General features: G+C 41.2%; 99 protein-coding genes, 1 tRNA gene and 1 pseudogene (1 of these 101 only partly in view). 14 read left to right on the top strand and 87 right to left on the bottom strand.

Features of this window, described 5'->3' with window-relative positions:
• Positions 1–105 precede the first annotated feature (105 nt).
• The 39 genes from J5M87_RS03460 to J5M87_RS03270 form a co-directional block, all read right to left on the bottom strand.
• The gene (locus J5M87_RS03460; RefSeq protein ID WP_154608759.1) at positions 106–1,854 is read right to left on the bottom strand and encodes a rhamnan synthesis F family protein; all 1,749 of its coding nucleotides are present in this window, start codon (positions 1,852–1,854) and stop codon (positions 106–108) included.
• Positions 1,854–3,152: a glycosyltransferase family 2 protein gene (locus J5M87_RS03455; RefSeq protein WP_154608758.1), complete on the bottom strand. Its 1,299-nt coding sequence runs from the start codon at positions 3,150–3,152 to the stop codon at positions 1,854–1,856. Before J5M87_RS03455 ends, J5M87_RS03460 begins: the two co-directional genes overlap by 1 nt.
• The gene (locus J5M87_RS03450) at positions 3,149–4,366 is read right to left on the bottom strand and encodes an ABC transporter ATP-binding protein (RefSeq protein ID WP_154608757.1); all 1,218 of its coding nucleotides are present in this window, start codon (positions 4,364–4,366) and stop codon (positions 3,149–3,151) included. Before J5M87_RS03450 ends, J5M87_RS03455 begins: the two co-directional genes overlap by 4 nt.
• A complete protein-coding gene (locus J5M87_RS03445; protein ID WP_154608756.1) occupies positions 4,366–5,169 on the bottom strand; it encodes an ABC transporter permease in 804 nt (267 codons plus the stop codon). The genes J5M87_RS03450 and J5M87_RS03445 overlap by 1 nt, the downstream gene beginning before the upstream one ends.
• A gap of 2 nt (positions 5,170–5,171) precedes the next feature.
• Positions 5,172–6,107, bottom strand: coding sequence for a glycosyltransferase family 2 protein (locus J5M87_RS03440; RefSeq protein WP_154608755.1), 936 nt, complete (start codon positions 6,105–6,107; stop codon positions 5,172–5,174).
• The gene (gene cps2T / locus J5M87_RS03435) at positions 6,104–7,252 is read right to left on the bottom strand and encodes a beta 1-4 rhamnosyltransferase Cps2T (RefSeq protein WP_154608754.1); all 1,149 of its coding nucleotides are present in this window, start codon (positions 7,250–7,252) and stop codon (positions 6,104–6,106) included. The genes J5M87_RS03440 and cps2T overlap by 4 nt, the downstream gene beginning before the upstream one ends.
• A 153-nt stretch (positions 7,253–7,405) precedes the next feature.
• Positions 7,406–8,257 carry a dTDP-4-dehydrorhamnose reductase gene (gene rfbD, locus J5M87_RS03430; RefSeq protein ID WP_154608753.1) on the bottom strand — a complete coding sequence of 284 codons (852 nt, stop codon included), beginning with the start codon at positions 8,255–8,257 and terminating at the stop codon, positions 7,406–7,408.
• A gap of 155 nt (positions 8,258–8,412) precedes the next feature.
• Positions 8,413–9,630 (bottom strand): ABC transporter permease, encoded by a 1,218-nt coding sequence (locus J5M87_RS03425; protein WP_154608752.1) that lies wholly within the window; start codon positions 9,628–9,630, stop codon positions 8,413–8,415.
• A complete protein-coding gene (locus J5M87_RS03420; protein WP_154608751.1) occupies positions 9,627–10,520 on the bottom strand; it encodes an ABC transporter ATP-binding protein in 894 nt (297 codons plus the stop codon). The genes J5M87_RS03425 and J5M87_RS03420 overlap by 4 nt, the downstream gene beginning before the upstream one ends.
• 485 nt (positions 10,521–11,005) lie before the next feature.
• Positions 11,006–11,473, bottom strand: coding sequence for a deoxycytidylate deaminase (locus tag J5M87_RS03415; protein ID WP_154608750.1), 468 nt, complete (start codon positions 11,471–11,473; stop codon positions 11,006–11,008).
• Positions 11,474–12,056: 583 nt separating this feature from the next.
• Positions 12,057–14,696, bottom strand: coding sequence for a DNA polymerase I (polA, locus tag J5M87_RS03410; RefSeq protein WP_154608749.1), 2,640 nt, complete (start codon positions 14,694–14,696; stop codon positions 12,057–12,059).
• Positions 14,697–15,333: 637 nt separating this feature from the next.
• Positions 15,334–18,696 (bottom strand): FtsX-like permease family protein, encoded by a 3,363-nt coding sequence (locus tag J5M87_RS03405; protein WP_154608748.1) that lies wholly within the window; start codon positions 18,694–18,696, stop codon positions 15,334–15,336.
• 18 nt (positions 18,697–18,714) lie between these two features.
• On the bottom strand, positions 18,715–19,416 hold the full coding sequence (locus J5M87_RS03400) for an ABC transporter ATP-binding protein (RefSeq protein WP_154608747.1): 702 nt from the start codon (positions 19,414–19,416) through the stop codon (positions 18,715–18,717).
• A 159-nt stretch (positions 19,417–19,575) separates the two neighbouring features.
• Complete coding sequence (gene tpx / locus J5M87_RS03395) at positions 19,576–20,067, bottom strand: thiol peroxidase (RefSeq protein ID WP_154608746.1); 492 nt, start codon at positions 20,065–20,067, stop codon at positions 19,576–19,578.
• Positions 20,068–20,178: 111 nt separating this feature from the next.
• Positions 20,179–22,629 (bottom strand): heavy metal translocating P-type ATPase, encoded by a 2,451-nt coding sequence (locus J5M87_RS03390; RefSeq protein WP_154608745.1) that lies wholly within the window; start codon positions 22,627–22,629, stop codon positions 20,179–20,181.
• Between the two features lie 152 nt (positions 22,630–22,781).
• Positions 22,782–23,642 (bottom strand): SAM-dependent methyltransferase TehB, encoded by an 861-nt coding sequence (gene tehB, locus J5M87_RS03385; protein ID WP_154608744.1) that lies wholly within the window; start codon positions 23,640–23,642, stop codon positions 22,782–22,784.
• Between the two features lie 45 nt (positions 23,643–23,687).
• A complete protein-coding gene (gene smpB / locus J5M87_RS03380; protein ID WP_154608743.1) occupies positions 23,688–24,155 on the bottom strand; it encodes an SsrA-binding protein SmpB in 468 nt (155 codons plus the stop codon).
• Between the two features lie 2 nt (positions 24,156–24,157).
• Positions 24,158–26,491 (bottom strand): ribonuclease R, encoded by a 2,334-nt coding sequence (rnr, locus tag J5M87_RS03375; protein WP_154608742.1) that lies wholly within the window; start codon positions 26,489–26,491, stop codon positions 24,158–24,160.
• Positions 26,492–26,698: 207 nt separating this feature from the next.
• On the bottom strand, positions 26,699–26,932 hold the full coding sequence (gene secG / locus J5M87_RS03370; RefSeq protein ID WP_067088520.1) for a preprotein translocase subunit SecG: 234 nt from the start codon (positions 26,930–26,932) through the stop codon (positions 26,699–26,701).
• 45 nt (positions 26,933–26,977) lie between these two features.
• On the bottom strand, positions 26,978–27,127 hold the full coding sequence (gene rpmG, locus J5M87_RS03365) for a 50S ribosomal protein L33 (RefSeq protein WP_082815604.1): 150 nt from the start codon (positions 27,125–27,127) through the stop codon (positions 26,978–26,980).
• Entirely contained in the window at positions 27,127–28,329 is a 1,203-nt protein-coding gene (locus tag J5M87_RS03360; protein ID WP_257721995.1) for a multidrug efflux MFS transporter, read from the bottom strand. Before J5M87_RS03360 ends, rpmG begins: the two co-directional genes overlap by 1 nt.
• Positions 28,330–28,333: 4 nt before the next feature.
• Positions 28,334–28,930 (bottom strand): dephospho-CoA kinase, encoded by a 597-nt coding sequence (gene coaE / locus J5M87_RS03355; protein ID WP_154608740.1) that lies wholly within the window; start codon positions 28,928–28,930, stop codon positions 28,334–28,336.
• The gene (gene mutM / locus J5M87_RS03350; RefSeq protein WP_154608773.1) at positions 28,927–29,751 is read right to left on the bottom strand and encodes a DNA-formamidopyrimidine glycosylase; all 825 of its coding nucleotides are present in this window, start codon (positions 29,749–29,751) and stop codon (positions 28,927–28,929) included. The genes coaE and mutM overlap by 4 nt, the downstream gene beginning before the upstream one ends.
• Positions 29,752–29,952: 201 nt before the next feature.
• Positions 29,953–30,387 (bottom strand): GNAT family N-acetyltransferase, encoded by a 435-nt coding sequence (locus J5M87_RS03345; RefSeq protein WP_154608739.1) that lies wholly within the window; start codon positions 30,385–30,387, stop codon positions 29,953–29,955.
• Positions 30,388–30,482: 95 nt separating this feature from the next.
• Positions 30,483–31,382 carry a GTPase Era gene (gene era / locus J5M87_RS03340; RefSeq protein WP_154608738.1) on the bottom strand — a complete coding sequence of 300 codons (900 nt, stop codon included), beginning with the start codon at positions 31,380–31,382 and terminating at the stop codon, positions 30,483–30,485.
• A 9-nt stretch (positions 31,383–31,391) separates the two neighbouring features.
• Positions 31,392–31,793: a diacylglycerol kinase family protein gene (locus J5M87_RS03335; protein ID WP_154608737.1), complete on the bottom strand. Its 402-nt coding sequence runs from the start codon at positions 31,791–31,793 to the stop codon at positions 31,392–31,394.
• Positions 31,774–32,271 carry an rRNA maturation RNase YbeY gene (gene ybeY, locus J5M87_RS03330; RefSeq protein WP_154608736.1) on the bottom strand — a complete coding sequence of 166 codons (498 nt, stop codon included), beginning with the start codon at positions 32,269–32,271 and terminating at the stop codon, positions 31,774–31,776. The genes J5M87_RS03335 and ybeY overlap by 20 nt, the downstream gene beginning before the upstream one ends.
• A gap of 60 nt (positions 32,272–32,331) precedes the next feature.
• Positions 32,332–32,916, bottom strand: a complete 585-nt coding sequence (locus tag J5M87_RS03325; RefSeq protein WP_154608735.1) for a VanZ family protein — start codon at positions 32,914–32,916, stop codon at positions 32,332–32,334.
• Positions 32,909–33,658, bottom strand: a complete 750-nt coding sequence (locus J5M87_RS03320; RefSeq protein WP_154608734.1) for an HAD family hydrolase — start codon at positions 33,656–33,658, stop codon at positions 32,909–32,911. Before J5M87_RS03320 ends, J5M87_RS03325 begins: the two co-directional genes overlap by 8 nt.
• 686 nt (positions 33,659–34,344) lie before the next feature.
• Positions 34,345–35,691, bottom strand: a complete 1,347-nt coding sequence (locus J5M87_RS03315) for a PTS sugar transporter subunit IIC (protein ID WP_230082376.1) — start codon at positions 35,689–35,691, stop codon at positions 34,345–34,347.
• Entirely contained in the window at positions 35,692–36,132 is a 441-nt protein-coding gene (locus J5M87_RS03310; protein ID WP_067088503.1) for a DUF3284 domain-containing protein, read from the bottom strand.
• Between the two features lie 3 nt (positions 36,133–36,135).
• On the bottom strand, positions 36,136–36,462 hold the full coding sequence (locus J5M87_RS03305; RefSeq protein ID WP_067088501.1) for a PTS lactose/cellobiose transporter subunit IIA: 327 nt from the start codon (positions 36,460–36,462) through the stop codon (positions 36,136–36,138).
• Positions 36,463–36,464: 2 nt separating this feature from the next.
• On the bottom strand, positions 36,465–36,776 hold the full coding sequence (locus J5M87_RS03300) for a PTS sugar transporter subunit IIB (protein ID WP_154608733.1): 312 nt from the start codon (positions 36,774–36,776) through the stop codon (positions 36,465–36,467).
• Positions 36,777–36,792: 16 nt separating this feature from the next.
• Positions 36,793–38,787 (bottom strand): BglG family transcription antiterminator, encoded by a 1,995-nt coding sequence (locus J5M87_RS03295; protein WP_154608732.1) that lies wholly within the window; start codon positions 38,785–38,787, stop codon positions 36,793–36,795.
• 156 nt (positions 38,788–38,943) lie between these two features.
• Positions 38,944–40,044: a DUF871 domain-containing protein gene (locus tag J5M87_RS03290; protein WP_154608731.1), complete on the bottom strand. Its 1,101-nt coding sequence runs from the start codon at positions 40,042–40,044 to the stop codon at positions 38,944–38,946.
• Between the two features lie 8 nt (positions 40,045–40,052).
• A complete protein-coding gene (locus tag J5M87_RS03285; protein ID WP_154608730.1) occupies positions 40,053–41,450 on the bottom strand; it encodes a glycoside hydrolase family 1 protein in 1,398 nt (465 codons plus the stop codon).
• A 954-nt stretch (positions 41,451–42,404) separates the two neighbouring features.
• Positions 42,405–44,156 (bottom strand): ABC transporter ATP-binding protein, encoded by a 1,752-nt coding sequence (locus J5M87_RS03280; protein ID WP_154608729.1) that lies wholly within the window; start codon positions 44,154–44,156, stop codon positions 42,405–42,407.
• Complete coding sequence (locus J5M87_RS03275; RefSeq protein ID WP_154608728.1) at positions 44,153–45,883, bottom strand: ABC transporter ATP-binding protein; 1,731 nt, start codon at positions 45,881–45,883, stop codon at positions 44,153–44,155. The genes J5M87_RS03280 and J5M87_RS03275 overlap by 4 nt, the downstream gene beginning before the upstream one ends.
• A 550-nt stretch (positions 45,884–46,433) precedes the next feature.
• Positions 46,434–46,506 (bottom strand) — tRNA-Thr (locus J5M87_RS03270).
• Between the two features lie 282 nt (positions 46,507–46,788).
• On the opposite strand from J5M87_RS03270, the pseudogene ald reads away from it, so the two are divergent.
• Positions 46,789–47,885: pseudogene (gene ald, locus J5M87_RS03265) on the top strand (alanine dehydrogenase).
• A gap of 574 nt (positions 47,886–48,459) precedes the next feature.
• On the opposite strand, the gene J5M87_RS03260 reads toward ald, so the two are convergent.
• From J5M87_RS03260 to yghU, 10 genes are all read right to left on the bottom strand, one after another.
• The gene (locus tag J5M87_RS03260) at positions 48,460–49,422 is read right to left on the bottom strand and encodes a PhoH family protein (protein WP_154608727.1); all 963 of its coding nucleotides are present in this window, start codon (positions 49,420–49,422) and stop codon (positions 48,460–48,462) included.
• 142 nt (positions 49,423–49,564) lie between these two features.
• Positions 49,565–49,780: a YozE family protein gene (locus J5M87_RS03255; RefSeq protein ID WP_154608726.1), complete on the bottom strand. Its 216-nt coding sequence runs from the start codon at positions 49,778–49,780 to the stop codon at positions 49,565–49,567.
• Between the two features lie 14 nt (positions 49,781–49,794).
• A complete protein-coding gene (locus tag J5M87_RS03250) occupies positions 49,795–51,171 on the bottom strand; it encodes a D-alanyl-D-alanine carboxypeptidase family protein (protein ID WP_160463276.1) in 1,377 nt (458 codons plus the stop codon).
• A 66-nt stretch (positions 51,172–51,237) separates the two neighbouring features.
• Entirely contained in the window at positions 51,238–52,092 is an 855-nt protein-coding gene (gene cvfB, locus J5M87_RS03245; protein WP_154608725.1) for an RNA-binding virulence regulatory protein CvfB, read from the bottom strand.
• Positions 52,093–52,218: 126 nt separating this feature from the next.
• On the bottom strand, positions 52,219–52,776 hold the full coding sequence (gene frr / locus J5M87_RS03240) for a ribosome recycling factor (protein ID WP_154608724.1): 558 nt from the start codon (positions 52,774–52,776) through the stop codon (positions 52,219–52,221).
• Positions 52,777–52,786: 10 nt separating this feature from the next.
• Entirely contained in the window at positions 52,787–53,518 is a 732-nt protein-coding gene (pyrH, locus tag J5M87_RS03235; RefSeq protein ID WP_154608770.1) for a UMP kinase, read from the bottom strand.
• A 103-nt stretch (positions 53,519–53,621) separates the two neighbouring features.
• Positions 53,622–55,262 (bottom strand): putative polysaccharide biosynthesis protein, encoded by a 1,641-nt coding sequence (locus J5M87_RS03230; protein ID WP_154608723.1) that lies wholly within the window; start codon positions 55,260–55,262, stop codon positions 53,622–53,624.
• 254 nt (positions 55,263–55,516) lie between these two features.
• Positions 55,517–57,784, bottom strand: a complete 2,268-nt coding sequence (locus tag J5M87_RS03225) for a GBS Bsp-like repeat-containing protein (RefSeq protein WP_154608722.1) — start codon at positions 57,782–57,784, stop codon at positions 55,517–55,519.
• 197 nt (positions 57,785–57,981) lie between these two features.
• Positions 57,982–59,598 carry a GBS Bsp-like repeat-containing protein gene (locus tag J5M87_RS03220; protein WP_154608721.1) on the bottom strand — a complete coding sequence of 539 codons (1,617 nt, stop codon included), beginning with the start codon at positions 59,596–59,598 and terminating at the stop codon, positions 57,982–57,984.
• A gap of 205 nt (positions 59,599–59,803) precedes the next feature.
• The gene (yghU, locus tag J5M87_RS03215; RefSeq protein ID WP_154608720.1) at positions 59,804–60,595 is read right to left on the bottom strand and encodes a glutathione-dependent disulfide-bond oxidoreductase; all 792 of its coding nucleotides are present in this window, start codon (positions 60,593–60,595) and stop codon (positions 59,804–59,806) included.
• A 165-nt stretch (positions 60,596–60,760) separates the two neighbouring features.
• On the opposite strand from yghU, the gene J5M87_RS03210 reads away from it, so the two are divergent.
• A complete protein-coding gene (locus J5M87_RS03210; RefSeq protein WP_154608719.1) occupies positions 60,761–61,867 on the top strand; it encodes a hypothetical protein in 1,107 nt (368 codons plus the stop codon).
• A gap of 48 nt (positions 61,868–61,915) precedes the next feature.
• Here J5M87_RS03210 and rplA read toward each other — a convergent pair whose 3' ends face one another.
• Positions 61,916–62,605, bottom strand: coding sequence for a 50S ribosomal protein L1 (gene rplA, locus J5M87_RS03205; protein WP_154608718.1), 690 nt, complete (start codon positions 62,603–62,605; stop codon positions 61,916–61,918).
• 94 nt (positions 62,606–62,699) lie between these two features.
• Positions 62,700–63,125, bottom strand: coding sequence for a 50S ribosomal protein L11 (rplK, locus tag J5M87_RS03200; RefSeq protein WP_075103919.1), 426 nt, complete (start codon positions 63,123–63,125; stop codon positions 62,700–62,702).
• 152 nt (positions 63,126–63,277) lie between these two features.
• Between rplK and J5M87_RS03195 the strand changes: the two genes are divergently transcribed.
• Positions 63,278–63,634 (top strand): DUF3397 domain-containing protein, encoded by a 357-nt coding sequence (locus J5M87_RS03195; RefSeq protein WP_154608717.1) that lies wholly within the window; start codon positions 63,278–63,280, stop codon positions 63,632–63,634.
• A 137-nt stretch (positions 63,635–63,771) separates the two neighbouring features.
• Here the strand turns inward: J5M87_RS03195 and gloA2 are convergent, their stop codons facing one another.
• From gloA2 to J5M87_RS03165, 6 genes are all read right to left on the bottom strand, one after another.
• A complete protein-coding gene (gene gloA2 / locus J5M87_RS03190) occupies positions 63,772–64,158 on the bottom strand; it encodes an SMU1112c/YaeR family gloxylase I-like metalloprotein (protein ID WP_154608769.1) in 387 nt (128 codons plus the stop codon).
• The gene (locus tag J5M87_RS03185; protein ID WP_154608716.1) at positions 64,158–66,488 is read right to left on the bottom strand and encodes a DNA translocase FtsK; all 2,331 of its coding nucleotides are present in this window, start codon (positions 66,486–66,488) and stop codon (positions 64,158–64,160) included. The genes gloA2 and J5M87_RS03185 overlap by 1 nt, the downstream gene beginning before the upstream one ends.
• A gap of 102 nt (positions 66,489–66,590) precedes the next feature.
• Positions 66,591–67,655 carry a LysM peptidoglycan-binding domain-containing protein gene (locus J5M87_RS03180; protein WP_154608715.1) on the bottom strand — a complete coding sequence of 355 codons (1,065 nt, stop codon included), beginning with the start codon at positions 67,653–67,655 and terminating at the stop codon, positions 66,591–66,593.
• 177 nt (positions 67,656–67,832) lie between these two features.
• Positions 67,833–68,048: a PspC domain-containing protein gene (locus tag J5M87_RS03175; RefSeq protein WP_154608714.1), complete on the bottom strand. Its 216-nt coding sequence runs from the start codon at positions 68,046–68,048 to the stop codon at positions 67,833–67,835.
• Between the two features lie 62 nt (positions 68,049–68,110).
• A complete protein-coding gene (locus J5M87_RS03170) occupies positions 68,111–68,650 on the bottom strand; it encodes a hypothetical protein (RefSeq protein WP_154608713.1) in 540 nt (179 codons plus the stop codon).
• A 42-nt stretch (positions 68,651–68,692) separates the two neighbouring features.
• Positions 68,693–69,028: a DUF2500 domain-containing protein gene (locus J5M87_RS03165; RefSeq protein ID WP_154608712.1), complete on the bottom strand. Its 336-nt coding sequence runs from the start codon at positions 69,026–69,028 to the stop codon at positions 68,693–68,695.
• Positions 69,029–69,163: 135 nt separating this feature from the next.
• Between J5M87_RS03165 and J5M87_RS03160 the strand changes: the two genes are divergently transcribed.
• A complete protein-coding gene (locus J5M87_RS03160; protein WP_154608711.1) occupies positions 69,164–69,961 on the top strand; it encodes a peptidylprolyl isomerase in 798 nt (265 codons plus the stop codon).
• Positions 69,962–70,117: 156 nt separating this feature from the next.
• Here the strand turns inward: J5M87_RS03160 and gtfB are convergent, their stop codons facing one another.
• From gtfB to J5M87_RS03055, 21 genes are all read right to left on the bottom strand, one after another.
• Positions 70,118–71,431, bottom strand: coding sequence for an accessory Sec system glycosylation chaperone GtfB (gene gtfB / locus J5M87_RS03155; protein WP_154608710.1), 1,314 nt, complete (start codon positions 71,429–71,431; stop codon positions 70,118–70,120).
• A complete protein-coding gene (gene gtfA / locus J5M87_RS03150) occupies positions 71,424–72,929 on the bottom strand; it encodes an accessory Sec system glycosyltransferase GtfA (protein ID WP_154608709.1) in 1,506 nt (501 codons plus the stop codon). Before gtfA ends, gtfB begins: the two co-directional genes overlap by 8 nt.
• A gap of 13 nt (positions 72,930–72,942) precedes the next feature.
• Positions 72,943–75,333 carry an accessory Sec system translocase SecA2 gene (gene secA2, locus J5M87_RS03145; protein ID WP_154608708.1) on the bottom strand — a complete coding sequence of 797 codons (2,391 nt, stop codon included), beginning with the start codon at positions 75,331–75,333 and terminating at the stop codon, positions 72,943–72,945.
• 24 nt (positions 75,334–75,357) lie between these two features.
• On the bottom strand, positions 75,358–76,269 hold the full coding sequence (gene asp3, locus J5M87_RS03140) for an accessory Sec system protein Asp3 (protein ID WP_154608707.1): 912 nt from the start codon (positions 76,267–76,269) through the stop codon (positions 75,358–75,360).
• On the bottom strand, positions 76,269–77,867 hold the full coding sequence (gene asp2 / locus J5M87_RS03135; RefSeq protein ID WP_154608706.1) for an accessory Sec system protein Asp2: 1,599 nt from the start codon (positions 77,865–77,867) through the stop codon (positions 76,269–76,271). Before asp2 ends, asp3 begins: the two co-directional genes overlap by 1 nt.
• Positions 77,860–79,416 carry an accessory Sec system protein Asp1 gene (gene asp1, locus J5M87_RS03130; protein ID WP_154608705.1) on the bottom strand — a complete coding sequence of 519 codons (1,557 nt, stop codon included), beginning with the start codon at positions 79,414–79,416 and terminating at the stop codon, positions 77,860–77,862. The genes asp2 and asp1 overlap by 8 nt, the downstream gene beginning before the upstream one ends.
• 18 nt (positions 79,417–79,434) lie before the next feature.
• On the bottom strand, positions 79,435–80,646 hold the full coding sequence (secY2, locus tag J5M87_RS03125; protein ID WP_154608704.1) for an accessory Sec system protein translocase subunit SecY2: 1,212 nt from the start codon (positions 80,644–80,646) through the stop codon (positions 79,435–79,437).
• Complete coding sequence (locus J5M87_RS03120; protein ID WP_230082375.1) at positions 80,643–81,668, bottom strand: sugar transferase; 1,026 nt, start codon at positions 81,666–81,668, stop codon at positions 80,643–80,645. The genes secY2 and J5M87_RS03120 overlap by 4 nt, the downstream gene beginning before the upstream one ends.
• A gap of 287 nt (positions 81,669–81,955) precedes the next feature.
• The gene (locus J5M87_RS03115; protein ID WP_154608703.1) at positions 81,956–82,135 is read right to left on the bottom strand and encodes a hypothetical protein; all 180 of its coding nucleotides are present in this window, start codon (positions 82,133–82,135) and stop codon (positions 81,956–81,958) included.
• A gap of 153 nt (positions 82,136–82,288) precedes the next feature.
• Positions 82,289–83,485 (bottom strand): glycosyltransferase family 8 protein, encoded by a 1,197-nt coding sequence (locus J5M87_RS03110; RefSeq protein WP_154608702.1) that lies wholly within the window; start codon positions 83,483–83,485, stop codon positions 82,289–82,291.
• Positions 83,486–83,507: 22 nt separating this feature from the next.
• Positions 83,508–84,197 (bottom strand): 5'-methylthioadenosine/adenosylhomocysteine nucleosidase, encoded by a 690-nt coding sequence (locus J5M87_RS03105; protein ID WP_154608701.1) that lies wholly within the window; start codon positions 84,195–84,197, stop codon positions 83,508–83,510.
• A gap of 9 nt (positions 84,198–84,206) precedes the next feature.
• Positions 84,207–84,518 (bottom strand): cell wall synthase accessory phosphoprotein MacP, encoded by a 312-nt coding sequence (gene macP / locus J5M87_RS03100; protein ID WP_154608700.1) that lies wholly within the window; start codon positions 84,516–84,518, stop codon positions 84,207–84,209.
• 9 nt (positions 84,519–84,527) lie between these two features.
• Positions 84,528–85,070 (bottom strand): NUDIX hydrolase, encoded by a 543-nt coding sequence (locus J5M87_RS03095; RefSeq protein ID WP_154608767.1) that lies wholly within the window; start codon positions 85,068–85,070, stop codon positions 84,528–84,530.
• Between the two features lie 2 nt (positions 85,071–85,072).
• A complete protein-coding gene (glmU, locus tag J5M87_RS03090; RefSeq protein WP_154608699.1) occupies positions 85,073–86,458 on the bottom strand; it encodes a bifunctional UDP-N-acetylglucosamine diphosphorylase/glucosamine-1-phosphate N-acetyltransferase GlmU in 1,386 nt (461 codons plus the stop codon).
• A 132-nt stretch (positions 86,459–86,590) separates the two neighbouring features.
• Entirely contained in the window at positions 86,591–87,034 is a 444-nt protein-coding gene (locus J5M87_RS03085; RefSeq protein WP_154608698.1) for an ASCH domain-containing protein, read from the bottom strand.
• Positions 87,035–87,054: 20 nt separating this feature from the next.
• Positions 87,055–87,753, bottom strand: a complete 699-nt coding sequence (locus tag J5M87_RS03080) for a 3-oxoacyl-ACP reductase (RefSeq protein ID WP_154608697.1) — start codon at positions 87,751–87,753, stop codon at positions 87,055–87,057.
• The gene (locus J5M87_RS03075) at positions 87,746–87,982 is read right to left on the bottom strand and encodes a DUF2829 domain-containing protein (RefSeq protein ID WP_067088403.1); all 237 of its coding nucleotides are present in this window, start codon (positions 87,980–87,982) and stop codon (positions 87,746–87,748) included. Before J5M87_RS03075 ends, J5M87_RS03080 begins: the two co-directional genes overlap by 8 nt.
• Before the next feature lie 185 nt (positions 87,983–88,167).
• Positions 88,168–90,180, bottom strand: coding sequence for an ABC transporter permease (locus tag J5M87_RS03070; RefSeq protein ID WP_154608696.1), 2,013 nt, complete (start codon positions 90,178–90,180; stop codon positions 88,168–88,170).
• Between the two features lies 1 nt (position 90,181).
• Positions 90,182–90,940, bottom strand: coding sequence for an ABC transporter ATP-binding protein (locus tag J5M87_RS03065; RefSeq protein ID WP_154608695.1), 759 nt, complete (start codon positions 90,938–90,940; stop codon positions 90,182–90,184).
• Between the two features lie 681 nt (positions 90,941–91,621).
• On the bottom strand, positions 91,622–92,602 hold the full coding sequence (locus tag J5M87_RS03060; protein ID WP_154608694.1) for a sensor histidine kinase: 981 nt from the start codon (positions 92,600–92,602) through the stop codon (positions 91,622–91,624).
• Positions 92,595–93,281, bottom strand: coding sequence for a response regulator transcription factor (locus tag J5M87_RS03055; RefSeq protein WP_154608693.1), 687 nt, complete (start codon positions 93,279–93,281; stop codon positions 92,595–92,597). Before J5M87_RS03055 ends, J5M87_RS03060 begins: the two co-directional genes overlap by 8 nt.
• A gap of 634 nt (positions 93,282–93,915) precedes the next feature.
• Here J5M87_RS03055 and J5M87_RS03050 point away from each other — a divergent pair.
• The gene (locus tag J5M87_RS03050; RefSeq protein ID WP_154608692.1) at positions 93,916–95,082 is read left to right on the top strand and encodes a DUF2974 domain-containing protein; all 1,167 of its coding nucleotides are present in this window, start codon (positions 93,916–93,918) and stop codon (positions 95,080–95,082) included.
• Positions 95,083–95,291: 209 nt separating this feature from the next.
• Here the strand turns inward: J5M87_RS03050 and J5M87_RS03045 are convergent, their stop codons facing one another.
• Together J5M87_RS03045 and J5M87_RS03040 are read right to left on the bottom strand one after the other, a co-directional pair.
• A complete protein-coding gene (locus J5M87_RS03045; RefSeq protein ID WP_154608766.1) occupies positions 95,292–95,981 on the bottom strand; it encodes a DUF1803 domain-containing protein in 690 nt (229 codons plus the stop codon).
• Between the two features lie 65 nt (positions 95,982–96,046).
• A complete protein-coding gene (locus J5M87_RS03040) occupies positions 96,047–96,982 on the bottom strand; it encodes a manganese-dependent inorganic pyrophosphatase (RefSeq protein WP_154608691.1) in 936 nt (311 codons plus the stop codon).
• A 138-nt stretch (positions 96,983–97,120) separates the two neighbouring features.
• Here J5M87_RS03040 and J5M87_RS03035 point away from each other — a divergent pair, with 138 nt between their 5' ends.
• Both J5M87_RS03035 and J5M87_RS03030 read left to right on the top strand, forming a co-directional pair.
• The gene (locus J5M87_RS03035; protein WP_154608690.1) at positions 97,121–98,818 is read left to right on the top strand and encodes a M3 family oligoendopeptidase; all 1,698 of its coding nucleotides are present in this window, start codon (positions 97,121–97,123) and stop codon (positions 98,816–98,818) included.
• 8 nt (positions 98,819–98,826) lie between these two features.
• Positions 98,827–99,474 (top strand): hypothetical protein, encoded by a 648-nt coding sequence (locus tag J5M87_RS03030; protein ID WP_154608689.1) that lies wholly within the window; start codon positions 98,827–98,829, stop codon positions 99,472–99,474.
• Positions 99,475–99,855: 381 nt separating this feature from the next.
• Here the strand turns inward: J5M87_RS03030 and pflA are convergent, their stop codons facing one another.
• Both pflA and J5M87_RS03020 read right to left on the bottom strand, forming a co-directional pair.
• Positions 99,856–100,647, bottom strand: a complete 792-nt coding sequence (gene pflA, locus J5M87_RS03025) for a pyruvate formate-lyase-activating protein (protein ID WP_154608688.1) — start codon at positions 100,645–100,647, stop codon at positions 99,856–99,858.
• Positions 100,648–100,833: 186 nt separating this feature from the next.
• Positions 100,834–102,192: a hemolysin family protein gene (locus J5M87_RS03020; RefSeq protein ID WP_154608687.1), complete on the bottom strand. Its 1,359-nt coding sequence runs from the start codon at positions 102,190–102,192 to the stop codon at positions 100,834–100,836.
• Positions 102,193–102,452: 260 nt separating this feature from the next.
• Between J5M87_RS03020 and J5M87_RS03015 the strand changes: the two genes are divergently transcribed.
• Entirely contained in the window at positions 102,453–103,214 is a 762-nt protein-coding gene (locus tag J5M87_RS03015; protein ID WP_154608686.1) for a S1 family peptidase, read from the top strand.
• 73 nt (positions 103,215–103,287) lie between these two features.
• Positions 103,288–104,067: an ABC transporter ATP-binding protein gene (locus J5M87_RS03010; protein ID WP_154608685.1), complete on the top strand. Its 780-nt coding sequence runs from the start codon at positions 103,288–103,290 to the stop codon at positions 104,065–104,067.
• A gap of 1,472 nt (positions 104,068–105,539) precedes the next feature.
• Here J5M87_RS03010 and J5M87_RS03005 read toward each other — a convergent pair.
• The 4 genes from J5M87_RS03005 to J5M87_RS02990 are packed head-to-tail and all read right to left on the bottom strand — an operon-like array spanning position 105,540 to position 109,340.
• Complete coding sequence (locus tag J5M87_RS03005) at positions 105,540–107,594, bottom strand: cation:proton antiporter (protein WP_154608684.1); 2,055 nt, start codon at positions 107,592–107,594, stop codon at positions 105,540–105,542.
• 12 nt (positions 107,595–107,606) lie between these two features.
• Complete coding sequence (locus J5M87_RS03000) at positions 107,607–107,861, bottom strand: hypothetical protein (protein WP_154608683.1); 255 nt, start codon at positions 107,859–107,861, stop codon at positions 107,607–107,609.
• Complete coding sequence (locus J5M87_RS02995; RefSeq protein ID WP_154608682.1) at positions 107,854–108,411, bottom strand: class I SAM-dependent methyltransferase; 558 nt, start codon at positions 108,409–108,411, stop codon at positions 107,854–107,856. The genes J5M87_RS03000 and J5M87_RS02995 overlap by 8 nt, the downstream gene beginning before the upstream one ends.
• On the bottom strand, positions 108,405–109,340 hold the full coding sequence (locus tag J5M87_RS02990; RefSeq protein ID WP_154608681.1) for a TIGR01212 family radical SAM protein: 936 nt from the start codon (positions 109,338–109,340) through the stop codon (positions 108,405–108,407). Before J5M87_RS02990 ends, J5M87_RS02995 begins: the two co-directional genes overlap by 7 nt.
• A 96-nt stretch (positions 109,341–109,436) precedes the next feature.
• On the opposite strand from J5M87_RS02990, the gene J5M87_RS02985 reads away from it, so the two are divergent.
• The 3 genes from J5M87_RS02985 to nadE all read left to right on the top strand — a co-directional run bounded on the left by J5M87_RS02985 (position 109,437) and on the right by nadE (position 113,288).
• Positions 109,437–110,078: a prepilin peptidase gene (locus tag J5M87_RS02985; protein WP_154608680.1), complete on the top strand. Its 642-nt coding sequence runs from the start codon at positions 109,437–109,439 to the stop codon at positions 110,076–110,078.
• Between the two features lie 904 nt (positions 110,079–110,982).
• The gene (locus tag J5M87_RS02980) at positions 110,983–112,431 is read left to right on the top strand and encodes a nicotinate phosphoribosyltransferase (protein ID WP_160463279.1); all 1,449 of its coding nucleotides are present in this window, start codon (positions 110,983–110,985) and stop codon (positions 112,429–112,431) included.
• Between the two features lie 11 nt (positions 112,432–112,442).
• A complete protein-coding gene (nadE, locus tag J5M87_RS02975; RefSeq protein ID WP_154608678.1) occupies positions 112,443–113,288 on the top strand; it encodes an ammonia-dependent NAD(+) synthetase in 846 nt (281 codons plus the stop codon).
• Positions 113,289–113,637: 349 nt separating this feature from the next.
• Here the strand turns inward: nadE and J5M87_RS02970 are convergent, their stop codons facing one another.
• A complete protein-coding gene (locus J5M87_RS02970) occupies positions 113,638–114,342 on the bottom strand; it encodes a glucosamine-6-phosphate deaminase (protein WP_154608677.1) in 705 nt (234 codons plus the stop codon).
• 137 nt (positions 114,343–114,479) lie between these two features.
• On the opposite strand from J5M87_RS02970, the gene J5M87_RS02965 reads away from it, so the two are divergent.
• Together J5M87_RS02965 and queA are read left to right on the top strand one after the other, a co-directional pair.
• Positions 114,480–114,653 (top strand): hypothetical protein, encoded by a 174-nt coding sequence (locus J5M87_RS02965; protein WP_154632451.1) that lies wholly within the window; start codon positions 114,480–114,482, stop codon positions 114,651–114,653.
• An 8-nt stretch (positions 114,654–114,661) separates the two neighbouring features.
• Positions 114,662–115,343, top strand: partial view of a tRNA preQ1(34) S-adenosylmethionine ribosyltransferase-isomerase QueA gene (gene queA, locus J5M87_RS02960; protein ID WP_154608676.1) — the 5' portion only. Its footprint extends 347 nt past the window's final position; the window shows 682 of its 1,029 coding nt (coding positions 1–682); the start codon lies at positions 114,662–114,664; its stop codon lies beyond the right edge, outside the window.

Raw genomic sequence — 115,343 nt, 5'->3', positions numbered from 1 at the left:
ATATTATTCCACATTTTATTGAATACAGCAAAATCTAAAAGTCTTATCCATTCCGTACAAGACCAATCATAGACTTACATGCTTTTCAAAATAAGAGTGCATCTCTTACTTTCCTACTATCCGTTTGAAAAGATACTTCAATGTATTCGTCCACGATTTTCTTAAATATTTCAGTGCGCCTTTTATGCCACCAAAATAAGTGAAATCAATGTAGGCATAGGGGCTAAATTGCTCTAATTGTCTTCTATTCAAAATGCGGTTGTCTATAAATGGAGGAATAGGATTTGGATTTTGTCTGATTCTAAAATCGTATCCCTGTGCCCATGCAATATAGACTAATAAGCGCTCAATGGCGTGAAGAATAGTATTTTGTGGCAATGGTTCTTTCGGAACATCTGCTTCTGTTAATCCAATCTCAAATAAGGGTTTCAAGGCGTCGTATTTAAACCAAATATAGGTTCCATAACTCATGACAAAAACATCTGCTTCATAAAAATCCATTTGTTTCGGCAAGGCCATTTTTTCCCATAGTTCTTCCATAAACGGAATCATTCCGAGTTCTGCCCAAGGATCCAGACGAACATAACGGAAATAGCTAGGAATATCTGCAATCATCATTCCCAATTCTTCTGTTTCTATCATACTGGAGAGAATTTCGTTTGAAGGTTTAACCAGCATATCAATCAATTCTGTTCGCCATGATTGTCCTGCCCAATAGTCTGCCTCTTTTGATTTTTTGGTATGGAAATGTCCAACATACTCATATTGTGCCAATTCCTCTTTTAATTGCAACATCGGCAAGACATCACGTCCAATATTTCCAGTTAATCGAATAGTTGCGGATACATTCCGTCTATCCAAGATTTCCTGAATTTCCTTGATTTTTTCCTCAGTATTGGTCGTCAAATATAAATCATAGGTAAAAACAAATCCTTCAAATGCATCTAAAAACTCTTCTAACAAGTCAACATAGAAGGTATGCAAGTGAATCGCTACTTTCGCATCCTTTAAGCGATTGCTAATAGCCGTATCTCTATGGTATTTCTTCCCTAATAGATAGTCACGAGTAGGACTAAATACTTTTGACATGTGGTAAATAATCAGATCAACAGGATAATCCGATGTTCTTCCAATCTCTTCCAAAATAAAGGGTGCAATAATTTGGTTGCCTTCAAATGCCTTTACTTTAATAAATGGAACCTTATGGCTTAAAATACTGGTCGGATTGTAATAAGAGAAGTCAGGATGTCTCATCCCTGTGGTGTCAGCATCAATCGTATTAAAAACGGTTTGATAACGAAAACCTGCTTGAACAAGAGAAGTCGTCACTTGCGTTTCATAGTGATCAATCACTTCTTGTACATCTGTAAAATCTTGGACAGTAGACCAAAAGTCTTGGAAGGCTGGAGAGCAAATCACCTCATGTTTAAATGAAACAAAGTAACTTTGGATATGTTCTTTAACTCCCTTTGTTTCACGATGATTGGTCATTCCCCAAAAATCAACTGCCTCATCACTTTCAAAACGATGATAGACCTCTCCCATATCCCACAAAGGACCAAAGCAAGTATCATTCATCAAGGTAACCGAATCATATTCTTCTAAATGAGAAAAACCAACCTGATTCATTCCGTCCCGCCAAGCTGCAAAATCGAAGCCACTATTTTCACGTTGGATAAAAGCATCAATCAAGCTGGCATCTTGTAAATGTTCCACTGCTTCTGGGGAAAGAATACTGTTTGAGATAAAGACAACTTTTGAAAAAAGTGGTCGCATGTGCATTAGCTGGTACTCAACATGTGAGCTGATGATATTATATTTATTAAAATGCACATATAGTAATAGGCGTTTCATTATTTTCTCCTAAAGAAATTTAATATTTTAGTCGGAATTGTCCAACGACGAGAAGTAATAACCCGATTGTATTGATCCGTTACTTTTTCTAGCTGTTGTTGTTTTTGGTCAAATCCTAACTTATATTGTTCCAATTCTTTCACTTTTACTGTCATATCAAGTAAGTTTTGAGCAAGAATTTTTACAACGTAATCATCTGAGTGAAGATTATCCATTTCATATGACTGGTACGATAAGGTATAGGTCCGGTTTGCTGTAGCAGGAATTTCATAAATCATCTGTGGATCAGGATTTGGAAATAGGTAGGATTTCTCCAATATAATCGCATTTGTAAAACCTGGTAAAAGTTCCTCTCCCGTTTCCTGCGATGTCAAGCTAACTCGCTCATAAAAACTAGGTATCTCCGATAAATCAACTCGGATATGCTGACAAGTCTCAGGAAGGTCAAAGGTAATAGCCGCTGCGTTGGCAATAGGGAATTGAAGCTTGTTTTCTTCTGAAAATAGCCCTTCTGCATCTGCCATATAAACTGTAACTTTTTGATTTGCTACAGCTAACTGTCTATTATGATTAAAATGAATATCAATTGCATATTCTACTTCTTTTGGAGCAAGCTTTTGATACTTTGCAAGAATGTAGATATAGGCTATATAATGCTTTAAAAGGTTGTTCCTAGCTGACATTGAGTTCGCAAGTACTCTGTAGTTTAAGAAAGTTGTATGATTTGGGACAGGTTTTGCTCCCTTTTCTAAGATTAAATGTAGATAGAAATCATAATCTTCCAACTTTTTATAATTTAAATATTCATCATAGCGACTATCCCCAATCGTTTCCTTACGGATTAAAGACGTGGCTGAAATGTAATTCCCCAAAAATAGGGACCCCAGATTGTATTCTTGTGTATCAATCACGATTGTGTTATCTGCTGGATTTTTTAGCTTAGCATACACAATATCAGCGTCTTCTTGAAGAGCCGTTTGAACAAGTTCCTCGATAAAATTCGTAGGTAAAAAATCATCACTATCGACAAATAATACAAAATCTCCACCTACTTGTTCGAGCGCCTTATTTCGGGTCTTGACCAAGCCACAATTCTCATGGTACTTATAGCTAGTGCTTTCAAATGGGGAGTCTTTCAAAACATTTAGAATGACCTCCTCTGAATAATCCGTAGAGCCGTCATTATAGACATATAAGTCAATCATAGGATATGTCTGAGAAAATATACTTCTGAGACACTCCTCGATGAACTGTTCATGATTATAGCAAGTTACAACTACCGAAATTACAGGTTTCATTTTTCAAATCTCCACGTTCCATTTCTCTGGATTAAACCAGTTGCAGAGTCCTGAGCAGATTTATCATCAAAGGCGATATCTGTTCGTTGTACCATAATAATAGGCGTTTGAGTGGCGTCCGAATAAGCTAACATTTCACCAGCTGCATTTCGAACGGTCACTTCCAATTTTAATTTTAAGTTGTTGACATTTGGGAGTGAGCATTGGTAATGAATTGTTTTATGCCCTTTCCCAGTCATCAGCTGATCGAGTGAATTATCATTATAAATCCAAATATTGCGATCAATATCCGTCAATGACAAGGCAATATAGGTCTCAATATCTTCTATGACATCAAAATCAATTTCAAAGTGAACAAGATCTCCCGGAGCAATCTGTTGTTTCGATAATAATTGTAAGCGGAAATTTTCAACTTGGACTTGTTCTTCCTGTCCTTCAGCCTCTCCTTCATTCGAATCCTGATGAATCGGAATAGTATTGTCAAAGCTGTATTGATTGGCTACATTTTCTGGATTCCCAATCGCTTTGACCAATCCATTTTCAATCAAAACGGCTTTGTTGCAGTATTTTTTGACTGCACCCATGTCATGAGTGACCAGAATGGTCGTCTTGCCGCTTTTTTTGCGTTCTTGGAAATAATCGTTACATTTCCGCTGAAAGGCTTCGTCTCCAACCGCTAATACTTCATCTAAAATCAGGACATCACCTTGCGCTTTAATGGCAACCGAAAAGGCAAGACGAACCTGCATACCGCTCGAATAATTCTTCAATTTTTGGTTCATAAACTCTTGAAGTTCCGCAAATTCCACGATGTCATCATACATGGCATCAATTTCTTCGCGCGAAAACCCAAGCAGGGCACCATTTAAATAGACATTTTCTCGACCAGTCAATTCCGGATTAAAGCCGACACCAAGCTCAATAAAAGATACCAACTTACCATTGACGGTCACAGAGCCTTTTTCTGGCACATAAATTTGTGAAATAATCTTGAGTAAGGTTGATTTTCCAGAACCATTACGTCCAAGAATACCAAAGAAATCTCCCTTTTCTACTTCAAAGGAAATATCTTTTAACACATGCTGCTCTTTGTAACCTTTAATACCTTTAAAACGATTGACCATGGTTGTTCGCAGACTTTGGCTCGCTTCAGTCGGTAATTTGAAAAACTTGCTGACATGGTCTACTTTTACTGCAATCTGTTTGTCTGTCATTAGAGAATCTCCGCAAATTTCTTAGAATATTTCTTAAATACTGTTGTCCCAATCACAAATACCAAGATAGGAATGAGATACGGAATCAAGACAATCACCTTATTTTGAATGATTTGCCATACAGGGATATTGGCCCGATCAATGACAAAATACCGCATATCTTGGATAATTTGAGCTAGCGGATTGAGCATAATAATCTTCGCTGCTAGCACGCTTTTGTTCATTACAAAAGAAAGGGAATAAATAATCGGCGTTGCATACATTCCAGCCTGCATAAAGACTTCCCAAATCTGTGCTAAATCACGGAAACGAACAAAGAGAGTAGAAAGAATAAAGGCCACCCCAGTTGCCAATAAAAACAACTCTAAAAACAATGGAAGGGCAAAGATAACTGTCCAAGTAAACTCAACCCCATTAAAAATAGAAAAGATCAAGACAACAATTAGATTGATTGAAAAGTTAATCGCTGCTCCAAAGACAGATGATAAGACGATAATTTCTTTTGAAAAATTGAGTTTTCTCAATAAATCACCACGAGTGACAATCGAAACCATTCCCATATTGGTTGCTTCTGCAAAGAAGGACCAGATGACATTCCCTAACAAGAGGGCAACTGGAAAGTGTGGAACATCTCCTCCTAAGCGTAGGAAATGAATGAAGACAACATACATAATTGCAAAGAGCATCAAAGGCTTCAAGATAGACCATAAATAGCCAATCACGCTTCCTTGATAACGCAATTTAAAATCCGTTTTGATTAATTCTTTTAGTAAAATTCGATTTTTTTGGGAAAAAATATCCATGTTTACTCCTTATAGGCAAATTTTGTGAGGATAAGACTGGTAAAAACAAGGGTGTGAAAGGCCTTGTTTTTCCGATAACCATACACTCGTATACGGTTGAGTCGTTCCATAAAGGGAACATCCATAATCGTTATAAAATTCTCGACTAGTTCTCTATCCTTGGTTGACAAGGGCAAATCCAAGAGATTTCTAGCCTGTCTTTGACTGTCCTGAATCAGTTTCCAGTATTTTGCAAATAACACATGGGGGCGAATCCAATTGTGCATTCGTTTTTTAAGGGTTCTAGCTCCCAGTACATTCGCTTCATGCTGGCGGTAGAGTTCGGTTGGTTGATCAATATAGACAAGATTTCCTAGAGCTGCCGCGACAAGTGCTAAATACCAATCGTGCATCAATAAGGCATACGCTTCTTGTCCTGTCCAAAGCTCCGCTAAGGTATGATTGACCATGGCTACACCACCTGTGACAGTATTTTCTGTTAATTCCTGAACAAGACGAGTATTGGCATGGTCCGACTGCGTTTTTATCATACTTTCATGCATGACCGTCAAATCCTGTCCAACAACGGTTAAATCGGTGTAAACTAGCAAGGGCTTGTCTGCTGGGTAAGCCTGAGCCTCTTCTAATTGCCATTCTAATTTATGCTCCAACCACACATCATCCTGATCACTAAAGAAATAGTAATCCGCTACTTTATATTGCAAAAGGGTATGAAAACTGTTTATTACACCAAGATTTGTCGTATCATCTGGATTGATGAAGCAAATTCGCTCATCTTTTTGGCAATATTCCTTGATAATGTCCCTTGTGCCATCGCTTGATCCATCATCTCGAATCAACAAGGTCCAATCAGAAACCGTTTGCCTGCGAATGCTATCAATCTGTTCTCTTAAAAATCGTTCACCATTATAGGTGGATAATAAAATATGTACTCTCATGATAAAAATAAGTCCTCATACTGGCCAACTATTTTTGCCCAAGTGTAGTGAGAAGCCATTCGTTCTTTTGCTGCCTGTCCCAATTCTTGATTTTCCTCTTGTCTATCTATCTGATGGAGTAAATCAGCCAAATTCCCCTCTTTTTTTGTCCAATAATGGGCAGTTTCAAGCGCTACTTTTTGGTTGAAATCAACTCCCAAAATCAGATTCTCATTGGTTTGGGCAAGTGCTTCTAGTAAGCCTGGATTGGTTCCACCAACCTCATGACCATGCAGATAGGCACGCGCTTCTTGGCGGATATATTTCAACAACTCCTGCTGGTAGACTGTTCCGACAAATAGGATGCGTTCATCGGTATCAAATCGCGTTTCTGCTTTCAACTTCTCAAAGTAAGACGACCCTTCATGATTACAGATAATGACTAATTTTCTAGCAGTCTGTGTCGCCATAAATTCTCGAATAATCGTCGCATAATTATTTTCGGGTACAAAGCGCCCTACAACCAGATAATAACCTTTTTCTACTAATTGAAAGCGATCAAAAAATGCTCGTACTTCTGAACTTTCGTTTGTCAGAGTGGTAGGAGTTAGGTCTGTTCCATAAGCAACGCAGGTCGTCTTTGCCCATGGATAGGTTGCTTGAATATAGTCCTCAATCCCTTCATTATCTGAAACAATCCTATCTGCATGCCGTGTCATCAGCTTTTCTGAATACTTGAGATAGTGCTGCACAGGACGTGGCCATTTGCTACGTTTCCATTCCAATCCATCTGGGTTCACCAACAGCGTCCCTCCAACAGCATGAATCTGATGGGCAAATGGAGCAATGAAAGCACCAATTGTATTTCCTAAAATATAGAAAACTGGCCGCTCTATTCTCTCCTTTTTAACGAGAGATAGCGCATAGCGAATCGCCAACATATCATAGGCAATGACGCGCGCTGGTCCTAGTTTGGGTGGATTGATGGTAAAACAATCCGCTCCCTTATAAAGGGTATGAACATGGTGTGTTTCATCTGACAAACAAGCAACATGATATTGAATCTTCCTATTTTCTTGGTGGGTAACCAGTTGTTCGACAAAGGTCTCGAAACCACCGTATTTAGCTGGCAGCCCACGGCTACCAATAATAAAAATGTGTCTCATCTTATCCTTAACTCTAAAAAGTATAATCAGATAATTATACCATAATTGTGGATGAAAAGCATAAAAGAGGCTAGGCAAATCTACCCCACCCCTTCATTTTTTATCCTACAAACCATTCCATCCTTCGGGTAAAACCTAAAAAGCAAGAATGCCTTATTTCTTTTCTTGTTGATAAAAGGCTGCCAAGGCTTCTTGCCAGGTTGGAATCACAAAACCTGTTGCCTTTGCCTTTTCTAAACTCATTGTCGAGTTAAATGGTCGTTTTGCTTTTGCGGGAAATTGGCTGGAATCAACTGGTAATACCTTGGTATCTGTATCTTTTAAAATCTCAGTCGCAAAGTCAAACCAAGTTGTATCTTCTATAGCATCGTTTGATAAATGATAATAACCAAATTCCTGCTTGGTATCTACGAGATGAACCATAAATTCTGCCAAGGTACGCGTCCAAGTTGGGCGTCCATGCTGATCATTCACAACTGTCAAGGTATCACGTGTTTCCGCAAGATTTTGCATAGTAAAGACGAAATTTTTTCCGTAATTTCCAAATACCCAAGCTGTGCGCACAGTGTAGAATTTACTAGCGTATTTCTCAACTGCCTCTTCTCCCAAACGCTTGGTCCGACCGTATTCTGACTGGGGATCTGGTTGATCATCTACTTGCCACTCTTGCCCTATCGGTAACTCACCATTGAAGACATAGTCTGTTGAGATATATACCAAGGTTGCTCCATATTGCTCAGCAGCCTTTGCGATATTTTCAGAACCAGTCACGTTAATGGCATAGTTCAATTCCTTACCTTCATCTTCTGCCATATCAACTGCTGTGTAGGCGGCACAGTGATAGACAATACTTGGTTTTACTTCTTCAAAAAAGGCTGCGACTTTTTCAGCATTGGTGATATCCATTTCTGCCACATCAGCTGCGACATATTCAACACCTCGCTCATCTAATAAATGGCGAAGCTCTGTTCCCAATTGTCCATTACTACCTGTAATTAAAATCATGATTGACTCCTTTATTGCATTTCTCACCATATTATACCAAAAAAATACAATCAGTGCCTGATTTGATGTCAGAGAAATACTAACTTAGAACGACTAGTGAAAACCCTCATCAAGATTGGACACTTGATAAGGGATTTCGACTTGTTTTTGTATCTTTATTTATTTTTCAGCGCACGTTGGAAATTTTTCCACAAGCCTAAATCATCTGTCTGGAGGATAAGGCTAGAATAGATTTTTCCAATATACCAAATGCTAGCTGCTGTTGTCCCAAGTAAAATAAGTAGGGAGAGCAGACCTTCAAGAGTAGATGCTTCTTCATGAATCAGACGAATCGGCATGAAAAATGGTGAAAAGAAGGGGATATAAGAACCAATAGTGAGTAAAATATTTCCTCCTTTTATTCCCAAACTGATACTCATCAGCATAGCCACAACAACCAGTAAGACAAGGGGTTGAACCGCCTTATTGGTATCTTCCACACGCGTTACCAAGGCACCGCAAGCTGCCGACAGGACAATGTAGAAAATCAAGCCCAATAGCATAAAGAAGACTGTAAAGACAGTAGAAGGTTGGAATAAGAGCGCTACTATTTCTTGGTATTGTTCCAAGAACATCTGAACCAGTGGAAACTGACCAGCGACAAAGTAAGCAAGGAGAAAACCAACTACATAGATGGAAATATGAGTCAAGACAACTGCCATAATGCCCAACATACGCCCGTAGAAATAATTGGAAGCACGAACACTTGAGAAAATGACCTCCATAATCTTGGTTCCTTTTTCATTCGCAATATCCTGCGCAGTTGTCGTTGCATACACAATAAGGAGCATGTAGAGGGCAAATGAGAGAACAAAAACCAAACCTGATTGCAGTGTCTGAGCCAATTCTGTATTTTTTTCAATCACTTCATCATAGCTGATTTCTTGGGATAAGATTTTTTCTTGCTCCCCAGTCAACTGAGCTGCTTTCTGGTTCAAATCTGCCTGAAGTTTTTTCAAATCGCCCAAGATAGATTCTTTAGCAAACTGATTCATGCTTTCCTTGCCATGATAAGCAGCATGCACTTGATTGTCTTTGACATCTAACATGAGGTAACCATCAATTTTGCCATCGTCTACTGCTTTTTGGGCAGCCGTTTGGTCTTGGTATTCAAAATCGTACTTATCCTTATCCTCTACTAGAGCTTGTGCAATCTCAGAACTGGTCGAAACGATTGGGATTGGTTCGGAAGATAATTGAGACATCCCAACAAGAATACCCATACCGGCGGAAAACCCTAAAAAGATAAAGGGACTCAAGACCATAAACAAGAAACTCCATGATTTCACATGACGGAGATAGGTTTCTTTCATGACAATACTCATTTGTTTCATAGGGCTACTCCTGATTCTAACTTGAAGATTTCATCAATCGTTGGGGCTTGCTGATCAAAGGTTGACACGTATTGTCCCTGAGTGAGAATGTCAAATAAGGCTGGGCCTGCTGATTCATCCTCCAAGACGAGGCGCCAAGTACCCTGCTTGGTCCGACTGGCACTGACCACATGCGGGAGAGATTCCAATTCTTCCTGTGTACGCTCGCTCGCAACGAATAGTCGTGTCTTGCCATAGCTATTTCGAACCTCGTCAATGCTACCTGAAACAACTACTTTCCCATCACGAATCATCAAAATGTCATCACAGATTTCTTGAACATTGGTCATGACATGATCTGAAAAAATAATGGTCGCTCCACGCTGTTTTTCTTCTAAAATCACTTGTTTCAGTAATTCTGTATTGACTGGATCAAGACCACTAAAAGGTTCATCTAAGATAATCAAATCTGGCTGGTGCATCAGAGTAATCATCAACTGGATTTTCTGCTGATTTCCCTTTGATAGACTTTTAATTTTATCAGTTGGATTGCCCTTGACCTGCAATTTCGCCATCCATAGGGGCAACTGCTCCTTGATATAAGAGGTCGACAAACCTTTCAAACTGGCTAAATAATGAACCTGATTATACACCGTTAATTTGGGCATGAGGCTACGTTCTTCTGGTAGATAGCCGATTTTCTCGTAGGTGGCTTGTGAAATGGCTTGCCCATCGAAGCGAACCTGACCTTCATAGTCCAAAAACTGCAAGATACTATGAAAAATCGTTGTTTTTCCTGCACCATTTTTCCCGACAAGACCGATAATCCGTCCTTTTTCTGCCTGAAAATCAATTCCATGCAAAACAGCCTTGTCACCAAAACTTTTCTTTAGTCCTACTACTTCTAACATCGAAACCTCCTTTTTGTGTCACGACAATATGTAAGCATTTCCAAAATAATACATCCATTATACTCCTATTTAATCAGAAATACAATATTATAGTGAATGGAATAAAGGTTAGGACATCGTTATACTCTATAAAAATCAAAATCTGACTAGGCAACGAAATCGTAGCTAGAACTGAAGTTCAGCAAGGTGAGTTAACGACGTCAGACTTAGATTTTTGACGAGTATAAGTCGCTTTGCTTCAATAGTCCAGTAGACTGTTGAAAGTTGGAAATAGGGATTATGGAGTAGTCCTCAACTAATTCTAGTGCTATCTGTAGCTCCTTGCCTTGTCCTATTCCTTCATAAGATACGAGGGCGTATAAAGCACAAAGTGAAAATAGGAAGTCTGACGAAGAGGCGGCAGACTCTAGGAAGACTTATCTTTTTCACACAGTGCTTAGCCCGAGTTCAGTTCTCAATCCACTATATCTTCCTTTGACCAGCAATCAAATCCAATCCGTTTGTGAAATCGCCCCTTTTACCTTCTCAATCGGCAAGTGGACAAGTTCACACTCTTTTTCGTGATAAAGATAGGTGGCATAGTCATCTATACGGTACTCGTTGATATAGACCACCCGTTTGCAGCCAACTTGAAGGAGCTGTTTGGAGCAATTCAGACAGGGAAAATGCGTGACATAGGCTGTAAAACCTTTAGGAATGCCTCGTTCTGCTCCTTGTAAAATCGCATTGACCTCCGCATGTAAGGTCCGGACACAGTGACCGTCCACCACTAGACATTCTTGGTCCAAACAATGTTCGGTACCTGAGACAGAGCCGTTATAGCCTGTTGCCACAACCTTATTGTCCTTGACCAAGACCGCTCCTACCTTAGCCCTTTTACAGGTTGCTCGATTGGCAATCAAGAGAGCTTGTGCCGCAAAATATTCATCCCATGCTAACCGTTTTTCTGACATCTCCTAGTCTCCTCAGATTTATTTTCCTTATTATACCATGTTTTTTCAAAAAAAGAGGTCGGTTTTTTGTGACAAAAAAGCTCACTTGAAACATAGGGAACAGTTCATCATCGGAAAATGTCAGACTTAGAAAATAGGGAGCAAATTTTCACAAAAAAATAGGAGACTTGGAGCATAGGATACAATTTTTCAACAAAAATTCCCTAACTGGAAAGCTAGATAAGAAATTTTCAATGAAAATTGACAAACTTAAAAGCTAGACAAGATTTTTCAATATGAAACAACTCCACTCTATCACTTTTTTACGGTCTTTATTTAAGAAAGAAGACTACTCTTCAAATAGTATAATAGGATGAGGCAAGGAGCTGCAGATAGAACTGACGTTAATTGAGGATTATTCCATAATCCCTATTTCCAACCTTCAACAGTCCACTGGACTATTGAAGCACAGCGACTGAACCATCTCCTAACCTTTATTCAATTCACTATAAAAACGCATAAAATCAGGTGATCGAAAATCCCTATTTATGCGTTTTTTACCAATTCAAAATTGAGTTTTTACCCAGCGTTATGCCTTATTCTGCTACTTCGCTTCATACCATGTTTTGCCTGCATTTTCATCTGCCAGCAATGGAACGGAGAGAGAAATTGCCGATTCCATAACATCTTTTACCATGGAACGAATGGTCGCCAATTCATCGTTTGGTACTTCAAGGACGATTTCATCATGCACCTGTAAGAGCATGCGAGTGCGTAAACCTGCTTCTGTCATGGCCTTATCTAAGTTAATCATAGCCACTTTTAGCACATCCGCAGCTGATCCTTGAATCGGTGAATTGATAGCAGTCCGTTCGGCAAAGTTTCGCACATTAAAATTCCGAGAATTGATTTCAGGAATTTCACGACGACGGTGGTAAATCGTTTCGACATAGCCCTTATCACGCGCCTCACGCACAATACTTTCCATGTAGTTCTTAATGCCTGGGAAACGTTCAAAATAGGTATCAATATAGTTTTTCGCTTCCTTGCGGCTAATACCTAGATTATTGGACAAGCCAAAATCAGAAATCCCGTAGACTACCCCGAAGTTGACGGCCTTGGCATTGCGGCGATCATTTGCCGTCACATCTTCCGGCTTTTCAATGCCAAATACCCGCATGGCAGTTGAAGTATGGATGTCTGCACCTTGACGAAAGGCTTCAATCAAGTGTTGATCCTGCGAAATATGCGCCAAAATCCGCAACTCAATCTGGGAATAATCCGAGCTTAGTAGGACACTATCTTCCCATTCTGACACAAAAGCCTTACGAATCAAGCGACCTTGTTCTAAACGTACAGGAATATTTTGCAGATTAGGGTCTGTACTAGAAAGGCGACCTGTCTGGGTCAAATCTTGCACATAGCGTGTATGAATTTTCCCGTCTTCCATAATGGCTTCTTGAAGGCCAATCACGTAGGTCGACTGTAATTTGGTAATCTGACGATAGTCAAGAATTTTTGACACAATCGGAGCAATCGGAGCCAATCGTTCTAACACATCTACTGCCGTAGAATACCCTGTCTTGGTCTTTTTGGTCAATTCGAGTGGCAAGCCCATTTTTTCAAAGAGAATGACCCCTAGTTGCTTAGGAGAGTTGATATTAAACTCTTCACCAGCCAAGTCATAAATATCCCGTGTCAATTCTTCAATCAAGAGATCATTTTCAACCTGCATGGCTTTTAAGGTTTCTGCTTCAACCTTAATCCCTGTCATTTCCATTTTAGCAAGGACATTGGCTAGTGGTAATTCCATTTCAAAGAGCAGGTCTGACTGTTGGTGTTCTGCCAATTTTGTCCGCATAATGGCTTCCGTTTCAACGAGAACAGCCAATTTATTAGCCAAGTGTTGATAGAGTGTTTCAGGTTCAGGAATGGCTCGTTTGGCACCTCTTCCATAGACAACTTCATCCGCATCTAAGCTATTCTGACCGTATAACTTGGCAATGGTGGCAATCTCATTATCTTCTACTGTCGTCAGTAGATATTTGGCTAGACGACTATCAAAAGCTGCTAGTTTCAGGTCAATCCCATAATGGGAAAGTAAGACCTTACTCCGTTTGAAATCATAGGTTTTAACGGCTGTTCTTGTCAGAAAGTCACGCAAAATGTCTTGTGACAGAAGCTCTGCTCCTCCGACATAGATAGCCTGCTCATCTCCCCAAGCAAGACCGATAATTGGCTCTTTGTGGTAATTATCACCGAAGATTTCAAAGTGGAAAAACTGGTCTTCATGGAGCATGTCTGCCGCAACCTTTTCAACGAATACAAAGTCATTCTTGATAGCTGTCGGTGCTGTTGCTTCATTTCCTAATTGGGCACGGAGTAATTTGAAGCCCATGTCCTCGTAGAAGCGCGCTAATTGTTCAAGATCTGGACCTTGATAGGCAATATCTTCAAGACCAATTGTAATAGGCGCTTGCGTATCAATAGTCGCAAGGGTTCGTGATAGAAAGGCCTGTTCCTTATCCTGAATCAGATTATCTTTCATCTTGGACTGCTTCATACTGTCAATATGCTCATAAATACCGTCTAGTGACCCATATTCCGTCAAAAGTTTAAGGCCTGTTTTCTCACCAATCTTGGTCACACCGGGGATATTATCTGATTTATCTCCCATAAGTGCTTTTAAATCAATGAATTGGGTCGGCGTAATCCCCATTTTTTCCATGAGATAGGCTGGGGTAAATTCTTCGAATTCAGCAACTCCCTTTTTCGAAATTTCAACAATGGTGTTTTCATCCGTCAGTTGGATCAAATCCTTATCTCCACTAACAATGGTCACATCAAACGGTTGGCTACTTCCTTCGGCCAGTTTATCCAAGGTTCCAATGATGTCATCTGCTTCATAGCGTTCTAAATCATAATGGCGAATGCCCATGACTTCTAGCATTTGGCGAATGAAAGGAAATTGCTCTCGAAATTCATCAGGTGTTTTGGCACGACCTGCCTTGTAGTCTTGATACATTTCTGTACGGAAGGTCGTTTTCCCCGCATCAAAAGCGACCAGTACATGGGTTGGCTGGATTCGCTTCATCATATGGTCCAGCATGAGGTGGAAGCCGTAAATAGCATTGGTATGAAGACCAGTCGGACTCTTAAAACGATCAATTTGATTGTAGAGTGCAAAGAAGGCACGAAAGGCTACAGATGAGCCGTCTATTAGTAATAATCTATTTTTTTTCATGTTTTTATTATATCATGTTCTCTTCGTCAAGAATAGAAAAAGGAATAGAATGATCCCGTGGATTATGCTACTCCTTTAATATAAAAGTTCTTGTTTTTATAGTGAATGGAATAAAGGTTAGGACATCGTTCAGTCGCTTTGCTTAAATAGTCCTGTGGACTGTTGAAGGTTGGAAATAGGGATTATGGAGTAATCCTCAATTAACGCCGATTCTATCTGCAGCTCCTTGCCTTGTCCTATTCATTCATAAAGATACGAGGGCGTATAAAGCACAAAGTGAAAATAGGAAGTCAGACGAAGAGCCAGCAGACTCTAGGAAGACTTATCTTTTTCACACAGTACTTAGCCCGTGTTCAGTTTCATAAGATACAAGGGCGTTAAGCAACTCCTAGACAAAAGAGGAAATCGAAGCAGGTTGGCTTGCAACCAACTAGATTTATACCTAAAGGGAGCCTCAGCTGTAACCAACTAAAATTGGAACATCTGCGTCCCCACTAAAGGGAGCCTCAGCTGTAACCAACTAAAGTTGGAACATCTGCGTCTCTTTTTTACACAGCTCTTAGTCCGTGTTCAGTTCTCAATCCACTATACTACTTTCTTCAATAGTCCAGATTTTTGTACTCTTGGAGTTATCCGATTACTCCCCAGACTTGAGGGCTTCAAGCATATCTAATTGACTCAAGTGGTGGTGAACGAGCCAGCCTAACAAGGTGAGTATTCCTAGTACGGCCACAATTGGGACGAGATAGACATCTATGGATACAGTTGGAGCAAATAGGATAGCCGGTGAAGCAATGACGACTAGAAGTAGGCGATGTAAGAAGAAGCCTGCACATAGACCTAAGGCAATCCCCAAGACTGATAGGATCATGGTTTCCCGATAGATATAAAAGGTCACTTCACGGTCATAAAATCCCAAGACTTTAATGGTTGACAATTCCCGAATCCGCTCTGCCATATTGATGGTCGTCAAATTATAGAGAATAACAATTCCCAGTAAAATGGACAAGACAATCAAAATCAGCATAACGGATTGAAGGGACTGAACAATGGTTTCTAGCAAGGTAACCAGAGATAGATTTTGTACGACCGCAACAACCCCTTTCATGGCTAGAAAATCACGTGCAACCTTTTCAACAGCCTTCTTATCTGACTTGTCTAACATCACCAAATCTGCATTTGCCTGATAACCTTTTCCACTTGCTCGCTGATAGGCAACATCCGACAGATAGATGAAATGACCTGCATACATCTCCGTGATTCCAGCCACTTTCAATGTCAACTCTTCTTGCTGAACCTTCACCGTCAGTCTATCTCCAACATCAACCTGATACAACTGAGCCAACTTCTGAGAAATAATTGCCCCTTCATCTGATAAGAGTAACCCTTGACCATTCTTAGGATTTCGCAAGGTGACAAAGGAGGACAAATCTTTTTCTGGACTGATAAAAAGGCTAATAGCAAGGGCATCGTCCTGACCTTTTACTGTTTCTGTTAGACCATAGTAAGCAATGGGTAGGGTCTTTTGAACAACTGGTGAACGAAGGGCTTTTTCAACTTGATCTTTATCTTCCTGACTAACTCGACTTTGCTTCACAAGTACCAATTGATAATGAAGAAGGTCCTGAAATTGACGGTCGATGACCTGCGAAATAGACGAGCGGATTCCTAAACCAGCAAATAAGAGAGCCACGGAGCCTGCTACACCGATAATGGTCATAAGCATCCGTTTTTTGTAACGTAGGATATTGCGGGCTGTCACCTTTTGGGTAAAACTCAAACGCTGCCAAATAATTGGCACATATTCCAAGAAAATCTTAGCCCCTGAAACAGGTGGCTTGGCTTGCAATAGTTGGGCTGGTTTGTCTTTTAATTCCCTACGTACAACCCAATAGGCCGGTAACACAGAAGCAAGCAGAGAAAAGAGAATCGCTAGAAGATACCATTTGGGATAGAAAGAAAAGCCGCTTCTTCCAATCACCGTCGTATCTGTGATAATGCGACTAATCATCGGAGCTAGGAGAAAGTTACCTAAAAGAAGCCCTACAATGGTACCTGATAAGCCTGACGCTAACCCGTAGACGATAAACTTGATGATAATTTGCCGATTTGTATAGCCGAGAGCCTTAAAAATACCAATATTAGAACGCTCTTCATCCACAAAGCGGGTCATGGTCATAAATGTAACTAGAGCCGCAACTAAATACAACACAGCAGGGAAAATGTTTCCGACCGCAGAAATACTCTTGGTACTACTGTCATAATTAGCATAGCCATTTCCACCAGGTAGGCTGTCTCGTGTATAGGTACGATACTCTGGTGTATCAAGGCGAGCTAAATCAGCTTGGGCAACCTGTATTTCTTTTCGCGATTTTGTCAATTCTTGCTCAACGCTTATACGTTTCTTTTCAAACTCTTGCTGGGCTGTTTGAAAGGCTGCACGGCCTTGGTTTAGGGCAGTTTGTTGCTCCTTTAAACTGGAGCGAGCCAAGGTTACTTGTTCTAGACCTGCCTCATAGGCTAGTCGTCCCGATTCATATTGGGCAAGCCCTTCTTGATAGGCTTTTTCTCCTTCTTGGTAGGCTGTTTGCGCTAGTTGGTACTGCTCTTCTCCAAGCTCTAACTGCTGAATTCCAATTTGATAATATACCGATTCTTGTTCATATTGGGCTTTACCAACTTCATAGGCAGCTTGCCCTTCTTGATAGGCCTGTTGCTGTCTCGCCAAATCACCTTCCAATTGCTTTAGTTGAAGTTGGGCTTCAACCAGTTCTGAAAGATCACCTGGATTATCTCCAGCAGCAAGCGCAAAGGTTATCTGATCTTGAATCATCTTAGTCAAGCGTTCAAATTCCATTTGTAGACTAGCAATTTGAGCGGCGCTTCGTTCTAATTCCGCTTCCTTGTTCTTCAGGTCTGACTCAGCTTTTACTAACTTCGCCTCTGCCTGTCCCAATTCCTGTCGGCTCTTATCTAGCTTGGAGCGTTGATTATCTAACTCTTTTTTTGTGGCCTCCAATTGATTGCGACTGCTATCCAATCCATCTTGTGCTTGCAGCAAACTTTCTTCAATTTGAGCCATTTTTTCTGTCTGAAGGTCTACTTCTTCTTGGCCCTGGTCTATTCGTAATTGACCTTGATTGAGCTCCGTTTCCTTTGCATCAAGTTTTGTTTGAGCTTCTTGCAGTTGCTCATCTGCTTCTGCTATTTTACGGTTTGCCTGATGAATCTTTTCCTGTCCATCTTTTTGAACGCTAGCTAGACGCTCCTTCCCATTGTCTGACAAGGCCTCATTAAGAGTCGTCTGGTAGGCCGTTACTTTTTTCTTGTACTCTGCTTGGTAATAGGGAACAGCTGCCAAATCATTATAGCGAAGGCGTGCCATCATGTACACTTCCGAATCAAAGGCAGCCTCATCTACAAAAGCATAGGCAGCTAACTGACCTGTTCCTGTACTTGCAGGACCGAGATTAATGCTCCCCCATATTTCTGCCGAATCCGCAAAACCTGTCACGATAAATGCTGTTTCTTTTAAAACCCTAGCCTGTTTATTGCCTTCTTGAACGGTAATGCGATCCCCAATCTGATACGTTCCTTTGAGATTGGTCGACAGCAGAATTTCCCTAGCCGATGCGGGATCCTTGCCCTCTTTTAACTGATAGCGTGAAATGGTTTTAGGAGCAGAAAACAAACGAATTGCTTCCTGGCCAGCCCCAATGGTCACATCCTTGAAGTAGGCATACTCAATCTGGACACCTCTAATACGATCTAGTTCTTTTTTGTCTGCTTGACTGATTCCCAAATCTGACATCACAGCCAAATCCATCACCTGTCCCTGTTCAATATAGCGCTGCGCTGTTTTTTCCATATTTGGCGCTGCAACCTTTAAACCGATAAAGGCCATTGAACCAATCATCATTAAATTAAAAATCGAAAAGAATCGCCCTTTAGAAGACAGTAATGATTGACGAATCGTTTTCCAATAGATTTTCTTATTCATCTAGTGTTCCTAGTTTTCTTAATATTCCAAGGTTCGAATGTCTTGCGGCTGCGGATTGACCTGAATCGAATGAACACGCGCATCCCGCATCTGAATGACCTTGTCTGCAATTGGAGCCAAAGCAGCATTGTGGGTCACAATCACTACCGTTGCTCCTTCCTGTTTCGACATGTCTTGTAAAATATGTAAGACCTGCTTACCTGTCTGGTAGTCCAAGGCTCCAGTTGGCTCATCGCACAAGAGCATCTTGGGACGTTTGGCAACTGCTCGTGCAATCGCAACTCGTTGTTGCTCACCACCTGATAATTGAGCTGGAAAATTATCCAAACGATCTCCCAAACCAACTTTGGTCAAGACATCCCTCGCATCCATGGCATCACGCACAATTTCTGAGGCCAATTCGACATTTTCTTTCGCAGTTAGATTCGCCACTAAATTGTAGAACTGAAAGACAAAACCAACATCTTCACGGCGGTACTTGGTCAGCTGCTTACTAGTTAGTTGAGCAATGTCCACCCCATCAATCTTGACTACGCCTTCATCATTTGTATCCATACCGCCCAAGATATTGAGTAGGGTTGATTTTCCTGCGCCAGAAGAACCGAGAACGATGACCAATTCCCCCTTTTCAATATCAAACGAAATATCCTTGTTTGCCACAATACGATTATTGCCCATGATGTAAGATTTAGAACTATTGCGTACTTCAATATATGCCATATCTACCTCTTTTCTTTCCCTATTATACCATGTTTTCGCTTTCATATCGAGTATTCCCCTTATGAAACAATCCGACATGGCAAGTACAAATCCTTTGTTTTCCAACTGACAAACGAGCAAGCAAAAACGAGCAAGAATTTCTTACCCGTTTTAAGATTGTTACAGATTCTTAGCGACTGCTAAAGCTGCATCATAATCTGGATGTTCATTTACATTGTCCAAATATTCCACATAGACAATCTCATTATTTTCATTGAGGACAAAGACGGCACGCGCTAGTAAATTCCACTCACGCATTAACAAACCGTAGGCCTTTCCAAAAGCATGGTCATAGTAGTCTGATAGGGTAATGACTCCATCAAGGCCTGCTGCTCCACACCAACGAGCCTGTGCAAACGGTAAGTCAGCTGAAACAGTAATGACAACTAAATTGTCTGTCCCTGCAAGCTCTTCATTAAAGCGACGTGTTTGCGCATCACAAATTCCTGTATCAATCGACGGAACGACACTAATGATCTTGCACTTTTTGCCAAAATCATTGAGGCTCTTCAAGGTCAAATCATTTGCCATAAGGACAAAATCAGGGGCTTTGTCGCCTACACGTAATTGAGGTCCGACAAGAGTAACTGGTTTTCCGATAAATGTTGTCATAATAGGCTCCTTTTCTCTACTACCTCTATTGTAAGCGTTTTGACTCAAAAATGCTAGTATTTTGTTTCTCATTTCCCATTCTTTTTTTCCAAGAATCCATTACTTTACCTATTACAGGCGAGTTTTCTTCAAGCGTAAGGCATTTGTTAAGACCGATACCGAGCTGAGGGACATGGCTGCTCCAGCTAGCATGGGGTTCAGCAAGGGACCTCCAAAGAGATGCAATACCCCCATAGCAACTGGAATCCCAATGACATTATAGGCAAAGGCCCAAAAAAGATTTTGCTTGATGATACGCAGGGTTGCCTGACTCAGCTGAATCGTCCGAGCGACATCCACCAAATCGCTGCGCACCAAAACAATATCAGCTGATTCAATGGCCACATCAGTTCCAGAACCAATGGCAATACCGACATCTGCTTGAGCAAGGGCTGGGGCATCATTAATTCCATCTCCAACCATGGCAACCACTTTCCCTTTTTCTTGCCATTCTTTGACAACAGCTGCCTTATCTTCTGGCAGAACCTGACTGATAACTGTTTGAATGCCCGCTTGCGCTGCAATCGCTTCAGCCGTTTCTGGTGTATCTCCAGTTAGCATGACAACTTCTAGCCCCATCTGCTGCAAGTGTTTCACCGCCTGTGAACTTGTTTGCTTCATCTTGTCTGCCATACCAATCACGGCTACCAACTGCTTATCCAACGCTAACAAGACTGGTGTTTTCCCATTTTGAGAAAGAAGGAGGCTGTCGGATGCTGCCTGTTCAATAGCAACATCCTGTTCAGCCATGAAAGAAAGATTCCCTAGAAGGATTTCTTGTCCATTGATTATCCCTATAATTCCTTTTCCAGAAACAGATTGAAAAGCATCGACGCTCTGCAAAGCTAATCCTTTTTCCTTAGCAAAAGACAAAATCGCCTCCCCCAAGGGGTGTTCTGAGTAATACTCCATACTAGCTGCTAGTAGCAAGATTTCCTCCTCAGACTTGCCTTGATAAGTCAGGATGTCCGTTACTTGTGGATGACCTTCTGTTACGGTTCCCGTCTTATCTAACAGAATCGTATCTAGCTTTTGCGCACGTTCTAGCACTTCACCTGACTTGATTAACATACCTTGCTCTGCACCCTTTCCTGTACCAACCATGATAGCCGTTGGCGTAGCAAGTCCCAAAGCGCAAGGACAGGCAATGATGAGTACCGCAATGACAATCGACAAGGAAAAGGTTACTGACTCTCCAGCTATTAACCAAAATAGACCTGCTCCCAAAGCCAAAATCATGACAATAGGAACAAAGACGGCTGCCACCTGATCGGCTAATCGAGCAATAGGTGCCTTTGACCCTTGTGCTTCTTCTACCAGGCGAATAATCTGTGCAAGAGCCGTATCCTTTCCAACTTTGGTAGCTGTCATTTTAAAAGCTCCGTTTTTATTGATTGAACCGCCAAATACGCTATCTCCAACTGTTTTTGACACAGGCAGGCTTTCTCCTGTTAGCATGGCTTCATCTACTGTGGATTGTCCCTCATTAATTTCTCCATCAACAGGGATTTTTTCGCCTGGTCGAACCAACAATTGCTCTCCTACCATGACCAGCTCAAGTGGAAGTTCTAATTCCTCCCCATTTCGAAGAACACGGGCAGTTGGAGGGGTTAAGGACAGCAAATGCTGAATGGCTTCCGAGGTCCGACTTTTTGATACCGTCTCTAAATACTTACCAAGCGTAATCAAGGCGAGAATAACTGCAACGGATTCAAGGTATAATTCGGCATGCTCGCCATGCCCAACCTCTACCTTACCCAGCCACAAAAGAGCTGTCATGACTAGACCTTGCAGTAAGGCAGCCCCTGTGCCAATCGCAATCAAGGAGTCCATATTCGGATGCCCTTTCAGCAAGGTTTTGAGACCCCTTTGGTAAAAGCTACGTCCAACATACACGATTGGTAAGACCAAGATGAGTTGAACGAGGGCAGCTACTGGAGCCTTGTGAAAGATGTCTGGTACCAATGCTTTTCCAAATGGAAGCATCGGAGCCATAGCAAGATACACTAAGGGAAGGGCAAAAATCGCTGACCAGATGAATCGTTGCCATAATTTCTTTGCTTGCTCTGCCTGCTCCACCCCCCTGTCTAGCTGCTGACTTGTCTCAGCTAATAACGCTTCGTAGCCCGCTTTCTTTACCGCTTCTTGAATGCTTGAAGGAAACTGAAGACTCGTATCGTAGCGAATAGTGAGGCTTTCTGTTGCCAAATTAACCGCAGCTTCTTCAACTCCACTAAGTTGTCCGACACTCCGTTCGACTGCCATAGCACAGGAAGCACAGCTCATTCCCTTAATCTGATAGATTTCCTCTTTGGCATGAGAAATCAATTGATAGCCAGCTCCTATCACCGCTGCTATCAGCTCTTTTTCTGTTATGATTTCTTCTTCGTAACCAATACTTGCTTGCTCAGTCGCCAGATTGACACTCACTTCTTTCACACCCGCTAAGGACTGGAGCGTCTTTTCAACCGTCATAGCACAAGATGCGCACGTCATTCCTTTTACAGCATAGGTTTTCTTCATCCAATCTCCTTTCTTTGTCTACAAATGTAGTTTCTATATAACTAGTATACCTTTTTCGACTACACCTGTAAACAATTTGTTCCAAAAAAGAAGAATAGGAGGAAAATTAAATCCTGCTTTCACAGAAATTGATTCCTCCCCCTTCCAGTTCCTTATGGTTTCTGCGCTAACATGGTCGCAAAGCGAAAACGTAAGAAATTGCCATTTTCATCTCGACGATGAAGCTGACCAAAATCCTCATTGTATTTGATTAATTTCCAATCCTTGTAATAATCCTTCAACTCATTCTGAGCAAATGTGAAGGAAAAGGGCATCGGACATGGTGCGTCATCCGTACTCATAGCCGCAACAATCAGATTATACCCACCGCTATTGGTATGCTTCTGCATATTTTCAATAATAGCTGGAATGCGCTCCCGCTCTAAAAACATCAAGACAACAGTTGAAATAATCCAATCATAGGATTGCTCAAGATGTGCCTGATGAATATCGTACTGACCAACTTGTAGCTCTAAATCTTCCGCTTCCATTACTGTCAAAAGGGTCTCCAGACTTGGCAGGTGATGATCGACAGCTGTCACCTCAAATCCTTTTTGAGCCAAATAAAGGGCATTTCTGCCTTGACCACAGCCTAAGTCTAGGACCTTGCATGGCTCAGTAATGGTCTCTAAGGCTGCAATGACTTCCGAATGCGTACGGGTAAAGCCGTATTTCTTGGCAAAATAATCCTCTGGTTGACAGAAAAACTCGACAAAAAAGCTAGTATCATCTGCCAGCAACGTCACACGGTGCCAAGCCTGCGGTTCTACCATGGGAATGTCATCAGTCGCTCGGTAATGATGGATAGCAGTAATCTCATTTTCGTCTGAAATGGCTTCATACTTGATTTCGCCCGTTACGACCTTGATTTTGCCCCAAGTACCCACTTTTGTATTGTGCTTATGGGTAATCTCCGTCGGAACGGTTTCCTTGGTCCATATGGGCATCCGTTTATAGGCTACTAACTCTTGCATCGAAATCTCCTTTTTCATTCTGAATGAAAGCACCTAACAGAACAACTATCTGGCATTGATTGCTTTCATCGTGCGAGCAATGTCGCGGTTTTGTTCACGGCGCTTGATCGATTCACGTTTGTCATAATCGTGTTTTCCTTTGGCAAGCCCAATCAACACCTTGGCAAAGCCATCTTTCAGATAGACCTTAAGGGGAACAAGGGTCATACCTGTCCCCTTTACCTCATGTTCTAGGCTGGCAATTTGCTTTTTGCGCAGGAGTAACTTACGTGTGCGCGTCGGATCTTGGTTCCAGATATTTCCCTCATCATAGGGGGCAATATGAACATTATTGAGCCAGGCTTCGCCTTTACGAATCTGGGCAAAGCCATCTTTCAGATTGATCCGTCCTGCACGGATTGATTTGATTTCTGTACCAGTCAAGACAAGACCTGCTTCAATGGTATCGACAATCGTATAATCATGCCGGGCTTTCTTGTTCTGCGCTAAGACCTTTCCTTCACCCTTTGCCATCTCTATCTCCTTTTTTTGCGTTTTCCTTTGGCCACTTCCTTATAAAATGGCTTCTTTTTCTTCTCTTTCCCTTTTTTGCTGGAACGATGAATTACATCCTCTTGCCTATGTCCCTTACCCTTTCCACGACCAGTTCGGTCTGAACGATCACGATTGGCATGGCTCTTGCTTTTGCGAACTGCCTTTAGGGGTGGCTCGATTTGATCCATATCAGACGGTACATGAGCAAAATCAATTTCACCAGTTAGCTTATCTGCCCGTGTCAATTGGATGCGAATGCTTTGGCCAACTCGGAAAGTACGTCCTGATTTTTCTCCTTTGAGCGTCAAGGTTCGTTCATTGTAGTGGTAAAATTCAGGTAGATGTTGAATGTGAATCAAGCCCTCAACGGTATTTGGTAATTCCACAAAAAGACCAAACTTGACAATACTAGACACTACACCGTCGAATTCTTGCCCGACAAATTCCTGCATGTATTCTGCTTTTTTCATGGCTTCTACTTCACGCTCTGCCTCGATCGCCCGGCGCTCCAAGCTAGAAGTTTGTTTGGCAATGGCAGGAATTTCTGCTTCAAAATGCGCTACCACTTCAGGTGTCACTGTGCTATATTGTCGCACCATCCGATGCACCAACAAATCAGGATAGCGCCGGATCGGACTGGTAAAATGCGTATAGTAATCCGCACCTAGTCCATAGTGGCCATGATTATGCTCTGAATACCGAGCCTGTTGCATGGAACGAAGAAGCATCATATTGAGAACATCTGCATAAGGCTCCTCGGCCACACGCGCCATGAGGTCTTGCAAGGCATCTGAAGTAATGGAACTAGCTGTTCCTGCAATACCAAGACCAAAACTACTCGCATAGTCGATGAATTTCTGTAATTTATCGGTCTTTGGCTCCTCATGAATCCGATAGATAAAAGGCAGTTCTAACTGGCTAAAATGCTCTGCGACCGTTTCATTTGCGACCAGCATAAAGGACTCAATCATTCGCTCTGCAATGCCACGCTGGCGCAATTGGATATCAACTGGCAGACCCTCTTTATTGACAATAATCTTCGCTTCACTAGTATCAAAATTAAGCGCTCCACGCTTGATCCGCATGGCTTCTAACGTTTCATGAAGCAGAACCATTTTCTCAACACTTGGGACGATTTTTGAAAATTCTTCCTGTTTGGCTTTATCTCCCGCAATCATCCGATTAACATCTGCATATGTCATCCGATAGGTGGTGTTGATGACCGTTTGACCAATCCAGTGCTTCACCACACGCCCCTTACGGTTAATTTCCATGATAGCAGACTGGGTTAGGCGATCCACATTAGGATTTAGGGAGCAAATACCATTTGACAAGCGTTCAGGTAGCATGGGCACCACGCGATCTGTGACGTAGACTGAGGTTCCACGATTAAGAGCTTCTTTGTCTAAGGCAGATCCTTCTGTCACATAGTGAGAAACATCTGCGATATGGACTCCCAGCTCCAGATTGCCATTTTTGAGTTGCTTGATATGCACCGCATCATCCAAATCTTTTGCATCTGCTCCGTCAATAGTAAAGATAATCTCCTTACGCAAATCCAAGCGACCTTCATAGTCTTTTTCAGTAGGCTGGTCTGGAATTTGATTGGCTTCTGCCAATACCTCATCGGGAAATTCGGATAGGATGTCCATGGACTCTAGCACCTCTAAGACATCAATACCGACATCATCCTTGTGTCCGATGACGTCTCGAATCGTCGCTACAAAATAATCCCGTTTCTTGTTGGGGTATTGCTCAATATCGACCTTGACAATCTCTGTGCCGTCCAAGACCAAGGCTGATTTTTTCAGATAAATCGGCTGGCTGATTTTTTGATTTTTGGACTTGATATAGCCTGCAAATTCTTTTTTATCCTCATCAAAGACAAGCTGCCCAACAGCTGTCTTTAGACTATGCTCTAAGATATCAATGACTTCTGCCTCTGCTACCGTCCCCTTGAGACGGTCTGCGACCTTCTTAATCGCAACTTCAACCCTGTCTCCTTCAATAGCATAGTTGACATCATTTCGGCTGACAAAAAGATCATCTTCTGCTTCATCAACGGTGACAAAGCCAAAACCGTTTTTGTTGGCCCGAAAGATACCTGTCAGGGTTACACGATTTTTTTTCTTCTTTTCTGGTAGGGCAATTCGACCGTGATCATCAAAACTCAATTGTCGGTGTCCCTCCATCTGGGATACCTGCTTGATCAAATTCGTAAACTCTTTAGCAGACCGCGCTTGAAAATGGTCTGCCAGCTGGTCCATAGTGACAGGACCTACTGCTTCAATATAGGCAATAATTTCTTTTTTCATTTTTCTCTTTTCATTGGTTTATATGTGCACCTAGTGGCAGGTAGCAACTCTTCTTCTGATTGTTTCTCTCTGCTGGACTATTGTCGTTTCATTTTGATTTTTTATAGAGTATTAGCATTAGGCAGGACGCGTTAATGACCTAATAAATGAAAACAACCTGATTCTAGCACATGATAAAAAAGAGACTAAGAACAAGTCCCAGTCTTTTTACTTACTTGAAATAATTACCAAGGCCAGCGCAATCAACATCCAGCAAAAGACGAGAATAGCGGTTAATCGCTGCATAACAGCCTCAAAACCACGCGCCTTTGTCCGTTCAAAGAGAGCTCCTGAACTCGCATCAAATACATTACTTGATTGATTTTTAGCTGGTTGCATAAAAATAGCGATAATAATAATAGCAGATAAAATTAAAAGAATGGTTAATAAAACGTTATACATAATTGTTCTCTTTCTTTAATAACTCCCAACAGTATACCACAAAATCTACTTGGTTTCAACATGTAGTGTCACTTTTCTCTCTTTAGGACAGTATTTTAGGACTTCAATCTTTTGTGGATGGGTCTTGCTATTTTTACTGGTCAAATAATTTTTACTACCACATTCTGAACATTGTAAATTGATTTTAATTCTCACTAAATTTCCCTGACTTTCAAGTAATTTCTAAAACTATAGAGCGACCAGATGAGATTGACCAGCACTAAGCTACAGGTCACATAAAATACCCAACGATAGCCTAGATACGTTGCCACACCTGACCCCAACATTGGTCCCAAAACAGAACCCATGTACATAAAAGTTTGATTGAAAGAAAAAATCCGTGAAATCCCTTCTTTTGGGGTTAATTTCGCCAGCAAGGAATTGACAGACGGCAAAAGTGCTCCTGTTCCAAAACCATAGAAAAAGCGGAAAATTCCTAATTGCAAGGGAGTTGTCGCATGGGCATTGAGCCAATTCATGATGAAACTGTATAGCAGAGCCATGAGCAAGAGACGGTGATTTCCAATCTTATCGCCCAATTTTCCAAGCTGCGGTGAGCTGACCATCGAAGAAACTCCCAGTACCGAAATAATCACCCCAGATACAAATAATAGGTTTTCCGTTTGGCCCAAATACCGAATGTAAAGTGTCAAGATTGGCACGACCGACTGGGCTGCCATTTGAATAATCATACTGGTGACAAATAAGCTCAGCACAATCTGCTTGTCCCTAATCTGGTGAAAGACTTCACCTAGGCTCATCTCCTCACCTGCCTTAATCGGTGTAAAATCTTCCTTGATATAGAAATAGGTCACAATCGTCACGAGAAAGAGTAAGAACCCTACAATCAGAAAAACCAAGCGCATACCGACTACTTCTGCTAGGAAACCACCGAGCATTGGACCAATTAAGGTTCCTGCCACTAAACCTGTTGACAAGGTACCAAGAGCGTAACCTGTCTTTTCTTTAGGGACTTGACTGGCAATCAAGGCTGTTGAATTGGGCACATATCCTGCAAACATTCCTGTTAGTATTCGCAAGAGAATGAGCCAAAACACATTGTTGATAAAGGCCAAACCTCCCATGCTAATTACCATGACGGCACTAGCCCGTACCATCATTGGTTTACGCCCATACCGGTCAGCCAAACTCCCCCAAATCGGAGACATGATTGCTGAGGCCAAGGCTGTTGTTGATACTGCCAGACCTGCATAAAATTCTACCTGATTTTTCGGAGCTCCCAATTCTTCGACAAATACGGAAATAAAGGGCATGACCATCGAAATACTTGATCCAACAAAAAAATTTCCTACCCAAGCAATTTTTAGATTTTGCTTCCAAACATCCTGACTTAAAATAAAATCATCTTCTTTCTATACGCTGTAAAAGCTGGTCAACTTGTGCATAAGTTGCAAGCCTTTCTCCACCATTATCAATCTGATACGGTGTCCGCTTTTTCTTTTCTTCAAGAGGCATTTGTGCAGCTAAACGCTCCTTTGCTGCCCCTAGACTGAGCTGATTTCGCTCCATTAACCGTTCTAATTGTAGCTCTGGTGCCAGTACGACAAGCCAAATCTCATCGACTACTTCTTCATAGCCCAATTCAAAGAGCAAGGGAATGTCCATGAACAGCACATCTGTCATTTCAGCTAATCGATCGCGCTCTTTCACCAGTTCCTGTCGAATAACTCCATCTTGCAGCTGAGAAAGTCGTTCTCTGACTTTTTTTTGCCCAAAAACCAGCTCTCCTAATCGTTCTCGGTTAAGTTTGCCATCGGCTGCTACAATGCCTGTTCCAAATTCTTCGACTAAAACCTGATAGAGCTTTCCACCTTTTTCTTGCAACTGGTGAACGACTTGGTCCGCATCAATGATCTGATAGCCACGTTTTCGCAAATAAGCTGTCACTGTGGATTTCCCCGAAGCAATACCACCTGTTAATCCAATCACTCTCGTCATGGCGCGACCTGACACTTGGGACAAATATGCGTTCCACGGCCAGATAACTGGAATTTCATCATCTCTGCCTGACAACGTGGACACTCTTGTCCCTGCTTTCCATAAACTTGTAGGTAATCTTGCATAGTCCCATCCATCCCAAGGGCATTTTTATAGGTTCGAATGGTCGAACCACCTTTTTCAACGCCTAGTTGCAGTACGGCGATAATCGCTTGGTGCAAGGCCTTGCTTTCTTTGGTTGAGAGACTTTGGCTAGTTCTTGCCGGATGAATACCTGCTTGAAACAAGGCTTCGTCCACATAGATATTGCCCAGCCCTACCACTAAGGTCTGATCCAGCAAGTGGGCTTTAATAGGCTTTTTCGATTTAGCGAGCTGAACAGCAAAACACTCATAGTCAAAATCTTCTGTGGTCGGCTCTGGCCCTAACTTTTTCGAGAGAAAATAATCCCCGACTTGTTCTTTTGTTAGCAACTCAAGAGTTCCAAACTTCCGCACATCTTGATAGACCAAGTGACTGCCATCTGTAAAGGTGAAAAAGGCATGAAAATGCTTATTTTCTGGTACTTGATCAGGAAAGTAATTGTACTTGCCTTCCATCCGCAAATGGGAAATAAGTACGAAATCCGTCAAGTAAATCAGAAGATACTTCCCACGGCGCTTGACCTCGCAAATCTCCTGTCCAACCAAGACTTCACACAGACTATCTGCTCCCGTCAGCACCATGCGTGGATAGGTAATCTCTACTTTCTGAATTCTTTTTCCAACAACCAGTTTTTCAAGTCCCTTGCGAACTGTTTCAACCTCTGGTAATTCTGGCATAATTAAGATACAAAGGGCGTAAGCGGACATAGCCAAATCTATCAATAACACCTACTTTAGGTAAGTTGTAACTTTTTGACACCGTCCGCAGCTAGTATTTCATTCTAAACACTAGCTTCCCCTATCCTTTCTTCATTATTTTTTATATAAAAAGCAAGTTTAGCCTAATCCTTCGACTTACCTTTCTTATAGCACAGCCTTCTAATCCACGTTCAAGATATAATGAACAGTTCGACTTACTTCACAAAAGCCGTTTCTGTGATGAAATGCTTGACTAAGCTCATTTTCTAAGGAACAATCGGAAGCTAGCTGCAAGCACCCCTGGTCTTTCGCCCATTGTCTAGCAAAGGCAAGCAATTCTCGTGCGATGCCTTGTTGCCTCACTTCTGGGAGAACAGAAATTCCCTCTAAATAGGCAGTTGGAAAACTAGTACACCCTTCCACATATTCTTTGCGAATAGAAAGACTTAGCCAGGCAAGAGCCTTTCCTCCACGCCAATACAGAAATTCATAGGGAAATTGTTGCCCTAGAAAACCCTCACGTAAGTGAGCTGGATTGCTGGTCCAGACCTGTTTTACAAAACCTAGCCAGATTTCGACTTCATCTGGTTGAACCAGCCGAATCTTTCCACACATTCCTAGTACTTCACTCCTTACAATCAGCACAAAAAGTCAACGGGCTATGCTTTGCTGCCCGTTTCCTCAATCATTTTTCATCACGGAAAAACTCATTAATACTCTTTTTGATTATAGCCAAAGTCCGCAAGGTCTAGCTTTTTATCCCGCCAATTTTTCTTGACCTTGACCCAGGTTTCTAAGAAGACCTTATCTCCTAGCATGAGCTCGATGTCACGGCGGGCCATGGAGCCAATTTTCTTGAGCATAGCCCCACCTTTTCCGATGACGATGCCTTTTTGGCTATCACGCTCGACCATAATCGTTGCTCGAATGTGAATCTTATCCGTCTCCTCATCTCGCTTCATGCTGTCAATGACAACCGCTACTGAATGCGGAATTTCCTCGCGTGTCAAGTGCAAGACTTTCTCCCGAATCATTTCAGACACCAAAAAGCGCTCTGGATGATCCGTAATCTGATCAGCTGGGAAATACTGGAAACCTTCGTCTAAGTTGTCTTTCAAGATTTCCATGAGACGGTTGACATTATTTCCTTGGGTCGCAGAAATTGGGACGATTTCCTTAAAGTCCATCTGCGTTCGAAAATCATCAATCTGCTCCAAGAGCTGATCCGGATGCACCTTATCAATCTTATTCACCACTAAAATAACAGGTACTTTAGCAGATTTGAGGCGCTCCATAATCATATCATCGCCCTTACCACGTGGCTCATCGGCTGGTACCATAAAAAGCACTGTATCCACTTCACGCAAGGTGCTATAAGCAGAATCCACCATGAAATCTCCTAAAGCTGTCTTTGGCTTATGGATTCCCGGCGTATCAATAAAGACAACCTGCTCTGTCTCTGTCGTGTAAATCCCCATAATTTTATTGCGCGTCGTCTGCGCCTTGTCACTCATAATTGCAATTTTTTGTCCCATTACGTAGTTGAGAAAAGTCGATTTCCCAACATTTGGACGTCCTAAAATAGCTACAAAACCTGATTTAAATGTCATTTCTACCCCTTAAAATATCACATTCCAAATTTTTGGAAGAAAGATAATCAGCCCCGTCAATAAAGCAAAAGCTGATACAAACAAAACCGCCCCTGCTGCCATGTCCTTGGCATTTTTTGCTAGCATGGAGAAATGGTAGCTTGACGCCAAATCGACAACATTTTCAATCGCAGAATTGACAATTTCAAAGGCAATCACCAAGCTAATACTCAGGAGCAAAAACAGCCACTCGGTTGTTGAAACACGAAAAATCAAACCAGCTATCACGACTAAAATCGCAGATACCAGATGCTTTCGCATGTTTCGTTCTTCCTTAAAAGCCGTAAAAAGACCTGTCACCGCAAACTCAAGGCTGGCAACCAGATCTCTATTTTTCCATTTTTTTTGTGGATTATTCTCGTGTAAGTCCATAAGCTGTCAGTATTTCTTCTTGTAAACCAAACATTTCTGCTTCTTCTTCCGGCGTATAATGGTCATAACCGTTAATATGCAGAAAACCATGCACAGCTAAAAAGCCCATTTCACGTTCAAAACTATGACCATAGTCTTTTGCTTGTTCATGCGCCTTATCAATGGAGATATACAACTCACCGATGTAGGCATCAAAATCCGCTAGCATCTCGCTCAATTCTGGATTCTCAAGCAAATCTTCCTCATCAAAGACAATCTCGGTCTCTGGCTTATACTCCAAACTCACTACGTCTGTCGGACGGTCGATGCCACGGTATTCCAAATTGACCTCATGGACACGCGCGTTATCAACAAAGGTAACAGCCATTTCTTTTTGCTCTTTACCAATCTTTTGAGCCGCAAACTCCAACAAGTCTCGAATCTGTTGCTGCATTTCCTCTGTCACTTGTTTTGTTTCATCCACCATTTCAATATACATGATTCACCACACTTCTTTCTCTATTTATTATATCACAAAGCCAGAAGAAAGGAAAAAGTGCTAGCCTATCTTCTCTAAGAAGAATTTTAGCAAGCCGATTTGTCTGATGGCTATTCCAGTCAAGATCCCTACGCTATTTAGCACAATATCTCCTGTATCACAAATCCCAAAGCTAAAGACATACTGGGCGATTTCAACTCCTATCACGCCAACAACTGCGACTAAAAATTGTTTTTTCCTAGTAATGAGTGTTCCTAGAGGAGTAAGCATGACAAGATTCATCAAAGGAACAAAGATATTTCTAGCTTGTATATCTTGTAGTGTTTCCATCGGATTCAAGACAAGCCCTTTAATCCCCATGCTTTTGAAAACCAGTAGGAAAGCTAAACAAGCAAAATAAATGGCATATAGCACTAGAATCATTTTCCTGTCTACGTGCTTCCGATAGAAAAAGCTCATAAAAACAAATACACTATAGCTCATGACGAGAATGACCAGCAATGGTCCCACAAAATCAATCTCAGGCATACGCACTACCATCCGAAGATAATATTGAAAATAAAGATAGTGCATAAAGACGTAGCGACACACGAAAAAAGAAAGCAGGGCATTCATACTATCTAACAGGAGGTACTTCTTATTCATTGGCTTTTCCTTGCTGCTCTGCCTCAAACTGGGTAACTGAGTGACTGACTAATTGCTCAATCACACCGAGCAGTTCTTCCCGCTCCTCCACCACCGCATCTGCTTGATAGGGACTTTGGGGCTGTTTCCGTTTCCGGTGATTGAGCCAAATGGCTTTCCAACCTGCAGCTTTTGCACCGGCAACATCATTTTCAAAGGAATCACCAACATAGCACATGTCCTCAGGTAAGAGTTGCATCTTCTCTACCATTAGGTCAAAAATCTCCTTAGAAGGCTTGGTTACTCCCACTTGACCAGAAATAATGGTCACATACTCTGAAATCCAATTGGTCATTTCTAAGGATTGCAACTTGCGCAATTGATGAAGATGTGGGCCATTGGTAATAATCCCCAGACGAATCTTGTTCTGACGACAATAGTCAAAAATAGCTGGAAATTCTGGACTAAGCGATAGCTTCCCTTGGTTTTCTTGGTACTCTTGCTGAATAGTGATCGCCAATTCATCTGAAACCGCATAGCCAACATCAGCCAAAGCTCGCTTCATTCGGTAAATATGGCTACTTTCGAGTGTGATATCGCCTGCTGTCGCGGCTTCAAAAACCTCATCCGCATACAGTCTAAAGGCTATATATAAGTCACCCATTTGCCCATCTTGGACAGGTAGATATGCCTGAACCGCCCGCTTAAAGGGCTCTTCCTGATTATACAAGGTATCGTCCAAATCAAAAATCAATGCTTTCATACTTCTATTCTAGCAAAAATCCTGATTTATTGCTGAAACGAGGCTAATCTCTCCCTATCTTTTCCTACCTCCATACTCCGTTCAATGATAAAAATGATAGCAAATATAGTGAATTGAATAAAGGTTAGGACATCGTTATACTCTATAAAAATCAACATCTGACTAGGCAACGAAATCGTAGCTAGAACTGAAGTTCAGCAAGGTGAGTTAACGACGTCAGACTTTGATTTTTGACGAGTATAAGTCGCTTTGCTTCAATAGTCCAGTAGACTGTTGAAGGTTGGAAATAGGGATTATGGAGTAATCCTCAATTAACGCCAGTTCTATCTGCAGCTCCTTGCCTTGTCCTATTCCTTCATAAGATACGAGGGCGCATAAAGCACAAAGTGAAAATAGGAAGTCTGACGAAGAGCCAGCAGACTCTAGGAAGACTTATCTTTTTCACACAGAGCTTAGCCCGCGTTCAGTTTCATAAGATACGAGGGCGTTAAGCAACTCCTAGACAAAATAGGAAATCGAAGCAGGTTGGCTTGCAACCAACGAGATTTATCCCTAAAGGAAGCCCTCTGCTGTAACCAACTAAAGCTGGAACATCTGCGTCTCTTTTTTACATAGCTCTTAGTCCGTGTTCAGTTCTCAATCCACTATAAAAGGCCTGGAATCGCTGTCCCGGCCCTCATATTATGTTACGCATTTTCCTCTACTTCTACCTTATTTGCTGCAATAACAAATGGTGTCCAGATAAGGAAAGCAACAAAGACATTAAAGAGTGAAATAGCACCTGCTAAGAGATTTCCCCCTGTTGCAAGGAAGGCATAAAGTCCTGGAGGAGTAATCCATGGAATAGATACATAAACTGGAGGAATCAAGCCTAGAGCTGTTGCTGTATAAGCAATTCCACAACAGATTGGTGGTACGATAAGCCATGGAATAATGAAGAGTGGATTTAAGACCATTGGAATCCCAAAGGTGATTGGTTCATTGATATTAAAGACACCCATCGGTGCAGACAATTTTGCAACTGCACGGTATTCTTGGCGTTTTGAAAATAGGAAGACTGCGATAATGAAGGCAATGGTCACTCCTGAACCACCCATTTGCCCATAAGCATCAAATGACCCACGAGTCCAAATGTATGGAAGGGTTTTACCAGCTTCATGCGCTGCTGTATTTTCGAGCAAAGCAGGTAGGTAAATACCGTCCAAAACAGGACCCAATACATTGTGGCCATGAAGTCCGAAGAACCAGAATAATTGAACCAAGAAAGAAAGTAAGATAACGCTGAACCAGCCTTGTGATAATCCAAGCAATGGTTTTTGAATATAAGTTGATACTAAATCATTTAAGGATTGACCGGATAATTGCATCGCCATGAAGCCGATGAAAGCAGATACATATATCGCTACAATCCCTGGAATCATAGAAGCAAAGGCCTTATTAACAGCTGGTGGAACCGTATCTGGCATCTTGATAGTAATTTTCTTTTTCATCAAGAAGCAGTAAATTTCTGCTGAAAGAAGACCGATAATCATTGCTGTAAACAAGCCCGTAGCTCCAGCATAAGCTACCTTAATAGCCCCCCAATCTGACGTTTCCAAACCACTTTCAGAAATAGTCAAACCAAAATCAGCTAAGGCTTTAACAATTGATTTATCTAAACCTGCCACATCTGTTACAATGGTCATTGTTTGTGGAATGGTTGAGATAAATGCTGCAAAAGAAACTAGGCCACCGGCAATAGGATTCAATTTTTCATATTGCGCTCGGTTGTAGCCAAGAGCAAAGACAAAGGCTAGCGCCATAATGGCAATTGTACCAAAATACACACAACCATTTAAGGTAATAAGTGGCTGCATAGACTCTGCAAAACCAGTATTTCCCATGCTGTTTGGAATATCACGTACTAAAACGTTGATTAAAACAGCAATTGCTCCTGCCATGGTGAGTGGAAACATAGCAAGAAATGCATCCCTTATGGCAACCAAGTGTTTTTGCGATCCTAGTTTGCCAGAAATTTTCATAAATGTGTCCATTTAAGGAACCTCCTTTTTTATTGCAAATTCTGCAAATTTTTTAATTTGAAGAAGCATCCGCTTCTCTAAACTCCTTCTCATAAGAGGCAACAATAGCTTGTAATTAAGCTGATTAAAGCGCCCCTCTGGTAGATAATCCTCTGAATAGCAAATCTCTACCTCATCCTGTCCTAAAGAGCGTAATTGATAGGTCAAAAATTGCACACCACGATTGGATTGAATAGCGACAGCATAAGACTGATTTTCAACCAACTGTTGCAAGGTAACCTTAACAGATTGCTCTCTTTTCTTACCAAATCGCTTGACGAAACTCAAGCCCTCTCTTATCTCAGACAGTGGAATCGTTTGTCCCGTTGCTCCTTGATAGTCGGCCTGAAACAGTTCTAAACAGAGCTGATAGTATAACTCAGGCTGGCCAGTAACTGTCAAACGTGCTTCCATTTACTATCCCCCCATATCTTCTATTCGGCGGTAAAGGTCAACCGTCTCCTTGGCCATATCCAAAAATGTAATAGCATTCATGAGATGATCCTGTCCATGCACCATTAGAAGGGAAACTTCTACCGACTGACCGGATGCTTCCTCTGATAACAAAGCTGTTTGAGATTTATGCGCAATGCTCAAGGATTGATTTGCTTTTTCAAGAAAGGCTGCTGCTTCTTCAAAATCGCCTTTCTTCGCAGACCGAATCGCTTTAACGGCATTTCCCTTGGCATCGCCTCCATGCATAATCAGCCCCATGATTGCTTCAAGATTTACTGGTTCTACCATTGTTAATCTCCTAGTAAGGCTAAGGCAAAGTCAAGGACTTTGTCCCCATTCATTGTTCCGTAATCTACCATATTGATGTCGCCTACTTTGATTGCAGGCTCATAATTTTCCTTGTACTCATCCAACATAAATTTAACCTGTGGTCCAACAAGTAAGACATCAATTGATTTATTCGCTACTTCATCAGCAACCTCTGAGACAGGAACAGCCCAAATAGTTGTTTCAATTCCTTTATCGGCCGCAGATTTCAACATCTTGGTCACTAACATACTAGTAGACATACCAGCATTACATACTAACATAATATTTTTCATTCTAATTCCTCCTTCCCTATAATAAAGGGCGTACTACTGTTATAAAATTTTCTAGTGTTGGTTTGCTCAACAATTCTTTATGTAGCTCTGGACAATGGACAAAACTAGCCAAGGCTGGAGTCAATACCTTCATCCGCTCATTTTTTCCTTTTGAAGGCGAAAGAAGGAAGATAAACTGTACCTTTTCATGTTCTTTGTCCCACTTTACGGGTTCTTGACAAATCGCTACTACTACTTGTTCCGTCAAAGATAGAGCTTTTGCTGGATGTGGAAAGGCTAGAACTTCATCATAGACAATCGAACTCAGATTTTCACGGACAGCAATTTGCTTACGGAAATCCAACTGAAATGGCTGATTTTCTGCTTCATCCAAACGTTGTATCATTTCTGATAGAAGCGTCTCTTTATCAACTGCCTTGTCAAAGTATAAAAATTGATGTTCTTGAAAGAGTTGAGTGATATCTAATGACTGCTGATTTTGCCTTGGTTCACTCGTATGAACCAGATCAGAATCACTACTCGTCCATGCTTTTTTCGCCATATGAGCACGAATACGCGCAATGTCTTGTGACTGCAAGAGGACATTTACTCTAACAACTGGAACGAGAAAGACCAAATTTCCTAAATCGACTGAGGAAATGATAAAATCAATTCCTTTTAGCTTGTGTTCGGACAAGTCAAGGTAGCTAGCAACTTCTACAATCTCCAACTCCTGGGGGAATTCCTTTTCCAATCGACTCTGTAACATCCGTGCACTTCCATAGCCACTCGCGCAAACCACCAAAACACGGTGGTGATTTTGGGTGCTCATTTTTTCCAAGGAAGCCAAAATATGCAGACTAATATAGGCATACTCATCATCAGTAATCTGGTAATGCTGCAACAGAGGCATTCTTGAAAAATGCTGCTTCACAGCTTCAAATACAAGTGGATACTGCTTGATAATATCTTCTTTTAAAGGATTAAGCAGTTGAATATGATTATCTAGTCGGTGCACAAGAGGAACAAAGTGAGCTTTTAGCGACTCTAGCAGATGTCCATCGGTTTGCAATGGCACCTGTAATTCTTGCCCCAGTTCTTCCAATTGATGATTAAGCTGAGTCGCTAGATCATCTGTTTTCTGAGGAATTTCCTGCTCCTCAGTATCTTCTATACTCCCCCTATGGAGATGAATGGAGATATATTCTGCCTCTTTCTCTGGAAAGACCAAGGCAAAACTTTCAGACAGACGATGTAAAATTCTTTGTGCAACCTGATACTCACGACTATCTCCTAGCTGCTCACCGGACACAATCTTCATCTCTTTTCCTAGATGAATCCGACGAATCATCAAGGCTAAATGAACCACTAAATTATGAAGAATAAAATCTGGCAAATGTAGCTGGGCATTGCGACATTCGTCAATCACCACCATGATAATCTCTGAAAAATGGCTTTCCTCCAATAATTCATCATGTATCAATGAAAAAACTGACTGCTGAAAACTATCTAAAAAGAAATAATCTTTGATGAAATGGCGAATCGCACCTTCCTTCCCGACAATCCGAATACCCTTACGACCCGTCTGAACCTTAATGCCGTATGGTAAAACCAAGTCCTTAATGTCATGAAGCAGTTGCGCAATACTCGTTTTACTCAGATATAATTCCTGCGATAGATCAGAAATAGTTGGACAGTCATCCTCCAAAAAGAGTTTATGAATAATATAGTGCCGCCTATCAATCGATTCTTCTAATTGGGTGACTTCCTTGATAAACCGATCTGCTTTCTGCACTTCTTGCCAATACAATTGAAAGGCTTCCTCATCTGTAAAGGAAAGCAGGTAACCATAGCCTGACTTAGACGTTAAAACAGCTCCGTGATGTCCTATTTTATCTTCGATCAGTCCCAAATACTTTCGAATGGTTCGATCACTCATCCCTATTGCTGCTGCAATTTTTTGACTTGAAAGGTAGCTAGTTTGGTGCTGCAGCAAAGCGTCCACAATTGCTGCTTCTTTTTTTGTTAGCATTTCTCACCTCCTACCCTTGAAAACCCTTTCCTAATTCTATTGTAACAAATAGTTGAGAATTTGTTACACTTCTTTTTTCCGTAATGCTAGTGAAGTTTGTACTCACTAATTTCTAACAGATAGAAACAAGTAACGAAATAGGATTCGTTCAAGTCTTTAAAGGGGATTGATCTCTTCTACCAGTCGAAAGGCTTGCCAAGGTTGCAGATAATCTAAAATCAGCAAACTCCAAGGTGTCAGTTGGGCGACGATGTTTGTCTTATCCGTCATGGTAAAGGACTTAAGAGCGATTTGCACTTCTCCCTTATAGCGCAAGTAAGCATCATTATCTATCACAATGGTTCCGCGTGTAACTGCTTTTGATTGAAGTCGCACAGGAACAGTCGCTTCTTGATATTGGACACGTGGTTCAGTTGAGCGAATAACAAAATCAGATACATCTCCCCGATAGCGATGAGGAAAAGCTAGAACTTTCTGTTCTATATCTGTTAACTCCACCAAGGGCTCATAGGTTAGCCCAACGCTGTCCTGTCCCAATACCTCCACCAAACTTGCCAATTCTGTTTCTGCTATGAATTGATTAGAAATTAGGACCGTATCAAACAAGCCAGTTGCTTTCATCACTTCTGCCTGAACAGTTAGTGGAGCATGACGGATTTCTTCTAAAGTTGGAAGACCTTCTGTAACAGGCCACGGTCCTTCTAAGGCCGTATTCGAACTCAAAAAGACTGCTGTTTCGATACCTCTCTCATGGTAAAAACGTGACATCTCCAAGAAATGTGAACGAGATAGACCAGTAAATTCATGAGGATAAAAGTTATGACAGGCAATGAGATTACTCAAATCGGCACCGGCTGCTATTAAGTCTGTCAAAAGCCGCTTATCAGTACTCATATTGAGCTCGATTTTAATGCCGTAAGAATGATGGGTCAAGGTCACCATATCAGCTAATGGTAAGGCCTCATCAAGCCTTAGGCCTGCTAGTCCAAATTCACGACACTTTTCAATCAGACAATCTTGCCAACCATTTGCTTCCAAAAAAGCTGGGCTGACATCCGCAATCACTCGAATCCCCTGCTGATTTGCATAGGCAATAATGGCTTGATAAAGCTGACCATAATCGTCCATTCCATCTGACAATTGCAGAAGACTCATAAAGAGTCGCTTCGCTCCATATCTAGCTAGTAGGTCAATATAATCAAGGGAATGCTTGAGGTCATATTTTTCTGGATAGAGTGAAAAGCCAAGTGTTAGCATAAAACCTCCTAGCGTTCAAAACCATTGTTCTCACTTAGTTTTTTGAACCAATGACCTGATTTTTTGATGATTCGTTCTTGCGTTTCCAAATTCAACTCAATCAGACCATAGCGATTTTTATAGGCATTGAGCCAAGACCAGCAATCGATAAAGGTCCACAGCAGATAACCTTTACAGTTCGCCCCTTCTTCAATCGCCTTGTGGAGTTCTATCAAATGATCTTCGATAAAGGCAATACGATAATCGTCTTGGATGACACCCTGCTTGCGGAATTTATCCTCGCCTTCTACACCCATACCATTTTCTGTCACTAGCCACTCGATATTCCCGTACTGTTCCTTGAGATTTATCCCAATATCATAAATCCCTTTTTCATAAATTTCCCAACCCCGATGTGGATTGATTTTCTTACCAGGCATATCATAGGGTTCAAAATAGTAATGCGGTGTTAGTGGCTCATCAGGACTTGGTTGCTTGCTTCTTGCCTGCACCCGAATCGGCTGGTAGTAGTTCACACCCAAAAAGTCTACTGTATTTTCTTTGATGATGCGCAATTCCTCTTCCGTTGCCGGAGGTAAAATAGCATGCCTTTTTAAAATATCCACCAATTCAGTCGGGTAACTACCTAAGACAGACGGATCAAGAAAACTCTTCATTTGGAATAACTCCGCAATCCGAGCCGCATCTTGGTCCTCTTTACTATCACTACGTGGATAGGCCGGAGTCAAATTTAAGACAATGCAAATCCGGTGTTCTGGATGTAATTCATGACAGACCTTGACCGCTAGGGAACTTGCTAATTGCGTATGGTAAGCCACCAAAGCTGCAGCTTTCGCATCAATCACTCCAGGAAGATGATAATCACCTAAATAACCACATTCAACAGGCACAATCGGCTCATTAAAGGTAATCCAAGTGTCTACAATATCACCAAATAAGTCAAAACATGTTCTCGCATACCGCTCGTAAGCATAAACGGTTTCCTTATTTTCCCAGCCTCCTTTTTCTTGTAAGGCATATGGCAAATCAAAATGATAGAGATTGACAATCAGCTTGATTCCTTGGGCTACAATGCCTTGAAAAACCTGACGATAAAAGGCAACAGCTTTTTCATTGACCTGACCGACCCCGTCTACCATTAAACGTGACCACTGAATAGAGGTCCGAAAAACGGTATGCCCTGTTTCTTTCAAGAGCTGAATATCTTCTTGGTAATGCTGATAGAAGGTCGAGGTTTGTTCAGGACCAACCTGATCAAAAAAGCGTTCTGGCTCCTGTTGATACCAAGCATCCCAATTACTTCTCGTCTTACCGTCTCCTGCAACAATCCCTTCGCTCTGTGGTCCAGATGTCGAACTACCCCACAAAAAACCTTCTGGGAAACGATACACTTTTTTTTCTGACATAGCTTCTCCTTTTTATAGCCTCTTTGTTTTGTTTACACTCTATTAACATCATCATTCGTCTTACTTTAGAAAGTAAGACGAATGAAAAATCTACTAGATTAAAACTGAAAGACTATTCCTATTTTTAATTCTAGTATAATCCCAGCAAGCTTTATTGTAAATGCTTTCAAACAAGATGTTTTTCCACATTCTTAAGGAAAATCGTAAAAAAAAAGAGTAGGACATGAATCGAAATGCCTACTCTCGACTGTCCTCACTCTTTTTATAGTGAATGGAATAAAGGTTAGGACATCATTATACTCTATAAAAATCAAAATCTGACTAGCTTCCACAATTGAGAATTGTGGAAGACTGGAAATGGAACTAGCGCAGCTCGCCCCTTCCAATTGAGAATTGTGGAAGGTGAGAAATAGAGCGAACATAGCTCGTCTCCACTGAACCACCTAGTTCGGACTAATGTTAGCTGAGGATTATAACATAATCCTCAGAATGTAGACAAACCTCACAATTCAGAAAAACATTACAATGATATTTCATTTTCTGTAGTTTTAAGGTTAGAAAATTTGCGAGCGTAGCGAGCACAATACCGCCACCTCCGCCGTGCTAAAAGTGGGAGTGAGACAGAAGTCGTGATTTCGTTAAAATCGATTATCTTCGCTCCTTTGTTTCTGGGCTCGGGCTAAAATAATCCACTGGATTATTTTACTCCGAAGGAAGTCGCTGATGTCCGAAAGCACATGAGGATAGTGGCAATAAAAAGACTTTTTCTTCAAGCTGGAGGATTATGACATAATCCTTATTTCCAACCTTCAACAGTCCACTGGACTGTTGAAGCAAGGTGAGTTAACGACGTCAGACTTTGATTTTTGACCAGTATTAAGTCGCTTTGATGAACGCCAGTTCCATCTGCAGCTCCTTGCCTTGTCCTATTCCTGTCTCAATCCACTATATTTTTTAGAATTGGGTATCAACTCGCTGCTGAATGGCCTGCATTTGTGCATAGATTCCTTCAAGCGCAATGAGTTCCTCATGATTGCCTCGCTCTACAATTTCTCCCTTATCAAGCACCAAAATCTGATTGGCATTTTGAATGGTAGACAAGCGGTGGGCAATAATAAAGGTTGTCCGTCCCTCTTTCACAACCTCCATAGCATGCTGGATAATTTCTTCGGTCTCTGTATCAATGTGCGAAGTTGCTTCATCCAAAATGAGAATCTTCGGATCCGAGTACAGTGTACGAGCAAAGGCAATTAACTGTCGCTCCCCACTTGAAAACGCAGCTCCTTTTTCCACTACAGGCTCATCAATTCCTTTCTCCAGACGACACAACAAATCCGTTGCACCGACCTTTTCTAAGGATTCCAATACCTTCTGCCGATCCATCTCCTCATCGTTCATGCTAACATTGCTAGCAATGGTTCCTGTAAAGAGATAGGGATCTTGGAGAACAATACCCATATGGTTACGCACACTTTCACGTGAATAGTCTCTGATATTTTGACCATCAATCTGAACCTGCCCTTTTTGCGGGTCATAAAAACGATAGAGAAGGTTCATAATGGAAGTCTTGCCTGATCCAGTATGACCGACAAGCGCAATCGTCTCCCCTTTTTCGACTTCAAAGGAAATATCTTTCAGAATCGGTTTCCCTTCTTCATAAGCAAACTGAACATGGTCAAATACCACACGACCCGTTGTGACAACTAATTCAGCCTCACTATCATTTTCCATAGGTTCTTCGAGTAAAGCTAATAGGCGTTTCCCTGTTTCTAAGGAGCGCAACATATTTGGAAGTTGCTGTACCAATCGTCCCATCGCATCAAAAGCATTGGAAACATAGTTGATATACACAAAGAGAAGGCCAGCAGTCAGATACCATTGTCCTGCCAAAAATTGCTGACCGATAATCGTTAAGACTAAGGTAATGACCAAGTATTTGACCATCTCTGTCATGTTCCATGTAGCAATGGATTGGGCCCAGATGACTCGATTCTCTGCTTGTTTCATCTTAGTAGCCGTCTGTTCAAAATCCTGCATAATGGCCTCTTCCTGACCATAAAGCTGAATCAAACTTGCCCCATTCATGGCTTCATTAACCTTGGTATTGATGTCACTTCGGGCATCGTAAAAATCTTTCATCGGCTGATCCGTCAAGCGTTTGTACAGGAGCTGCAAACCATAGAATACTGGCAATAAAGCCAACAGAACCAGTCCAAGATGGACATTCATGTAAAAAATAACTCCGTAGGTAAAGACCAAATAGACAAGGTTATTGAAGATGTAGACTAGGGTCGCATAGAATTGATTGCGTAAGGTCTCTGTATCGTTAACAATCCGTGTTGCAATCTTTCCTGCTGGTTTGTCATCAAAATAGGAAATCGGCAACCGCTGCATCTGATCATAGGTTCTGTTGCGTAGAATCTCCGCAATCCGGTTGGCACAGTGCATCAGGATACGTGTTGAGAGATAGAAAAACAGAGCACCTACGATATTAACCGCAATATACGTTGCTAATTGCCAGAGAAAGGCTACTTGGTCAAAAGGTAAACCCTTACTCAAATCTGTTATGGGACCATCGATGATTTGTTGCAAAAGGATAGGTGATAGACGTACAAAGGTCGAAGCCCCAAGATAGATGAGAATCCCAAGACCAAACAAGCCCTTGACATGACGGACTTCTTTTAATAAGGTTAGCATCACTCTCATGCTTCTTCTCCTTCCTGACTTTGCTGACGTTGGTATTGTTCATAATACCAGCCTTCATTTGCTAAGAGTTGTCCGGGAGTTCCTTCTTCGATAATACGACCGTCTTCTAACACCAGAATCCAGTCCGCATGATGGACTGCAGACAAGCGATGAGTCACAATGATATTGGTCTTACCCTCACGCTCTCTTTGGATATTTTCAATAATTTGGCGTTCCGTTCTCGCATCAACCGCAGACAAGGAATCATCCAAAATGAGCAATTCTGGATTTCTCAAAAAGGCACGAGCAATCGAAATCCGCTGTTTTTGTCCTCCTGAAATCGACACCCCACGCTCACCAATCATGGTTTCCATTCCCTCAGACATACGCTCCAAGTCCTTGGTGAAATCTGCTGTTTCAATCGCCTGAGCAATTTCCTCTATCTGACTACCGGGCTTTCCAAGAGCGATATTTTCTCGTACCGTCTTGGAAAATAAAATATGCTCCTGTGGTACATAGCCAATCTTACCTTCAATTGAAGACCGCTTGAAATCCAGTACAGATTGACCATTGATAGTAAATCCTTGTGTTCCGATAGGGTATTGGCGCAAGAACTGACGAACCAATGTCGTTTTTCCTGAACCAGTCTTTCCGACAATCCCGACTGTCTGACCAGCTTTTAAGGTCCATGAAATTCCTATTAAACTATTGCGTTCTGCCTGTGGATAGCGAAAATCATAGTCCCTAAAGGCTACTTCTTGCAGGCTTACCAGTAAGTCCTTGCCATCTTCTTCCATGTCATCACCAGTTTCTATCAGTTCCTGCAATTTGACAAAAGAGGTCTTCCCAGTCTGATAAACTAAGATAAAGTCCGATAACATCCAGAACGGTTCTAGCAAGGTTCCTGTATAGAGTTGCAGGGCAATCACTTGACCAAGCGATACCTGCCCTCGCTCTAAGAAAATCGCTCCCATTCCTAAAATTGCTACTGTCGCAAGTCCCAATAAAATGGTCGCTAAGGGACTGTACAAGGATTGAAAGACCATAATATTGTCTCCGCCACGGGCTAGTTTGCGCGTGCGTTCCTGGAATTTACGTTCTTGTCGCTCTTTTTTACTATACGCTCTTGTTACACGAATCCCTTCGACAACTTCCAACACCTCATCATTAAGATCAGCAACTGCTTCACGATTGGCTTCAACTGCCTTATCCTGCTGCTGTCCAATAAAATAGATTCCCGCAACTAACATGACCATAGGAATTAGGGCTACAAGGCTGATTTGCCAAGAAATGACGAACATGGTCGGAATAATAAAGGCAATCATTCCACCTGCATAGACTACAATCATCAGACCATAGCCTACCATGTCCATCAAGCCTTCTACATCTGTTGAAAAGCGCGTCATCACATCGCCTGAACGAAATTTTTCATAAAAAGGAGTTCGCATCACAACCAATTTCCAAAATGATTGCTGCTGCATCTCGAATTTAAAGCGCACCGATGACTGGAATAACTTCACATGCCAAATGTAGCCGGTAACATAGGTTAAAATAGTAACCCCTACTAAAATCAGCATATCCTGTATCAAACTGGCTTCTGTCAAGGTCTGCTGACTAATCTTGTCTACCAAGCCTTGAATAATCTTGGTCGGAACCAACAAACTAACATCATATATTATCAAGGTAATGGCAACTAGTAAATACAACCACTTGTGCTGTTTTACATAGTTCATAATAAATCCTATCATTTCTTCCTCCTCAAAATTCCATTGTCTCCCAGTTTCGATTTCACACCAGGCAAGTTGAGTTAATGATGAAATAAATAAAAACTGAAATACATTAGAGTACACAAAAAACCCGAGATAGAATCACTCCATCCCGAGTCCCTCAAGTCCACAAAAAGACACTAAGGCCGATACTTAGAAAGGAGTTCATTCTGAAAAACATAAGCGTTCATAACTACGTTGTTGTTCATTTTTATTCTCCTTTCAAATCGTTATATATCTATCATTGTAACAGAATATAATAGGATGTCAAGAATTGACTGGCTTTTTTTTCGAAAATAGTTTCACATTTCAAATGAACTACCCTATTTATACACAAAATGAGCATACAGACTCCCATCGTTCATTTGCTATTTGTTATACTGTTATCAAGCTTTGTTTACTCACAACTAGTTTCGATTACCTATCATTATCAACCGTATTTGATTTCAACCTACTGTATTCATTTCGTCATTTTAGCAACATTTCAAGCAACAAAAAAACCTTATCTACAAAGGTTTTTTTCGCTATCGTATGCTAGTTGCCGGGATTGAACCGGCGACCTCATCCTTACCATGGATGCGCTCTACCGACTGAGCTAAACCAGCAATACTCCAATAGTATACCAAGAAGACTTCTATTTGTCAATCACTCCAGCCATATTTTTATCGTCATTTTTAAAGAATAAACAACAATCCAATTTCTCTTGTCAAAATTAGAAAAATCAAATTGATAAAATAGTTGCTTAGCATATTGTTCCCTTTTTGAGCACTAAAGGTAGCCTACTCAGCTGACTGTCGTCTTTCCTCCTGCCGAGAATTCATAACTCTTACTTGATTTTCCAAGTATTTTCCTATGCACTAAAGACATAGAAAAAGGAGGCTAACTATATGCTCATTGGTATTCCAAAAGAAATTAAAAATAACGAAAATCGCGTGGCTCTGACACCTGCCGGGATTCAAAGTCTGGTTGCACAAGGACACAGGGTCGTCATCGAAACAGGAGCTGGACTTGGTTCTGGCTTTACGGATGCAGATTATGAAGCACAGGGGGCAACAATTCTCTCTACACCAGCAGAAGTCTGGGCCAGCGAGTTGGTTGTCAAAGTCAAGGAGCCGCTCAGTCAAGAATACGGCTTCCTCCGCAACGATTTAGTCCTTTTCACCTATCTTCACATGGCTGCAGCACCCGATTTAGCAAAAGCTATGCTCACTAGTAAAACTACTGGTATTACTTACGAAACTGTAACAGACAATGGACAATTACCACTTCTTACCCCTATGAGTGAAGTTGCTGGTCGTATGGCTGTTCAAATCGGAGCGCACTTCCTGACCAAACAAGCAGGTGGATCTGGAGTCCTCTTAGGCGGTGTACCTGGCGTACAACTATTATCGGTGGTGGTATCGTAGGAACCCATGCAGCCCGTATTGCTCTAGGTCTTGGAGCACAGGTAACCATTTTAGACATCAGCGCAAAACGCCTCTCTGTCTTGGAAGATGTCTTTGGCAATCAAATTCAACCCCTCATGTCCAATCCATTTAACATTGAAGCAAGCGTCAAAGATGCAGATGTGGTCATTGGAGCTGTTTTACTTCCTGGAGCAAAAGCACCAAAACTGGTAACAGAAAACATGGTCAAACAAATGCGTCCTGGTTCTGTCATTTTCAATGTAGCAGTAGACCAAGGTGGTGTCGTTGAAACAGCTAATCGTGTGACAACGCATGACGAACCTGTCTATGAAAAATACGGTGTTCTCCACTATGCAGTAGCCAATATCCCAGGAGCTGTTGCCCGTACTTCTACCATCGCCTTAACAAATGTTACCTTGCCTTATATTCTAAAACTGGCAAATAACGGCTTCAAGCAAGCGATTTTAGAGGATGCTGGCTTTAAACAGGGGGTTACAACCTATCAAGGGCTCATCACCAATGCTGCCGTTGCTGCTGGCCTCAGTCAAGACTACACAAGTATTGATGAACTCATTTAACTCATCAGCAACACCTCTGTCTCTCCTACCTATTGGAGTAGACAGAGGTGTTTTTCTTCAATTTGGCGTTCAAGTAAGAAATAATTTGGTAAAAAATGCCGGGCTTAGATGTTAGAGAACCATTTTTCTACGAGAAATACGAGACTTGAAAAATAGGGAAAGATTTTTCATTGAAAAAAGGCAGACGTAAAAAATAAGGAGCAATTTTTCATCAAGGAAAACGAGATTTAGAAAATAGAGAGTCGTTTTTCAATGAAAAAGACAAGACTTAAAGCATAGAGAATTATTTTTCAACAGAGAAAGCGAGACTTGAAAAATAGGGAAAGATTTTTCATTGAAAAAAGGCAGACGTAAAAGTTAGGAAACTATTTTTCAACAAAAAATACAAAACTTAGAAGCTAGGGAACTATTTTTAAAGTGAAAAGGCAATTCTTAAAACATAGGAAGAGGATTTTTCATGGAAACATACCAGCCTCACAACTAGACAGGTAAAAAGGAGGTGGGACTTTTGGTCCCTACCTCCCACATTCACTATTCTTTCCCAACATAGGATTCATTACAAGAATGAAAACTCCTATTCCTTACGTTCTTCTGGTTCATAAGCTCTGATAATTTCCGCAACAACAGGGTGGCGGACAACGTCCTTGGCTGAAAAATGTACGAAGTCAATCTGCGGAATCTTCTTTAGCTTTTCAGTTGCATCAATCAGCCCAGACTTGACATTTCGTGGTAGGTCGATCTGACTACTATCCCCATTCACAATCATCTTGGAGTGAAAACCAAGGCGGGTCAGAAACATTTTCATCTGCATAATGGTTGTATTTTGCGCCTCATCCAAGATTACAAAAGCGTCCTCCAAGGTTCGGCCACGCATATAAGCAAGAGGCGCAATCTCAATAATCTCACGCTCCATCAGTCGAGTTGTTTGGTCTTTTCCTAAAATCTGATAAAGGGCATCATAGACTGGACGAAGATAGGGATCGACTTTCTCTTTCAAATCACCCGGTAAAAATCCCAGACTTTCCCCTGCTTCCACCGCAGGACGGGTGAGGATAATCCGCTTCACTTGTCCACGTTTTAAGGCAGTCACGGCAAGTGTGACGGCAAGAAAGGTCTTTCCTGTCCCTGCTGGTCCAATTCCAAAGACAATATCATGACTTTTGATACTATCGACATAGAGTTTTTGCCCCAAGGTCTTGACTCGAATAGGCTTACCATAGTGGTCTTTGATAATTTCTTCTTCATAGAGGGCCACAAATTTCTCAATCTCATCATTTTTAGCCATGGAAATAGCCGTTACCACATCTGGTAACTGAATAGTCAATCCACGATGAATTAAAACGAGTAAGGACTGGATAACCAGGCGTGTCAACTCGACATCAGTTGGCTCTCCAATCACCTGTACCACTTCTGTACGCGCATGAATCACCACCTTCAATTCTTGCTCCATAAGGCGCAGATGACGTTCATTTGACCCAAATAAACTCAGCATATCATCTGGGTGGGACAGGGAAATATCAATTGAATGTTCTTGCAATAGCTTGCTCCTTTATCGGTCTTTTTTCTATTATACCAAAAAAACGTCCAAGGGACGTTTTTTATCAGTCAGAAATGACGGGTCTTTTGCATTTGGTCATCAGTCGACAAGTAAGATACACTTTTTGTATGTAAAATAAGGCTTAATGAGCTAAATAGTCTTCCCATATTCGGTCAAATTCTGACATGGAAAAGCTAAAACTTGCCCGCTCTTCTAAAAAACGACTCACTTCATCAAAATGATCTGATTGCTTTGGGAAATCTGTTTCTTCAAAGGCTAAGTCTGCTAGAATAGCAACCGGCTCATGACTTTTAGGATTACGCTGGGTCATCAGCCAACTATAAAAACTTTTTCTCATGGCTGCTCACTCTCCTATCTCCGACGGTAGCGACGCGAACGCAATCCAGCTTCTTCTGCCATTTTCTCACGACGTTTTTTACTCTTGCGATGGGCAATGAGGAAAGGGAGTATCAAACAGATGAGGACAAGCGGAAGCAAGAAAACATACCAATAGCTACGAAGATGCCAATCAATAGAAGTTACTTTATTTAGCATGGTATTTCCAGTATTCGTACTACTGGTAGCAGATGTTTTCGCATCATTTCCCATTGGCTCAACAGCTAGACTATCTGAAATCAGAGGACTGACCACTTCAAGATCATTGTTGACCCGCAACTGATTGTTTTCAACAGTATAGGTCGGTTCTTGACCACGGCGCACCGTTGCATAAACATCAGACGGTACTTGATAGGTTTGACCATTGATTGTCTGTTTCCCTGCAGACAAGACTTTTTTATAGTCATAATCCGCATAGGCCTTTTCCAACAAGGCGTTACCAAATGGATGACGATAGTATTCTCCATCTTGATCAGACCAATCACCCACTCCCATAATGAGACTAATCAATCGTTGTTCTCCACGTTTTGCCGTTGCGATGTAGTTAAAGGCTCCACGCGGACTAGAACCTGTTTTCAAGCCGTCTACTCCCTCAATACCATACCGAGCACCCGGTAAAGAATAATTATAGGTTTCAAAGGTTTCTTCATAAGGAGTTCCTGCTTTCACCGTTACCACAGGATGTTTGGTATGCTCTAAAATTCCAGGATAGTTTTTCAGGAAATGATAGACTAGAATAGCCAAATCTCTTGCTGTTGTTTGATTAGGTGCATATTGGTCATAACGTATCGGATTGTAGTAGCCATTGAAAGAAGCAGCTGATGCCCCACTCGCATTGAACCAATGAGTGTTGGTCATGCCTAGCTCTTGCGATTTAGCATTCATCATATCCAAGAAGGTATCTGGATCATTGTTTGAAAGATAATTCGCCAACATAACAGTTGTCGCATTTGAAGACGGAACAGCTGTCATGGTAATCAATTCACCAACGGTATAGTCAACTCCTGCAACAATTTTATTATTTGAAATTTCATAGATACCGGCAATGGCCTGATCCTTTTCTGTCGCTGTAATAACAGTATCTTCCGTTAATTTCCCTTGGCTTATCGCCTCATAAACGAGGTAAAGTGTCATTACCTTACTCATACTAGCAGGATCACGAACTTCATCGGGATTGTCTTGCCATAAAATATTACCAGTATTTCCATCAATAATGATAGAGGATCTAGGACGATTGATGTCTTTCACATCATATCCCGCAGCCCGCGTAATATCCATCAGCTCATCCGCCCAGACCGGTACTGACACCAAGGACAAGATGAACACCAAACACCATACAACAACTCTCTTCACTCTTTCTCTCCTATACCATTTCTCTACTTTATCTATATAACGAATCAGGATGGGAAAAGGTTACAACTAGATTAACTCTGTCCCCAATTCGTCCTGCTTAATTTTTCCAGCCTTCATTAAGCCACCAAGAGCTTTTTTAAATTGACCTTTTGAAATCCCAAATGTAGCCTTAATCTCGTCCGGAGATGACTTGTCATTTAAGGTCATAAAACCACCATTGCTTTCCAAATACGTCAAGACCATCTGCGCATCGTTTTCCAACATCTCAAAGGAACGTGGCTTGACAGACAAGTTTAAGGTCCGATCTACCTGCCGATAACCGATGACCCGTACCTGTAATTCTTCCCCCAAACGTGGCTCTGCAAACCGCTCGCTTGGATGAATAAAACCTAACATATTGTTATCTGGCAGGTAAACAAAGGTTCCACTCAATTTTAAACGATAAACAATAGCACGTAGATTCTGGTTTTGCATATTGTCATAGGCTGGCCCTGCCAAACGTTGAAAGTCTTCTTGGAAGGCTGGAAGCGCCCAGATGCGATCCTTCTTATCCACATCATATCGAACATACAGTTTATCGCCCTTTTTTGGCCACAATTCTTTGATTTCTGGCAACACATCTAGTGAGACAACCACTTGCTTGTCTGGTAAACCGGTATCAAGAAAGACACCTAAATCACGGCGGACTTCTGTCACCTCTCCCCAGCCAAAACTCGTGCGGGTTGCCGTCACTTCTTTGGTCGTCAGACGAAGCTTTTGCTTCATATCTGTATAGACAAAGCCTTTAATAGACTCACCTAGTTGGTGTTCTCCCTCTTCTTTTGCCAGTGCAAAGGTCAAGCCTTCCTTTTGGACAAAGTAATACTCCTTGTTCTCATCTGTCACGAGACCTGTAATAACCGTTGCTAATAATTGATTCATTTTTTGCTTCCTATTTCTATTATAAGGGGGTTCTCCAAATCCTAGAACTCACTCCTTCAATCTGATAATAAATGGCCCAATAACGCCAAAAGGGCTAAGGGTTTCAGCCCCGCCCATACATTTTCCTTAGACTTCTAAGAGTTCTTTTTCCTTCTCAGCTGTCATTTGATCAATTTTCTTAATGGCATCATCGGTAACTTTTTGAATATCTTTTTCAAGTGTTTTCAACTCATCTTCTGTAATTTCTTTCGCTTTTTCTGCTTTCTTTGCTTCATCCATGGCATCACGGCGAATATTGCGGATACCCACTTTCGAATTTTCCCCAACCTTCTTCACATCTTTGGCCAAGCTTTTACGTGTCTCTTCTGTCAAGGCTGGAATGACCAAGCGAATAACTGTACCATCAGATTGCGGTGTTAAACCAAGATCAGAAGCGTTAATCGCACGCTCAATGTCCTTCAAGATAGACTTGTCAAATGGAGTAATCAATAGAACACGCGCTTCTGGAACGGTAATCCCTGCCAACTGGTTGAGCGGAGTATCTGCTCCGTAGTACTCAACTGAAATGCGGTCTAATAGGCTTGCATTAGCACGACCTGCACGAATATGGCTAAACTCACGTGCCAAACTTTGGTGCGAATGTGCCATGCGCTCTTGCGCTTTTGAAATAATTTCCTTTGTCATAAAATCTCCTTTATTTTGCTTCTTTGTTATTTGAAACCGTTGTTCCAATTTGTTCGCCAAATACTACTCGTTTGATATTGCCTGACTCATTCATATTAAAGACAACAAGGTCAATGTCATTGTCCATCGATAAGGTAGAGGCTGTCGCATCCATGATTTTCAAGCCACGGCTAATCACTTCTCGGTGAGTCAACTCGTTAAACTTCACAGCGTTTGCGTCTTTCTTCGGATCAGCATTGTAGACACCATCCACCCCATTTTTGGCCATTAAGATAGCATCTGCCTGAATTTCAGCTGCACGAAGGGCTGCCGTTGTATCCGTTGAAAAATAAGGAGAACCAATTCCTGCACCAAAAATCACAATTCTACCTTTTTCTAAATGGCGCAAGGCACGTCCACGAATATAAGGCTCTGCGACTGATTGCATGGCAATGGCTGTCTGTACCCGAGTATCAACACCAAACTGTTGCAACGCATCTGCCATGACCAAGGCATTCATCACTGTCCCAAGCATACCAGTATAGTCAGCCTGAACACGATCCATACCAGCTTCTGCTGCTGGCTCTCCACGCCAAAGATTTCCACCACCAATTACCAAAGCAATCTGAACACCTGAAGCAGCCACTTCTTGAATTTCTTGAGCTATTTTTTGAACAGTTGGAATATCAATTCCCACACCACGTTCACCAGCCAAGGCTTCTCCAGATAATTTTATAAGAATACGTTCATATTTTGGTTTCATCATCTTACTCCTCTATTCTATCTTTATCATTTTATCATAAAATTTTCATTTTATGTAGTCTGACGAGCAGATAAAAAAGAAAAATCTCGGGAATGAGACTTTTCTATGAGATATGGAATTTTTTACGTAGACGACTTGCTCGAGGACCAATCAATTTATCCAATTGACGGCTCTTCAAGGTCAAGACGCCAAATATTAGAATGCCGACAAAGCCTGAAATAGTTACATGGATAGCACTTGATACATATCCTCTTGCAGGGAAGAACCAACTCAGACCGGCTTCCACTAACCAAACACTGAGGCCCATGATAAGGGAAATTCCTAACACCGTCCGAACATCTTTCCATAAGCGAAATTGTGAAACAGGAATAACCTGATAAATCCGACGATCAAACAAAATAACTGATACGGTCAAACCAATCGCAGTCGAAATCAAGGGGCCGTAAACTCCAAACAAGTATAAAGATGGGAATTGGAGGACTAATTTTACTGCAAAACCGATGAAGAAATACACTACTGCTTTGCGATTTTGAAAAATGGCTTGAATAATAATCCCAAGTAAAGAATACAATCCCTGAATAAAAATTAATAGCAAATTAATGATAAAAAGGTAAATAGCTTGATCTTCTGCTGGTCCATAAAAGACACTATAAAGCGGTCTAGCCAACACAACCGTCCCTACAATCGCAGGGATAATTAAGAGAAAGAATAGCTGAAGATTATCGATAATCAAATCCGTTGTACCCTTGATATCTTTTTGCACAAATCGTTCTGTAATCATCGGAATCGCTACGCTCCCAATCGAACTAGTAATACCGATAATCATCATGGTAATTTTGCTGGGATTAGAAGTCAAGTATGCCGAAAGTACCAATAATTCCTTCTTCGAATAATTTGTTATCTGCAGTAGGGTATTGATGAAAGTAAGCTGGTCAACAATTTGGAAAATCTGAATCGCGCAGCCCAAAATAATCAGAGGAATCGCTTCTTTAATCGTCTCTACAATCAATGGTTTTAAATCGATTGAATCTGTTGCAGGTTTTGCTCCTATAATTTTTGCAACAAACCCTTCTTTATACAAGGTATAAATCAATACTCCTACGCTTGCAATCATACCCATAAAGGCAGCAAAGGTTGACTGGGTTACTGCGGAAAGGTAATTACCTGAGCCCAATTTCATAATATAGAAGGTGGTTCCCAAAATCCAAATAACACGAACAATTTGCTCTACAATTTGGCTGACGGCATAAGGTTTCATATTCTGATGTCCTTGAAAAAAACCACGCATAATACTCATAGCTGGAAAAATAAAGAGCGGTGGCACCAAGCTATACATCACCGGAATCAGCTCTTCTTTTGCTCCAGAAAGCTCAGCCAAAAGTGGAGAACTGAGAAACATCACCCCAGCAAAGAGTGCTCCTAAAATTAACATCAATTTAAAGAATTCTCTGACTAAATAATAGGAAATATCCTGCCGGCCTTGTATATTGTATTTGGCAATCTGCTTGGCTACTGCGGGTGGTAGGCCAACCGTTGAAATTAGCAAGAAATTCCCATATACTTGATACCCCATATTGAATAAGGCATTTGCTTCCGCCCGGTGGCTCCCCATCCACATGTACCAAGGGATAATGTAGGCAATTCCAAGCAAACGACTAATAAAATTCCCAGCTGTCAACCAAGCCAGTCCCTTGACCATGCTCGCCTGCTGCTGTGTCTGTTCTATTGTTCTATTTTCCGTCATACATTTTCTTTCATCTTTCCAATTTATCTGGCTCTTTATTATACCCTTTTACGCCTAACTTGTAAAACTAGAGCCTATTCTCTCTTATCCATCTTATTTGTCATTTTTAATATAAAAGCAAATAACTCACACTCAATAACAGCTGAAAAAAGTCTACCCTCGATGTTCATTCCGTATAAAACAGGAAAGACTGCATAGAAAAGGGAGTAGGATACAGTCATGATTTCAACGAAATCAACTGTCCCCACTCCTTATCAATCTGTTATCTTCAAAAATGGTCGTCCTTCTGTCAAGTCAATTGAATCTTTACTTTGAATTGCCCATAAATAATCAATACTATACCAGCCATTATTGTTAGGATTGTAAGGATCCATAACATAGGTATTGCCATTTTTATACCCTTTTAAAACCAGTTCATGGGTACTATTAAGCACAAAACGTCCAGGCCCTACTGCTGCCGCAACATAGTAACCATCTTGAAGGGCACGTGTCAGTTCTATTTGCGAATTTAACACATTTGTTTTTAACCCCCAGTTCTTAGCTGCTAACGCGATACCTCTACTACTTGTTCCAAAATAACCGCGGTTAAATTCCAAGGTTTGATGATACAGATGCTCTCCAACCGTCACAGGACTTACCCCTTCACCTTTTAAACCTGAAATGATCATTGCCATTGCAGTCGGCACGCAACCAGAATCATTAAAACGCCAAAGTCCATACACTCGTCCTCCCCAGCGACTATCTCTTTGGGAATAATAAGGAGCAGAGAAATCAGCCTTAGGAACGTGAATAGTAGTAGATGCCAAGCCTTTCATTTGACCATTGACAACCGCATAGAGATGGACCTGATAGTTCCCTGTGTGAGAATGCTGTTGGGCATTGAACTGACCGACAAATGTCGCTGCATCTTTTCGTGATGCCTCGTACCATTTTAAATCATCCTGACCATTTACTTCAGACCAAACCGCAAAGCGTAACTGTTTGTCCGCAAATACTCCGTTAAACTGCAGACGATAATTTCCAGTCCCTAAATAGCTAGAAGCAATCGTAACGGACTGGCTAGGCTGCGCTACTACTGTAGTCGCTGTAGCAATATTGACTGCTTTTTTCGATTTAGACGTAAGGTAGGCATGGATGTGATAAGTTCCAAATGAATAATGATGATCTGCTACATTTACATGAACTCGATACTGACCATCTGACTGCTTGCTAGCTGTATACCATTTTAAGTCATCTTGTCCACCTGCTTCAGACCACACAGCTACCGCTACTTCCTCCAGACCACTAGGTGCTACAATATCTGACACAATAGCATCAAAACTCAATTCGTCTTGATTTCCACTACTAATCGATAGTTTTCCAGCTGCAGGACCTTCTGGCAATATCACACGAGCTTGTTGAATACCAACCATCTGCTTTGCCGGTAATTCATAGTATAGATGTACTTGGTAAGCTCCATATTGATAACCATGATTTTGAGCATGAACAGTCAATTGATAATCCCCATTTGCTGCCCGATTCGCAGTGTACCAAGCAATATCATCTTGTCCACCTACTTCAGACCATATAGCTACCTTTACAGCAGAAATTTGTTCCTTAGGCTGAACATCTGTTATTTTTACATCAAACTGCCCATTCGCCCCAACTTGTACACTTAATTTCCCTGAGACTGTCGGCATAGAAGGAGGAGTGCTCACAACCGGACTTGTATTTCCAATACCTGCTCCAATGCCATAAAAAGCAATTCCTTCCTGCTTCCAACCACGGCTTCCCAAGACCTTATATTCATTTTCATCATATGTATACAAATGACGTTGTAGCCCTGGATGATACAGACGATATACAGGGATAGAACCATAAGAACGGTAGGCCTCACCTTCTTGGCGCCAACCTCGGACTGCTAGAGTCTGATACTCATTCACATCTTTGGTGTAGAGATGGACACGCAAACCAGGATGATACAAACGGTAAACAATTTCACCTTGTTGTACAGCAGTTTGCCAAGCTATCCCTTCTTGATTCCAACCATTACTACCTAAAACATTGTATTCATTTTGATCTCGGGTATAAAGATGGACACGTAAGCCTGTATGATATAAACGATAAAGTGGGGATGCTTCGCCAGATATCTTGTCACTCTTTGGCTCAGTTACTGCTGATTGTTTCGATGCAGGAGAATTTTCTACCGTCTTTCCATCAATAGAACCTGAAAGTGTTTCAGACTGACTAGCTGATGTATTGATGGAAGAACTACTAGAAGATGATTCTGAACTAGCATTTGTCAAATCAGCATGAGTAGAGGAAATCATTGAACGACTAGAATCAACCTGCGAACTAGACTCACTTGTGGCAGACCTATCCTCTACAATCGTATCAGCTGCTTGACTAGTAGAAGAAAGCGACTCCTCTAACCCTTGGACGGATAAACTACCTGATAAACTCAATAGGCCCAACACGCATAATGAAACTCCAAGATGAATGACTCGTTGTAATTGATGCTGCGAACGTCTACTATTTTTCATTTTTCACTCCTACCGCTTCATAATTCAAGTAATATAAAAAGGAAAATCCTTATTTATTATACTAACACACTCTGATATTTTTTTCAAGGCCTTCTAGAAAACTATTCTTAGATATCACAAAAAGAGTCAACAACACCTAATCTGCCTCCAATTATGTAGCGATAGATAGCCAACTCTTTTGTAGTGTAAAAAATCAATTAGTAACGAGGACTAGCAAAACCACGGATATTTCCATCTCCAACTTTATAAACTCTGCGTCTTACAATACGCTCATCGCCACTATTTCCTTCAATTGTATGAATATAATTTCTTTCAACTTTCTCCACAATGCCAATATGGTCTGAGAAGCCGTCGTTCGGCTGAGTGTCATCATCCCAGTTAAAGACAATCAAATCACCAGCCCTTGGAATTGTATAGCCATTCTCATTCCAAATGCCTAGCTCTTTAAAAATCTGCACATGGCGTTCCACTCCACACTCTCTTCCAATCAAATTGCTCAATCCTAGACGCTGGAAAATAGTTGTTACAAACACATCACACCAATCATCCGAATACTTCACTGTATAATTTACCGGTCGTGGCTCGACACGATTATAGTCATTAACCAGGAGTGTATGTTCTAACTCTCCATGACGCGCACCCAGTAAATTTCTAGCTGCTGCAATCACTCCAGCCCGAGGATTTGTTTGTCTTGAAATAGAAAGAGTTGTTTTTAGCGAAGTAATAGCTTTAGACTGATGATCGCTCACAAAATACAAATGAATATTGTATTCTCCAGTTGACGTCTTATGATTATAACTATTGACAATCGCCATATAGCTACCATCTATTTGGCGCACCGCTCGATACCACATCAAATCATCTTGACCATTATCCGATGTCCATACAGGCATCAAGACTTGAGTAACATCACTTGGAACAGAACCAGCCTGTATAGCCACTTCAAAAAGACCATTGACCTGATCAATTCTTTTTACTGTTAGCTTTGGTTTAGGAAGAACCTGTTTTGGGCTAGCTGAAACATTGGTAGCAGGCTGATTAGAGGACTGTAGAGCATTTGTTTCATCTGAACGAATACCGTAAAAAGCAATCCCTTCTTGTTTCCAGCCACGACTACCTAATACCTTGTATTCATTCCCATCTCGCGTATACAAGTGACGTTGCAAACCAGGATGATACAGACGATAAATTGGTAAACTTCCAAAAGAGCGATAGGCCTCACCTTCTTGCTTCCAGCCTCGACTTGCTAAAACTTGGTATTCGTTCTTATCCTTGGTGTAAAGGTGAACACGCAAATCCGAATGATACAAACGGTAGACACTTTCTCCTTCTCCCGTCGAGGTTTGCCAAGCTACTCCTTCTTGTTTCCAATTCCGACTGCCTAGTACCTTGTATTCATTTGCATCACGAGTATAGAGGTGAACGCGTAATTCTGGGTGATACAAGCGGTACAAAGCACCAGATTCTATAGAACTTGCAGCAGGTTTCGTCTGGATTTCATTTTGAACAAAGGCTGGAACCAAACTACTCGAACTTGTTGACGATTCAACAGTCGCTGAGGAAGATGAACTTGTACTAGATAAAGATGAGCTAGCACTACTGATATCTGAATCTTGTGCGGGAGTTTCTGTCGACTCTTCACTACTAGATGCTACTGTTTCTGAGAGAGTTGTTGCGCTATCTAACGTTTCTGAAACTTCTAAACCCGAAACTGGCTTATGATTAAAAAGGCCTACTAAGCTGACCAATAAAAGTAAGCTACTCACTCGTGTCATCCGATTAAACAGACAGCGAGCATCCATGTATTTTTTCATCTCTCCTACCCCCTAAATAGTAAAAACAGAACTTATTAGCCTGCTCCAACAAGTCCTATCTTTCTATTCGGAAAAGAAATCGAAAATGATTTCTTTTCGTCCTATTTTTTTCATTATCCTTTAATTTTCATAATAATATGCCTTTACACTATGGTAAAAACTACTTTTTTATTCTACCATACCCCATTTCTTTTCGTCAAGGAGACTATTCTTCCATAATAGGCTTATATTCAGCGAGTAAACCTCTCTGAACAGCAGGACGAGCTGCAATTTTTTCTGTCCACTCTGTTAGATATTTATAGGCCTTCACATCTAAAAATGCTGCTGAACCTGGGTAGAGCTTACCTTCTACCAAACGACCATACCAAGACCAAATCGCAATATCTGCAATAGTATACTCCTCTCCTGCGATATAGGAGCGGGTTGCCAATAGTTGATCCAAGAGATCCAGCTGACGCTTGGTTTCCATGGTATAGCGGTTAATAGGGTATTCTTGGGCAGTGGGTGCATAGTGGAAGAAATGACCAAAACCACCTCCAACAAAGGGTGCTGCTCCAGTTTGCCAAAATAACCAATTCATCATTTCTGTTTTATCTTGGAGATTTTTTGGTATGAATTTTCTGTATTTTTCAGCTAAATACAGCAAGATATGAGCTGATTCGAAGACCTTAATATCCTCATCGCCTGATTGGTCTACCAAAGCAGGAATTTTGGAGTTCGGATTGATTGCTACAAAGTCTGAGCCAAACTGATCTCCTTTTCCAATATTGATAAGAAATAAATCATAGTCTACATTCTTTACGCCTATTTCTTTCAATTCTTCTAGCATAATCGCTACTTTTATCCCATTTGGAGTGCCCAGCGAGTAAACTTGCAATGGCTTTTCTCCTCTTGGCAAAACCTGATCAAATCGACTTCCGGCTGTTGGCCGATTCCCACTCTTATGGTCATTTTCGTCTTCCCAAATCCAAACTGGTGGTTTCACATAATCCGTCATCTTTGCATGTTTCCTTTCAAAGTTTATTCCCTTTACCTTATAAAATTTTAGGAAAAATGTCAATTATTTGATACAAACAAGAATGAAGCCGTTTTCTTTTTATCTTTTATATGCTATACTATCCTTACAAAATAATGGGATAGAAATATAAATAGGAGACACATCATGAAACACAAACTACTTATCCCAGCTATTATTCTCACTCTTATTGGACTACTGGGTTGTCAGGCTATCCCCAAGCTCATACCCGATAAACTGCCAGAAGTTCCCTTGACCGAACAAGCAGATGCCTACCTTATTGGTACCAAATCCATCTCTGCTATCCAGATTCATAACGATAAACTTCAAGTCACCAAACAAACCAAGCACTCTGAACTTCCATGGAATACAACGCTTTATCCTGCTACCTCATTTGATAAACGCTATCTTGTCTTTCAGCGTAGAAAAGAGGAAATGCAATTATCCTCTCCCCCTTCTGCTATTTTTAGCATTGATTTTGAAACTAGTCAGACACAACTACATAAAACCAAGTATGCTTCTACTGTTGGAATGGGAAGTAGTCTAGATTTTTTCTATACATGGTATGCCAACACTCTCACCCAATTTGACAAAGAAGGAAAAGAAATCCAGAGTAAAACCTTTGATGACCTCGCTGACGGGATACAAACGTTTAATGATACAAGTCATCACATCCATTTAGTAGCTTTTGCCAAAGACTCAACAATCCATCTACTCGAGTTAGATGAAACGAACCTCTCCCTTATCTCTGACCAAACGCTCTCTGAATTGGATGGAGGTGTTCCCCGATTTGCACAGGCTACCATCATTCAAGGGGTACTCTATGCTTCCTTGCATTCTATCCTTACCAAAGGAGCAACGATACCAGATAATCGACTGCTAGTCCTTGATTTACAGTCTATGCAGCCAGAATTTATCAACTTAAACGAAAAAAATCCTGACTTTATCTATCATGATGGCAATCGTCTGTTTATCACCCATGACTCCTCTGCGTCCGGCACTCTAAAATTGTGTTTCTCTACTCTTAACCTAGATACAGGCGAAACAACATTTATTGATGTATCGCACATTTTAAACAATGATACACATGAGATTAGTACATCACACCTTAAAAACTTCAAGTATACTACAGGTGGGAAATTACTTTTTACCGTTCAGAATCGTCTCATCTATTTTGACATAGAAAAACAAGAAGTGCTTGACACCCTCGTCCTTGAAGAATCCGATCAGGTTATTTCTCTTTGGATGAAATAGAAATGGCATGTAAAAAAGTCCTATCAACCGATAGGACTTTATCTATTTTTACAATGAATTTGGATCAACCTTGATACCAACACCTTGTGTTGTAGTGATTGTAACAGAAGTCATGTAAGTACCTTTAGCAGTAGCTGGTTTTGCTTTTACAATTGTATCGTGGAACGCTTTGAAGTTTCCAACCAATTTCTCAGCATCAAATGATACTTTACCGATGATTGCTTGTACGATACCTGCCTTGTCAGCACGGTATGTAATTTTACCACCTTTAGATTCTTCAACTGCTTTTGCAACATCCATTGTTACAGTACCAGTTTTAGGGTTTGGCATCAAGTTACGTGGTCCAAGAACACGTCCAAGACGTCCAACAAGTGCCATCATATCAGGTGTTGCGATAACAACATCGAAATCTAACCAACCACCGTTGATTTTTGCAACGAGGTCATCTTCACCAACGAAGTCTGCACCAGCAGCTTTTGCTTCTTCAGCTTTTGCACCACGTGCAAACACCAATACGCGTGAAGTTTTACCAGTTCCGTTTGGCAATACCATCGCACCACGGATTTGTTGATCTGCTTTACGAACATCAATGTTCAAGTTGTAAGCAACTTCTACAGTTGCATCGAATTTTGCAAAGTTAGTTTCTTTTGCAAGTGCTACAGCTTCTTCTACGCTGTAAGCCTTTGTGCTGTCGATTTTTTCAAGTGCAGCACGCATTTGTTTGCTTTTTTTAGCCATTTTTATTCTCCTTGTAATGTGGTCATATCGATTTTCATCTCCCACGTCACTCATCAGAAATGATGAAGTCTTGCGGGTTGTGGGGTGTCATTGATTAGTCAACAACAGTGAATCCCATAGAACGAGCAGTACCTTCGATCATACGCATTGCAGACTCAAGGTTTGCAGCGTTCAAATCTGGCATTTTAGTTTCAGCAATTTCTTGTACTTGCGCACGAGTAACTGTTGCAACTTTTGTTTTGTTTGGTGTACCTGAACCTTTTTCAACACCTGCAGCTTTTTTCAACAAAACAGCAGCTGGTGGTGTTTTACAGATGAAATCAAATGATTTATCTTCATATACTGAGATTACAACTGGGATAATCATACCAGCTTGATCAGCTGTACGAGCGTTAAATTCCTTAGTGAATCCCATGATATTGATCCCTGCTTGACCAAGTGCTGGTCCAACCGGTGGAGCTGGAGTAGCTTTACCTGCAGGAATTTGAAGTTTTACAAGTTTTTCGACTTTTTTAGCCATCTTTAAATCCTCCTATTGTGGTTTTTGCGGTAATTAAAGATTTTTACCTCCCACAAATATGTGATTTTCACATACCTTCTCATTATACAGTATTTTCGCAAAAAATCAAGCTTTATGTTTACTTTTTCTTAGTTTTTTTATAGAATAAAGCTATGATATTCTTGAAAATTGCTTCTATACTCTTTTTGATTCTTCCATTGATAATCTCTCTTTTAGTAGTCAAGTTGTTCAAACTACAGAAAAAGGGCTGGAACTTCGCAGATATTGCTTTTCCTATCTATGCCTTCGAATTTTATTTAATCTCGGACAAAGTGTATTATCACAGCCTATTGCCCCAACTGGTTTTGGCGCTCTCTATTTTGACACTGATGATTACTTACTTCTTTTTATTTAAAAAGCGGCATTTTTCCTATCATCGCTTTTTCAAATTCTTTTGGCGGGCAGGCTTCATTCTCACCTTCTTCATGTATCTTGCACTTGTCATTGCCTTATTTACAATCAAAAGCTAATTATCGCTCCATGAAGGAGCGTTTTTTCTTTTTGCAACAACTAGATTCTGGTAATATCCCCTCTCTCTTGCTGCGCTGTCAATTCGCTCTTGCGTTTCTTGGCTCGTGAAAAAACAGCCCACTGGGCTGTTTTTTTCTCACTCATGTATTTCCAAAGGGAGGCCGTCTGGGTCAAAGAAGAAGGCCATTTTTCTGCCGTCAAAGTCGTCATAGCGTAAGAGTTCATGGGGGATGTTTAATTGATCAAACTCCATCAAACATTTTTCGACATCTGCTACTTTGAAGGCAAGGTGACGTAAGCCTGTATGTTCTGGTTGAGGCATGGGTGGTCGTTTGGGGGCATTTGGTTTAATAAAGATTTCGAGTACCATATTTCCTTTGCGAACGTTGAAGAGAATATCATTCTTTTCTGGTCGGATATGCTCATCTAGTTGTTCAAAGCCTAGCTTATCGACATAAAATTCTTTTGTCTTTTGGTAATCACTACCGATAATGGCAATATGATGTAGGGTGTCTAATAGCATCATTGCGTTTCCAATACCTTTCTTGGTTTCGTTCCTTCAGCAGGACCAATCACACCGGCAGCTTCCAATTCTTCCATCAAGCGAGTTGCACGATTAAAGCCAACCGATAAGCGACGTTGAATCATAGAAGCGCTGGCTTTTTGCGTTTCAACAACCAAGGCTCTTGCTTCTTCAAAGAGCGGATCACCACCGCTATCACCTGTTGCACCCTCAAAGTCTCCTTCTGTTACTTCACCAGGGTCAAAGGACTCATCGTACTCAGCTTCTGCTTGGTGTTTAATAAAGCTCACAATCGCTTCAACATCACCATCTGAAATAAAGGAACCTTGTAAGCGGACAGGATGATTTTCATCAATGGGTTTAAAGAGCATATCGCCTCGACCCAATAATTTCTCTGCACCATTTTCATCCAAAATCGTACGACTATCCGTTCCACTTGATACAGCAAAGGCAATCCGAGACGGAACATTTGCCTTAATCAAACCAGATATGACATCAACCGATGGACGCTGGGTTGCGAGAATCATGTGAATACCAGCTGCCCGCGCCTTTTGTCCAAGGCGAATAATAGCATCTTCTACTTCCTTGCTGGCTACCATCATCAAGTCTGCTAATTCATCTACAATGACCACAATCAATGGCAGAGGAATTTGCTTTTCATCTGAGTTACAGTTAAATTCTGCAACTTTTGTGTTATAGCCTTCGAGGTTCCGAACGCCTAAATGGCTAAAGAGTTCATAGCGTTTTTCCATTTCATCAACGACTTTTTGGAGTGCTCGCGCAGCTTTCCGAGGATTAGTCACAACGGGAATCAGAAGATGAGGAATATCATTATACACCGATAATTCAACCATTTTAGGATCAATCATCATAAATTTCACCTGATCTGGTCCTGCCTTCATCAAAATGGAAGCAATAATCCCATTCACCGCAACAGATTTTCCTGAACCTGTTGAACCAGCGACCAATAAATGCGGCATACGAGCCAAATCAAAGGAACGTACGGAGCCGTTTACTGCCTTACCAAGTGGAATATCCAATAATTTAGTTGAAGAAGTTTTTGCTTGTTCCCATAATTCTCTAAACGGTACCATCGCAACTTCTGAGTTTGGCACTTCAATACCGACCAAAGATTTTCCTGGAATCGGTGCTTCAATCCGAACATCCTTCGCTGCAAGGGCTAGGGCCAAATCATCTGCCAGATTGGAAATCCGATTCACCCTCACACCAACTGCAGGTTTCACCTCATATTTAGTTACTGACGGGCCGATTTCTGCCCGCTCAACCACTACTTTGATTCCAAAACTTGCAAAGGTATCTTCCAAGACCTTGATATTTTGACGGACGATTTTCTTTTCATTTGCTTGACTTTTGACTTTTATTGGTGCAAAAAGATCAATTGTCGGTAATTTGTAGGCCAATTGGGCTTTTGGTTTGAAATCGAGTGCAATTTCTTCTGCTCTTAGTTCTTCGAAAATTTCTTCTTCATCAGCTAACAAGACAGGGAAGTCATCCTCAAAGGATTCGACACGCTCTTCTGCTAATATTGGAATCTCTCGTTCTTCTGCTTCGAGAATTTCGCCTGTTTCTCTATCAACCATAGGAAGTTCTACTGGTTCAAAAGCTCCAAGCTCTACTGGCTCATTTTGCTCTTCTACCAATCGTTTGGCTTCTGCCTCTGCTTGGCGCTGAGCTTTTTCTTCTGCCTTTATAGCACGTTTTTCTGCCCGAATCGCTGCTCCCTCTCGGTATTTGTCCCGCAAATAAACTGCACCATCTGCTAGATCATAAATCGACCACGGACTCATAAAAAACAGTCCAAAGGCAATCAAGAGTACGCCGATGAAAAAAGTACCCAAGGTTGCAAATAAGAAAGAAACGGGCACATACAGACCGCCACCTAGCAGACCGCCACCCAAAAATTCCTTTACTCGAAAGGCAGAAAGGTCTGATAGGGCTAGTTGAAAGGTATGGTGTAGCAAATCTTTTTTCTTATATAAAAGATCAAAATAGGCTTGATATTCCAGTAAAATTCCAGCCAATACCAGCCAGAAACCAGAAATCATTCCTTCTCTCTGGCGTAACTTAGTTGAAAAAAGAGTATAGATAAAAATCGCTGCAATCAGAATATAGGCTGCGCTACCAGCTACTAACCGAAAGAGATTGTAGGCTGTCACGCCAAAAACTCCTAATCTGCTTGTAGCAAAGAGAAGAAATACAACCACTGAAAACCGTAGAAAAATAGATTTGATTTTTGCTTGTCGGGCTAATTCACCCTTTGTTGGGCGTCGCGTGTTCCGCCCTCTGTTTGTCTGATTTTGTCTTGCCATGCTTCTATTATACCATACTTTACTGGTAGGTCTAGTATTGGCTTGATGACAAAAACTCCCCAACAAGCAGAGTTGATTGGAGAGTTTATAAGTATAAATCGTTTATGGATTCATCGACACATGAACGTGGTCAAAGTGATTTTCGGTAACACTACCACGGTCAGGCATTAGGTTCCAAGTATTAGCTGGACCATAGATATTTGGATAAGGAGCATAAAAGCGTTGTTTCCAAATGATATAAGAAATATTCTTGCTAGCTATGTTTTGAATCGAATAATTCGCAACCTGATCACCTAGGGCTTCATTGTTTCCAACCATAAAGTCAACTGCAAGACCTTTACCATGATCTCCGCTATCACCCGGACGGTAAAGACTAAAAGCACTTAGCCCATAAATACTAGCTACTTCTTCCTTGAATGCCGCTGTTTGCGGTTGAAGACCTGCATTAGCAGGATTTGCGGCACCAATAGCAGCAAAGTCTGCCAGAGCACTCGTTGGTGCAGATTGAGGTTGAACTGGAGCTGGAGTAGGGGCAGAACTTGTTTCAACAGGAGCTTCTGTTACTACTGGATTCTCTTCAGCAACAGTCGTTTCAGCAGGAGCTTCGGCTTGATTCATTTCTACAGTAGCTGGTGCACTTTGGGGATTTGGAGTAGCTTCTGCTTCTTGAGTTTGATGAGAGTCTTCCTCTGCATTTGGAGAAACCGGTGCTTCTGGCGAGTCTACCTGGTCTGTCAAGTCTTGGACTGGCACTATTTGGTCATTGACAACTACTTCATTTTTTTCTAAATCAACTTTGGCAGTGACTTGCTCTTCGTCCTTGTCTGTCTGAGGAGTTTGAATTTCGATTGTGCTAACTTCTTCTTGAGGACCAGTTGTGACCGTTAAGACTGTTTCTGGAAAAATCAAATTGATATTTGCAATCTTATTAATATTAGCTAAGACTGTCATATCAATATTAAGGGCTTCTGCAATGGCACTGAGTGTGTCTCCATATTGAATCGTATAGGTCTGCTTGTTTGCCTGAGAGAACATATCTCTTTGAATTTCTTCTACTGATCGAGGAATCCATTGCTCTGTTAATTCATCTGCCTGCGTTGTCGCAGTAAATAGGGATAGGGCAAGGGTTGAAAATAGCATTGTTTTTTTCGTTACGTTTAAAGACATCATTTCTTCCTTTTCTTTTGTGATAGAGACCATCTTACCATAATTTCGAAAACAAAAAAGGCATTTTAAGCCTTTTTCATGAAACTGTATTTTAGCTGTCACAGAAAGAAATAGTTGTCATCTGTTTGTTTTCTCTGTCATCCTATTGTAATGTTTCATCGTACAGCTGTTTCCAGTTTAAAAAATAATCTCTTGGTCATCATCTTGTCCATTATCAACTGGCATTACCCACCAACAGATTAAATAAGGAATGACACCAAAGCCATAGGCAAAGGCTAAAACTCCCCATATCACACGCACAAGAGTCGGGTCCAAGTCAAAATACTTGGCAATTCCCGCACATACTCCTGCAATTTTTACATCATATCGATCACGCATCAATCGTTTTTGCATACTCTTTTCTCCTTTTCTCTTCATGTATGACTAAATAACTTATCTTTGAACAATCTCAATCCTTAAAATTTCTTCTTGGGATGACGGTCAATCACCTCAGAATGTGCTGCAAGGACTGTTTCTCCCTTAGTTGTCAGTTTATAGCCACGAACACTAAAGAGTTGTGCTAATTCTTCTTCCGAAAACTGTTCTCTTAAAGCGAAATCCAGATCCGCTGCCTTCATTTTAGATAGACCTGTAACACTCTTTGTTTTGAGCATATTTTTCTTCATGGTCGCATTGACATGATCCAACGAATCAAAGGCTGTTTCGACAGCGGCGTAGCCATTTTTCACCAAATCTGCCAAATGCTTAGCCGCATCAATTCCGTAAGTATACTCAAAATACTTAGGAAAAACCGAATCCGTTGTAAAGGTATCAAACTGAATCCGCCACAAAAGGATGATATCCCCTGCCAATAATCCGTCTGTTAAAGGTTCCATATTCCGCTTGGGAACAGGCTTTGCATCCAGTAACCATGTCGCTAAATCACGGTCTGGGGCAATATAGGGCATCCGAGCATGGTCCTTGTAAAGTTCTCTTACCTGCTCTTCTACTGTCATATCGTATTCTACCTCACTCACTCTCTATTTCTGCCACATTTCCTAGTCAAGCCTCTTAAAGTCAAGAAAGCGTGTCCCTTGGAAGGTTACTTCACCCTTGTCACCTTCAGCAGATAGGGCATAGATTTGGCTTTTCACCCGAAATTCCCGGCGTTCACCATTGTCTAATTCAAAGGTGACATAGTAAGCAGTATAGGCTCCCTCATTGCCATGCACATGCGTTCGTTTGCTAATCAGCTTAGCAGACAAAACCTCCTTGGGAGAAGCATTGTTTCGCAGAGCTTCAAAAAGAGAGCTGCCCAGTCGCCATAGGAACATTCCAATAACAATCGCAAAGACTAACAAAAACCAAACAGGAATCATTGATAATGTACCCATAGCCCTATCCACCTTTCAATCTTTATACTATTAGTATATCAAATTTTACTCAAAAATACTCCTTTTATGCGATTTTTGAAAAAGAAAGCAATTCATGCTACAATAGGACTACTCTATGAATCGGAAAGGAATCTTATGAAAAAACGACTATTACTTGCGCTTGCTACAAGCCTCATTCTAACAGCTTGTACGACTAACTCTACAACCACAACTTCTTCAACTCCTTCATCAGCCCCAGCCGCAAGCTCTGACACAACCGCTACCAGTCAATATGCCAAGGATTTGGCTTACGCTATTAACAATCCTGATGCGACTTTCCCACAATTGACAACGGAAATTGCAGATACGGAAGCCGCTGTTCTTATCAAGACCAGCGAAGGGGATATTAAATTGAAACTCTTCCCAGAACAAGCTCCCTTGGCCGTTGAAAATTTCCTGACCCATGCCAAAGAAGGCTATTACAATGGAGTGATTTTCCACCGTGTCATCAATGGATTTATGATTCAAGGCGGTGATCCTCAAGGAAATGGTACAGGCGGAGAATCCATTTGGGCTGGTAAAGACAAGAACATTGACAAAGGAAATGGCTTTATGAACGAACAGTCTGCCTTTCTCTACAATATCCGTGGTGCTTTATCCATGGCAAATGCTGGTCCAAATACCAACGGTAGCCAGTTCTTCATCAATCAAAATCCCAAAGATACTTCTGGACAGCTAGATGCTAGTAAATATCCAACCAAAATAAAAGAAGCCTACAAAAAGGGAGGAAATCCAAACCTAGACGGTGGTTATACGGTCTTTGGACAAGTGATTGAAGGCATGGAGATTGTAGATAAAATCGCAGCGACTGAGACAGACAGCAAAGACAAACCAAAAACAGACATTAAAATTGAAGCAATTGACATTATAAAGGATGTTGACGTAAAAAAATAAAGATAGCAAAACAAACATCTAAGCATCATCATAAAAAGCGGATAAGTGTAGATTCTGATTGACAGAAAACGACACCTATTCGCTTTTCTTGTTTAAATAAATTATCTGATCCGATTTTTTGGCAATCCTGCTAATATGTGCAAATAAGCATTCAGCTTAAAGATTCTGATAATCTGCTTCACTTGCCACATTCGCCTGTCGACCTTGCGCTTGTAAGAGTTCGTATCTAAAGGTTGGCTGCTCCAAACAAGATTTCAGTTGCGCAACCATAGCAGACACATCTGTTGCTGGAAAGACCTGTTGGGGTGCCACATACTGCCTATGGTGAAGTGTTTCATTAAAGGCAAAAATCAATAAACGATGTTCAAAGGCTGCTCTGACGGCCGACAAAATCTCTTCATGATGATTGATATCTAGGTAAATACTACTTTTTTTCAGCAATTCTCTCGCTTTATCTACCGTTATATTTGGATACAATTGAACATTTGGATACTCTCCCATACGCATCAATTTTCCAGACATTTCTGTCAGAGCTGCTATATGGAATTGCAAGTCTGGTACGGCTTGAATGAGAGATTCTAGTTGTTCGATTTGATCCGAATTGGTTAAAATAAGCGCATCCTGTGCCTCTTCTCTCTCTTCCTTAAATGGATACAGAAAGCCGACATACGACACGCACTCACGCTGGGCTTCTGTCAAAAGTGGGAGCAACTTTTCATAGGTTGCCTTATCTTGTACCACGACCTTTGTTGTACGTGGTGATTGGTCAAATAAGAACCGCATATTTCCTGGAATGTCCTCTGCAATTGATTCCTGCCAAAAGAGGATATCGTCTCCAGCCCCTGGCAAAGAAAGAGTAACGAAAAATGGCGTAGATAGGGAATTATAAAAAATACGATCCAAATCAAAACCAGCCACCTGCAAATAATAGGCTACAAATTGCTCACGATTCGCAAAGACATGCTGTTTTCCTCCATCTTGCAGTAAGATGCTACCTGTTGCATGATGTTCGACAATAACTTCCTGCTGCTTGCGATTGTAATAACTGGTTTTTATAGATTCACCTTGTTCAGAAAGGGTTGTCTGAGCAAATCGAGCTCCGAAGCGATTATAACGATCGATAAAACGTACTCTTCCCTTGCTATCTAACCAATCTACTGTTTTAACCAAACGATTATGGTGTGCAGGAGAAAAATGAATAATCGCTTTTTTCTCATGTAAATCAAACACTTCTGCCTGCTGATTTGTTGAACGAATTTCCCAAAAACGTGGCAGCGGCAAATCATTAAAGTAGAGTGGATAACCTGTTGCTTCCCCAAATCCCGTAAAATACAGATATGGCGACGTGACATCCTCTGGTAAAAAGCCATCGTCTTGAATGACTACAGTAGGATGTGTATAACCAGCTTTTAAAAGTGAAAAATGTAAGTCCCAACTCTGTTGGTGATAATGGTCAAATAGGTTAATCATGCGTCATCTCCTCTATCAGTTGCTTCCACTTCTCTTCGACTTTTACAGTTAGATAGTCTGCCGCTACCTGATAAGAAACTTGCTGGAAACTTCCTAAATCTTGTTTTTGAAATAGGGTCACAATCCTATCCGCAAAGGCAGCTACAATCTCTGACTCTTGATTCGCTTCGTATTTAGGGATTAAATAACCATTTCTTCCTTCCTTAACAAAAGTCTGATTGCCATAAGGCACATCAAATCCAATGATAGGAAGCCCAGAACCAATTGCTTCAAGGAGGGTCAATCCAAAGCCTTCACTAGTTGAACCAGCCAAGTAGACCTCATATTCTTGGTAGACATCTGTTAAATCTTTATGGCCCTTCAACTGAATATAGCTTCCTGCCTGACCCTGAGAAATCAATTCCCGAAGTTTTTGCTCTTCTCCACCTGCTCCATAAATATCAAAGGTGAGCTCTGGCATTTGCTCATGAGCCGTGATGACCGCCTTAATCAACCAATCAATATGCTTTTCTGCAGCTAAGCGAGAAGCTGTGACCATAGAATACGCTTTTCTCACTACTTCTGGTTGGCGCAGTTGCTCTAAACTACCAACTGGAATCGTCCAGATCACTGGATTTCGGCCTTCAAATTGTGCAAATTGTGCCACCATGATTTCCTTTTGACGCTCAGTAGCAACTAGGAAAAAATCAACCTCATCTGAGTAGGTGAATTGGTAATCATAAAAGTTATTCCATAGGATTGTATGTTCTGTTACCGTATTTGCGCTGTAATGTTCTGCATGGACAACTACACCTAGTTTTGCAGGCTCACGATTGGCAAATACTGCCTGACCTACACCCGTTGCTCGGTCTAAAATGACAACATCTTTCGTTGTTAGATGTAATGACTTCATAAAATGAGCCACAAATTCTTCCTTAGAGTAGCAAATCATATCTGACAAACGATAAATAGACTGTTTTTCACCGATAATTTCCTCATAGGCAAGACTTCCATCTTCATTGAAAAAGCTGCGCTGATACAGAGTAGCCATATTTTCCTTGGGAGCGTAATATTCGCTAAATACCTTGGTATAGGTATAAAAATCCTTGCGGACCAATTGCCCTTTTGATACAATTTCCACGCAACGAACAAGCTCTGAATCACTCCCCTTATGGTAGACCGTTAAAAAATCATTCTCACCATAAAAGAGGCGAGTAGTCGAGTTATCTTTTTCTTCCCGAAAAATATTCCCGCTAAATCCTTCCCGAATATCGTGAATGGTGACTGTTGTTGATGCAACCTTTATATCCGTAAAATAGCTATACAGCCAGATAATCTCATCATCACGAAAACCAATATTACGGGTTAAATCACAGATGTTATCTTGGCTAAAAAAGTCTGTAAAAACAAATTTTGCCTCTATGCCAATTTTTCGAAAAACAGTAGCACGATAGGCTTGAGCATACTCTACCCCACTGCTGGCCCAGCCAATTCCCAAATTGATATTATAAACTGTCATTTTTTCTTCTTTCTTATGCGAAATAAATCTCAACTTCTTGTTTTTTATTGTAGGAAACTTCACTCAAGAGAATATGTCGTACAACCAGCTGATAAACTTCTTTTTTCATGCGATTATAAGATTCCAAAGCTTCCCTATGGTATTCGTAAATCGGATTACGTTGGGCAGTCGAACGTGCACTAACAACTACTCTCAGCTGCTGCAAGTAGTCCACTTCCTCAATCCAAGCTTCATCAATAGCTTTCAAAATAGACACGCGTTGGAACTGGCCAAAGTCCTGCTTGAGAAAGTCTTTCTTACGCTCCAATTCCTCCTGTGCAATCTGCAACAAGTGAGACCGAACTTGCTTCGGATTCTGATAATCAATTTGTTGGTGAATCAAAGAGCTATGATAGGAGAGGTTATCAAAGATAAAACGTTTGATAGTAAATTCACTTGATCCTTCCTCCTGCGCGAGAAAGTCATCAATTACCCCTGTGATGACATCCAGTAAGTGAAACTCATCTTGGCTTGCATAAATCAGGCGATTCCGTTGAGCATAAATGGTCTCACGTTGAACTTTGACACTTTCATCATAGGCCAAACTCGTCTGGCGTGAGCTACGACCCAGCGCCTCACTCTTATCTTGAGCTTGGGTCAGATACTTATCGAAACGACGATTGGACAATTGTTTTGGCGATAAAGGATTACAAGAATCCCTATACTTCTTAAAATACTCCTGGCACCATTCACTTCCATGTTTCATCAGCAAGTCATCTTCAAGAGAGACAAAAAACTGACTGAAACCAGGATCACCCTGTCGTCCAGAACGTCCCCGCATTTGTAAATCCATGCGTTCATTGGCCATGCGCTCTGTTCCAATAACTGCTAGACCTCCCAATTCTGCTACGCCTTCTCCTAACTTAATATCCGTACCACGGCCTGCCATATTCGTCGCAACAGTAACAGCTCCTATTTGACCAGCTTCCGCAATCATCTGTGCTTCTTTCGCTGCATTATGGGCATTGAGCAAACTATGCGGAATGGATTCCATTAGAAGAATTTCTGAATACAATTCAGACATTCTGACAGAGCCTGTTACAATCAACATGGGCTGCCCTTTTGCATGAAGTTGTTTAATGAGCTGCATTGAAGCGGTAATTTTTTCAGGTAAGGTGGTATAAATCAAATCCTTCCGATCCTCTCGGAGGATAGGTCGATGAGTCGGTATACGAATAACCTCCATATTATACGTATCGACAAACTCATCTTCTACCGTTTTACCAGTACCGGTCATACCAGCCAAGACAGGAAACTTGAGAAATAAATTTTGATAGGTAATGGAGGCCATAGCCCGTGTTTCATCGGAAATCTTCACGCGCTCCTTAGCCTCTAAAGCCTGATGTTGGCCGCCTTGAAGCTTTGTTCCTTCTAAGATTCGTCCATTACCAAGATCGAGTAATTTTACCTCCTCTTGCCCATCCTTCCCAGGCTCCACAACATAGTCTTTCCCTTTTTCAAATAAGTAATGGGCTTTTAAGGCCAGAGTCACACGACGAACCAGGTCAAAATTTTCAATACTAAAGAAATTATCCACTGAAAAATAGGCTTCTGCAACATCAATCCCCTTTTGGGTTAGCCAAATTTCTTTTTTATCCTCTTCAAAGATATAGTCCTCCCCTTTGGTTAAGCTGAGGACGAAATGATCCGCAAAGGTTAATAAGTTTGACTGAAGACGAGGTGAACCAGAGATGACTAGAGGAGTTTGGGCTGTATCTAATAAGACAGCATCTGCTTCGTCAACGATAGCATAATGAAAGTCACGCATGTATTTCCCCTGAGCAGATGTTGCCAGATTGTCAATCAGATAATCAAACCCCAAGGTTCCATTCGTCGTATAGATAATATCTGAATGATAAATTTGGCGCTTACGCTTGGCTGTTAATTTTGTCTTGGTATCATCTCCCTCAGCAATCCCAACCGTCAAGCCTAAAAATCGGAAAACCTCTCCCATCTCTGTCCCATCGCGTTTTGCCAGATACCCGCTTGTTGTGACCAGCATAGCACCACGCCCAGACAGAGCATTTAAATAAAGAGGCATCGTAGCTGTTAAGGTCTTGCCTTCCCCTGTTTTCATTTCGGCTAAGTTTCCTTCATGGAGAACGATTGCTCCAAGCACTTGGACATCATAAGGAAACATCCCCAAAATCCGCCTATCGGCCTCTCGAACCACTGCAAATGCTTCAGGTAACAGACTGTCTAAACTTTCTCCTTGAGCAAGGCGTTCTCTAAATTCCGCTGTTTTTCCCTGTAATTCTCTGTCTGTCAAAGCTGCCATTTCAGTACTTCTGGCATTGATTTTTTTCAATATCCTTCTCAATCGTTTCAAACGATAATAGTCTAAAGAAAACCAATTTTGTGTCATTTTTTCTTTCTTCCAGCTTTCTGCTTAATCAGTAGAGGGAATCAACAAGGCATAGTCTATTTCATTCATACTAGGTACGATAAAAGATAGTGTGTCCCGTATCCTCAACTCCTCATACCAAATCACTTTTTCCTTATAAGATAGGCGCTCCAAAAAACGGTCAACATCAATTTCTTGTTCAAAGATCTGCGATATCATCCTATCGTACTCTTCTTTTGCATACATGTCATTTGTCACATAAGCCTTGCCTAACTCAAAATACATGGCATGATACAGTGCCGCAAAGTTTCCACATGGACCACTTCCAATAAAGTAAATGGGCAATCGGGGATACTGTGTAATAAACTGCTCGACTTTTTCCAAATTTACTTTGTCAAAATAAAGAGTATCCGCTCCCTCAGTCAACACAAGGGTATCTGCTTGTTTAGCATAGAGACTCCTAGCTAACACATCCTTCACTTCCTGATCCCAAAACAAAATTTTTAAAGCCTTTGGCTTCTCTCTATCTTTTTCAAGAGTAACTTCTTCCAATTCTAAATAATGGAAAATCATCTTCGTACAACCAGCATTGATTAATTCAATATCATAGTAGTAGGCTTCATGAGGGTAGGTGAACTGTTCTTCAGAAGATCTTAAAATTGTAAAATCAATTGCTTTGTTGAACCGATCATAAAAATTCACTCGGACATAAACACTCTGAGAAGGAGTCACCTCTGCTGACAAATGCAAATGATAAACAGCATCCCTTGTGAGTAAAGGCAGATTGGCCTGTTCCCTAGCGGCTTGGTAATTTTTCGATGAAGACCACTTATACATGGTGGTTCCAGAGGGAATGAGGATATTTTCAATCTGAATTGTCTTGTTCTTTGGAATCAGAATCGAACCCGTCAAATAGGTTTCAGGTCCTATTTTCCCCCAGTAAATTCGATGTCCCATTACCTTTCTCCTCTACCAAAATCTATCTGTAGTACCCTCTGGTATTGATTTAAAAACCAAGGGATTGTCTCACTCGAACCATCTAAATGTCGACCTACCCAGCCTTTTCCTACAACCTGCACATCGGTATGAGCAAAGACTTCCATTAAGTTTTGAAAAGCCATATAATCATAGTCGTCGTTTTTCATATAGGCAATAAAGAACCTTGTATTCGTATAGTGGCCCGATTTGATTTTATTCCAGAAACGTTGATTAAAGCGAGCTTGTGCTTCTTCTGACAAATCACCTTCAAAATGCAGTAGCATATCTAGCGACGTTGGAAATCCACCGGGACGGATGGTCTTTTCTAGAGCGGCTGTCCGACCCAGACTGAAAATAGGCTTGGATAAAATAATAGCATGCGGATCTAAGTCCGCTCCATAGTAAGTAGCCCCAAAAGTTCCCATTGACATCCCGGATAGAATCAACTGCTTATTAGAAAAGCCAAGATAGTCCAAACACTGATTAGTAATAGTAGAAATGGCTCTTTCAAATTCTGGTGTGCCCATGTAAAAAGAACCACCTTCCAAACGTGGATCACAGATCAATAACATCGGAGTTCCTAACTTTTTCATCATACCATATCCTTCAAAACCTTCTGCTGTACGAAAGCCTGAAAAATATACACACAAGGGAGGTTTAAAATCCCCAGGATGAAAGAAATAATTAAATTCTCTACGCTCTGAATCAGAAAAACGTTGACCACCCAAGGTAAATTGACCAAAACCTGCTCTCCCCCACCGATAATGCAAGGGACCTACCTTCAAGAATCCTTTTCCTTTCGCTAAAATACTAACAAAAAGCGAGCCATTGTGGGGAGTCTCAATACCGTTTGGTTCTTGCAGGTCTTCCCCTTCAAACTCCCATTCTTCTGCAATATCATCCAAGGATCCGTCTACAATATACCTCACTCGAATTTTCACTTCACAACTGGCATCCTTGATAAATTCCTGCCATAATTCCACCTGAACATCTTTATAAATTGGTACACCATACAAAAAAGAACCAACCACTCGGTAGTCTTCTCCATACTCACCATCTAAGACAAGATAGTGATTCCCCTCATAGTGAGAAAGGTATCTTTCAGACTCTGTCTGAACAGTAAAATTCGCAATTCCCATTTTTTGCCCGAATTGCCCGCTAAAAAAAATTTTAGAAAAAGTTCGAAGCAAAAAGGGTTTATCCGAAAAATCTGCCGACTGTCCCAATTTTCGACGAAGAAATTCCTGTAAAACTGGATCACTTGTTGTTAAGTCTTGCGAGAAAAATACATGGTAAGGTTCTACAACCTTCTCTAACAGTAATAATGCTGACGGGTAACTAACTTCGGTTAAAATAACACCATCCACTCTTAGTTTTCCCCGCTTGATATCCTTCTTTTTAGGAAATTTTGCTTTTTCTTTTTGATAACGAGCTTCTAGTTTCGCATTTTCTGACTCAAAAAAAGAAAGAATCTCGTGTGGCTGTAGGTAAATCCAATCAATATTTTCTGGAATATCTACTTCATCTTGCCAATTTTGACGACCAATTTGGAGCAATCTAATCTTTTTTTTACTCATGATATCCTATACTTTGTTTTATTTTTTCTACCAAACTACCGCTGGTGTAGGCCGCAATTTTTTGAGCAGCATACATCAAGGATTCATTCCAATTTCGTAATCCTACCAAATAATGGTGCAAAGCTAGACTTAGCTCAGAAGGTTCCGATAGCAGATAACCATTTTTTAGATGTTCGACAAACTCAGTTGGTTGACTATTAATCTGTGGAATTCCCGCACTAATGCCTGCAATCTGGGTATATAAATCAGGCTCGCCTGTCAAATCAATAATCAGACGGCTTTCTTCTAAGGAATTCATAATGTCTAAATCTGAGCGTAGAAATTCTAAGCTCACTCGCTTCTCTTCTATCTCTACTTCTTCCTCATCATCTTCAAAGGCCTCAACCTGCTCTTCCCCCGTTTCCAATTGGAAAAAGTCCAAGTCATAGCTCGCCAATACTTTCTCAAGCCAGTCTCGCTTTGCTTCCTCCTGAACTGGATTGGTCTGGTAACTAACCATTTTCAGATGAACATCTTCCTGTTCTACCATAAAATGAGCAATCTGCTCTAAATACTGCAACAAGTCCTGTTCTTCCATACCATCCATCAAGAAATAGAGAAATAATTCCCGAAACCGCTGACTCTTTCCAAGATTTAAGCGAGCATCAAACAGAGAAATATGCTCAATTGGCGTAGAAACATATTCTTGCAACTGTTCCTTATGCTTCTGTCTATCCACTACAATTAGATCAGCCTGCTTCATGTCTTGAAGCAAGGAGTCTCTGTGATGAAAAGGATAACGCTCACCAAAATACGATAGAATCAGCCGATGCGAACCTTTGACTTTCAAAAGCAAGTCATTATGCTGCTGGCTGGAAGCAAGGACTAGGACATCTTCTGCAGCCAAGCTGCCTATATACGTCTCCACTTTTTCTTGGATAACTTCGGCAATCGATCTATACCGTTCTTTCAGAAAACGATGTGCTACAGTAGGATTAACCACCACTTCTTGTGTTTGTAAATTCTCCCGAATCTGCCACTCTCCCGTCGCATTTAGATAGTCCTGATAGCCCTCTTTCCCATGTTCATCATAGTATACGATACTCGACAAGAAGCCACGGTCATCAAAAACGAGCCGTTTCAACGGCTTGTCCGCTTCAAAAAATTGAATGTAAATCAGATGTGCTTCTTCACCAAACTCCACATGCGCCAGTAACTTTTTGTCCTGTCTAACAGCCACCAAAAAATTTGTATAGATAAACTCTACTCCTTCAGGCCATTGGAATTCCTTGAAATGTAGGATTTGTGGCTGGATATGATGGGTGTTTTGAATCTCGTCAAAGACAGCCCAATAAGACACTTCAAACAAATCATAGCGATGAAGAAAATATCGAAGATTGGGCATATAATTTAACACCAACATCCCTATCTCTTCGTTTGTCTGTTGAAACATCCGCATTTGGTTGATTGAATCATCAAAATGAATCGAAGAAACACCACGATACCAGACAGTTGTAGAATCATACCAAGGGCGACTATGCCCATACCAGGCTGGGATAAAATGAAACATCTTCTCTACCTAATTTCCTTAAAATAATTCTGTGTATTGCCGTCGCAATCGTGAAGTAAACACTTCCTCACGAATCATCAACACCATCCCTGTCATCATCATAAAAATCCCCGACAAAGGAGTTATCGTTTGCAACTCCTGCTCCGACAAGAAGAGAATGAGGGGTGTGCTGAGTAAAATCCCCATGATTATTCCACTAAAAATCCCAAAAAAGCGAATATAGTCTGTCAAATACAGTTGAGTTGGTTTGCCAGAACGGACATTTTTTATATAGTCTCCTGAAGCGCGAAATTCTTTTGAAATAGAAAGTGGATCCAAATTAACAAACGCAAAACTATACGATAATAAGAGTACCAATAATAGATAGATTCCAATCCCAATCTCATTTCTTGTCGTAAAATAAACACCATATTGCAACAAGGAAGTATCTTTTAAAAGATAGGATAGCACCATTAAAAAATACTGGGGAAGAGCCAAAAAAGTATAGGCATACATGATAGGCATTCCATTAGAAGGATTAACACGAATAGGCAAATAAGCCTTCTTAACCATCTCGCTATTAATAGATACTCTTTCAATAGGAATCCGGTATTCTGCTTTCTCAAAAACAACTGTCACATAAATGCTCAATAAAGTCCAGACAAGGATAAATAAAGCATACATCGCTTTAGGACCTGCTAGGACATCTACAAAGATTGGAACAGCCCGAAACTGTGAGACAATCATACCAAGAAACATAATAAGGGTCGACCCACCCACACCATAAGTTACGTTCAGATTACCTAACCACGTAAGAACAAAGGACCCTGCTACCAACAAAAGTGTTGTCATCGCAATGAGTTGAATAGAATTAAAAATCGAATGCTCCACATATGTCAGCGTAAGAGCAATTCCCAAACCTTGAATCATAGCGACAAGTAACATAACCAGCAACTGTTTTCGTTGCTGCGTGTTTCCTCCGACTTGACGTTTTCGACCAAGTGTACAAACCCTATTTAATACCGTCGAATACATCCATGGGCCTAAGCCTAACGAGAAAAGACCGATATTGGCTAAACTTCCACCAGATAGAGCAGAAGCCACTTCTAAAGATGAATCTGCAACTAAACTTACCTGTGACATATCCACATGAGGCAAGGGAATATAGCGCCCCATGAGAAAAACAATACTAATCCAAAGGGAAAATAAGATTTTCTTAACGAGTGGATAGCGAAACAAAAAGTTTCTCATGGCAAGTCAACCTCATCCTCTGATCGAAACAAGGCATGAATCGTATCTACCAAGACCTTCTTTGTAAAATAACCTTGATTCAAAAGCATACGAAATTCTTTGACTTTCTGAACCATCCGAGTATAAGTTTCTTCCGTCAGACTTTCTAAAATGGCAGGAATGTCATCCAAAGAAGAAATGGCAAATCCTAGACCATTTTTGACAATGATTTCTTTATTCGATAAGGTAGTAGGCACAAAGACTGGGAGACCCGCTGCTAAATAGGTACTCAATTTATAAGAAGCGTTTAACTGATAATAGTCTCGACCATCCCTCTGATTCCAAACCAAGCCAAATCCGCCATTGCGTGCAAGCTGACTCAACAACTCTGTTCCGGATTTCCAACCATTGAGCTGTAGATTAGCCCCAGAAAGATCCACTTGATCCGCTTCATCTGTAAAAATCTGAAGTAAGATATTTGACTTCCAATCCTCGATAAAGGAAAAGCGCTTTGGTGAGCCTGAAAAATTAACGGTCTGTGAAAAACGTGGCTCTTCCTCACTTAATGGTATGGTATGATCCCACATATGCTGGATAATGATTTTCTTAACCGTCAGCCCATTCTCTCGTAAAACATCTACCATCGCTTGTGAAGGAACAATCAGTACATCTGCCATATTATAGTTCTCAATCACTTGTGACATGAGATAGTAATTTCCTTCAAACATCAAGGGTAAAACATCGTGGATAAAAATCGCTAATTTGATGTTGTATCGCTTGATACACTGTAAGTATTCTTTCTCAAAACTGACTGAATGCCATATCGGTGTTTGGAAAATCACGATATCCCCATGCGCCAACGCTGCATTCATCCCATCAAAACGGGAAGCCTTCGAACTCGCACTTTCCTGACTAGAATTATAGTAGTAAATTCCAATCTCTTTCATGCCCAGACTTCTACCGATATCTGCTACCATGGCCTGAGACATCAAGGCCACACTCCTAGAGGACTGACCATATAGATTTGTAATATGTATAGCCATTATTTCATCTCTTCTTTCTGTAAAAAATCTAATTTCTGCTCTACGAGTCGGTAGGTGACACTTGTTTCTTGCTCTTTCTCTTCCAGCTCTTTTTATATGCCTAGCTGTAGTTGGCTAGTATCGTACCCAAATCAGGATGGTAATCTTGATAAGGATGCTTACCCTGCTATCAAATCCATCTCCGTCTCCAAACCGAAAAACGGATGCCTGATATTCTTTATACACCCCTATTATCTCTGACACGAATCACTAACTCTTCCATCTTCGTTCTCTTTTCACATCCAAATCTACTTCAAGAGCTGTGTTAGCACTCCTACTAGGGTCATAATCAAGCCTAGAATCATTGATAGGATTAATAAAATCTGGAAAACTGGAATCTTTTCCCTTTTCTTTCCTTTAGTGGATACCTGATACCGTTCTGCCGACATTCGACTTTGAATACTATCTTCCAATGGATTTTTTGCCATGATTATTCTCCTTTTAAATAAGCAAAGGGGTGGGTAGAATCGGATTATTAATTTCTGCAAACTCCTAATATTCATCTATATTTTTCAAGAAGCCATTACTATACCATTATGAGTCAGTTGTGTTCCAATAATTTCTTTATTGCAACCGTTAGTCTACTGATTTTCGATACAAACTGCTTTTAAGCATTCAATCATCTTTTCAGGAGTGCTTTCAGGGACAATTTCTACATAATAGTCATCATTTCTATGTTTTGTATTTGAAAATGCAAAAATACGTTTACCGCCTTCTTTTGCTCTCTGAACAATATCATCCACTTCATTAAAGTGGTTAATATCTAGATAGATTGACGAACGATTTAACAGCTCCTCCATCATTGGTTTACTAACCTGTGGATAAATAAAAACATTTTTATGCTGAGATAGAGTCCGTAAACTTGGTGCCATAACCGTACGGGCTGCTATGCTAAAACGATATTCTGGCAACATTTGAATAAGATAGGTAATTTGTTCAATGCTTTCAGAATCTGTCATAATAAAGCACTCTTGTCGAAAATTCAAAGAAAACAGTTGTTTCAAATCTTGCTTCTTAATTTTCCAGTAAGCTAGCAACTCCTGCCATTCTAAATTATGGTAAAACCACCAAAGCTCACGAAAACCATTATACGTATAGTCACTCCAAGGTTTTTGATTTGTCGAAAAATGAAATATGATCGGAGATTCTGTTTCCCTATAATTTGCTCCTAGTGACTCTGCACCAATTTGAGCATTATAGCGATTAGGTAAAGATAGATAGTCTGGATAGAAATGGTTTAGCACTGTCTGATCCCCTACTTCTAAATTCGGTAAATGCTCTCGTGTATAGCTAATCACTCGTTCTGTAAAGCCTTCATTGCGACAACGAACTAAATTAAATAATAAAACACCAGCATTAAAATGTCCTGGATAATCTTTTTGATTCCAATCTGGGACTGCTGCGATTGTATGATTAGCCAAATTTAGATTGAAAAGTTCATCCAATTCCCCAGTAACAACGAGATCCACATCAAGGTACAAGGCTCTATCTTCTGTGACCACTTCTGGTATCATGTACCGAAAATACGTTACATAATTGATATGAGAAAACGGTCCCGTAAACTTCGTTACTTCATTTTCAACCAATTTCACATCGCAAATACTGCAATTCAATTCTTCCAGATACCGTTCCATTATAAGAAACCATTCTTTGGGAATATCATCGTTCAAGATATAAAATTTAATATTCTGGTTATGCGTACATACCGACTTAATAGCTGTCACGAGCTGATTTGTATATTTATTATCAGCAGCAAATACAATCACATGTTCAGACATCGTCAATCTCCTTTAAGATTAATTACATCGTTTTTAAAAACGCAATCAAGACTTCTGCCGAGCGTTTTCCTGCTTCGATAATAAATTCATCAAAGGTGATATTGGCATCTCCTTGCGCAGTATCACTCATGGCGCGGATGACAAGGAAAGGTAGTCCAATACTATGAGCGGCTTGGGCAATGGCTGCTCCCTCCATTTCAACCGCTAAGACATCAGAGAAATGCGCTTTAATCGTTGCAATCTTATCCTGTCCTGCAATAAAACTGTCTCCTGTTGCAATTAAACCACTATGAGCTGTGATAGCTTGCTGAGCAAGGATCTCTTTCATCTGCGCAAGGAGCGCTTTATCTGCTTCAAAATATAAGGGTTGGGCTGACATTTGCCCATACTCGTAGCCAAAGGCTGTCAAGTCCACATCGTGGTAAGCTAACTGATCTGCCACAACCACATCCCCAATCTCAATCCCATCTGCAACTGCGCCAGCTGAACCAGTATTCACAATCACATCAACCTGAAATTGCTGGGCTAAGATAGCGACAGACATGGCCGACATGACCTTTCCAACCCCTGATTGGAGCAAAACCACCTCATGGTTTCCTAGTCTTCCAGTATAGTAGGTTCTTCCCAATACGATTTGCTCATCCCCACACTCGAGCGCTTCCACCAAGGTCTTCAATTCTTCCGGCATAGCGGCAATAATTCCAAATTTCATCTAAACTCCTTACCAAAAAAAGACTGCAATGAGAAAGAGAATAACCAAAAGAATAACCCAAAACAGCATTTTATTCACTTTTCCACGAAATTCCTCGCGCTTAATAGTTTCAATACGACGACTTTTGACAATCGAAGATTCGACGGGAATACGGTGAGTATAGCCTTCACGGTAGCCTGTGTACTCCTCCTCCCATTCATCTTCGAATGCAAACTCATCCATCACATCCTCATCAGGGGCATAATAGCCAAAACGCTGTTGTTGATGTCTTTTCTGTTTCGCTTTCTCTAGTATTTCATCTGTCAATAAGGGCTTCCTCATTGCTCATTCCTACTTTCTCATCAATTGTAACTGCTGAACAGCCATAATGGTCTTAGCATCACAAATATCGCCACTAGCAATCAAAGCGAGTGCCTCCTCTAAGCTCACATGATAGACTTCAATCACTTCATCCTCGTCCATAGGACGGGGATTTTCAACCTTAACAAGATTCTTCGCAATGTAAAGGCGCAAGCGTTCATTACAAAAACCGATTGCAGAATAAAAATCATACAAGAGCTCTAACTCACCAGTATAACCTGTTTCTTCTTCTAATTCTCTAAGGGCAGCAGCTTTAGGGTCAGCATTTTCTCCAACTTCTAATTTCCCTGCTGGAATCTCATAGCTGGTTTGTTCAATCGCCTTGCGGTACTGCTTGACCAAAATCAGCTTGCCCTCAGGAGTCACAGCAAGAACACAGACTGCTCCCTTATGAAAAATCAACTCCCGCTTGGCTTCGCCTCCCATAGGAAGTGCTACATCATCCACAACAACATCGAAAATATGGCCTTTGAAAATCTCTGTCCGCTTAATGGTCTTTTCTTCGAATTTCATCATTATTCCTCCTTATCCTTTGGGTAATGGGGGAGGCGTTTGGCGTATTCAGCCTTGTTTTCCTGACGACTACGCCCAATTGCGACCGCATCTTGAGGGACATTCCTTGTAATGGTTGATCCAGCTGCTGTCAAGGCATTGTCTCCAATTTCAAGTGGTGCAATCAAGGTAGAGTTTGAACCAACAAAGACATGGTCGCCAATCTTGGTCGTGTATTTTTTCTGTCCATCATAATTGACGGTAATCGTTCCAGCTCCAAAATTGACATCTCGTCCTACTTCAGCATTTCCAATATAGGTCAAATGCCCAGCCTTGGTATTTTCACCAATACTCGAGCCTTTTACCTCAACAAAATTTCCAATATGAACATCTTTTGCTAGCTGTGACCCTGGGCGGATATGAGCATACGGCCCAACTGTCACACCTTCTGCGATACGCGATTCCTCAATCATAGAGTTGGTCACAACCACTCTAGCACCAATTTCTGAATCGACAATATAAGTACCGTTTGTCAAGATAGTTTCTGCACCAATCGACGTTTTTCCTTTCAAGGTTACATTGGCTTCAATCTGCACATCTGGCGCAATCGCAACATCGATATCAATATAGGTTGCCGCTGGATTTGTAAAGCTAACACCATTGACCATATGTTTCTTGTTAATGCGGGTACGCATGACTTCTTCGGCCTTAGCAAGTGCCACACGGTCATTGACCCCAAGACTTTCATCAAAATCACGGAGCACATAGGCACCAACCTTTTCACCTGCTTCACGGAAAATACCAATTACATCTGTAATATAATATTCGCCCTGTGCATTATTGGTATTGATATTTTTCAGCGCCTCAAATAAACGCGCATTATCAAAGACATAGGTCCCTGTATTGATTTCTTTGATTTGCTTTTCAAACTCAGAAGCATCTTTTTCTTCGACAATCTTCGTCACTTCACCGTGCTGATTCCGCACGATACGACCGTACCCAAATGGATTATCTGTTTCCGCTGTCAAAATAGTAGCTACGTTCTTATGGTTCACATGGAACTCAACCAAATGGCGCAAGCTTTCCCCAGTAATCAGAGGGGTATCGCCTGCGATAACCAGTGTCTGTCCAGTACAATTTTGAAGGAGTGGCTCTGCCATCATCACCGCATGGCCCGTTCCAAGTTGTTCTGCTTGGGTAACAAACTCTGTCTGCTCTGCCAATACAGCTTCAACCATCTCCGCCTTGTGTCCTACTACCGTGACCATTTTCGCAGGAGAAATGGCGGATACGCTCCGAAAGACATGTTCCACCATTGAAATCCCTGCCACCTTGTGCAAGACCTTTGGCAGATCCGATTTCATTCGAGTTCCCTTACCTGCTGCTAAAATAATTGCATAATTTGTCATTTTGTAACATCCAATCTATCCATATTCCCTTTATTATAGCATATTTTCAAGAAGCAACAAAGTTAAGTCCTCCAAATGAACTACCAGAATCCATTATAAAATCTCTCTCCGTGAGGGAAAGAGATCTGCTGTTTAACTGAGCGGATAAACAACTTCAAATTCCTCCAAAACTACTCGAGAATCAATGGAAAATGCGAGACCTAGCTCTGTCAGCCATTTGCTAAACAAGTCTTCATGAACTCTACGCCAATAATCGAGCGACTTATCGCCCTCTCCTTCTTTAAAAGCATGGGCAGCTGAAACCTGATAAAAAGGCTCAATCGTTACTTTCTTTGTTTCAATAACACAAACTGCCTGTCCACTGCTATCCAATATCACACTCCGCTCACCAACTTTTGGCAAGATTTCTCCTGAAACAAGATATTCATCATAAACTGAGGCCGTTGCGGTTTTCTCCCCTCGCAGAACCAAATCAGCCAGTACATCTGGCTCAGCACCAAACTGCCAAGCGTCTACTTCATCTCCAATGTGAGGATTGATGAGGCGATAAGCCTCCCACATTTCTTCTGCTGTCATCATTCTCCCTTTCTAGCGGACTATTTCAAACTCCAACCGCCGTCAATCTTGAGGATTTCCCCCTGCATACTACTGGCTTTTCCGCTTGCCAAAAAGAGGGTGACTTCAGCAATTTCTTCCGGATCCAGCCAGCGCTTAATCGGCGTTTCAGCCGCAACCCATTCCGCAAGACCTCCCTCTTCAAAGTCACTAGCCGTCATGGCTGTCTTGACCGCACCTGGTGCTAAGCCAAAAACCTGAATCCCCTTGTCTGCATAATCGAGCGCCAGCTGCTTAGTAAAACCTGCAAGGGCATGCTTACTAGTCGTATAGGCTACACCGCCACCACCAGCTAGGAAACTAGCAATCGAGCACATGTTGATAATGATACCTGCCTTTTTTTCCAGCATCTTTGCCAAATAAAAGCGGGTAATCCGCATACTAGCAAGTAAATTAATAGCTAAGATGTCCTCGATTTCTTCCTCACTAGTATCTAAAAGTGCCTTATAAGCATCCAATTTTCCAGCGGTATTGCAGAGAATATCCACCTCTGGCAGCCAGTCAAAAAGTGGTGCTAAGTTATCTCGTAAATCTAGTTGTAGAAAATGAAAGGCACCGACCAATACAGGCTCTTCTCCCTTATCGACACCATAGACCTCATGGCCATGCTCCAAAAACAGCTGAGCCTGAGCCCGTCCAATGCCTGATGAGACCCCTGTTACAAGGACTTTCTTAGTCATGGACTTCCACCCAGTCTGTCGCTAAGACATCACACGGTGTTGGACTCCACATAGAAAAACCTTCACCCTCGCCTGACACATTGATTAAAAAGTAGGGCGTTACTTCAAGCGCTACACCGTTTTGCTCAATCGTGTCAAAGAGTTGGACATAGTTTTCAGCCCCGCCCCAGCCTGTACGGACGTATTTCTTCTTGGCCTTTAAACCTGGTAAAATGTCTTCAAATGTCATGTTCTACCTCTTTTCTATAGCGGACAGTTCCTCTGCCTGTCCTTCGCTACTCCATTATATCACAAGTCTTAGGTACACAAAAACACCAGCCATGTGGCTGATGTTCTAAGGAGATTATGAAAATATTTAGGATTGACTTTAGTATACCCTATCCTCCCATCTCTTTCATCCGTCTTAAGGCTGATTTAGTTGGAACGGATAACAGATCGGTATGAGCGAGCCGTTAAGAGATAGACAAGGAGATAGAGAGTGAAATACCCGAAACAGCTCCATAGGGCAACCTGTAAGACTAGACCACTATTGATAATTCCAATCTGCAGCAAAATCTGAGATAGAACCTTATAGGCAAAAGCCAAATGCAGAAAGGCAAAGCTCAGAGGAAGAAAGAAGACGGTCGCCATCTGCTTGCGAATACTCTGCTTGGTCTGTCCTTCATCCAGCCCTACTTTTTGCATGATGACAAAACGTTCCCTGTCTTCATAGGCTTCTGATATCTGCTTGTAGTAAATCACCAATACAGTTGCCATAAGGAAGACCACAGATAGGAAGATCCCAATAAAGAAGAGGGAACCTGTAAAGGCAAAGGTACTAGCTCGTTCGGCTACGCGACTACCTGATCCCATCCCAGAAAGGGTGAGGGAGGCAGGTTGCTGATCCGGATTCAGCGCCTGCCAATTTTCCCAACGCTGCATCTGCTCCTCTTCGGTCAAGCTAGTATCTACTCCGATATAGGTCTTCCTATTTGTCAGCAAGGAAACATCGTCTAAATCATGCACAACTAGAATAAGCCCTGGAAATAGTTGGGTCATATTGTTCGGTGTTTGATAGGCTGTAAAATTCTTGGGCAGGCGCTTTTTAACCGTAAAGGATTGCTCCCCTATCACTATTGGTTGATGCGCATCAAAATCAACATTCTTGCTATAAACTGCAACCTGATCGCTTGACAAGTCTAAACGCTCACCTGTCATGCCTTTATAAGAAGCTTCATCAAAGACATAAAGGACGTTGATGTCGTAAAAACTGAACCCAGTCCTATTCTTATCAAGGAGCTTGACTTGATTTTTCTCCATCTTTCCTATAATGCCTTCAAAAAAGGTATAGGTAACCATCTTGCTGATTGGAACACCATTTTGCTCTAGGTTCTGTGAGGTCCATTCTTTCAGTACCGCTTCCTCATCACCAGTAGTATTTCTTGTAGTTTCCCCATTTTTTTCAAATTGATAATGGTAGGTGAAATCATTTGGCTCCAACTGCTGAATCATATCATTTCCGCCAACATAGATATTGATTCCACCAATCATCGTAATAATAAACATGGTAGACAAAATTGCAATGGTCGCTAGCCCCATAGCGTTTTTCCGCATCCGAAAGACAAGATTAGACACAGAGATAAAATTCGCCGGCTGATAGTAATAGCTTTCTCGCCTTTGCAACCATTTCAAAAAACTGATGATTCCAGCATGAAAGAGGATATAGGTGGCAACGATAACGAGGACAACTGCTGTGAAAAAGACAGGCAGGGCCTTAATCGGACTCTCTACACTTAGGGATAGATAGTAGGCATAGACCAAAATTCCCAATCCAAGCAAGGTTTGAAGTAGTAAAAATCGTCCTTTTGCTTCTCCACGTTTCTGACCTTTCACGAGCTGAAGAGAGGAAGATAGGCTTAATGTTCCAGCATTTAGAATAGCCAATCCGAAAAAAATCAGGAGAAAATACAAGATGACCGTCAGCGCATTGCTCCATTGGAAAACGGAAACCAACACCACCTTAACGTGCATGGTCTTGAGTAAAATCGCATAGATCAGCTTATCCAAAATCACTCCAAAAATGAGACCGAACCCCACTGTCACTAGAGAAAATAAAATAGTCTCAACTAAAGTCATTAGGAGCAGATGCCCTTTTTCTAGGCCAAGAACTGTATAGATTCCCAGCTCTTTCGAACGATTTTTCATAACGAAGCCATTGGCATAAAGGAGCATCATGGCAACCGTGAACAGAACGATATACTGGCCAAATTGGAGAGTCAGCGTAACCGTTTTTGCTCCGTAGACCTCTGCCAAGTGTGGATTATGGCTAAGCGAGGTAAATAGGTAAGCAATCGTTGCTGATAATGCCGTCACTAGGGCAAAGGGATAGTACAATTTCCGATTTTTCAACAGGTTAGTGCCTGCTAATGTATAGATGACCTTCCACATCCTACTCACCTCGATTCGCCATGAGGGTCAGCGTATCTGAAATCAACTGAAACATCTCATGTGAGGTACGATCTCCTCGAAAAATCTGATTGTAAAGCTTGCCATCCTTGATAAAGAGGACACGTTTTGCCCGACTGGCTGCTGTAGTCGAGTGGGTAACCATCAGAAGGGTTTGCCCCATTTCGTTGATTTGGTCAAAAATATCCAGCAAGGTTGCAGAAGACTTGGAATCAAGCGCCCCAGTTGGCTCATCTGCTAGTAGAATTTCTGGTTGCGTGATAATGGCACGCGCGACTGCGACCCGCTGCTGCTGACCACCTGAAATCTCATAGGGCATTTTATCTTTTAAGCTGGTAATTCCTAGGCTATCGAGCACTTCTGATTGCCGCTTATTCATCTCATAGAGAGGGACACGCGATAACACCAAGGGAAGGAGGACATTTTCCTTGACCGATAGGGTGTCTAGTAGGTTAAAATCTTGAAAAACAAAACCCAACTTCTCCCTACGAAAGGCAGAAGCATCCTTGTTTTTGATTGTCTGGGTATCCACCCCATTCAAGAACACCTTGCCTTGGGTCGGCTTGTCTAGCATGGCTAAAATATTGAGCAAGGTCGATTTCCCCGAACCTGATTCCCCCATAATTGCCACATATTCACCCTTTTCAACGGTAAAGTGAATGTCTTTTAAGGCCTCTACCTGATTGGCTAAAAAGCGTGCCTGATAGATCTTCTGTACATGTTGAACGTCGAGTAACACCATTATAAACCTCCTTGTATTCCTTGAATCGCAAGTACAGACATCCGTAACCGATACTGTCTTGCCTGTTCAAACAGATGAATCTTCTGTCTGCTCAACTCTTTCTAGTCTTATGATAGCCCATTTCTTCCTATGCTACCTTAGCTTTAGCTCTCATTTGTCTTACATTTTTGTTAGTTTTAGAACCTGTATTCATAAGCGAAGTATAGTGGATGGAGAACTGAACACGAACTAAGAGCTATATAATGCCTTGTGTTCATCGAACACATCGTCAATCTCCTATCTTACCGTAGCTGTTACGAGCTTGCTCGTTCTACAGATACGGATGCCCTAGGGGTATACTGTGTGCCTTTTAACGCTCTCGTATCTTAGATAATTGAACTCGGGCTAAAAGCTCGGAAAAAAGATAAATACTCCTAGAAGCTTACGCTTCTTCGTCATATTTCCTATTTTTCATTCGCTTTTTTTTACGCCCTCGTATCTTATGAAGGAATACTGACTGTATTTCGAAAAAAAGCAACGATGTGTAGCGAAAAATAAGACCTGAATAGCGTTGCTATGCCGTAAATACAGGTTCTTATAGTGAATTGAATAAAGGTTAGGACATCGTTAAGTCGCTTTAATGAACACCAGTTCTATTTGCAGCTCCTTGCCTTGTCCTATTCCTTTCTCAGCCCACTATAGTCAATCAAGAATCAGTTTTTCTTCTTTGAGGCAGATGCGTACCTGTGTGCCTTGTCCTATTTCCGATGTCAGACGGAAGGTCAGTCCCAACTTTTCACCAATTCCTTGTGCCAAATACAGTCCTAGACCAGAAGATTGTTGCGAAATGCGGCCATTGTAGCCTGAGAAGCCACGAGCAAAAATCCGTTCCATGTCACTTTTAGCAATGCCTATCCCTGTATCTTGGATGACCAGATCAGCACCGTCTAGGTAAATCCAAATTTGTCCACCTACCGTATACTTAATAGCATTGGAAATAAATTGTTCAAGCAGGAGGCAGAACCATTTCTTGTCTGTTGCAAGAGTCAGCTCTAACTCATCTAAGCGAAGCTCTGTCTTTTGCTGGATAAAGAAAATCGAATACTTCTTGATGACTTGCCGAACGAGAAAATCAAGCGATTCACGCTGAACAAGCAAGTCTTCATGAAAGGATTGCAAGCGCAAATAATGCAAGACTTGTCCTGTATATTGCTCAACCTTGAACAATTCCTGCTCCAAGGCCTGCCTCTCAGGACCAGCTGGCAAATCTCTCGCTAGCAGTTGACTGGCTGCAATGGGGATTTTCATCTGGTGAGCCCACAAGGTATAGTAGTCTTGAAAATCACTCTGACGCCTGCGCTCCTGATCCAGTTGTTGGCGTAATTCTTCTTCTAACTCTTGCACACGAGCTTGTAAGACTACTTCAGTCGCTGTTCCTCTCGTCACAAGCTCTCGCCTGCTTGCCAAGGTAAACTGCCGCCACTCCTTGCCCATATCAAGGAAAAACACCACTCCAACAATGCAGAAAAGCAACAGACTGGCATAGCCAACAAGTGCATTCTCCACATGAAAGAGTAGACTAAAACCACCGATAAGAAGAATAAAGAAGAGCATGCCCAATAGGAACAACAAACGCGTTGCCAGCCAGCGCTTAACAAAAAAGCCTACTTGTCCTTTAGTCATCGTGCTGCACCAATCCATATCCGATTCCTTTTTTGGTCACGATAATATCCTGCAAGCCCATATCTGCTAATTTACGCCGCAAACGCCCGACATTCACCGTCAGTGTATTATCATCGACAAACAAGTCGCTATTCCATAATTCTTTCATCAATTCTTCCCGACTGACAATGGCCTGCGGCCGCTCGAATAAAATTCTTAGGATTTGAAATTCATTTTTGGTCAAATCTTCACTCACACCATCATAGCTCACCTGCATACTTTTTAAGTCCAACCGAATGCCTTCAAAGGTCAATACCGTCTGCTCACCCAAAAAGTCATAGGTTCTGCGTAAAAGTCCTTGAATTTTCGCTAGAAGAACCGTCATATCAAAAGGCTTGGTCACATAATCATCGCCCCCTAGATTGATGGCCATTACAATATCCATGGGTTGATCGCGTGAGGACAGAAAAAGAAGCGGCACACGTGAGATTTTCCGGATTTCTTGACACCAGTAATAGCCGTTAAAAAAAGGCAGACCAATATCCATTAAAATCAAATGCGGTTGAAATGCCTCTACCTGCTCTAAAATCAGCTGAAAATCCTCGCTTTCAGCCACTTCATAATTCCAATTCCGAAGATTTTTTGCCACCAATTGACGAATAACTGTATCATCTTCTACAAGTAAGATTTTTTGCTTCATTGCACCACGTCCTCTCTTCTTCCATTATAAGCTATTTTCCTAGTAAAAAAACGAAAACCTACCATTTCTTTCTAACATTTTTGTCACCCAGTCGCCTCTATCCTTCACTTTCTGTAAATAAGGTTATCGAAAGTCGACCAATCAATCAAGAAACAAAGATAATAGGCAAGGCCATTTTCAATGAAAAAGCCTCACTTAATTTCTAGGATAGACTGTTTCAGTCGAAAACACAAAACTAGGAAGCTAGACTGGCGATTTTCGACAAGAAAGAGCTGTCCTTGCAGCAAGGCACGAACATTTTAATGAAAGATGAGATGCCTAAAAGCAAGTCCCGAATATTTTTTCTGAAAAACGTCAGACTTAGAAATTAGGGAACCATTTTTCGATCAAGAAAGGCTTCTCTTAGAAGCTAGGAGCGTTTTTCCAACCAGTGATGACTTCACTCAACTTCTAGGATAGAATTTTTCTGAATGAAAAGCTAACTTGTAACCTAGGACAGGATTTCTCGGCGAATGATAAGAAAAGCTCAGGCGTTCGCCTTCTCTTATTAAGGCCAGGAAGAACAATTTGTCCAGTAGTTGCGACTATCCTTTTGATACGATATAATAGTTTAAATATATCATAGGAGTATTCTATGCCAAATCTACTGAATTACATTGAAGAAGTAGCCAATCACGATTTTTACGATTTACCCCTCAATCGCTTGGATATTCTAGCCTTAACAGAGATTTCCTATCTGCCTTTTGACGGCTTAGTTTCATCCGATGTAACCGTTCAGCAACTGAAGCGCTTGGATTATATCATTACGCAATTTGAAGAGAAAAATCATGGTGATACCCCCAATCTCTCTGTCACCATTACCCCAGATCGCATTAAGCTGCTCGACTTATTAAAAAATAGTAAACGTTTCAAGGCTATCAAAGCACTTGCCTATGTTAACGACTATGATAAGGAAGAGGAAAAGCAGTTTGCGGCCATTACCTACAAAGTTGGCCAAGACAAACTCGTCACGATTTTCAGGGGAACAGATGACACCATTATCGGTTGGAAAGAAGATTTTCATATGACCTACATGGCAGAAATCCCTGCCCAACAATCTGCAACCCAGTACCTTAACTCCATCATGCAGCTTCCAAACTACACGGTCTATGTAGCTGGACACTCCAAGGGAGGAAATCTCGCCATCTATGCCAGCAGTCAGCTAGAACCAAGAAATCAAGAACGCATTGCGCAGATTATTGCTTATGATTCTCCCGGAGTTCATCCTTCTGTAATTGAATCAGACGGTTATCAAGCAATGAAAGAACGCATCCAGTCTATCATCCCCCAAAATTCGATTGTCGGTATGCTACTTGAAACACCTGACAAGGCAGAGATTGTCGAAAGTAAAGCCTTTGGCCTGCTCCAACATATCAGCTTCACTTGGGAAGTTGAGGGACATGATTTCAAACTAGCACCTGCCTTGACGGAAAACAGTATCCAGATTGACACAACCTTAAAAACATGGACAGCCAGTCTAAACGAGGACGAACTCAAGCACTTCTTTGATTTACTGTTTGGTATGTTTATTGACGCTGGTATTGAACGTCTTAATGACTTTACCGTAGATACTCCTAAAAAAATCGCCCTCCTAATGGAACAACAACAAAATCTAACCGATGAAGAACGAGAAATGCTCGATAAGCTCTTCCGACTCTTAATTGATACCCGTTATCAGGTCTGGAAAGAAGCTCTGACAACGCCTTACGACAAGGTTAACCAGTGGTTTCAAAGTTTGACAAATAAAGATAAAGAAGACTAAATTAAAATGAGGATGGGTAAAAACTCAATGTTTAGCCTTTCTCTTAAAAATTGAACAATACAAAATGGCTTAGAATCAACGTTTCTTGACAACGTTATTTTAAGCCATTTACTATTTTTAAGACTTTTTGCTCTGTCTTATTTTATAGCCGTATACTCTATAAAAATCAAAATCTAATTAGGCAACAAAACCGCAGATAGAACTGGGGTTCAGCAAGGTAAGTTAACGACATTAGAGTTTGATTTTTGACGAGTATAAAAAACGAGATTTTCCTTATCCAACCCCATGGTTAAGGCATAGGTCTGCGCATCAACTTCCTTGATAAAACCTAGGATTTCCAATGCTCTGACAAAAATATCAGAGCGTCGTTGTAAAACTCTATCTTTTCGTGCAAATTTCAACAAAAAAGTCGTCATATACTTCATGGCATAGTCTTTGTTGACATCACCCAAAAGCTGATAGAGAACCTCTTGATCGCTTGATAAGGGAAGCTGGTTGGACAACTTGTAAAAATAAGATGACAAGGTCAAGCGCTCCCGAAGCGCATCAACTTCTTCCTCTATGATGACCTTGTTGGTGGAATTGCTTGTTGCAACCGTAAAGGTCGCACGGCTTAATTCCTCAAAAATCGGACTGGTCGTCTCTACAAAAATTTCCTGATCTAGCCTCAAGCCCTCTAAGCTAGTCAAGCAAGAAAAGGCATTTGTATAGCGGCGATCCTTCCTGCGAATATAGCCTGCTTCAATCAAGCGATCCAATTGCCGGTCCACATGTAAAACCGTCGCAAACTCTTTTTTAATCTGTCGCAGGGTTACATCATCTTGCTGGTCCAGATACTGAATGAGTTCTTGAAAAAAAGCGGTGCGGGTTAGCTTGGTTGGATTGTAAACTTTAATCATAAGATTATTATACCACACAAAAAGTCCCACCTGGTCTACCAAATAGGACTTTGTCGATTCATAGATTAGTTGCCAAAGCTTTCTGTCAACTGTGGAACAACTTGTTTTTTACGAGAAACTGCTCCTGCCAGGAAGGCATGGTTGTTTTCGAGTTTGAAGTTAAAGGCTGCTTCGACCTTATCCATGTTGCGACCAAGAGCTAGGATTTCAGAATTTGAGTTGACAATATCCGTAATCATCAAGACAAAGTCTGAATAGTCATTTTCCTTACTTGCAGCTTCAATGGCTGCTTCGATTTCTGCTTGGCGCTCCAAAACTTCTGCAATATCAACCGTATTGACCTGTGCCACACGAACGGCGTTACCATTTAATTCGAAGGTTTTAGCATCGATGTCAATCAATTCATCAGCAGTTTTGCTAGCAAGATTAGTTCCTGCTTTGAGCATAGCAAGTCCGTATTCTTCCAAGTTAACGCCTGCTAGTTCTGCCAATTCTCTAGCGACTTGTGGGTCGCTTGCATGAGTGGTTGGAGATTTGAGCAAGAGTGTGTCCGAAATCAAACCTGACAAGAGTAAACCTGCCACTTCTTTTGGTGGTGTCAAACCATTTTCCTTGAAGGCACGGTAAACGATGGAAGAAGCTGATCCAACTGGCTCCAAGCGCATGTAAAGAGGATTTGCTGTTTCAAAATTCGCCACACGGTGGTGGTCAACAACTGCAACTACTTCTACTTCTTTGATATCAGAAATAGATTGCTGGAATTCATTGTGGTCTGTTAAGATGACCTGCGCTACACCTTCTGCCTTAGCAGATTCTACCACGCGCGGTGCTGTTACCCCAAAATAGTTAAGAGCAAAGGCTGTTTCTTCATTTGGTGTCCCAAGCGCTACGCTTTCCGCATCACGACCAAAAGCCTCACGTTCCAAATAAGCCCAACCATAAGAAGACGCAATCGCATCTGTATCAGGATTTTGGTGACCAAAAACTAACAATTTTGACATGTTCTATTACCTCTTTAAACAGTATTCATTCTATTTTAGCATATTTTTTAGCACTTGCAAATCATTCCTCACTCTCGATTTGCAAAACGTTTTCAAAAAGAGTAAGATAGTAGATAGAACAATGGAAAGGAAATTCTTATGAAATTTACATATTATACCTATACACGTCCTGACTATACCCTCGTCAAAGAAGACTTATCTCATTTAACGGAGCAATTACAGACGGCAGATTCAGCAGAAAAAGCCATTGAGGTGGTCAAAGCTATTACAGCCATCAACTCGACCCTCGACACGCAGATGAACTTATGGCACATTCGCCATACGATTGATATGACGGATGAATTTTACAATGAGGAAACCAAGTTTTGGAATGAACACCTCCCCCTCTTTGAAGAATTAACAACTGCCTACTACCAAGCCGTTTTAGCTAGTCCATACCGTGCAGCATTAAGTGAATTCTTACCAGAAACCTTCTTCATGTTGGCTGAAAACAAGCAAAAGATTTTCTCCTCTGAGGCTATTCCTCTTTTCCAAAAGGAAAATGAACTCGTAGACCAGTACAGGGACTTGATTGCGGGAGCAAAAATTGACTTCCAAGGTCAAACCTACAACCTTGCCCAAATGGCACCATTTGCCCAATCAACTGACCGTGCAGTCCGCAAGGCTGCTTCTGACGCTTCAACAGCTTATTTTGCAAGTAAAGAAGAAGAGTTCGACCGTGTCTATGATGAATTGGTCAAGGTTCGGACTGAGATTGCCCATACTCTTGGCTTTAAAGACTACGTAGAATATGGCTATGCAGCCATGAATCGCTTTGACTACAACCGCGATATGGTTAAGGTCTACCGTGAAGAAATTCTCAAACATGTCGTGCCAATCGTACAAAAACTACGCGAGCGCCAAGCAAAACGCATTCAAGTGCCTAGCCTCAAACACTATGATTTAGCCTTGGAATTCTTAGACGGTAATCCAACACCACAAGGGGATCCTGATTTTATCGTCGGAGAGGCACAAAAAATGTACCATGAATTGTCAGCAGAAACAGGTGAATTCTTTGACTTTATGGTGGAACATGGGCTGCTTGACTTGGTTGCAAAAACTGGTAAAGATAGCGGCGGTTATTGTACCTATATTCCAGATTACAAGAGTCCATTTATCTTTTCGAACTTCAATGGAACAAGTGGCGACATCGATGTTTTGACTCACGAAGCTGGGCATGCCTTCCAAGTCTATCGCTCACGTTGGATTGCCAGCCCTGAAGTTATCTGGCCAACCTATGAAACCTGTGAAATCCACTCCATGTCTATGGAATTTATGACCTGGCCTTGGATGGATCGCTTCTTTAAAGAACAGGTGAACAAATATAAATTTGGTCACCTAGCAGGCGCCCTTCTCTTCTTGCCCTATGGGGTTCTGGTCGATCATTTCCAACATGAAATTTATGAAAATCCAACCATGACACCTGCAGAACGCAAGGCAACTTGGAAACGTTTGGAAGAACTCTATCTGCCTGACCGTGATTTCTCTGAATCAGAAGCACTCAACCGTGGCATCTTCTGGTACCGTCAAGGACATATCTTTGCAAGTCCGTTCTACTACATTGACTATACTTTAGCCCAAGTCTGCGCCCTCCAATTCTGGAAACGCACGCAAGTAGACAAGGACGAAACTGCTTGGGAAGATTATCTTCGTATCTGTGACCTCGGTGGAACAAAATCCTTCCTTCAAGTCGTTGCTGCTGCAAATCTTGAATCGCCCTTTAAAGAAGGAGCTCTCGCAGCAACTACCAAGGCAGCTAGCGATTGGTTGGACAGCATCAATGACTCAACTTTCTAGGAGACGCTATGCACATCCATTCTCTATCAGGATTCGAGTCAATCCTACCACAAACCATTGACGGAACCAGCCAGTGGATTTTTGGAAAAAATCCTCCCTACACAGATCCCAATGATATTCTTGTAGAAGAGCTAGATTATCTAGGAACAGAACTCTACCTGTTTGAGTTACAAAACCAGAAAGTCTACCAGCCCTTTCCAAAAGAGGCGATGATCTATTTAGAAAATCCCGTCTATGATCCCCTTTCTGATTCTTTTGGTTTGTTGCGATTTGATTTTTTACAGCACATTATTCAAGCCTACCAGTATCGTCCACTGAATCAGGAACTCACTCTATTGACGACAGTACCATTTGAAAAAGCAGGGGACCTCATCAATGTCCGTTTGATCAGTAGTCCTTTTACGCTCATCAAACATGAAATTCATTACTCCAGAACCCATTTCCTATGGCCTGTCGAAGAAGTCTGCCAATGGGAAACCAATGAATGTTTGAACTATTTAGATGACCAGTATTTCTATACGTCAAAATGGGTGGAAGAGCCAGAAGATTATGAAGAAGTAATTGTTCGAGAACGCTCGACTCACCAGATTATTCAACGACAAAAAGGACGAAGACTCCTTCTCCCTAATGGAGAATATTGGCAGTTTGTGAAATAAAGGGAACAACAAAGCCTCCTCTCAGAATAATATCTGAAAGGAGGCTTATTTTCTGCTCATACTATAGTGGATTGAGAAAGGAATAGGACAAGGCAAGGAGCTGCAGATAGAACTGGCATTAATTGAGGATTACTCCATAATCCCTATTTCCAACCTTCAACAGTCTACTGGACTATTGAAGCAAAGCGACTTATACTCGTCAAAAATCAAAGTCTGGCGTCGTTAACTCACCTTGCTGAACTTCAGTTCTAGCTACGATTTCGTTGCCTAGTCAGATGTTGATTTTTATAGAGTATAACGATGTCCTAACCTTTATTCAATTCACTATAAAAGAAAAACAAGCAGCATCGCAAATACTGCTTGTGAGAAATAGGGGCTTTCTCAATTTCCTCGCACACGGTTCAGATACTCCTGATAGCTTTCCGTGTCCATGAGTTCCTTGGCATTTTCAACGCGGGCTCTAGTTGGGGGCTTGGTTCCTTCTAGTGGATAGGGACGTCCCAATTCCCGCCATTTAAATTCACCTAGATTATGGTAGGGAAGAACTTCGAATCGCTCGACATTGTCTAAGGTCTTAACAAATTTCCCCAGTTCAATCAAGTCTTCATCACGGTCTGTTAAGTTTGGCACCAAGACATGACGAATCCAGACTGGTTTACCAATATCAGAGAGATAGCGAGCACATTCTAAAATGGTTTTATTACTATGACCTGTGACAAAGCGGTGTTGGTCTGGGTTCATTTCCTTAATATCCAACAAGACCAAGTCGGTTACTTCCATGAGCTTAGCATATTTTTCCAGATATTTTGGTGTATTGCGGAAGGTTAGGGCGCAGGTATCTAAGGTTGTATGAATCCCTTTTTCTTTTGCCAAGCTAAACAAAGCAATCAAAAAGTCAATCTGAATGGTCGCTTCACCACCTGATACGGTAATGCCACCTTCTTTCCCCCAAAATCCCTTGTAGCGAATCGCTTCGTTTAACACATCCTCTGCTGTTCGCTCAGTAGCTGCTGGATTGACCAAGTCCCAAGTGTCAGGATTATGACAATACTGACAACGCATGTGGCAGCCCTGCATGAATACCACAAATCGAATGCCCGGACCATCCACAGCCCCAAAACTCTCCGTTGAATGCACTAGACCTGTTACATTTTTGTAATCGATTGCTTCCATTTTCTCTTCCTCACTTCTTAATAAATTTATTATATCATAAAATTAGGAAAGCGTTTGTATGAATGACTTTGAATAGGAAAAATAGTTATAGTCAATAGTTTTTCTGCCTCAAGTTAAACAAGACGCGTTAACGATACAATAGATAAAAATAACGGTGACTAATATAACAAAAGACTAAGCCATCGCTCAGTCTTTCTTTTCTTTTCTATCTTTCATATCCTCTTCAGCTTCAAGAGGTGTCAGTATCATTTTCAACTTGGTCACACGTCCATTTTTGACCTTATCATTGATCATAATCAAATGATAGCCGTGATTATCGACCTCGTAGGCTTCTTTTTCTTCTTGGCTTGGAATCGTCCCTAAACCTGTCAGATAGAAGCCTGCAATCGTATCCACATCATCGCTTTCCAACTCTGTCCCAAAATGTTCATTGAAGTCATTTAAGGTCATATTTCCTTGAACAATATAGGTGTGTTCTCCGATTTCTCGAACAAAAATCTCTGTCTTATCCGTTTCATCGTCAATTTCTCCCACGATTTCCTCAAGCAAATCTTCTAAGGTCACAATTCCTGCCACACCACCGTACTCATCAAGTAGAATAGCCATTTGATTTTGAGTATTGCGCAAGGCCTTTAATAAGTCATCCACAAAAATCGTCTCTGGTACAAAGAGTGGTTCTTGTAAAATCCGTCGGATATTTAAATTTTCAAAACCAGTAGAAAAGCCTTCAGCCAAGATACGCTTGGTATGAATCAACCCAACAACATTATCCTTATCTCCGTCATAAACTGGAATCCGCGAGAAATTCTGCTTCAAAATTTCCGCCATAATCGTTGCTGTATCGGCCTCAATATCGACCATGAAGGCATCCGTACGCGGTACCATAACTTCACGTGCCATCATTTCATCAAGTGAAAAAATCCCCTGCAACATTTCAATTTCATCTGCATCTAAAGTTTCCTCACTCTGGGTGGTTAAAATGTACTCGATTTCATCACGGGTCATCTTCTCATCAGCATCGTCAAACTCCATCGGTGTTATGTAACTAATAAGATTGGTCGCTGCTGACAAAAGCCACACAAAGGGACTAACTAGCTTCCCTAAAAAGAGAATAGTTGGCGCTGAAATGACCGCTAAATTTTCCTTCATATTCATGGCAATTCGCTTAGGATATAATTCTCCTAAGACGATTGAAATAAAGGTCAACAAGGCAAGCGCAAGCCAATAGCCAGCAGTCTGTGCTGTCGCAGAATTTCCTAACCAGCCAGCAAATACTGTACCTAAATCACCTGCTAGGCTCGCCCCTGACAAGATACTGATGAAGGTAATTCCGACTTGAATCGTCGATAAAAAATGATTCGGATTTTCTAGTACATGTAATAAACGAATAAATTTCTTTTCTCCCTCAGCCGCTTTTTGTTCTACACGGGAACGGTTAAGAGAAACAAGAGCCATCTCAGAAGCTGAGAAAAAGGCATTGAGTAAGGTTAATAAAAGCAATAATAAAATTTGTAAATGAATGGTCTGACTACCAGGGTCTTCCATGATGTCTGTGTCTCCTATAAAAAATATAATAGTATCATTATACCACTTTTTTCTCCTTCTTGTCACTTAGATTCTACTAAAGTCACTGAAATAGTAGGAAATACCTGGTTGAGGGATACATTTTCCCAATCTTCGTAAGAAGCCTATCTGGTCTTTCTTGTCTCAAATCAAAAAACAGATGAAAATTGCAAGAGACATAGGGAATAGTGAGATGAATCTGATAAGATGATAGTAAATGAAACCTATAAAGGAGAATACTCATGAAACCAAATCGATTTTGTCAACTGGCACTTGTGGGCCTACTCGTATCAAGCAGTGGACTTTCTCTTACTGGATGCTCAACATCACAGACAACTGCTCCAAGTACCCAACAGGCTAAAACGAAAGAAACAACTAAGAGCCACCGTGAACAAATAAAGGATATTGCCACTAGCTCTTACAATGGCATTGCCTTAATCCAATCAATAGAAAATGCAAAAGGGCACGGTACAGGGGTCTTTATCTCCCCAGATACATTGCTGACCAATCGTCATGTCGTTACTGGTCTTGCAAAAGCAGACACAGCCGTCGTTCGAACTGTTGATCAACAAGGCAAACAAGTGGATCTCCCTATCAAAGAGTTCATTGCCCCAGAAGATGAAAGCATGGATATTGGCATTGTCAAACTCCAAAAACCCATCACTTCCAACAAAGAACTGAGCCACCTTACCATTCAAAAAATTGCTAGTCTTGATACAACGGACAAAACAAAGGTCTCTGATTTTATCCGAGCAGTAGGCTATCCAGGTGATAAAGAACATGGCACATTATGGGATAGTCAGGGAATGATTAAAGAAATTGACGGAAACTTTCTCACCTATACTGCTCCTATCGCTAGTGGGTCATCAGGTTCCCCCTTATTCAATAAAAATGGCGATATGATTGGAATAGCCAATGCTTCAACAGATGATTTAGAAAACCCCACTTCCTTTGGTCTCTTATTTGATAAAAGCATACGCGCATTCATCGCTAAACATCAATAAGATTCCTTTCGCCAATCCTTGTGGCACATCTCTATGATATAATAATGGAAATGAATTGAAAACGAGGTGGCTTATGATTCTTTCAATGCGCAATCTTTCCTATCGTAGACAGGGAAAAACTATTTTAGACAACCTTTCATGGGAATATGCTAAAGGAGAGCAATGGGCTGTTCTTGGTTTAAACGGAGCTGGTAAATCGACCTTATTGCGTATTTTAACAGCTGAATTTTGGAAGAGTTCTGGTGAATTGAGCGTTCTTGATATTGAATTTGGAAAGGGGGACATTCCAAGTTTACGGACCAAGATTGGGATTGTCGGATCCTTTTTAGCCGAACGCTTTCCGACTGATCTTTACGCAGAGCAAATTGTCCTCACTGGAAAGTATAAATCGTCTATTCTCTATCGTGAATATGGTGAAAAGGAATTGCAGGAAGCAAAGGATATGCTAGACAGGATTGACGCAGCTCATCTGATTGGCCGAACCTATGCCAGCTTATCTCAAGGAGAGCGCCAACTACTGCTCATTGCCCGTAGTCTCATGGAAAAACCTCAGCTGTTGATTTTAGATGAGGCAACGGTTGGTCTTGATTTACTCGCCCGTGAACGCCTACTCAAACATATCGAACAAATTTGTCAACTTCCTGAAGCGCCAGCAATTATCTATGTGACCCATCATGCTGAAGAAATTACCCAATCCTTTACCCATGTCCTCCTACTAAAAGAGGGTAGGATTCTTGCAAAGGGATCTAAAGAAGACATTCTAATCCCTGATATTCTGAGTCAATTTTATGACCAGCAGGTGGAGCTTATCCCACTTGGTGAAGACCGGCTCTTTATTAAACCACTAATATAAGCAAATGCAAACAGACAGATTTGGATTACTCCTAAATAGCGGAGCAGTACAAAGGTGTCTGTTTTTTCTGATTTCTTCCTTTTCTAGTGCTTTTGTAGTTGACTGAAAATGACTGCCAAACATTCATTATACTAAAATAACCAACTTATCCACCATTTATAGTGGATTGAGAACTGAACACGGACTAAGAGCTGTGTAAAAAAGAGACGCAGATGTTCCAACTTTAGTTGGTTACAACTGAGGCTCCCTTTAGTGGGGACGCAGATGTTCCAGCTTTAGCTGGTTACAGTTGAGGCTCCCTTTAGGGATAGATTGCCTTGTGTTCATCGAACACATCGTCCATCTCCTATCTTACCGTAGCTCTTACGAGCTTGCTCGTTCTACAGATACGGATGCCCTAGGGGTAGACTTTGCTCTTGACGTTCTTTGTATCTCATGAAATTGAACATGGGCTACAACTCACTGATAATCATGTTGGGTTAGAGTTGCTAACGGTAGGTCACAGTAGGCATCTGGTTGTTGTTATCACAACAACCTAGTTGCCTTTGTGGGGGTCTCACGACGAAGCCTAAAGGCTTACTGTTCGGCCGCCTATTTTGTCTAGGAGTTGCTTAACGCCCTTGTATCTTATGAAACTGAACACGGGCTAAGCACTGTGTGAAAAAGAGACGCAGATGTTCCAACTTTAGTTGGTTACAACTGAGACTCCCTTTAGGGATAAGTCTTCCTAGGGTTTGCTGGCTCTTCGTCTGACTTTCTATTTTCACTTTGTGCTTTATACGCCCTCGTATCTTGCGGAACTGAACTCGGGCTAAAAGCTCGGAAAAAAGATAAATGCTCCTAGAAGCTTCCGCTTCTTCGTCGTATTTCCTATTTTTCATTCGCTTTTTTAACGCCCTCGTATCTTATGAATAGGACACGGCAAGGAGCTGCAGATAGAACTGGCGTTCATCAATGCGGCTTAATACTCGTCAAAAATCAAAGTCTGACGCCGTTAACTCACCTTGCTTCAACAGTCCGGCGGACTGTTGAAGGTTGGAAATAAAGATGATGACATCATCCCAGAATGTAGACAAGCCTCACAATTCGGAAAAACATTACAATAATATTTAAATTTCTGTAGTTTCAAGGTTAGAAAATTTGCGAGCGTAGCGAGCACAATACCGCCACCTCCGCCGTGCTAAAAGTGGGAGTGAGACAGACGTCGTGATTTCGTTGAAATCGATTATCCTCGCTCCTTTGTTTCTGGGCTCGGGCTAAAATAATCCACTGGATTATTTTACTCCGAAGGAAGTCGCTGATGTCCGAAAGCACATAAGGATGGTGGCAATAAAAAGACTTTTTCTTCAAGCTGAGATGACGACATCCTCCAACATTGCATCCGCACTATCTAATAAAGTATCGAAAAATACGAATGTTGATAGTAAGTATTACTTAAAAAGCCTATCAATCCAGCGATTGATAGACTTTTCTTATCCCTTCCTAGCGTAATTCACCATGTCATACGGCAAGGTATTCACAGTTTCCTTGAGGGAATAATTTTCTAAATTATTGACATTCTGTCGCAAACGCTTAGCGTAACTAGGCGAAATCAGTCCCTGATCTTCGTATTCAAAGATGATTTTACGTTCCAGATAGTAACCACGTAGCATTTCAACAATATTGGTCGGTTTCATCCGGGTGATAACCCGTTCAATAAAGGCTCCACTACCAATAATCGCTGTTTCACGCAAGCGAGAATCCTGTAAGAAATTGATCAGCGAATTTTTATAAATCCCCTTCAAATGCTCCAAACTCTCAACAATCACCTCCGTATTGGCAAGATAGAGCTCTGCAATACTCTCGATTTCTTCCTTGGTCAAATGGCGTTTTTCCTTTTTCCGCCAAGAACGCAATCTGGCACCCAATGTCACAATTTCATGGAGAATAAGACGAGAAACACGCCAAAAAACAATCCAAAAATAGGTAAAACGAGAAGCAAAATTTCGGTTAATTCGCTGTTCCATTCCTAAAAGATAACGCTGATAAAGGTGATAGGACCGATCATCAATCTTTCCTTCTTCATAGGCCTGCTCAAGACCATCATTTTCAATACTCAGAATCAAGAGTTGAAGACTTGCCAGATCCTTTCGAACAGTCTTATCTTCCCGCTCTAAAATCAGGTTTTCGATACGACCATGATAATTATCAATCGCTGCATAGAGTGGTCCTTTAATCTTGGTATGTGCCAAATCCGCTTCTAATTCCGTCACTACGTCATTTAAAATTGCGATGTGCATCAGATATTCCAGCGTTTCTTCCTTACTTTCAGATAGACGTGGCAATACGACCAAGCCCGTCAAGAAACTGAGTAAGGTAACGCCTGCAACAAGAAAGAGTAAGAGAGGATATTCTCGTTCTAAGCTTGCTGGAATTAACAAAATCGTTGCAATGGAAACCGTTCCCTTAACTCCTGAAAATGTCAGCAATAGACTATCTTTCAAGGCATAGGTCATCTTTTTCTTTGCGCGCTTCATCCGATAGGCATAAAAACCATAAATCATGAGAAAACGGATACTAAACAACAAGAAGGTGAGAACAAAAATAGTAATCAATAAAAAGAGATTATCATAAATCGGACTGCTCAGAATCGGCTCTAAAATCATCTGTAATTCAATGCCTAACAGAATAAAGACAGACCCATTTAACATAAAGGTAACAGTGCCCCAAACTGTTTCAGTTACTGTATCAACCTGAGCTTCCAATAAGGTAATATTTTTAAACCGACTAGCCTTAAAAATCCCTGCAACGACGACTGCAATAATCCCTGAAACGTGGACTTCTTCAGCTAGAAAAAAGGTGAGTAAGGGCAGGCTTAATTCCAATAATAATTGACTCGCAATATCAGAAGCTCGGGCATGTAACAACAGGCGGTGCAAACTTTGATTGAAAAAGGCCGTCATCGCTCCAATTGCAAAACCACCTACAATGGAAATGAGTAGCGATACACTAGCTTTTTCTAGTGAAAATTCACCTGTAAGCCAAGCTGCTACTGCCACTTGAAACGCAACCAAGCCACTCGCATCATTCAGCAAGCCTTCTCCCTTTAAGATACTCTCGACACGCTTTGGGAATGTAAAACGATCCGATAGAGAAGAAAAGGCTACTAAATCTGTAGGACCAAGCGCTGCCCCTGCCGCCAAGCAGGCCGCTAACGGAAGACTAGCCCAAAGAAAATTTGCCATATAACCTAGGCTAAGAGTTGAAATGAAAATGACTGGGAAAATAAGATACAGCACAATATGCCAGTAGCGCAGAATACTAGTAACATCACTTTCTTCAGCTTCACGAAACAAGAGCGGTCCGATGACCAAAGCAAGAAAAAATTCCGTGTCAAGATGAAACTTTCCTTGTGGTATACACAGACCTAACAAGGCTCCGGCAACAATCTGTAACAATGGTAACGGCAAACGTGGAAACAATTTATTGGCTGCATTTGATGCAATCAAAACCAGCAAAAATACAATTAAATAAAGGAGTATTGTCATCCACTACCCTCCTTATTGTTCCTTACAACATTGTTCAAATAACAGTTTTTGTTCAGAAATCTTTTCATCAATCTTCGACAGGTCCCGATGTTCAATTTGCTTTTGGCACCGTTCCATTTCAAGACTGACCAACTTCTGTTTAATTTTGACCATTTTTTTGCTTAAATGCGCATCGTCAAATTTTTTGGCGAGTTGTTCCCCCGTATTGGAATCAACATACTTACTTCTCAGTCCTGCTAATTTTTCCTGTAGATATTTTTTATCCATGATTGTATTCCTTTAATTTTTCAAGCATTAGTAAGAAAGGTGGCTGATTGATCTGATTGAGGGTTTGATAAATCGTCACGGTAAATACTTGTTGTGGTAGCTGAGACACAAAATCAAGCACTGCATCTCGCTCACAAACACCACCTTCATGTCCATAATAGACCATGATTGCAATTCGACCACCCAACACCAAGCCTTGACATAATTTTTCAAGTGCGATAATAGTCGTGTTGGGCTGTGTGATAATCGATTTGTCTGCACTTGGCAGATAGCCTAGATTAAAAATCCCTGCTTTTACCTCTTCTACATAAACATCAAGTTGCTCATGTCCTGCTAAAATCAACTCAGCATTGGTCAGACCAGCCATTTCCAAACGCGCTCGAGTCTGCTCAATCGCCTGTTCTTGTATATCAAATGCAAATACTTTTTTGGCTCTCTCAGCTAAAAAAAGAGTGTCATGCCCATTGCCCATGGTCGCATCCACCACGATATCTTCCTTGGTAATGACTTCTCCTAAAAACTGATGGGCCATTTCTAATGGTCTTAACATGTCAATTTCTGCTCCTTTGCTCTACAGCCCTGGACGCTACCACGGCGACGCATCTCTGTTTCAATGGCATTGAGAACTTCCCACTTATTGAGGCTCCACATTGGTCCAATCAGCATATCGCGCGGCGCATCTCCTGTAATCCGATGAATGACGATATGCTTGGGGATAATTTCTAACTGGTCACAAATAATGTTCACATATTCTTCTTGACTCAACAGTTGCAGCCGTCCTTCATGATAATCTCGCTGCATACGGGTATTAGTCATCAAATGAAGCAAGTGTAATTTAATGCCTTGAATATCATTATCCGTTACGCAACGGCGAACATTTTCAAGCATCATCTCGTGTGTCTCGCCGGGTAAACCATTAATCAAATGAGAGACAATTTCAATCTTAGGAAATTTACGCAATCGTTTCACAGTTTCAACATAGAGTTCATACGAGTGAGCACGGTTAATCAAATCAGATGTTTTTTCAAAGGTTGTCTGAAGCCCCAACTCCACTGTCACATGCATTTTCTCTGACAATTCTGCTAGATAGGCAATCGTTTCATCTGGTAGACAGTCTGGTCGAGTTCCAATATTGATTCCCACTACTCCAGGCTCATTGATGGCTTGCTCGTACCGTTCTCGAATCACCTCAACCTTTTCATGCGTATTGGTAAAGTTTTGAAAATAGACCAAATATTTCCGAACATCTGGCCATTTACGGTGCATGAAATCAATTTCCTTATAAAATTGTTCACGGATAGGCGCATCAGGTGCCACAATCGCATCGCCAGATCCTGACACCGTACAAAATGTACAACCGCCTTTTGCCACCGTTCCATCACGATTCGGACAGTCAAATCCCGCATCAATCGGTACTTTAAAGGTCTTTTCTCCAAATAATGTTCGATAATAATCATTCAAAGCATTGTAAGATTTCATTCTCTTATTCTACCACATTTCCAGCAGTGAAGTAGCAAAAACATCTTAAAAATCATTTTCTTTCTACTTTTTCAAATGGTTTACGAATAGATAGGTATGAAGATAATGTTATTAATGTTTGTCGGAGCTTCTATTGGCTCCTTTCTCAGTGTGGTCATTGACCGTTTTCCTGAAAAATCCCTACTCTTTCCAGCTAGCCACTGCAATCATTGCAAACAGTCGCTGAAATGGTGGGACATGATTCCAGTTCTATCACAACTGGTGCTAGGATTCAAATGCCGCTACTGCAAAGGAAAGATTCCCTACTGGTACCTAGGTTTGGAACTGATTGCTGCAGGCTTGATTGTTTTACTAGGTCAGGGCTTGATTTCATGCTTACAATGTATCTTATTGTTTACAGGTACCATATTATCCATTTATGATATCAAACACCAAGAATATCCATTGATGGTTTGGGGTGTCTTTACTTTTCTTGCTCTGCTATTTTCAAGTCTAAACTGGGTATTTTGTACTTTCATTATCCTTTCCCTAATCACTGAAAAATACCGACTACCAATCGGATCAGGTGATTTTTTCTACCTAGCTAGCCTATCTCTACTCTTTCCTTTAACAGAGCTTCTCTGGCTAATCCAACTGGCGAGCTTGTTTGGCCTATTGATTTTTAGCATCTTCAAACCAAAATCCCTCCCCTTTATTCCCTATCTCTTCTTAGCCAGCTTAATTGTGCAAGTAAGGTAGAATCCTATGTCCAAACCTTATCGTTCTAAACGCCTATGCTGTCATATAGTGAATTGAATAAAGGTTAGGACATCGTTATACTCTATAAAAATCAAAATCTGACTAGGCAACGAAATCGTAGCTAGAACTAAAGTTCAGCAAGGTGAGTTAACGACGTCAGACTTTGATTTTTGACGAGTATAAGTCGCTTTGCTTCAATAGTCCAGTAGACTGTTGAAGGTTGGAAATAGGGATTATGGAGTAATCCTCAATTAACGCTAGTTCTATCTGTAACTCCTTGCCTTGTCCTATTACTTTCTAAATCCATTGTAATCTCTCCTTACTCGTACTTCTAGTGCTAGGTTCTTGAAAAACAGGTTACTGGACCTATCGCGCGCGCTCGTTTCTTGGCGAGGGAAAAACAGTCCTCTGGACCTAACTCGCGCTCTGGTTTCTTGGCGAGGGAAAAACAATCCTCTGGACCTATCGCGCACTCTGGTTTCTTGGCTCGTGAAAAAACAGTCCTCTGGACCTAACTCGCACTCTGGTTTCTTGGCTCGTGAAAAAACAGTCCTCTGGACTGTTTCAGAATGTAGACAAACCTCATAATTCAGAAAAACATTACAATGATATTTAATTTTCTGTAGTTTCAAGGTTAGAAAATTTGCGAGCGTAGCGAGCACAATACCGCCGCCACCGCCGTGCTAAAAGTGACAGAAAACGTTATTAAATGAAGGTTTTCTGTCACTCGGCATCTTCGAGACCTTAGACTCGAAGATGAATCATGGAATTCCGAAGGAAGTCGCTGATGTCCGAAAGCACATAAGGATGGTGGCAATAAAAAGACTTTTTCTTCAAGCTGAAACAGTCCTCTGGACTGTTTTTTTATGCTATACTATAGTGATAGGAGGAGAATAAGATGAACATTTATTCTGATGATAGTTTAACGCTACATACCGATTTGTATCAAATTAATATGGCTCAGGTTTATTTTCAGCAGGGAATTCATGAGAAACATGCTGTTTTTGAAGTGTATTTTCGAAAACTGCCTTTCCATAATGGTTATGCAGTATTTGCTGGCCTAGAGCGTATTGTGCGCTACCTATCAAATCTTTCATTTACGGAAACAGACTTGGACTATTTACGTCAGCAGGGCTATCCAGAGAATTTCCTAGATTATTTAAAGCAATTAGAATTTTCGTTAACCATTCGTTCTGCTAAGGAAGGGGACTTGGTTTTTGCCAATGAACCAATCATGCAAATTGAGGGGCCACTTGCCCAATGCCAATTGGTTGAAACAGCCATTTTAAATATCGTCAATTACCAAACCTTAGTTGCTACCAAAGCTCGTCGCATCAAAGCCATTTTGGAAGATGAGCCACTTCTTGAATTCGGTACACGCCGTGCACAGGAAATGGATGCAGCCATTTGGGGAACACGTGCAGCCTATGTCGGTGGCGCTGGTGCTACTTCCAATGTACGTGCTGGAAAAATTTTCGGTATTCCAGTAGCTGGAACCCATGCGCATGCCCTTGTCCAAACTTACGGTAATGATTACGATGCCTTTAAGGCCTATGCTTTGACCCATAAAAATTGTGTCTTCCTTGTCGATACCTATGATACCTTGCGTCTTGGTGTCCCTGCTGCCATTCGTGTTGCAAAGGAATTGGGAGATAAGATCAACTTCTTAGGCGTTCGGATTGACTCGGGTGATATGGCCTACATTTCTAAAAAAGTTCGACAACAACTTGATGATGCCGGCTATACAGATGCTAAAATCTACGCTTCTAATGACCTTGATGAAAATACCATTTTAAACCTAAAAATGCAAAAGGCTAAAATTGATGTCTGGGGTGTTGGAACAAAACTCATCACAGCCTATGATCAACCAGCACTTGGTGCCGTTTATAAGATTGTTTCGATTGAGGATGAGAATGGATCTATGCGTGATACCATTAAACTTTCCTCTAATGTGGAAAAAGTATCCACACCAGGTAAAAAACAAGTTTGGCGTATTACCAGTCTTGAAAAAGGAAAAACAGAGGGCGACTACATTACCTTTGCTGATACAGATGTTAGTGAAATGACCTCTATCCACATGTTTCACCCAACCTATACTTACATCAATAAGACAGTAACTGATTTTAAAGCTGTACCTCTCCTAATTGATATTTTTGATAAAGGGCAACTTGTCTACGATTTACCAAGTCTACCAGCTATTCAAGAATATGCCAATGAGCAATTTGATCAACTTTGGGATGAATACAAGCGCATGCTGAATCCACAAGATTATCCAGTTGATTTAGCACAAGATGTTTGGGATAATAAGATGAAACTCATTCAACAAGTTCGCAACCAAACACGCTTACGTTAAAAGGAGCAACCATGAGCCTACAAGAGAGAATTATCAAACAATTAGGTGTCAAACCCGTCATCAATCCTCAGGAAGAAATTCGCAAGTCGATTGATTTTTTAAAAGACTATCTGAGACAACACCCTTTCTTAAAGAGTTATGTTTTGGGTATTTCTGGCGGTCAAGATTCCACTCTAGCTGGCCGATTGGCTCAGCTTGCAATGGAGGAAATGAGAGTAGAAACTGGAGACAACCGTTATCAATTCATCGCTGTCCGTCTTCCATACGGCATTCAAGCAGATGAAGACGATGCCCAAGCAGCGCTTTCCTTTATCAAACCTGACATGAGCCTAGTCGTGAACATCAAAGAAAGTGTCGATGCCATGACAAAAGCCGTTCAAGCAACTGGAAGTATCGTATCTGACTTTAATAAAGGAAATATCAAGGCCCGTAGTCGCATGATTGCCCAGTATGCCCTTGCAGGGAGTTACCAAGGTGCTGTGATTGGAACAGATCATGCTGCTGAAAATATTACTGGCTTCTTTACCAAATTTGGTGATGGTGGTGCCGACATCCTACCACTTTTCCGTCTCAATAAGCGTCAAGGAAAAGCCCTCTTAGCAGAACTTGGAGCAGACCGAGCCCTCTACGAAAAAATTCCAATAGCGGATTTGGAAGAGGAAAAACCGGGATTAACAGATGAGGTAGCTCTTGGAGTAACCTACGACAAGATTGATGACTACCTAGAGGGCAAAACAATTGATACTGAAGCCCGAGCAATTATCGAGAACTGGTGGAAGAAAACAGAACACAAACGCCATCTTCCTATTACCATTTTTGATGATTTTTGGAAATATAGTGAATTGAATAAAGATTAGGACATCGTTATACTCTATAAAAATCAACATCTGACTAGGCAACGAAATCGTAGCTAGAACTAAAGTTCAGCAAGGTGAGTTAACGACGTCAGACTTTGATTTTTGACGAGTATTAAGTCGCTTTGCAATAGTCCAGTGGACTGTTGAAGGTTGGAAATAGGGATTATGGAGTAATCCTCAATTAACACCCGTTCTATCTGCAGTTCCTTGCCTTTTCCTATTCCTTTCTCAATCCACTATGAGAATACTGTTCCTATTTTTCATTATCTATCCCCTTGTACTCTCAACTTTATAGAAAAACACAATCAGCAACTTTTAAGGGTCGGCAATATAACCGACCCTTATTTTCTTATTTTAAACGTGAAGCTGCTTCTTCGTCGACAATAACATAAACATTTGCATGGTTTTGTAAGATGCTTGCTGGGACCTCTGCTGTTACTGGTCCTTGTACCATCTGATGAACTGCTTCTGCCTTACTTTCTCCATAAGCCATCAGTACAACCGTCTTAGCAGACATGATAGAGGCAATTCCCATCGAAATAGCTTGTGTTGGTACATCTTCTGCCTTTTCAAAGAAACGACTGTTGGCCTCTATCGTTGACGGTGTCAAATCTACCACACGTGTCAAGCCATCAAATGACGAACCAGGCTCATTGAATCCAATATGGCCATTACGACCGATTCCCAAAATTTGGAAATCAACTGGATTTTCTGCAAGTAAAGCATTGTAGCGTGCCACTTCCTCATCCAAATCTTCTGCCAAGCCATTCGGTAAGTAAGATACCTTAAATGGTTTTTTATCAAATAAATGTTCCTTCATAAAGTAAACATACGACTGATCGCTTTCAACTCCAAGACCCACATATTCGTCTAAATTGACGGACACGAGATTTGAAAAATCAAGGTCACTTGCGACTACTTGCTTATAAAATTCAATCGGAGTTGATCCTGTTGCAAGTCCTAAAACCTTAGCTCCTGCTTTCAACTCTTCTTGGAGTAATTCAAAGGCTACAACACCACCTTCAACCTGATCTTTGACACGAATAACTTTCATGTGGATCTCCTTTTCTTTTTTAAGTTTTTTGGTATATACCACTTTTCTTTATTATATTGTATAGACCAATTTTTGTCAAGACCTCGTCATCAATTTATGGTATAATAATGAAAATATCCATAAAGGACCTAAATCGTATGACACTGATGTTATTCATTTTATTTGTCATTGGAATTCTCCTTGCTATCTTTGCCTATTTGATCAAAGAACGAACTTGGTTTTGGATTCCTTTATTTATAATTGGAGGCTTGCTGATTGCCCTTCCATTTTTGGTACTAATTTATTTCTTAACCTTACCCTCAATGAACTAAGGAGATGTATGAACACTGCTGATTTTGATTTTCACTTGCCTGAACACCTGATCGCTCAGGTTCCTCTGAAACAACGAGATGCTTCTCGTTTATTGATTCTTGACCGTAAAAAACAAACGATGGTCGATGCCCGTTTCGACCAAATTATCGATGAATTAGAGCCTGGTGATGCGCTCGTCATGAACAATACCCGCGTTTTGCCAGCCCGTCTATATGGCGAAAAACCAGAAACCGGTGGACATGTTGAATTGTTGCTCCTAAAAAATACGCAAGGTGATCAATGGGAAGTTCTTGCAAAACCTGCTAAACGATTGAAAGTTGGAAGCAAAATCTCCTTTGGCGATGGTCGCTTGACGGCAACAATTATTGAAGAATTAGAACACGGTGGGCGTATTGTAGAGTTTGCCTATACTGGCATTTTCCTTGAAGTGCTAGAAAGTCTTGGAGAAATGCCACTTCCACCCTACATTCATGAAAAATTGGACGATCGTGAACGTTATCAGACTGTTTATGCGAAAGAAAATGGCTCTGCTGCTGCACCGACTGCTGGACTTCATTTTACTCAAGAACTACTAAAAAAAATAGAAGCAAAAGGCGTCAAACTTGTTTATTTGACCCTTCATGTCGGTCTGGGAACTTTCCGCCCTGTATCTGTTGATAATCTAGACGAACACGAAATGCATTCTGAAT

The sequence above is a fragment of the Streptococcus sp. zg-86 genome (genome assembly GCF_017639855.1).
Taxonomy (GTDB): Bacteria; Bacillota; Bacilli; order Lactobacillales; family Streptococcaceae; genus Streptococcus; species Streptococcus zhangguiae.
This window is presented reverse-complemented; position numbering and strand designations above follow the sequence as displayed.

What these genes read in the sequence shown, in the direction of transcription:
- J5M87_RS03085 (WP_154608698.1), bottom strand. Translation starts at nt 87,034, where the DNA reads ATGACAGCAGAAGAAATGTGGGAGGCTTATCGCCTCATCAATCCTCAC.
- J5M87_RS03160 (WP_154608711.1), top strand. Translation starts at nt 69,164, where the DNA reads ATGAAAAAACGACTATTACTTGCGCTTGCTACAAGCCTCATTCTAACA.
- J5M87_RS03285 (WP_154608730.1), bottom strand. Translation starts at nt 41,450, where the DNA reads ATGTCAGAAAAAAAAGTGTATCGTTTCCCAGAAGGTTTTTTGTGGGGT.
- asp3 (WP_154608707.1), bottom strand. Translation starts at nt 76,269, where the DNA reads ATGGGACATCGAATTTACTGGGGGAAAATAGGACCTGAAACCTATTTG.
- coaE (WP_154608740.1), bottom strand. Translation starts at nt 28,930, where the DNA reads ATGACGAGAGTGATTGGATTAACAGGTGGTATTGCTTCGGGGAAATCC.
- J5M87_RS03295 (WP_154608732.1), bottom strand. Translation starts at nt 38,787, where the DNA reads ATGCTAACAAAAAAAGAAGCAGCAATTGTGGACGCTTTGCTGCAGCAC.
- secY2 (WP_154608704.1), bottom strand. Translation starts at nt 80,646, where the DNA reads ATGAGAAACTTTTTGTTTCGCTATCCACTCGTTAAGAAAATCTTATTT.
- J5M87_RS03195 (WP_154608717.1), top strand. Translation starts at nt 63,278, where the DNA reads ATGATATTCTTGAAAATTGCTTCTATACTCTTTTTGATTCTTCCATTG.
- J5M87_RS03005 (WP_154608684.1), bottom strand. Translation starts at nt 107,594, where the DNA reads ATGACAATACTCCTTTATTTAATTGTATTTTTGCTGGTTTTGATTGCA.
- J5M87_RS03275 (WP_154608728.1), bottom strand. Translation starts at nt 45,883, where the DNA reads ATGATAGGATTTATTATGAACTATGTAAAACAGCACAAGTGGTTGTAT.
- secA2 (WP_154608708.1), bottom strand. Translation starts at nt 75,333, where the DNA reads ATGACACAAAATTGGTTTTCTTTAGACTATTATCGTTTGAAACGATTG.
- era (WP_154608738.1), bottom strand. Translation starts at nt 31,382, where the DNA reads ATGACATTTAAATCAGGTTTTGTAGCTATTTTAGGACGTCCAAATGTT.
- J5M87_RS03000 (WP_154608683.1), bottom strand. Translation starts at nt 107,861, where the DNA reads ATGGATAAAAAATATCTACAGGAAAAATTAGCAGGACTGAGAAGTAAG.
- J5M87_RS03185 (WP_154608716.1), bottom strand. Translation starts at nt 66,488, where the DNA reads ATGGCAAGACAAAATCAGACAAACAGAGGGCGGAACACGCGACGCCCA.
- J5M87_RS02970 (WP_154608677.1), bottom strand. Translation starts at nt 114,342, where the DNA reads ATGAAAGTTATTCGTGTCAAAGATCAGGTTGAAGGTGGTGTTGTAGCC.
- asp1 (WP_154608705.1), bottom strand. Translation starts at nt 79,416, where the DNA reads ATGTTTCATTTTATCCCAGCCTGGTATGGGCATAGTCGCCCTTGGTAT.
- gloA2 (WP_154608769.1), bottom strand. Translation starts at nt 64,158, where the DNA reads ATGCTATTAGACACCCTACATCATATTGCCATTATCGGTAGTGATTAC.
- J5M87_RS03315 (WP_230082376.1), bottom strand. Translation starts at nt 35,691, where the DNA reads ATGGACACATTTATGAAAATTTCTGGCAAACTAGGATCGCAAAAACAC.
- J5M87_RS03415 (WP_154608750.1), bottom strand. Translation starts at nt 11,473, where the DNA reads ATGTCAGAAAAACGGTTAGCATGGGATGAATATTTTGCGGCACAAGCT.
- J5M87_RS03010 (WP_154608685.1), top strand. Translation starts at nt 103,288, where the DNA reads ATGATTCTTTCAATGCGCAATCTTTCCTATCGTAGACAGGGAAAAACT.
- J5M87_RS03075 (WP_067088403.1), bottom strand. Translation starts at nt 87,982, where the DNA reads ATGACATTTGAAGACATTTTACCAGGTTTAAAGGCCAAGAAGAAATAC.
- J5M87_RS03060 (WP_154608694.1), bottom strand. Translation starts at nt 92,602, where the DNA reads ATGACTAAAGGACAAGTAGGCTTTTTTGTTAAGCGCTGGCTGGCAACG.
- J5M87_RS03030 (WP_154608689.1), top strand. Translation starts at nt 98,827, where the DNA reads ATGCACATCCATTCTCTATCAGGATTCGAGTCAATCCTACCACAAACC.
- J5M87_RS03290 (WP_154608731.1), bottom strand. Translation starts at nt 40,044, where the DNA reads ATGCTAACACTTGGCTTTTCACTCTATCCAGAAAAATATGACCTCAAG.
- J5M87_RS03035 (WP_154608690.1), top strand. Translation starts at nt 97,121, where the DNA reads ATGAAATTTACATATTATACCTATACACGTCCTGACTATACCCTCGTC.
- J5M87_RS03310 (WP_067088503.1), bottom strand. Translation starts at nt 36,132, where the DNA reads ATGGAAGCACGTTTGACAGTTACTGGCCAGCCTGAGTTATACTATCAG.
- glmU (WP_154608699.1), bottom strand. Translation starts at nt 86,458, where the DNA reads ATGACAAATTATGCAATTATTTTAGCAGCAGGTAAGGGAACTCGAATG.
- pflA (WP_154608688.1), bottom strand. Translation starts at nt 100,647, where the DNA reads ATGGAAGCAATCGATTACAAAAATGTAACAGGTCTAGTGCATTCAACG.
- rfbD (WP_154608753.1), bottom strand. Translation starts at nt 8,257, where the DNA reads ATGATTTTAATTACAGGTAGTAATGGACAATTGGGAACAGAGCTTCGC.
- J5M87_RS03170 (WP_154608713.1), bottom strand. Translation starts at nt 68,650, where the DNA reads ATGACAGTAGAAGAGCAGGTAAGAGAACTTTACAAGGACCATGCTCGG.
- J5M87_RS03390 (WP_154608745.1), bottom strand. Translation starts at nt 22,629, where the DNA reads ATGAAGAAAACCTATGCTGTAAAAGGAATGACGTGCGCATCTTGTGCT.
- J5M87_RS03345 (WP_154608739.1), bottom strand. Translation starts at nt 30,387, where the DNA reads ATGTGTGGAAAGATTCGGCTGGTTCAACCAGATGAAGTCGAAATCTGG.
- J5M87_RS02965 (WP_154632451.1), top strand. Translation starts at nt 114,480, where the DNA reads ATGACACTGATGTTATTCATTTTATTTGTCATTGGAATTCTCCTTGCT.
- J5M87_RS03175 (WP_154608714.1), bottom strand. Translation starts at nt 68,048, where the DNA reads ATGCAAAAACGATTGATGCGTGATCGATATGATGTAAAAATTGCAGGA.
- J5M87_RS03110 (WP_154608702.1), bottom strand. Translation starts at nt 83,485, where the DNA reads ATGTCTGAACATGTGATTGTATTTGCTGCTGATAATAAATATACAAAT.
- J5M87_RS03225 (WP_154608722.1), bottom strand. Translation starts at nt 57,784, where the DNA reads ATGAAAAATAGTAGACGTTCGCAGCATCAATTACAACGAGTCATTCAT.
- J5M87_RS03050 (WP_154608692.1), top strand. Translation starts at nt 93,916, where the DNA reads ATGCCAAATCTACTGAATTACATTGAAGAAGTAGCCAATCACGATTTT.
- J5M87_RS03440 (WP_154608755.1), bottom strand. Translation starts at nt 6,107, where the DNA reads ATGAGAGTACATATTTTATTATCCACCTATAATGGTGAACGATTTTTA.
- J5M87_RS03120 (WP_230082375.1), bottom strand. Translation starts at nt 81,668, where the DNA reads ATGGCTATACATATTACAAATCTATATGGTCAGTCCTCTAGGAGTGTG.
- J5M87_RS03320 (WP_154608734.1), bottom strand. Translation starts at nt 33,658, where the DNA reads ATGAAAGCATTGATTTTTGATTTGGACGATACCTTGTATAATCAGGAA.
- macP (WP_154608700.1), bottom strand. Translation starts at nt 84,518, where the DNA reads ATGAGGAAGCCCTTATTGACAGATGAAATACTAGAGAAAGCGAAACAG.
- J5M87_RS03405 (WP_154608748.1), bottom strand. Translation starts at nt 18,696, where the DNA reads ATGAATAAGAAAATCTATTGGAAAACGATTCGTCAATCATTACTGTCT.
- cvfB (WP_154608725.1), bottom strand. Translation starts at nt 52,092, where the DNA reads ATGAATCAATTATTAGCAACGGTTATTACAGGTCTCGTGACAGATGAG.
- J5M87_RS03080 (WP_154608697.1), bottom strand. Translation starts at nt 87,753, where the DNA reads ATGACTAAGAAAGTCCTTGTAACAGGGGTCTCATCAGGCATTGGACGG.
- J5M87_RS03095 (WP_154608767.1), bottom strand. Translation starts at nt 85,070, where the DNA reads ATGAAATTCGAAGAAAAGACCATTAAGCGGACAGAGATTTTCAAAGGC.
- frr (WP_154608724.1), bottom strand. Translation starts at nt 52,776, where the DNA reads ATGACAAAGGAAATTATTTCAAAAGCGCAAGAGCGCATGGCACATTCG.
- gtfB (WP_154608710.1), bottom strand. Translation starts at nt 71,431, where the DNA reads ATGATTAACCTATTTGACCATTATCACCAACAGAGTTGGGACTTACAT.
- tehB (WP_154608744.1), bottom strand. Translation starts at nt 23,642, where the DNA reads ATGCAAGAGTTAGTAGCCTATAAACGGATGCCCATATGGACCAAGGAA.
- J5M87_RS03460 (WP_154608759.1), bottom strand. Translation starts at nt 1,854, where the DNA reads ATGAAACGCCTATTACTATATGTGCATTTTAATAAATATAATATCATC.
- cps2T (WP_154608754.1), bottom strand. Translation starts at nt 7,252, where the DNA reads ATGAGACACATTTTTATTATTGGTAGCCGTGGGCTGCCAGCTAAATAC.
- J5M87_RS03455 (WP_154608758.1), bottom strand. Translation starts at nt 3,152, where the DNA reads ATGAAACCTGTAATTTCGGTAGTTGTAACTTGCTATAATCATGAACAG.
- mutM (WP_154608773.1), bottom strand. Translation starts at nt 29,751, where the DNA reads ATGCCAGAATTACCAGAGGTTGAAACAGTTCGCAAGGGACTTGAAAAA.
- J5M87_RS02995 (WP_154608682.1), bottom strand. Translation starts at nt 108,411, where the DNA reads ATGTTAAGACCATTAGAAATGGCCCATCAGTTTTTAGGAGAAGTCATT.
- J5M87_RS03325 (WP_154608735.1), bottom strand. Translation starts at nt 32,916, where the DNA reads ATGAATAAGAAGTACCTCCTGTTAGATAGTATGAATGCCCTGCTTTCT.
- polA (WP_154608749.1), bottom strand. Translation starts at nt 14,696, where the DNA reads ATGAAAAAAAATAGATTATTACTAATAGACGGCTCATCTGTAGCCTTT.
- J5M87_RS03040 (WP_154608691.1), bottom strand. Translation starts at nt 96,982, where the DNA reads ATGTCAAAATTGTTAGTTTTTGGTCACCAAAATCCTGATACAGATGCG.
- J5M87_RS03400 (WP_154608747.1), bottom strand. Translation starts at nt 19,416, where the DNA reads ATGGCATATATTGAAGTACGCAATAGTTCTAAATCTTACATCATGGGC.
- J5M87_RS03230 (WP_154608723.1), bottom strand. Translation starts at nt 55,262, where the DNA reads ATGACGGAAAATAGAACAATAGAACAGACACAGCAGCAGGCGAGCATG.
- J5M87_RS03105 (WP_154608701.1), bottom strand. Translation starts at nt 84,197, where the DNA reads ATGAAATTTGGAATTATTGCCGCTATGCCGGAAGAATTGAAGACCTTG.
- J5M87_RS02990 (WP_154608681.1), bottom strand. Translation starts at nt 109,340, where the DNA reads ATGAAATCTTACAATGCTTTGAATGATTATTATCGAACATTATTTGGA.
- J5M87_RS03070 (WP_154608696.1), bottom strand. Translation starts at nt 90,180, where the DNA reads ATGTGGAAGGTCATCTATACATTAGCAGGCACTAACCTGTTGAAAAAT.
- J5M87_RS03055 (WP_154608693.1), bottom strand. Translation starts at nt 93,281, where the DNA reads ATGAAGCAAAAAATCTTACTTGTAGAAGATGATACAGTTATTCGTCAA.
- J5M87_RS03425 (WP_154608752.1), bottom strand. Translation starts at nt 9,630, where the DNA reads ATGAAACAAATGAGTATTGTCATGAAAGAAACCTATCTCCGTCATGTG.
- J5M87_RS03165 (WP_154608712.1), bottom strand. Translation starts at nt 69,028, where the DNA reads ATGGGTACATTATCAATGATTCCTGTTTGGTTTTTGTTAGTCTTTGCG.
- secG (WP_067088520.1), bottom strand. Translation starts at nt 26,932, where the DNA reads ATGTATAACGTTTTATTAACCATTCTTTTAATTTTATCTGCTATTATT.
- J5M87_RS03015 (WP_154608686.1), top strand. Translation starts at nt 102,453, where the DNA reads ATGAAACCAAATCGATTTTGTCAACTGGCACTTGTGGGCCTACTCGTA.
- J5M87_RS03305 (WP_067088501.1), bottom strand. Translation starts at nt 36,462, where the DNA reads ATGGTAGAACCAGTAAATCTTGAAGCAATCATGGGGCTGATTATGCAT.
- nadE (WP_154608678.1), top strand. Translation starts at nt 112,443, where the DNA reads ATGAGCCTACAAGAGAGAATTATCAAACAATTAGGTGTCAAACCCGTC.
- J5M87_RS03335 (WP_154608737.1), bottom strand. Translation starts at nt 31,793, where the DNA reads ATGGACTTACACGAGAATAATCCACAAAAAAAATGGAAAAATAGAGAT.
- asp2 (WP_154608706.1), bottom strand. Translation starts at nt 77,867, where the DNA reads ATGAGTAAAAAAAAGATTAGATTGCTCCAAATTGGTCGTCAAAATTGG.
- J5M87_RS03445 (WP_154608756.1), bottom strand. Translation starts at nt 5,169, where the DNA reads ATGGATATTTTTTCCCAAAAAAATCGAATTTTACTAAAAGAATTAATC.
- J5M87_RS03300 (WP_154608733.1), bottom strand. Translation starts at nt 36,776, where the DNA reads ATGAAAAATATTATGTTAGTATGTAATGCTGGTATGTCTACTAGTATG.
- J5M87_RS03280 (WP_154608729.1), bottom strand. Translation starts at nt 44,156, where the DNA reads ATGAGAGTGATGCTAACCTTATTAAAAGAAGTCCGTCATGTCAAGGGC.
- J5M87_RS02985 (WP_154608680.1), top strand. Translation starts at nt 109,437, where the DNA reads ATGAAGATAATGTTATTAATGTTTGTCGGAGCTTCTATTGGCTCCTTT.
- J5M87_RS03180 (WP_154608715.1), bottom strand. Translation starts at nt 67,655, where the DNA reads ATGTCTTTAAACGTAACGAAAAAAACAATGCTATTTTCAACCCTTGCC.
- yghU (WP_154608720.1), bottom strand. Translation starts at nt 60,595, where the DNA reads ATGACGGATTATGTGAAACCACCAGTTTGGATTTGGGAAGACGAAAAT.
- rplA (WP_154608718.1), bottom strand. Translation starts at nt 62,605, where the DNA reads ATGGCTAAAAAAAGCAAACAAATGCGTGCTGCACTTGAAAAAATCGAC.
- ybeY (WP_154608736.1), bottom strand. Translation starts at nt 32,271, where the DNA reads ATGTATATTGAAATGGTGGATGAAACAAAACAAGTGACAGAGGAAATG.
- J5M87_RS03255 (WP_154608726.1), bottom strand. Translation starts at nt 49,780, where the DNA reads ATGAGAAAAAGTTTTTATAGTTGGCTGATGACCCAGCGTAATCCTAAA.
- J5M87_RS03020 (WP_154608687.1), bottom strand. Translation starts at nt 102,192, where the DNA reads ATGGAAGACCCTGGTAGTCAGACCATTCATTTACAAATTTTATTATTG.
- J5M87_RS03045 (WP_154608766.1), bottom strand. Translation starts at nt 95,981, where the DNA reads ATGATTAAAGTTTACAATCCAACCAAGCTAACCCGCACCGCTTTTTTT.
- smpB (WP_154608743.1), bottom strand. Translation starts at nt 24,155, where the DNA reads ATGGCAAAGGGTGAAGGAAAGGTCTTAGCGCAGAACAAGAAAGCCCGG.
- J5M87_RS03115 (WP_154608703.1), bottom strand. Translation starts at nt 82,135, where the DNA reads ATGGCAAAAAATCCATTGGAAGATAGTATTCAAAGTCGAATGTCGGCA.
- rnr (WP_154608742.1), bottom strand. Translation starts at nt 26,491, where the DNA reads ATGAAAAAAGAAATTATTGCCTATATTGAAGCAGTAGGTCCTGTCACT.
- tpx (WP_154608746.1), bottom strand. Translation starts at nt 20,067, where the DNA reads ATGACAACATTTATCGGAAAACCAGTTACTCTTGTCGGACCTCAATTA.
- gtfA (WP_154608709.1), bottom strand. Translation starts at nt 72,929, where the DNA reads ATGACAGTTTATAATATCAATTTGGGAATTGGCTGGGCCAGCAGTGGG.
- pyrH (WP_154608770.1), bottom strand. Translation starts at nt 53,518, where the DNA reads ATGAAACCAAAATATGAACGTATTCTTATAAAATTATCTGGAGAAGCC.
- J5M87_RS03220 (WP_154608721.1), bottom strand. Translation starts at nt 59,598, where the DNA reads ATGAAAAAATACATGGATGCTCGCTGTCTGTTTAATCGGATGACACGA.
- J5M87_RS03210 (WP_154608719.1), top strand. Translation starts at nt 60,761, where the DNA reads ATGAAACACAAACTACTTATCCCAGCTATTATTCTCACTCTTATTGGA.
- J5M87_RS03420 (WP_154608751.1), bottom strand. Translation starts at nt 10,520, where the DNA reads ATGTTAGAAGTAGTAGGACTAAAGAAAAGTTTTGGTGACAAGGCTGTT.
- rplK (WP_075103919.1), bottom strand. Translation starts at nt 63,125, where the DNA reads ATGGCTAAAAAAGTCGAAAAACTTGTAAAACTTCAAATTCCTGCAGGT.
- J5M87_RS03450 (WP_154608757.1), bottom strand. Translation starts at nt 4,366, where the DNA reads ATGACAGACAAACAGATTGCAGTAAAAGTAGACCATGTCAGCAAGTTT.
- J5M87_RS03065 (WP_154608695.1), bottom strand. Translation starts at nt 90,940, where the DNA reads ATGGTGTTACTCGACGTTCAACATGTACAGAAGATCTATCAGGCACGC.